General features: G+C 73.3%; 108 protein-coding genes (1 of these 108 cut by a window edge). 36 read left to right on the top strand and 72 right to left on the bottom strand.

Annotation, left to right across the window (positions count from 1 at the left end; translation table 11 throughout):
- Positions 1-427, bottom strand: the 5' portion of a protein-coding gene (locus K4S16_RS42400; protein ID WP_149264763.1) for an HIT family protein. The gene continues 332 nt to the left of window position 1, outside the view; the window shows 427 of its 759 coding nt (coding positions 1-427); the start codon lies at positions 425-427; the stop codon falls past the left edge of the window.
- A gap of 159 nt (positions 428-586) precedes the next feature.
- Between K4S16_RS42400 and K4S16_RS42395 the strand changes: the two genes are divergently transcribed.
- Entirely contained in the window at positions 587-1,951 is a 1,365-nt protein-coding gene (locus tag K4S16_RS42395; protein WP_149264762.1) for a prenyltransferase/squalene oxidase repeat-containing protein, read from the top strand.
- 6 nt (positions 1,952-1,957) lie between these two features.
- Here K4S16_RS42395 and K4S16_RS42390 read toward each other — a convergent pair whose 3' ends face one another.
- The 7 genes from K4S16_RS42390 to K4S16_RS42360 all read right to left on the bottom strand — a co-directional run bounded on the left by K4S16_RS42390 (position 1,958) and on the right by K4S16_RS42360 (position 9,234).
- A complete protein-coding gene (locus K4S16_RS42390) occupies positions 1,958-2,791 on the bottom strand; it encodes a shikimate dehydrogenase (protein WP_149264761.1) in 834 nt (277 codons plus the stop codon).
- A complete protein-coding gene (mltG, locus tag K4S16_RS42385; RefSeq protein WP_149264760.1) occupies positions 2,788-3,948 on the bottom strand; it encodes an endolytic transglycosylase MltG in 1,161 nt (386 codons plus the stop codon). Before mltG ends, K4S16_RS42390 begins: the two co-directional genes overlap by 4 nt.
- A complete protein-coding gene (gene ruvX / locus K4S16_RS42380) occupies positions 3,945-4,403 on the bottom strand; it encodes a Holliday junction resolvase RuvX (protein ID WP_149264759.1) in 459 nt (152 codons plus the stop codon). Before ruvX ends, mltG begins: the two co-directional genes overlap by 4 nt.
- A gap of 58 nt (positions 4,404-4,461) precedes the next feature.
- Positions 4,462-7,131: an alanine--tRNA ligase gene (alaS, locus tag K4S16_RS42375; protein ID WP_149264758.1), complete on the bottom strand. Its 2,670-nt coding sequence runs from the start codon at positions 7,129-7,131 to the stop codon at positions 4,462-4,464.
- A 1-nt stretch (position 7,132) separates the two neighbouring features.
- Positions 7,133-7,453: a hypothetical protein gene (locus K4S16_RS42370; RefSeq protein WP_149264757.1), complete on the bottom strand. Its 321-nt coding sequence runs from the start codon at positions 7,451-7,453 to the stop codon at positions 7,133-7,135.
- Complete coding sequence (locus K4S16_RS42365; RefSeq protein WP_149264756.1) at positions 7,450-7,866, bottom strand: DUF948 domain-containing protein; 417 nt, start codon at positions 7,864-7,866, stop codon at positions 7,450-7,452. The genes K4S16_RS42370 and K4S16_RS42365 overlap by 4 nt, the downstream gene beginning before the upstream one ends.
- A 105-nt stretch (positions 7,867-7,971) precedes the next feature.
- Positions 7,972-9,234, bottom strand: a complete 1,263-nt coding sequence (locus tag K4S16_RS42360; protein WP_200842443.1) for a replication-associated recombination protein A — start codon at positions 9,232-9,234, stop codon at positions 7,972-7,974.
- A gap of 281 nt (positions 9,235-9,515) precedes the next feature.
- On the opposite strand from K4S16_RS42360, the gene K4S16_RS42355 reads away from it, so the two are divergent.
- From K4S16_RS42355 to K4S16_RS42340, 4 genes are all read left to right on the top strand, one after another.
- Positions 9,516-9,965, top strand: coding sequence for a hypothetical protein (locus tag K4S16_RS42355; RefSeq protein ID WP_149264754.1), 450 nt, complete (start codon positions 9,516-9,518; stop codon positions 9,963-9,965).
- A 105-nt stretch (positions 9,966-10,070) separates the two neighbouring features.
- On the top strand, positions 10,071-10,739 hold the full coding sequence (locus K4S16_RS42350; protein WP_149264753.1) for a DUF3105 domain-containing protein: 669 nt from the start codon (positions 10,071-10,073) through the stop codon (positions 10,737-10,739).
- Positions 10,736-11,365, top strand: a complete 630-nt coding sequence (locus K4S16_RS42345; protein ID WP_149264752.1) for a DUF305 domain-containing protein — start codon at positions 10,736-10,738, stop codon at positions 11,363-11,365. Before K4S16_RS42350 ends, K4S16_RS42345 begins: the two co-directional genes overlap by 4 nt.
- Positions 11,366-11,430: 65 nt before the next feature.
- On the top strand, positions 11,431-11,994 hold the full coding sequence (locus K4S16_RS42340) for a TIGR03086 family metal-binding protein (protein WP_149264751.1): 564 nt from the start codon (positions 11,431-11,433) through the stop codon (positions 11,992-11,994).
- Between the two features lie 43 nt (positions 11,995-12,037).
- On the opposite strand, the gene K4S16_RS42335 is transcribed toward K4S16_RS42340, so the two are convergent.
- On the bottom strand, positions 12,038-13,273 hold the full coding sequence (locus K4S16_RS42335; protein ID WP_149264750.1) for a DUF349 domain-containing protein: 1,236 nt from the start codon (positions 13,271-13,273) through the stop codon (positions 12,038-12,040).
- 73 nt (positions 13,274-13,346) lie between these two features.
- Positions 13,347-14,096 carry a peptidylprolyl isomerase gene (locus K4S16_RS42330; protein WP_149264749.1) on the bottom strand — a complete coding sequence of 250 codons (750 nt, stop codon included), beginning with the start codon at positions 14,094-14,096 and terminating at the stop codon, positions 13,347-13,349.
- A 218-nt stretch (positions 14,097-14,314) separates the two neighbouring features.
- On the opposite strand from K4S16_RS42330, the gene K4S16_RS42325 reads away from it, so the two are divergent.
- The 3 genes from K4S16_RS42325 to aspS are packed head-to-tail and all read left to right on the top strand — an operon-like array spanning position 14,315 to position 18,104.
- A complete protein-coding gene (locus K4S16_RS42325) occupies positions 14,315-15,055 on the top strand; it encodes an MBL fold metallo-hydrolase (RefSeq protein WP_149264748.1) in 741 nt (246 codons plus the stop codon).
- Between the two features lie 11 nt (positions 15,056-15,066).
- A complete protein-coding gene (gene hisS / locus K4S16_RS42320) occupies positions 15,067-16,347 on the top strand; it encodes a histidine--tRNA ligase (protein WP_149264747.1) in 1,281 nt (426 codons plus the stop codon).
- Positions 16,344-18,104, top strand: a complete 1,761-nt coding sequence (gene aspS, locus K4S16_RS42315; protein ID WP_149264746.1) for an aspartate--tRNA ligase — start codon at positions 16,344-16,346, stop codon at positions 18,102-18,104. The genes hisS and aspS overlap by 4 nt, the downstream gene beginning before the upstream one ends.
- A gap of 62 nt (positions 18,105-18,166) precedes the next feature.
- Here aspS and K4S16_RS42310 read toward each other — a convergent pair whose 3' ends face one another.
- The 18 genes from K4S16_RS42310 to pgsA form a co-directional block, all read right to left on the bottom strand.
- Positions 18,167-20,713, bottom strand: a complete 2,547-nt coding sequence (locus K4S16_RS42310; protein ID WP_375708367.1) for a RelA/SpoT family protein — start codon at positions 20,711-20,713, stop codon at positions 18,167-18,169.
- A gap of 102 nt (positions 20,714-20,815) precedes the next feature.
- The gene (locus tag K4S16_RS42305; protein WP_200842438.1) at positions 20,816-21,346 is read right to left on the bottom strand and encodes an adenine phosphoribosyltransferase; all 531 of its coding nucleotides are present in this window, start codon (positions 21,344-21,346) and stop codon (positions 20,816-20,818) included.
- Positions 21,347-21,355: 9 nt separating this feature from the next.
- Complete coding sequence (gene secF, locus K4S16_RS42300) at positions 21,356-22,522, bottom strand: protein translocase subunit SecF (protein ID WP_149264745.1); 1,167 nt, start codon at positions 22,520-22,522, stop codon at positions 21,356-21,358.
- 2 nt (positions 22,523-22,524) lie between these two features.
- Entirely contained in the window at positions 22,525-24,321 is a 1,797-nt protein-coding gene (gene secD / locus K4S16_RS42295) for a protein translocase subunit SecD (protein WP_308801020.1), read from the bottom strand.
- A 41-nt stretch (positions 24,322-24,362) separates the two neighbouring features.
- Entirely contained in the window at positions 24,363-24,866 is a 504-nt protein-coding gene (gene yajC, locus K4S16_RS42290) for a preprotein translocase subunit YajC (RefSeq protein WP_200842437.1), read from the bottom strand.
- A gap of 178 nt (positions 24,867-25,044) precedes the next feature.
- On the bottom strand, positions 25,045-26,118 hold the full coding sequence (gene ruvB, locus K4S16_RS42285) for a Holliday junction branch migration DNA helicase RuvB (RefSeq protein WP_149264797.1): 1,074 nt from the start codon (positions 26,116-26,118) through the stop codon (positions 25,045-25,047).
- 145 nt (positions 26,119-26,263) lie between these two features.
- On the bottom strand, positions 26,264-26,872 hold the full coding sequence (ruvA, locus tag K4S16_RS42280) for a Holliday junction branch migration protein RuvA (protein WP_149264744.1): 609 nt from the start codon (positions 26,870-26,872) through the stop codon (positions 26,264-26,266).
- Positions 26,869-27,444 (bottom strand): crossover junction endodeoxyribonuclease RuvC, encoded by a 576-nt coding sequence (gene ruvC, locus K4S16_RS42275; protein WP_149264796.1) that lies wholly within the window; start codon positions 27,442-27,444, stop codon positions 26,869-26,871. The genes ruvA and ruvC overlap by 4 nt, the downstream gene beginning before the upstream one ends.
- 55 nt (positions 27,445-27,499) lie before the next feature.
- Positions 27,500-28,651, bottom strand: a complete 1,152-nt coding sequence (gene eis / locus K4S16_RS42270; protein WP_149264743.1) for an enhanced intracellular survival protein Eis — start codon at positions 28,649-28,651, stop codon at positions 27,500-27,502.
- Between the two features lie 81 nt (positions 28,652-28,732).
- Positions 28,733-29,488 carry a YebC/PmpR family DNA-binding transcriptional regulator gene (locus K4S16_RS42265; protein ID WP_149264742.1) on the bottom strand — a complete coding sequence of 252 codons (756 nt, stop codon included), beginning with the start codon at positions 29,486-29,488 and terminating at the stop codon, positions 28,733-28,735.
- 3 nt (positions 29,489-29,491) lie between these two features.
- A complete protein-coding gene (pdxT, locus tag K4S16_RS42260; protein ID WP_149264741.1) occupies positions 29,492-30,109 on the bottom strand; it encodes a pyridoxal 5'-phosphate synthase glutaminase subunit PdxT in 618 nt (205 codons plus the stop codon).
- Between the two features lie 114 nt (positions 30,110-30,223).
- Entirely contained in the window at positions 30,224-30,838 is a 615-nt protein-coding gene (locus tag K4S16_RS42255; RefSeq protein ID WP_149264740.1) for a DUF6928 family protein, read from the bottom strand.
- 137 nt (positions 30,839-30,975) lie between these two features.
- Positions 30,976-31,899, bottom strand: coding sequence for a pyridoxal 5'-phosphate synthase lyase subunit PdxS (gene pdxS, locus K4S16_RS42250; RefSeq protein ID WP_149264739.1), 924 nt, complete (start codon positions 31,897-31,899; stop codon positions 30,976-30,978).
- 155 nt (positions 31,900-32,054) lie between these two features.
- On the bottom strand, positions 32,055-33,089 hold the full coding sequence (locus K4S16_RS42245) for a DUF3048 domain-containing protein (protein WP_235037428.1): 1,035 nt from the start codon (positions 33,087-33,089) through the stop codon (positions 32,055-32,057).
- Between the two features lie 172 nt (positions 33,090-33,261).
- Positions 33,262-33,801 (bottom strand): LemA family protein, encoded by a 540-nt coding sequence (locus tag K4S16_RS42240; RefSeq protein WP_149264738.1) that lies wholly within the window; start codon positions 33,799-33,801, stop codon positions 33,262-33,264.
- Between the two features lie 8 nt (positions 33,802-33,809).
- The gene (locus K4S16_RS42235; protein ID WP_149264737.1) at positions 33,810-34,973 is read right to left on the bottom strand and encodes a glycosyltransferase family 4 protein; all 1,164 of its coding nucleotides are present in this window, start codon (positions 34,971-34,973) and stop codon (positions 33,810-33,812) included.
- 10 nt (positions 34,974-34,983) lie between these two features.
- On the bottom strand, positions 34,984-35,913 hold the full coding sequence (locus K4S16_RS42230) for a phosphatidylinositol mannoside acyltransferase (protein WP_149264736.1): 930 nt from the start codon (positions 35,911-35,913) through the stop codon (positions 34,984-34,986).
- Positions 35,910-36,572, bottom strand: coding sequence for a phosphatidylinositol phosphate synthase (gene pgsA, locus K4S16_RS42225; protein WP_149264794.1), 663 nt, complete (start codon positions 36,570-36,572; stop codon positions 35,910-35,912). Before pgsA ends, K4S16_RS42230 begins: the two co-directional genes overlap by 4 nt.
- Positions 36,573-36,927: 355 nt before the next feature.
- On the opposite strand from pgsA, the gene K4S16_RS42220 reads away from it, so the two are divergent.
- Together K4S16_RS42220 and K4S16_RS42215 are read left to right on the top strand one after the other, a co-directional pair.
- Positions 36,928-39,093, top strand: a complete 2,166-nt coding sequence (locus tag K4S16_RS42220) for an elongation factor G-like protein EF-G2 (protein ID WP_149264735.1) — start codon at positions 36,928-36,930, stop codon at positions 39,091-39,093.
- Between the two features lie 192 nt (positions 39,094-39,285).
- Positions 39,286-40,143 (top strand): polysaccharide deacetylase family protein, encoded by an 858-nt coding sequence (locus K4S16_RS42215; protein ID WP_160161230.1) that lies wholly within the window; start codon positions 39,286-39,288, stop codon positions 40,141-40,143.
- 65 nt (positions 40,144-40,208) lie between these two features.
- Here the strand turns inward: K4S16_RS42215 and K4S16_RS42210 are convergent, their stop codons facing one another.
- On the bottom strand, positions 40,209-40,838 hold the full coding sequence (locus K4S16_RS42210) for an HIT domain-containing protein (RefSeq protein ID WP_235037427.1): 630 nt from the start codon (positions 40,836-40,838) through the stop codon (positions 40,209-40,211).
- Positions 40,839-41,026: 188 nt separating this feature from the next.
- Between K4S16_RS42210 and K4S16_RS46680 the strand changes: the two genes are divergently transcribed.
- Positions 41,027-41,695, top strand: coding sequence for an Asp23/Gls24 family envelope stress response protein (locus K4S16_RS46680; protein ID WP_149264733.1), 669 nt, complete (start codon positions 41,027-41,029; stop codon positions 41,693-41,695).
- Here the strand turns inward: K4S16_RS46680 and K4S16_RS42200 are convergent.
- From K4S16_RS42200 to K4S16_RS42180, 5 genes are all read right to left on the bottom strand, one after another.
- A complete protein-coding gene (locus K4S16_RS42200) occupies positions 41,677-42,285 on the bottom strand; it encodes a hypothetical protein (protein WP_149264732.1) in 609 nt (202 codons plus the stop codon). The two genes, K4S16_RS46680 and K4S16_RS42200, sit on opposite strands and share 19 nt — an antisense overlap.
- A 107-nt stretch (positions 42,286-42,392) precedes the next feature.
- On the bottom strand, positions 42,393-44,378 hold the full coding sequence (thrS, locus tag K4S16_RS42195; RefSeq protein WP_149264731.1) for a threonine--tRNA ligase: 1,986 nt from the start codon (positions 44,376-44,378) through the stop codon (positions 42,393-42,395).
- A gap of 284 nt (positions 44,379-44,662) precedes the next feature.
- Complete coding sequence (locus K4S16_RS42190) at positions 44,663-46,126, bottom strand: sugar porter family MFS transporter (protein WP_149264730.1); 1,464 nt, start codon at positions 46,124-46,126, stop codon at positions 44,663-44,665.
- Positions 46,127-46,174: 48 nt separating this feature from the next.
- Positions 46,175-46,807 (bottom strand): class I SAM-dependent methyltransferase, encoded by a 633-nt coding sequence (locus tag K4S16_RS42185; RefSeq protein WP_149264729.1) that lies wholly within the window; start codon positions 46,805-46,807, stop codon positions 46,175-46,177.
- A gap of 61 nt (positions 46,808-46,868) precedes the next feature.
- Entirely contained in the window at positions 46,869-47,372 is a 504-nt protein-coding gene (locus K4S16_RS42180) for a cysteine dioxygenase family protein (RefSeq protein ID WP_149264728.1), read from the bottom strand.
- Between the two features lie 297 nt (positions 47,373-47,669).
- On the opposite strand from K4S16_RS42180, the gene K4S16_RS42175 reads away from it, so the two are divergent.
- Positions 47,670-48,920, top strand: a complete 1,251-nt coding sequence (locus K4S16_RS42175) for a sensor histidine kinase (RefSeq protein WP_149264727.1) — start codon at positions 47,670-47,672, stop codon at positions 48,918-48,920.
- Positions 48,921-48,959: 39 nt separating this feature from the next.
- The gene (locus tag K4S16_RS42170) at positions 48,960-49,634 is read left to right on the top strand and encodes a response regulator transcription factor (protein WP_141576397.1); all 675 of its coding nucleotides are present in this window, start codon (positions 48,960-48,962) and stop codon (positions 49,632-49,634) included.
- Between the two features lie 13 nt (positions 49,635-49,647).
- Here K4S16_RS42170 and K4S16_RS42165 read toward each other — a convergent pair whose 3' ends face one another.
- Both K4S16_RS42165 and K4S16_RS42160 read right to left on the bottom strand, forming a co-directional pair.
- Positions 49,648-50,604, bottom strand: coding sequence for an NADPH:quinone oxidoreductase family protein (locus tag K4S16_RS42165; protein WP_149264726.1), 957 nt, complete (start codon positions 50,602-50,604; stop codon positions 49,648-49,650).
- A 28-nt stretch (positions 50,605-50,632) separates the two neighbouring features.
- On the bottom strand, positions 50,633-51,379 hold the full coding sequence (locus K4S16_RS42160) for an SDR family oxidoreductase (protein WP_149264725.1): 747 nt from the start codon (positions 51,377-51,379) through the stop codon (positions 50,633-50,635).
- Positions 51,380-51,425: 46 nt separating this feature from the next.
- On the opposite strand from K4S16_RS42160, the gene K4S16_RS42155 reads away from it, so the two are divergent.
- On the top strand, positions 51,426-52,649 hold the full coding sequence (locus K4S16_RS42155) for an acyl-CoA dehydrogenase family protein (protein WP_149264724.1): 1,224 nt from the start codon (positions 51,426-51,428) through the stop codon (positions 52,647-52,649).
- Positions 52,650-52,662: 13 nt separating this feature from the next.
- Here K4S16_RS42155 and K4S16_RS42150 read toward each other — a convergent pair whose 3' ends face one another.
- A complete protein-coding gene (locus K4S16_RS42150; RefSeq protein ID WP_149264723.1) occupies positions 52,663-53,871 on the bottom strand; it encodes an RNA-guided endonuclease TnpB family protein in 1,209 nt (402 codons plus the stop codon).
- Between the two features lie 131 nt (positions 53,872-54,002).
- Between K4S16_RS42150 and K4S16_RS42145 the strand changes: the two genes are divergently transcribed.
- On the top strand, positions 54,003-54,668 hold the full coding sequence (locus K4S16_RS42145) for a TetR/AcrR family transcriptional regulator (protein ID WP_149264722.1): 666 nt from the start codon (positions 54,003-54,005) through the stop codon (positions 54,666-54,668).
- 7 nt (positions 54,669-54,675) lie between these two features.
- On the opposite strand, the gene K4S16_RS42140 is transcribed toward K4S16_RS42145, so the two are convergent.
- Positions 54,676-55,695, bottom strand: a complete 1,020-nt coding sequence (locus K4S16_RS42140) for an ROK family transcriptional regulator (RefSeq protein ID WP_235037426.1) — start codon at positions 55,693-55,695, stop codon at positions 54,676-54,678.
- A 77-nt stretch (positions 55,696-55,772) separates the two neighbouring features.
- On the opposite strand from K4S16_RS42140, the gene K4S16_RS42135 reads away from it, so the two are divergent.
- Positions 55,773-56,957: an MFS transporter gene (locus tag K4S16_RS42135; protein WP_149264721.1), complete on the top strand. Its 1,185-nt coding sequence runs from the start codon at positions 55,773-55,775 to the stop codon at positions 56,955-56,957.
- 88 nt (positions 56,958-57,045) lie between these two features.
- On the opposite strand, the gene K4S16_RS42130 is transcribed toward K4S16_RS42135, so the two are convergent.
- The 8 genes from K4S16_RS42130 to K4S16_RS42095 form a co-directional block, all read right to left on the bottom strand.
- Complete coding sequence (locus tag K4S16_RS42130; protein ID WP_067639228.1) at positions 57,046-57,249, bottom strand: cold-shock protein; 204 nt, start codon at positions 57,247-57,249, stop codon at positions 57,046-57,048.
- Between the two features lie 192 nt (positions 57,250-57,441).
- The gene (gene kynU / locus K4S16_RS42125) at positions 57,442-58,692 is read right to left on the bottom strand and encodes a kynureninase (RefSeq protein WP_235037425.1); all 1,251 of its coding nucleotides are present in this window, start codon (positions 58,690-58,692) and stop codon (positions 57,442-57,444) included.
- Positions 58,689-59,735 carry an amidohydrolase family protein gene (locus K4S16_RS42120; protein WP_235037424.1) on the bottom strand — a complete coding sequence of 349 codons (1,047 nt, stop codon included), beginning with the start codon at positions 59,733-59,735 and terminating at the stop codon, positions 58,689-58,691. Before K4S16_RS42120 ends, kynU begins: the two co-directional genes overlap by 4 nt.
- Positions 59,728-60,300, bottom strand: a complete 573-nt coding sequence (locus tag K4S16_RS42115) for a 3-hydroxyanthranilate 3,4-dioxygenase (protein ID WP_200842436.1) — start codon at positions 60,298-60,300, stop codon at positions 59,728-59,730. The genes K4S16_RS42120 and K4S16_RS42115 overlap by 8 nt, the downstream gene beginning before the upstream one ends.
- Positions 60,297-60,740 carry a RidA family protein gene (locus K4S16_RS42110; protein ID WP_149264720.1) on the bottom strand — a complete coding sequence of 148 codons (444 nt, stop codon included), beginning with the start codon at positions 60,738-60,740 and terminating at the stop codon, positions 60,297-60,299. The genes K4S16_RS42115 and K4S16_RS42110 overlap by 4 nt, the downstream gene beginning before the upstream one ends.
- On the bottom strand, positions 60,740-61,483 hold the full coding sequence (locus K4S16_RS42105; protein ID WP_149264719.1) for a 2-keto-4-pentenoate hydratase: 744 nt from the start codon (positions 61,481-61,483) through the stop codon (positions 60,740-60,742). Before K4S16_RS42105 ends, K4S16_RS42110 begins: the two co-directional genes overlap by 1 nt.
- Positions 61,483-62,268 (bottom strand): 2-keto-4-pentenoate hydratase, encoded by a 786-nt coding sequence (locus tag K4S16_RS42100; RefSeq protein ID WP_305790882.1) that lies wholly within the window; start codon positions 62,266-62,268, stop codon positions 61,483-61,485. Before K4S16_RS42100 ends, K4S16_RS42105 begins: the two co-directional genes overlap by 1 nt.
- 11 nt (positions 62,269-62,279) lie before the next feature.
- The gene (locus tag K4S16_RS42095) at positions 62,280-63,716 is read right to left on the bottom strand and encodes a 2-hydroxymuconic semialdehyde dehydrogenase (protein WP_149264718.1); all 1,437 of its coding nucleotides are present in this window, start codon (positions 63,714-63,716) and stop codon (positions 62,280-62,282) included.
- Positions 63,717-63,915: 199 nt separating this feature from the next.
- On the opposite strand from K4S16_RS42095, the gene K4S16_RS42090 reads away from it, so the two are divergent.
- Complete coding sequence (locus tag K4S16_RS42090; RefSeq protein ID WP_149264717.1) at positions 63,916-64,845, top strand: LysR substrate-binding domain-containing protein; 930 nt, start codon at positions 63,916-63,918, stop codon at positions 64,843-64,845.
- On the opposite strand, the gene K4S16_RS42085 is transcribed toward K4S16_RS42090, so the two are convergent.
- The 4 genes from K4S16_RS42085 to K4S16_RS42070 form a co-directional block, all read right to left on the bottom strand.
- Entirely contained in the window at positions 64,846-65,715 is an 870-nt protein-coding gene (locus tag K4S16_RS42085) for an alpha/beta hydrolase (RefSeq protein WP_235037423.1), read from the bottom strand.
- Between the two features lie 76 nt (positions 65,716-65,791).
- A complete protein-coding gene (locus tag K4S16_RS42080) occupies positions 65,792-66,280 on the bottom strand; it encodes an NUDIX domain-containing protein (protein ID WP_149264716.1) in 489 nt (162 codons plus the stop codon).
- On the bottom strand, positions 66,277-66,915 hold the full coding sequence (locus K4S16_RS42075; RefSeq protein WP_149264715.1) for a response regulator transcription factor: 639 nt from the start codon (positions 66,913-66,915) through the stop codon (positions 66,277-66,279). Before K4S16_RS42075 ends, K4S16_RS42080 begins: the two co-directional genes overlap by 4 nt.
- The gene (locus tag K4S16_RS42070; protein ID WP_149264714.1) at positions 66,903-68,123 is read right to left on the bottom strand and encodes a sensor histidine kinase; all 1,221 of its coding nucleotides are present in this window, start codon (positions 68,121-68,123) and stop codon (positions 66,903-66,905) included. Before K4S16_RS42070 ends, K4S16_RS42075 begins: the two co-directional genes overlap by 13 nt.
- Before the next feature lie 184 nt (positions 68,124-68,307).
- Between K4S16_RS42070 and K4S16_RS42065 the strand changes: the two genes are divergently transcribed.
- The 5 genes from K4S16_RS42065 to K4S16_RS46240 all read left to right on the top strand — a co-directional run bounded on the left by K4S16_RS42065 (position 68,308) and on the right by K4S16_RS46240 (position 73,801).
- The gene (locus K4S16_RS42065) at positions 68,308-69,039 is read left to right on the top strand and encodes an ABC transporter ATP-binding protein (RefSeq protein ID WP_200842435.1); all 732 of its coding nucleotides are present in this window, start codon (positions 68,308-68,310) and stop codon (positions 69,037-69,039) included.
- Complete coding sequence (locus tag K4S16_RS42060) at positions 69,036-71,495, top strand: ABC transporter permease (protein ID WP_149264713.1); 2,460 nt, start codon at positions 69,036-69,038, stop codon at positions 71,493-71,495. The genes K4S16_RS42065 and K4S16_RS42060 overlap by 4 nt, the downstream gene beginning before the upstream one ends.
- On the top strand, positions 71,492-71,662 hold the full coding sequence (locus K4S16_RS44800) for a hypothetical protein (protein ID WP_160161229.1): 171 nt from the start codon (positions 71,492-71,494) through the stop codon (positions 71,660-71,662). Before K4S16_RS42060 ends, K4S16_RS44800 begins: the two co-directional genes overlap by 4 nt.
- Positions 71,663-71,772: 110 nt before the next feature.
- Complete coding sequence (locus tag K4S16_RS42055) at positions 71,773-72,612, top strand: DUF4253 domain-containing protein (protein ID WP_149264712.1); 840 nt, start codon at positions 71,773-71,775, stop codon at positions 72,610-72,612.
- Positions 72,613-72,652: 40 nt separating this feature from the next.
- A complete protein-coding gene (locus K4S16_RS46240; RefSeq protein WP_235037422.1) occupies positions 72,653-73,801 on the top strand; it encodes a hypothetical protein in 1,149 nt (382 codons plus the stop codon).
- Between the two features lie 7 nt (positions 73,802-73,808).
- On the opposite strand, the gene K4S16_RS42045 is transcribed toward K4S16_RS46240, so the two are convergent.
- The 8 genes from K4S16_RS42045 to K4S16_RS42010 all read right to left on the bottom strand — a co-directional run bounded on the left by K4S16_RS42045 (position 73,809) and on the right by K4S16_RS42010 (position 83,167).
- The gene (locus K4S16_RS42045) at positions 73,809-75,776 is read right to left on the bottom strand and encodes a SpoIIE family protein phosphatase (protein ID WP_149264711.1); all 1,968 of its coding nucleotides are present in this window, start codon (positions 75,774-75,776) and stop codon (positions 73,809-73,811) included.
- Between the two features lie 94 nt (positions 75,777-75,870).
- Positions 75,871-76,644, bottom strand: a complete 774-nt coding sequence (locus K4S16_RS42040; protein ID WP_149264710.1) for an SDR family oxidoreductase — start codon at positions 76,642-76,644, stop codon at positions 75,871-75,873.
- Between the two features lie 42 nt (positions 76,645-76,686).
- Positions 76,687-77,547, bottom strand: coding sequence for a spermidine synthase (locus K4S16_RS42035; RefSeq protein ID WP_149264709.1), 861 nt, complete (start codon positions 77,545-77,547; stop codon positions 76,687-76,689).
- A gap of 39 nt (positions 77,548-77,586) precedes the next feature.
- Positions 77,587-78,615, bottom strand: coding sequence for an ABC transporter ATP-binding protein (locus K4S16_RS42030; RefSeq protein WP_149264708.1), 1,029 nt, complete (start codon positions 78,613-78,615; stop codon positions 77,587-77,589).
- Positions 78,599-79,633, bottom strand: a complete 1,035-nt coding sequence (locus K4S16_RS42025; RefSeq protein ID WP_149264707.1) for an ABC transporter ATP-binding protein — start codon at positions 79,631-79,633, stop codon at positions 78,599-78,601. The genes K4S16_RS42030 and K4S16_RS42025 overlap by 17 nt, the downstream gene beginning before the upstream one ends.
- An 8-nt stretch (positions 79,634-79,641) precedes the next feature.
- Positions 79,642-80,604 carry an ABC transporter permease gene (locus tag K4S16_RS42020; protein WP_149264706.1) on the bottom strand — a complete coding sequence of 321 codons (963 nt, stop codon included), beginning with the start codon at positions 80,602-80,604 and terminating at the stop codon, positions 79,642-79,644.
- 7 nt (positions 80,605-80,611) lie between these two features.
- Positions 80,612-81,538, bottom strand: coding sequence for an ABC transporter permease (locus K4S16_RS42015; protein WP_149264705.1), 927 nt, complete (start codon positions 81,536-81,538; stop codon positions 80,612-80,614).
- A 6-nt stretch (positions 81,539-81,544) separates the two neighbouring features.
- Positions 81,545-83,167, bottom strand: a complete 1,623-nt coding sequence (locus K4S16_RS42010) for an ABC transporter substrate-binding protein (RefSeq protein ID WP_160161228.1) — start codon at positions 83,165-83,167, stop codon at positions 81,545-81,547.
- Between the two features lie 255 nt (positions 83,168-83,422).
- Between K4S16_RS42010 and K4S16_RS42005 the strand changes: the two genes are divergently transcribed.
- Entirely contained in the window at positions 83,423-84,736 is a 1,314-nt protein-coding gene (locus tag K4S16_RS42005; protein ID WP_149264785.1) for a M20/M25/M40 family metallo-hydrolase, read from the top strand.
- 56 nt (positions 84,737-84,792) lie between these two features.
- Here K4S16_RS42005 and K4S16_RS42000 read toward each other — a convergent pair whose 3' ends face one another.
- From K4S16_RS42000 to K4S16_RS41990, 3 genes are all read right to left on the bottom strand, one after another.
- Positions 84,793-85,569, bottom strand: coding sequence for an ABC transporter permease (locus tag K4S16_RS42000; protein ID WP_149264703.1), 777 nt, complete (start codon positions 85,567-85,569; stop codon positions 84,793-84,795).
- Positions 85,566-86,561, bottom strand: a complete 996-nt coding sequence (locus tag K4S16_RS41995) for an ATP-binding cassette domain-containing protein (protein ID WP_149264702.1) — start codon at positions 86,559-86,561, stop codon at positions 85,566-85,568. Before K4S16_RS41995 ends, K4S16_RS42000 begins: the two co-directional genes overlap by 4 nt.
- Before the next feature lie 151 nt (positions 86,562-86,712).
- Positions 86,713-87,357, bottom strand: coding sequence for a PadR family transcriptional regulator (locus K4S16_RS41990; RefSeq protein ID WP_149264701.1), 645 nt, complete (start codon positions 87,355-87,357; stop codon positions 86,713-86,715).
- A gap of 102 nt (positions 87,358-87,459) precedes the next feature.
- On the opposite strand from K4S16_RS41990, the gene K4S16_RS41985 reads away from it, so the two are divergent.
- The 4 genes from K4S16_RS41985 (at position 87,460) to K4S16_RS41970 (ending at position 91,047) form a co-directional block, all read left to right on the top strand.
- On the top strand, positions 87,460-88,368 hold the full coding sequence (locus K4S16_RS41985; protein WP_149264700.1) for a hypothetical protein: 909 nt from the start codon (positions 87,460-87,462) through the stop codon (positions 88,366-88,368).
- Between the two features lie 90 nt (positions 88,369-88,458).
- Entirely contained in the window at positions 88,459-89,496 is a 1,038-nt protein-coding gene (locus tag K4S16_RS41980; RefSeq protein WP_149264699.1) for an MBL fold metallo-hydrolase, read from the top strand.
- 105 nt (positions 89,497-89,601) lie between these two features.
- Entirely contained in the window at positions 89,602-90,348 is a 747-nt protein-coding gene (locus K4S16_RS41975) for a DUF899 domain-containing protein (protein ID WP_149264698.1), read from the top strand.
- Between the two features lie 60 nt (positions 90,349-90,408).
- Positions 90,409-91,047, top strand: a complete 639-nt coding sequence (locus K4S16_RS41970; protein WP_149264697.1) for a pyridoxamine 5'-phosphate oxidase family protein — start codon at positions 90,409-90,411, stop codon at positions 91,045-91,047.
- 102 nt (positions 91,048-91,149) lie between these two features.
- Here K4S16_RS41970 and K4S16_RS41965 read toward each other — a convergent pair whose 3' ends face one another.
- Positions 91,150-91,338 (bottom strand): DUF5302 domain-containing protein, encoded by a 189-nt coding sequence (locus K4S16_RS41965; RefSeq protein ID WP_149264696.1) that lies wholly within the window; start codon positions 91,336-91,338, stop codon positions 91,150-91,152.
- A 142-nt stretch (positions 91,339-91,480) separates the two neighbouring features.
- Here K4S16_RS41965 and K4S16_RS41960 point away from each other — a divergent pair, with 142 nt between their 5' ends.
- Positions 91,481-92,887, top strand: coding sequence for a cytochrome P450 (locus K4S16_RS41960; protein WP_149264695.1), 1,407 nt, complete (start codon positions 91,481-91,483; stop codon positions 92,885-92,887).
- Positions 92,888-92,902: 15 nt separating this feature from the next.
- Here K4S16_RS41960 and K4S16_RS41955 read toward each other — a convergent pair whose 3' ends face one another.
- Positions 92,903-93,262, bottom strand: coding sequence for a hypothetical protein (locus K4S16_RS41955; protein ID WP_149264694.1), 360 nt, complete (start codon positions 93,260-93,262; stop codon positions 92,903-92,905).
- Between the two features lie 99 nt (positions 93,263-93,361).
- Here K4S16_RS41955 and K4S16_RS41950 point away from each other — a divergent pair, with 99 nt between their 5' ends.
- The gene (locus K4S16_RS41950) at positions 93,362-93,769 is read left to right on the top strand and encodes a DUF2795 domain-containing protein (RefSeq protein WP_149264693.1); all 408 of its coding nucleotides are present in this window, start codon (positions 93,362-93,364) and stop codon (positions 93,767-93,769) included.
- 79 nt (positions 93,770-93,848) lie between these two features.
- Here the strand turns inward: K4S16_RS41950 and K4S16_RS41945 are convergent, their stop codons facing one another.
- From K4S16_RS41945 to K4S16_RS41930, 4 genes are all read right to left on the bottom strand, one after another.
- On the bottom strand, positions 93,849-95,417 hold the full coding sequence (locus K4S16_RS41945; protein WP_149264692.1) for an FAD-dependent monooxygenase: 1,569 nt from the start codon (positions 95,415-95,417) through the stop codon (positions 93,849-93,851).
- Positions 95,418-95,526: 109 nt separating this feature from the next.
- Positions 95,527-97,128: an acyl--CoA ligase family protein gene (locus K4S16_RS41940; protein WP_149264691.1), complete on the bottom strand. Its 1,602-nt coding sequence runs from the start codon at positions 97,126-97,128 to the stop codon at positions 95,527-95,529.
- 78 nt (positions 97,129-97,206) lie between these two features.
- Positions 97,207-98,070 (bottom strand): hypothetical protein, encoded by an 864-nt coding sequence (locus tag K4S16_RS41935; RefSeq protein WP_149264690.1) that lies wholly within the window; start codon positions 98,068-98,070, stop codon positions 97,207-97,209.
- A gap of 49 nt (positions 98,071-98,119) precedes the next feature.
- Complete coding sequence (locus tag K4S16_RS41930) at positions 98,120-99,274, bottom strand: cytochrome P450 (protein WP_235037421.1); 1,155 nt, start codon at positions 99,272-99,274, stop codon at positions 98,120-98,122.
- Positions 99,275-99,351: 77 nt separating this feature from the next.
- On the opposite strand from K4S16_RS41930, the gene K4S16_RS41925 reads away from it, so the two are divergent.
- On the top strand, positions 99,352-99,912 hold the full coding sequence (locus tag K4S16_RS41925; protein ID WP_149264688.1) for a hypothetical protein: 561 nt from the start codon (positions 99,352-99,354) through the stop codon (positions 99,910-99,912).
- On the opposite strand, the gene murA is transcribed toward K4S16_RS41925, so the two are convergent.
- Positions 99,878-101,179: a UDP-N-acetylglucosamine 1-carboxyvinyltransferase gene (murA, locus tag K4S16_RS41920; RefSeq protein WP_149264687.1), complete on the bottom strand. Its 1,302-nt coding sequence runs from the start codon at positions 101,177-101,179 to the stop codon at positions 99,878-99,880. The two genes, K4S16_RS41925 and murA, sit on opposite strands and share 35 nt — an antisense overlap.
- The gene (locus K4S16_RS41915) at positions 101,172-101,615 is read right to left on the bottom strand and encodes an ATP-binding protein (RefSeq protein WP_149264686.1); all 444 of its coding nucleotides are present in this window, start codon (positions 101,613-101,615) and stop codon (positions 101,172-101,174) included. The genes murA and K4S16_RS41915 overlap by 8 nt, the downstream gene beginning before the upstream one ends.
- A gap of 223 nt (positions 101,616-101,838) precedes the next feature.
- On the opposite strand from K4S16_RS41915, the gene K4S16_RS41910 reads away from it, so the two are divergent.
- The 3 genes from K4S16_RS41910 to K4S16_RS41900 are packed head-to-tail and all read left to right on the top strand — an operon-like array spanning position 101,839 to position 103,796.
- Positions 101,839-102,720, top strand: a complete 882-nt coding sequence (locus K4S16_RS41910) for a helix-turn-helix transcriptional regulator (RefSeq protein ID WP_160161227.1) — start codon at positions 101,839-101,841, stop codon at positions 102,718-102,720.
- The gene (locus tag K4S16_RS41905; protein WP_149264684.1) at positions 102,717-102,929 is read left to right on the top strand and encodes a DUF397 domain-containing protein; all 213 of its coding nucleotides are present in this window, start codon (positions 102,717-102,719) and stop codon (positions 102,927-102,929) included. The genes K4S16_RS41910 and K4S16_RS41905 overlap by 4 nt, the downstream gene beginning before the upstream one ends.
- Before the next feature lie 3 nt (positions 102,930-102,932).
- Positions 102,933-103,796, top strand: a complete 864-nt coding sequence (locus tag K4S16_RS41900) for a phosphotransferase family protein (RefSeq protein WP_149264683.1) — start codon at positions 102,933-102,935, stop codon at positions 103,794-103,796.
- A gap of 27 nt (positions 103,797-103,823) precedes the next feature.
- Here K4S16_RS41900 and K4S16_RS41895 read toward each other — a convergent pair whose 3' ends face one another.
- Both K4S16_RS41895 and K4S16_RS41890 read right to left on the bottom strand, forming a co-directional pair.
- Positions 103,824-104,447, bottom strand: coding sequence for a LysE family translocator (locus K4S16_RS41895; protein ID WP_149264682.1), 624 nt, complete (start codon positions 104,445-104,447; stop codon positions 103,824-103,826).
- 55 nt (positions 104,448-104,502) lie between these two features.
- Positions 104,503-105,528 (bottom strand): M4 family metallopeptidase, encoded by a 1,026-nt coding sequence (locus K4S16_RS41890; protein WP_149264681.1) that lies wholly within the window; start codon positions 105,526-105,528, stop codon positions 104,503-104,505.
- A gap of 552 nt (positions 105,529-106,080) precedes the next feature.
- Here K4S16_RS41890 and K4S16_RS46675 point away from each other — a divergent pair.
- Positions 106,081-107,337: a cytochrome P450 gene (locus K4S16_RS46675; RefSeq protein ID WP_149264680.1), complete on the top strand. Its 1,257-nt coding sequence runs from the start codon at positions 106,081-106,083 to the stop codon at positions 107,335-107,337.
- A 16-nt stretch (positions 107,338-107,353) separates the two neighbouring features.
- Positions 107,354-107,866 carry a tetratricopeptide repeat protein gene (locus K4S16_RS41880; protein WP_149264679.1) on the top strand — a complete coding sequence of 171 codons (513 nt, stop codon included), beginning with the start codon at positions 107,354-107,356 and terminating at the stop codon, positions 107,864-107,866.
- On the opposite strand, the gene K4S16_RS41875 is transcribed toward K4S16_RS41880, so the two are convergent.
- On the bottom strand, positions 107,863-110,358 hold the full coding sequence (locus K4S16_RS41875; protein ID WP_149264678.1) for an insulinase family protein: 2,496 nt from the start codon (positions 110,356-110,358) through the stop codon (positions 107,863-107,865). The two genes, K4S16_RS41880 and K4S16_RS41875, sit on opposite strands and share 4 nt — an antisense overlap.
- 71 nt (positions 110,359-110,429) lie before the next feature.
- Between K4S16_RS41875 and K4S16_RS41870 the strand changes: the two genes are divergently transcribed.
- Complete coding sequence (locus tag K4S16_RS41870; protein ID WP_160161226.1) at positions 110,430-111,326, top strand: hypothetical protein; 897 nt, start codon at positions 110,430-110,432, stop codon at positions 111,324-111,326.
- Positions 111,327-111,994: the final 668 nt, after the last annotated feature.

The raw sequence follows: 111,994 nt of genomic DNA, 5'->3' as shown, positions 1-111,994 counted from the left end.
GCGCGCCGGGGCGCCCCTCCCCCTCCACGACCGCCCGCACGCCCGGTGTTCCGGGGAGAAGGTGCCAGTGCGCGTGGTCGATGCACGCGCCGCCGCCCTGGGGGCTCGCGGGCCCGTGCTCGAACAGCAGCAGGTCGCCGGCTCCGTACGCCTCCCGGTAGAGGCGGGCGACGCGGTCGCGCCACCGCCACGCGCTTTCCCACATCCCCCTGGGGAAGTCCCCGGCGCACTGGTGGTGCTCGCGCGTCACCAGCAGGAGGTGCCCCTCGGTGAGCGGCGCGACGTCCGGGATCAGGAAGAAGTCGCGGTCGCCGGAGATGACCCCCGACTCGCCGGGCAGGCCGGCCATGCCGTTGAAGCGGAACCGCAGCGGGGGGCACAGGACGCAGTCGTGATCAGGGTCGTCCCGGGCGGTCGGCTCGGCCAAGCCACCTCCAGCATCGCGGAACGCGGGAGCGGTCTCCCTCCAGCGTGCCCTGTGCCGCGCGCCCGCGCCCGCCGCGGCGCGGGCACAGACGCGGGACCGCGGGGTACAAATCCCGGCCCGCCGGGAACAACAACAGCAGAAGGCCGAACCGTGAACCAGATGTCCCCGCTCCCCTCCCCGGCGCCCCGCCCGTCCCGCGCCACCGCCAGGCGCGGCCGCGCCGCCGTCCCCGTCATCGACATGGCGGTCCTCGACGCCCGGCTGAACGAGTCGCTGGACGTCCTGCGCGACACCTACGCGCCCGCGCTCGGCACGGGCGGAGGCTGGTACCACGAGCTCGCGCGGCCGGAACCCGGCACCACCGCCACCGCCCTCGGGCTGATGGCGTTCGCCGAGGCGGGGCGCGCGTTCGAGTACTTCGACGACGGCCTGGCCCTCCTCGCCGCCCGGCAGACCCGGTCCGACGACCCGCTGCGCGACGGCGGCTGGGCCACCAAGACCAGCCTCGGCATGCCGGTGGTCGAGGCGACCGGCTGGATCGCGCGGTTCCTCGCCCGCGCCCGCTGCGAGCTGCGCGACGACGCCCCCGACCTGGCGCGCGCCTACCGGTGGCTGCTGCGCAACCAGAACCCCGACGGCGGATGGGGCTCGCTGCGCGGCTGCCCGTCCCGGGTGTGGCTGACGTGCCTCGCGCTCCGCGCGCTCAGCGAGCTCAACCCCTACGACCCGGCCGTCGACCGCGGCGTCGAATGGCTGACGGCGGACCGGACCGCGCAGCGCCCCGCCTGGGGCCCGACGCAGACGTCCCTGCCCACCGTCACGCACACCGCCTTCGCGCTGGTGACGCTGGCCGAGGCGCGCCCGTGCCTGCGGACCGAGCGGCTGCTGGACGCCTACGACTGGCTGCTGGAGCACCTCGACCCCGACGACGACCACACGTGGATCGAGACCTACGGCGTCTCGCCGTGCGCCGCGCCGGAACGCGGGCCGGAGCCGGTGTGGCGGCTCGCCCTCTGGCACTACGGGCTGCCGATCGCGCTCACCGCGCTGCTGCGCGACCCGCGCGGCCCGCACGGGCCGACCGTCGCCCAGGCGTTCCGGACGCTGGTGCGCGGGGAGGTCGCCGACCCGCGCTGGAACGGCTACCCGGGGAGTGGGCGCACGTCGCTGTGGACGCTGTGGTGGCGGCTGGAGACGCTGGTCGCGCTATCGCGGACCCCCCTCGCCGGGACCGCCGACGTCCTGCACTGGCTGCCGGACGCGATGGTCGTGCAGCGCGCCCACGCCCGGGAGCGTCCGCTGGCCGACCTGCTCCCGCACCGCCGCCTCGTCGACCCGGTCGGGCTGGCCCAGCGGCACTGGGCGGCGTTCCTGCTGAGCCTGGTGTGCGCCGGCAGCTCGCTCGGCGTCGCCGTGGGGCTGTGGGGCTGGAAGGACTTCTGGCTGAGCGTGATCCTGCCCATCGTCCTCACCAGCGTCGACGAGTCGGTGAAGCGGCGCCGCGCCCAGCGGGCGCCGCCCTGAGGCGGGTCAGGCGCGGCGGGCGAGCTCCGCCTCGCCCGCGGCGCGCATCGCCTCCACCGGCACGTCGTCGCGGCCGGTCATCAGGGCCACCTGCCGGACGGCCTGGTGCAGCAGCATGTCGAAACCGCCGACGACCGTGCCGCCCGCCCGCTCGACGGCCGCCGCGAGCGCCGTGGGCCACGGCGCGTACACGACGTCGAACAGCGCCGCGCCGGACTCGGCGACCGGCCCGGCGTACGCGTCGGCGGCCCGCCCCGGGAGCGTCGACACCACGAGTTCCGCCGGGAGGTGCGCCGGCGCCTCGTCGAGCGTCACGACCCGGACCGCGAGCCCGAACCGCTCCCCCACCCCGGCCGCGCCGGCGGCGCGCTCCGGGGTGCGGACCGCGAGGACGGCCTCGCGCGTGCCGAGCCCGGCGAGCGCGGCCAGCGCGGACGCGGCGGTCGCGCCGCCGCCGAGCACCAGCGCCGTGGCCGGGGCCTTCAGCCCCGCCTCGGCGAGCGCGGTCTCGATGCCGTACACGTCGGTGTTGTCGCCGTGCCGCCGCCCGTCCCGAAGGACGATCGTGTTCGCGCCGCCGACCTTCACCGCGAGGTCGGAGACCGTGTCCACGAGGCCGAGCGCGACGCGTTTGAGCGGCATGGTCAGCGACAGGCCCGCCCATTCGGGCCCGAGCCCGTCCAGCAGCGCGGCCAGACCGTCCTCGCCGCACTCGACCGCGTCGTAGGACCAGTCGTCCAGCCCCATCGCCGCGTACGCCGCCCGGTGCAGCACCGGCGACAGCGAATGCGCGATCGGCGACCCCAGCACCGCGGCGCGGTGCCCCGTCGTGTCTGTCACTGGCCCGGGTGCGCCTTCTGCCAGGCCCGGAACTCCTTCTCGATCGCCTGCCGCTCCTGCTCCGTCGTGGCGAACTTGGTGACCTTGTTCGTCGGGTCGGTGGCGATGAAGTACAGCCACGTCCCCTCCGCCGGGGTCAGCGCCGCCTCGATCGCGTCCGGCCCCGGGTTGGAGATGGGGCCGGGGGGCAGACCCGGGTGCAGGTAGGTGTTGTAGGGCGAGTCGGTCTGCAGGTCCTTCTCGGTGACGGTGAGCCGCCGCTCGTTCAGCGCGTACAGCACCGTCGTGTCGAACTGCAGCTTCATGCCCTTCTCGACCCGGTTGTAGATGACCCGGGAGATCTTCGGCAGGTCGCTCGGCTTGCCGCCCTCGGCCTGGACCAGGCTGGCGAGCGTCATGACCGTCGCCGGGTTCATGCGCGCCTTGCGCGCCTTGCCGACGAGGTCGACGCTCTCGGCCTCCCTGTTGAAGCGCCCCACCATCTCCTTGAGGATCTGCTCCGCCGTGCCGTTCGGATCCAGGTCGTAGCGGCCCGGGTACAGGTACCCCTCGATCTTGCCCCGCGCGTAGGAGGGCAGCCCCAGGCTCTTCGGCCGCCTCGCCACCGCCTGGAACTCCTTGACGGAGATGCCGGTCTTCTTCGCCAGCAGCTCGTAGACCTCGACGGCCCGGCGCCCCTCGGGGATCACGATCTGGTTCCCGGCCCGCGACTTCGGGTCCAGCAGCAGCGCCACCGCCGCGGCCGACGACATCCGCAGCCGCAGCTGGTAGAAGCCCGGCTGGATGCTGGAGGCGCGGGTCTCCTTGTTGTAGGTCTTCACGAACGCCCGGGAGCTCTTGACGACCTTGTGCTGCTCCAGCGTCGCGCCGATCACCGACCCGGTCGCACCGTCCTTGATCTGGACGGTGACCTTGCCGGAGCCCTCGCCCTTGTAGTCCGGCGGGTTCCACTTGTTGTCGAGCCACGCGAACCCGAGGACGCCGCCGGTGCCGAACACCGCAACCAGGAACGCCATCGCGAACAGCGCCGCGGCGCGCCCGCTGCGCTTGCGGCGCTTCTGCCGCTTGCGCCGGCGCCGCTGGTCGCGCCTGCCGTAGGGCTCCTCGCGCGGAGGACCGTCGCCGTACGGATCGGAGAAGAGGTCCAAGTCGTTCATGAGCTCCCCTGAACGATCTCCCCTGGGGGGCGTCCGGTCAACCGCTCCGCGTCGAGGGCCGCCTGGAGCAGGACCGCCGCGGCGGCCTGGTCGACCACCTTGCGCCGGGCCTGGCCGTGCACTCCCCCGGCCCGCAGACCGCTCTCGGCGGTGACGGTGGTGAGCCGCTCGTCGTGCAGCCGGACCGTCTCCGGGGGAAGGCGGTCGGCGAGCCTTGCCGCGAACCTGCGCGCCGCCTGCGCCGCCGGGCCCTCCCGGCCCGACAGCGAGGTGGGCAGCCCGACGACCACCTCGATCGCCTCGTGCTCGCCGACCAGCTCAACGAGCCGGTCGACGTCCCCCTTGCCGCTCTTCACCGTCTCCAGCGGAGACGCGAGGATCCCCCCGGGATCGCACCGCGCGACCCCGACCCGAACGCTCCCGACGTCGACCCCCAGCCGCACGCCCGTTCTCATACCCTCGCCTCCGCTGGCCGGTGGCGAGGGGCGTTCGTCCTGCCCCGTCGTGCCGGGCTCACGCGGCCCCTACTGCCTGCTCGACGGCGGCGAGGGCATCGCCGATGGCGGCGGGGTTGGCGCCGCCTCCCTGAGCGAGGTCGTCCTTGCCGCCGCCGCCTCCGCCGAGCGCCTTGGCGGCCAGGCCGACGAGCGCGCCCGCCTTGAGGCCGCGGTCGCGCGCGCCCTGGGTGACGGCGATGACGACGACGGGACGGTCCTTCGGCACGCCGGCGACCATCACGACCGCGGGGCGCGCCGTGAGCCGGCCGCGGATGTCGACGGCCAGCTTGCGCAGGTCGTCGGCGCCGGTGCCGTCGGGGGCGCGGTGCCCCACGAACGCGGTGCCGCCCACGTCCTTGGCACCGTCGGCGAGGGACCCGGCGATCGCGAGGACCTGCTGGGAGCGGAGCTTCTCCAGCTCCTTCTCCGCGTCGCGCAGCCGGGTGACCACGCCGGAGATGCGCTCGGGCAGCTCCTCCTTGCGGGTCTTCATCTGCTCGGCGAGCTGCGCCACGAGGACGCTCTCGCGGGCCAGGAACCGGAACGCGTCGATGCCGACCAGCGCCTCGACGCGGCGGACGCCGGCGCCGATGGACGACTCGCCCAGCACCTTGACCAGGCCGAGCTGGCCGCTGCGGGCGACGTGGGTACCGCCGCACAGCTCGCGGGAGTAGTCGCCGACCTCGACCACCCGGACCTCGTCGCCGTACTTCTCGCCGAACAGCGCGAGCGCGCCCATCGCGCGGGCCTCGTCGATCGAGGTGTGGAAGGCGCGCACGTCCAGGTCGCCGACCAGGACCTCGTTGACCTCGTCCTCGACGTCCCGCAGCACGCTCGCGGGGACGGCGCCGGACGCGGTGAAGTCGAAGCGGAACCGGCCGGGCGAGTTCTCCGACCCGGCCTGCGCGGCGGACTCGCCGAGCGCGCGGCGGAACCCGGCGTGCACCATGTGGGTCGCGGTGTGCGAGCGGGAGATCGCCCGGCGGCGCTCCACGTCGACCTCGGCGTAGGCGGTGTCGCCGGCCTGCGCCTCGCCGCTGCGGACCCGGCCGCGGTGCACGATGAGCCCGGCGAGGGGCGCCTGCACGTCCGTCACCTCGACGACGGCGCCGTTGCCGAACCGGATCACGCCGTGGTCGGCGAGCTGGCCGCCGCCCTCGGCGTAGAACGGGGTGCGGTCGAGGACGACCTCGACCTCGGTGCCCTCCCCGGCGGCGGGCGCGTTGGCGCCGTTCACCAGCAGCCCGACGAGGCGGGCGTCGCCGGCGAGGCTGCCGTAGCCGGTGAAGTCGACCCTGCCGCCGGCGCCGGTGAGCAGCTCGTCGAGGACGGAGACGTCGAGGTTGCCGGTCTTCTTGTCGCGGGCGTCCTTCTTGGCGCGGTCCCGCTGCTCCTTCATGAGCCGGCGGAAGCCGTCCTCGTCCACCTGGAGGCCCTGCTCGGACGCCATCTCCAGGGTGAGGTCGATCGGGAAGCCGTAGGTGTCGTGCAGCTTGAACGCCTGCTCGCCCGCCAGGGTCGCGCCGCCGGAGCGCTTGGTGTCCGCGACGGCGGTGTCGAAGATCGCCGTGCCGGTGCGCAGCGTCTGGAGGAAGGAGTCCTCCTCGGCGTCGATGACCGTGTGGATGTTCGCGGCGGTGCGCACCAGCTCGGGGTACTGCTCGCCCATCGCATTGATCGCGACGGCGGTCAGCTCGTGCATGAGGCCGGCGTCCTGCCCGCCGAGCAGGCGCAGGTTGCGGATGGAGCGGCGCAGGATGCGGCGCAGCACGTAGCCGCGGCCCTCGTTGCCGGGGCGGATGCCGTCGGCGACCATCATCGTCCCGCTGCGGACGTGGTCGGCGACGACGCGCAGCGACACGTCGGCCCGGTGCTCGCGGCCGTAGGCGGTGCCGGTCAGCCCGGCGGCGCGGTCGAGGACCCGCCAGAGGGTGTCGGTCTCGTAGATGTTGTCGACGCCCTGCAAAATCGCCGCCATGCGCTCCAGGCCCATGCCGGTGTCGATGTTCTTGGCCGGCAGGTCGCCGAGGATCGGGAAGTCGGTCTTGCTCTCGCCGGGGCCCCGCTCGAACTGCATGAAGACGAGGTTCCAGACCTCCAGGTACCGGTCCTCGTCGGCGACCGGGCCGCCCTCGCGGCCGTACTCGGGGCCGCGGTCGTAGTAGATCTCCGAGCAGGGGCCGCACGGGCCGGGGACGCCCATCGACCAGAAGTTGTCCTCCATGCCGCGCCGCTGGATGCGGTCGAGGGGGACGCCGACCTTGTCGTGCCAGATGTTCAGGGCCTCGTCGTCGTCGTGGAAGACGGTGACCCACAGCTTGTCCTCGGGGAACCCGAAGCCGCCGTCGGCCCGCGGCCGGGTCAGCAGCTCCCAGGCGAACGGGATCGCCTGCTCCTTGAAGTAGTCGCCGATGGAGAAGTTGCCCAGCATCTGGAAGAAGGTGGCGTGCCGGGTGGTCTTGCCGACCTCCTCGATGTCGGGGGTGCGCACGCATTTCTGGGCGCTCGTCATCCGCTGGGACGGCGGGGTGCGCTGGCCGAGGAAGTACGGCTTGAACGGGACCATGCCGGCGTTGACCAGCAGCAGGGTCGGGTCCTCGGCGACCAGGCTGGCCGAGGGCACCACCGTGTGCCCGCGCTCCTCGAAGAATCCGAGGAAGCGGCGTGCGACCTCTGCCGACTCCATATCAGTGGCCATCCTTGTCGTTCTCGATGATCGTGTATCTCGCCTTGAGCACGCGGCGGGACGGCGGTCCCCCGCCGTCCGGCGGAGCCTGGTCCATGCGGACGGCCTCGCGCAGCTCCTCCTCGCGGGCCCGCATCTCGGTACGGACGTCGGAGGCGAAAAGCCTCAACCGCTCGCCGGCGCCCTGCCCGGTCGACACGGCCCGCGCCGCGACGCTCTCGGGCGACAGGGCGCGCGTGAACCGCTCCACGCGCCGCTTGACGCGGTGCGTGGCGTAGACGCCGGCGCCCGCGCCGACCGAGAGCCAGAACAGCCGCCTCATCTGCGCCCCTTACCCGAGGAGCGGGCCTGCAGTTCCGGGCGGCCGGACGCGGCGCGCCCCTCGCCGTCGCGGCCGCCGAGGGCCTTGCGGACGCCGTAGGAGAAGGCGGCGGCCTTCACCAGCGGCCCGCCGACCACCGAGGTCATCACGGTGGTGACGGCCGAGACGTTCTGCGTGACGCCCGCGACCTGCTTGGTGATGACGTCGGTGCGGCCGAGCTGCTCGTTCGCGCGCTTCACCGTCCGGGCCATGTCGTCCATCAGCGGGCCGGCCTGGTCGCCGATGTCGTGCACGAGCTCGCTGGCCTCGCCGAGCAGCCGGGAGAGCTTCAGCAGGGTGAGCGCGATGAACGAGACCAGCACCGCCCAGAACACCGCCACGATGAGGGCTGCTAGCTGTCCACCAGTGAGCATCAGGGCTTTCCGTTCGCGTGGGGTCGGCACGGGGCCGGGCATGGCCTGACAGACCTTACCGGTCCACCAGGCCCCATGGCGGGAGCACCGGCCGGGGAAGATCGATCAACGCCGGTCGGCGGTGCCGCGCAGCACGGAGCGGATCCGCGCGAGGACCTCGGTGAACCGCGCCTCGGCGCCGTGCCTGGTGGGGCGATAGTACTCCCGCCCGTCCACGGCGTCGGGCGCGTACTGCTGCCGGACCACGCCGCCGGGGTGGTCGTGGGCGTACTTGTAGCCCTGCCCGTGCCCGATCTTCGCGGCGCCCTTGTAGTGCGCGTCGCGCAGGTGCCCGGGGACGGGCCCGGCGAGGCCCTTGCGGACGTCGCCGAGCGCGCCGTCCACCGCCCTGATCACGGCGTTGGACTTCGGCGCCAGGGAGAGATGGATCACGGCCTGGGCCAGGTTGATGCGGGCCTCGGGCAGGCCGACGAACTCCACCGCCTGGGCGGCGGCGACCGCGGTCTGCAGCGCGGTCGGGTCGGCCATGCCGACGTCCTCGCTGGCGTGCACGATCAGCCGCCGGGCGATGAACCGGGCGTCCTCGCCCGCCTCGATCATGCGGGCCAGGTAGTGCAGCGCCGCGTCGACGTCGCTGCCGCGGATGCTCTTGATGAACGCGCTGATGACGTCGTAGTGCTGGTCGCCCTCGCGGTCGTAGCGGACGGCGGCCCGGTCGACGGCCTTCTCCAGTACGTCGACGTCGATGGTCGCGCCCTCGTCGACGACGAGCGCGGCGGCCTCCAGGTAGGTGAGGGTGCGGCGGGCGTCGCCGCCGGCCAGCCGGACGAGGTGGTCCTCGGCGGCGGGGTCGAGGGCGACCGCGCCGTCCAGCCCGCGCTCCTCGGTGAGGGCGCGGCGGATCACCTCGCGCAGGTCGTCCTCGCCGAGCGGCTCCAGGGTGAGCAGCAGCGAGCGCGACAGCAGCGGGCTGATGACGGAGAAGAACGGGTTCTCGGTGGTGGCGCCGATGAAGGACACCCAGCGGTTCTCCACCGCGGGCAGCAGGGCGTCCTGCTGGGCCTTGTTGAAGCGATGCACCTCGTCGACGAACAGGACCGTCTGGCGCCCCGTCATGCCGAGCTCCCGGCGCGCCAGGTCGATCTCGGCGCGGACGCGCTTGACGCCGTCGCTGACCGCGGAGATCTCCACGAAGCGGCGGGAGGTGACATGGCTGACGACGGTGGCCAGGGTCGTCTTGCCGGTTCCCGGCGGGCCCCAAAGCACGAGCGACATCGGCACGTCCCGGTCGACGAGCTGCCTGATCGGCGTGCCGGCGCCGAGCAGGTGGCCCTGCCCGACGACCTCGTCCAGGGAGCGGGGGCGCATGCGGACGGCGAGCGGCTGCTCCGCGCCGCCCCGGGCGGGCGCCGCCGGCGGCTCCGACCGCGCGTCCGCCGGGACCGCGTCGCCCCCGTCCCGCTCCGGAGCGTCGAAGAGGCCCTCCGGCTCGCCCGATTCCGTCCTGCTGGTCACGCTCCGACACTATCTCGCGGCTCGGACGGTCCCGGACGTCCGCGGCGGGGGCCGCGCGGGAGCACGGCGGGCGGGAACCCGGACGGCGGCCGCGGCGTTGGAACAGCCCGGAAGGCGCGATCAGGAGAGTGACGGTGTCCGCTACGGCCCCACGACCGCGCCACGGGCCGGCAGGTCTGCTCGTGGCGCTGTTCGTCGTGGGCGGCCTGGTGTTCAGCTACGGGCTGGGCCACGCGCCGCCGCCGCGGATCTGCACCCAGCACGCCGTGAGCGTTCCCGTCGGCGCCCCCTGGGCCTTCACGGGCCACGGTGACGCGGGTGCCGGGGCATCGGCGCTCCAGGGCTCTCACAGCCCTGCGCAGGGCGCTGCGTCCCTCTCTCCGGTGAAGGCTCCGGCTCACGTTCCCATGAACGCGTGCCTGTGCCTGGCCGTCCTGTTCACCCTCGTCCTGCTGGCCCTGGCCGCCGGCCTGCGCAGGCCCCTCTCCCGCCTGCCCGCCCGTTTCGGCTGGACGCTCTCCCCGCCGTCCGGCGCCGGGCTCGTCCTCGCGTTCTCGCCCTCCCTCCAGGTTCTCCGGCTGTAGACGGACCGGCCCCACGGCCGTTTCGCGCGCCCGCATCGCCCTTCTGCCGATGCGGCGCCGCCTCCTGTCCGTACCGACCTACAGCACCCCTGAGAGGACACCCGCATGTCCAAGAGCGCCCGCAACAAGAACGCGCGCGGCAACACCGCCACGAAGAACGGCGCCACGAAGAACAGCGCCACGAAGAACAGCGCCAGGAAGAGCCCTCCCAAGAACGCGCTGACCCAGCGCGAGGTCCCGTGGGGAGGCATCGCGTTCTTCACCGTGATCGGCCTGGTGGCGGTCGTCGCCATCGGCTTCGCGTTCATGCAGACCAGGTCGTCCGCCGACGAGTCCCTGCCCGGCCTGGTGACGAAGGACGGCTTCGGCCGCGGCCACGTCGGCGGCGCCGTCAAGTACGACACCGATCCGCCGATGGGCGGCGACCACAACCCCGTCTGGCAGAACTGCGACGGCCGCGTCTACGGCGCGCCGCTGCGGAACGAGCACGCCGTCCACTCGCTGGAGCACGGCGCCGTCTGGGTCACCTACCGCCCCGGCCTCGCCGCGGACCAGCTCGAAGCGCTCAAGGGCAAGGTCGGCGCCACCGACTACACGATGCTCAGCCCCTACCCGGCCCAGGGCTCGCCCATCACGCTCACCGCCTGGGGCCGGCAGGTCCGGGTCCAGAAGGCCGACGACCCGCGCGTGGACCGGTTCCTGCGGTCCTTCGTGAAGGGGCCGCAGACCCCCGAGCCGGGCGCGGCCTGCTCCGGCGGCAAGGACACCCCGTGAGCGCCGCCCCCGCGGCGCCGCGGGGGCGGCGCGCCACCGTCGTCCTCGCGGTCCTGGTGCTGCTCGCCGGCGCCGTCCTGGTCGCGCTCGCCGTATCCCGCTCGGAACGGCCCGGCACGGACGGTCCCGAGGCCGGGTTCGCCCGCGACATGAGCGCTCACCACGCCCAGGCGGTGCAGATGTCGTTCATCGTCAGGGACCGCACGGACGATCCCGAGACGCGGCTGCTGGCCTACGACATCATCAACACACAGTCCGCCCAGATCGGCATGATGACGGCCTGGCTGGACGAGTGGGACCTGCCGAAGACCGATCCGTCCGGCCGCATGCGCTGGATGTCCGGTCACGGCGGCCGCCACGGCGGCGGCGCGGCCGCGATGCCGGGCATGGCGCCGCGCGGCCGGCTCGCCGACCTGGAGAAGGCCTCCGGCCGGGCCGCCGAGGTGCTGTTCCTGCAACTGATGATCGCCCACCATCGCGGCGGCGTCGGGATGGCGCGGGCGGTGCTGGAGCGCACCGGGCACGAGAGGGTGCGGCGGCTGGCCCGCACGATGGTCGAAGGGCAGCAGGCGGAGATCACGCAGATGAACGCGATGCTCCGGCAGCGCGGGGCCGCCGCCGTGTGATCGGGCGACCGCAGGCTTCGCCATAGCGCTTGACAGCGCCGTCGGATCGCGGGTCACTGACCACCATGGCTCACAACCTCAGCGGCTACCACCGGGCCCTCGACCTCTTCGAGGGCCTGGTGGCCGGCGTCCCCCGCGACGGGTGGGACGCGCCGTCGCCCTGCGCGGGGTGGACCGCCCGGGACGTCGCCGGGCACGTGACCGGCGGCCAGTTCCTGGTCCGGGCGCTTGCCACGGGAGAGCCCGAGCCGGACGTCAACTCCGGCCCGGCGCGCTTCGTCCCGGGCGACGTCCTGATGAGCTGGCGGGCCGCCCGCAAGGAGTGCGCGGCGTCCCTCACCCCGGACGCGCTGGACCGTCCCATCCCGTTCGGCGGGCTGGGCGAGCTGCCCCTGGGCGACTTCCTGGAGGGGTACATCCTGGAGCCGCTGGTGCACGCCTGGGACCTGGCGCGGGCGACGGGCCAGCCGGCCCGCCTGGACCCCGACCTCGTCCACCACGCGTTCGCCACCGCCCAGGTGGTCGCCGCCTCGCTCCGGGCCGAGGGCCACCTGGCCCCGCCCCTGCCCGCCCCGCGAGGCGCGGACGAGCAGACGCGCATGCTCGCCTTCCTGGGGCGCACGGCCTAGAGAGCGGGAGAGCGGCCCAGCGGCGGAGAGGACGGCTCGGAGGTCAGGAGAACTCGGCGAGGGTGCGCTCGGCCTCTTCCAGCCAGGCGCGGCGGGCGCTGAGGGCCTCCTCGGCCTCCTTGACGTCCTTCGCGCGGCCGGCCTCGCGGGCCTTGCCGAGCCGCTTCTCCAGCTGCTCGATGGAGCTGCGCAGCTGGTTGACGGTGGCCTCGGCGCGGGCGCGGGCCTCGGGGTTGGTGCGGCGCCACTCGTTCTCCTCGGCGGAGCGGACGGCCTCCTCGATCTTGCGGAGCCGCCCCTCCAGCCGGTCGCGCTGGTCGCGCGGCACCATCCCGGCGGCCTCCCAGCGCTCCTGGATCGCGCGCAGTGCCTGCCGGGCCTGCCGGACGTCGCGCACCGGGAGCAGCCGCTCCGCCTCGGCGAGGATCTTCTCCTTCTCCTCGGCGTGCTCGCGGAACTCGGCGTCGCGCTCGGCGAACGCGGCGCTGCGGGCCTGGAAGAAGGTGTCCTGGGCGCCCTTGAAGCGGGCCCACAGGTCCTCCTCGACGTCCCGCGAGGCGCGCCCGGCCAGCTTCCAGCGGCGCATCAGGTCGCGGTACGCGGCGGCCGTCTCGCCCCAGTCGGTGGAACCCGACATCGCCTCGGCCTCGGCGACCAGGCGCTCCTTGTCCCGCCGGGCCTCCTCGCGCTGGTCGTCGAGGGTCGCGAAGTAGGCCTTGCGGCGCTTGGTGAAGGCGTTGCGCGCGGACGACAGCCGCTTCCACAGCGCGGTCTCGGTGGGCCGGTCGATGCGGTCGGCGGCCTTCCACTCCTCGACCAGCTGGCGCAGGCGCTCGCCGCCGTTCTTCCAGTGCGTCTCCTCGACCGCGATCCGCTCGGCCTCGGCGACGATGCGCTCCTTGACCTCGCGCGCCTCGTGCCGGTGCTGCTCGCGCTGGGCCTTGACCTCCTCGCGGCGCCGCCCGACCTGCTCGGACAGGCCGTCGAGGCGGCGCAGGAGGGCGTCGAGGTCGCCGACGGCGTGCGCCTCGGCGACGGCCTCGCGGAGCCGGTCGATGCTCTGCTGGGCCTGGGCCGGCTGCAGGTCGGTGGTGCGGACCCGCTGCTCCAGCAGGCCGATCTCGGTGACCAGAGCGTCGTACTTGCGCTTGAAGTAGGCCAGGGCCTCTTCGGGCGCGCCGGCCTGCCAGGACCCGACGACCCGCTCGCCGTCGGCCGTCTTGACATAGACGGTGCCGTCCTCGTCCACCCGGCCCCAGGGATCGGTCGCGCTGGACACCCTTGCCTCCTGAATCGCGGGTCCGGACGCGCTCACGGCGGCCGGACCCTCCACACCTTAGTATCCCGTTCGCCTATTTCCCGGCGATCGTGACGTCCTGGATCTCTACCTTCTTCTTGGGCGCGCCGTCGCCCTTCGGGTCCGAGCCCGCGGCGGCGATCTTCTTCAGCACGTCCAGCCCCTTGGTGATCTTTCCGAAGACCGTGTAGTCCGGCGGGAGCTGCGAGTCCTTGTAGACCATGAAGAACTGGCTGCCGTTGGAGTCCGGCAGGCTGCTGTGCGCCATGGCGAGCGTGCCCTCGGTGTACGTGGCGCCCTCGGTGTTCTCGTTGGCGAACTGGTAGCCCGGCCCGCCGGTGCCCTTCGCGGTCGGGTCGCCGCACTGCAGGACGTTCAGGCCGCCGCTCGTCATCCGGTGGCACGTGGTCTTGTCGAAGAAGTTCTTCTGCGCCAGGTACGCGAACGAGTTCACCGTGCACGGCGCCTTGCTGCCGTACAGCTGCATCTCCACGTCGCCCTGGTTGGTCTTCATCGTCGTCTGCACGACGTCCGAGTAGGCGGGCTTGCCCGGAGGGGTGCCGATGCCCTGGGGCGCGCCGTCCTGCTTGGCCGCCTTGTAGGTGCACTTGGGCCCCGCCGCCGTGGACTTGTCGTCCTTGCTGAGCACCATGAACGCGGCGCCGCCCACCACGATGACCGCCACCACCGCCGCGGCGGTGATGATCTTGAGTCGGCGCGCCCGCGCCGCCTCCTGCGCCTGCCGCTGCTGCTGGCGCTCGTAGCGCTGCCGCGCGAGCTGCTTCTTGCGGTCCTTCGCCGCCACGTGCCTCGCCTCTCCGGTGTGATCAGGTGAACGTGCAGCGCATAGTAGCGGTACCCGGCAGTAAAAGCGCCTCCGCGTTCAGGGAGCGCCTCCCGCCCGCCCGCGCCCCGGCGGGTCGGGCCCGCGACACGTCGGCCGCCCTATCTCGTTCGCGGTGGCCATGGCCGCGCCGGTACCCTCGAACACGCCCACAGGGATGGTTCTAAGGAAGGACGACCGTGCTCGTCGCCGGGTTCCCCGCTGGATCGTTCGCCGCGAACTGCTACGTCGTGGCGCCCGCCGCGGGTGAGGAGTGCGTGATCATCGACCCCGGCCAGGACGCCGAGGCCGGGATCGAGGGGATCCTGCGCGAGCACCGGCTGAAGCCGGTCGCGGTGCTGCTGACGCACGGCCATCTCGACCACGTCTGGTCGGTGGCCCCGGTCTGCGGCGCCAAGGACGTCCCGGCCTACGTCCATCCCGACGACCGCGACCTGCTGACCGACCCCGCCAAGGGCCTGTCGCTGGGCCCCGGGCAGCAGCTGTTCGGCGGCCTGGAGCTCTCCGAGCCCGACGACGTGCGCGAACTGGCCGACGGGGCGGTGCTGGAGCTGGCGGGGATGAGCTTCACCGTCGACCACGCACCGGGCCATACGCCCGGGTCGGTGACGTTCCGTACGCCGAAGACGCAGGAGGTCCCGGACGTGATGTTCACCGGGGACCTGCTGTTCGCCGGCTCCATCGGGCGCACCGACCTGCCGGGCGGGTCGTACGAGCAGATCCTCGCCAGCCTGTCCCGGGTGTGCCTCACCATGCCCGACGAGACGGCCGTCCTGCCCGGGCACGGCGACCGGACCACAATCGGCCGCGAGCGCGCGACCAATCCGTTCCTGAGCGAGCTTTCGCCGGGGGGTCCAGGGGGGTCGTCCCCCCTGGGGAACCGGGCGGTCCCCGCGGACGGACCTGACAAGGGATTCTGACCTAAAAGATCATGAGTTCGAGCTTCCGGGCCCCCAAGGGGGTCAGCGAATACGTGCCGCCGCGGGCGGACCTCTTCTACGCCATCCGGGAGGCCTTCGCCGAGCAGGCGAGGCTGGCCGGCTACGGCTACCTGGAACTGGCGGTGTTCGAGGACACGAACCTGTTCCGGCGCGGCGTCGGCGAGTCCACCGACGTGGTGTCCAAGGAGATGTACACCTTCGAGGACAGGGGCGGCCGGTCGCTGACGCTGCGCCCCGAATTCACCGCGTCGGTGCTGCGCTCCGTCCTGGAGAACAACCTCCACAAGGGCTCGCTGCCGGTGAAGGTGTGGACGACCGGGGCCGCGTTCCGCGCCGAGCGCCCCCAGCAGGGCCGCTACCGGCAGTTCTACCAGCTCGACCTGGAGGCGATCGGCAGCGAGGACCCGCAGGTCGACGCCGAGACGATCGCGATCGCGTGGAACTGGTACCGGTCCCTCGGCCTGACCCGGGTGCGGCTGCTGCTGAACTCGCTCGGCTGCAAGGAGTGCCGCCCCGCCTACCGGGCCCTGCTGCAGGACTTCCTGCGCGGCCTCGACCTGGACGAGGACACTCGCGCCCGCGTCGAGATCAACCCGCTGCGGGTGCTGGACGACAAGCGCCCCAAGGTGCGCGAGCAGCTCACGGGCGCCCCGCTGATGGCCGACCACCTGTGCCCGGCGTGCAAGGCGCACCACGACCGCGTCCGGGAACTGCTCGCCGACCTCGGCATCGCGTGGGAGGACACGCCCACCCTCGTCCGCGGGCTGGACTACTACACCCGCACCACCTACGAGTTCGACCACCCGCTGCTGGGCGCACAGTCCGGCATCGGCGGCGGCGGCCGCTACGACGGGCTGTCGGAGGACATCGGCGGCCCGCCCCTGCCCGGCATCGGGTTCGGCCTCGGCCTGGACCGCACGATCCTCGCGCTGGAGGCCGAGTCGTCGGACGCGGAGGGCCCCGCGTTCGCCGCGAAGCCCCGCTGCGAGGCGTTCGGCGTGGCGCTCGGAGACGCCGCCGAGCGGCGCGTGTTCGCGCTCGTCGCCGAGCTGCGCCGCGCCGGGATCGCCGCCGACATGGCGTTCGGCGGCAAGAAGCTGAAGGGCGCCATGAAGGACGCGGACCGCTCGGGCGCCCGGTACGCCGTGATCCTCGGGGAGCGAGATATCGCGGACGGCGTCGCCCAGGTCAAGGACCTGGCCGAGGGCGAGCAGACCGCCGTCCCGCTCACCGACCTCACCACGACGTTGAAGGAAAGGCTCTCCAAATGATCCGCACCCACGAGGCGGGGACGCTCCGCAAGGAGCACGCCGGGCAGCAGGTAACGCTGGCCGGCTGGGTCGGCCGCCGCCGCGACCACGGCGGCGTCACGTTCATCGACCTGCGCGACGCCTCCGGCACCGCGCAGGTCGTCTTCCGCGAGGAGGACACCGCGCACGACCTGCGCGCCGAGTACTGCGTCAAGGTCGTCGGCGAGGTCCGCGTGCGGCCGGAGGGCAACGAGAACCCCGACCTGCCCACCGGCGAGGTCGAGGTCGCCGCCGCCGACATCGAGGTGCTGTCGGACGCGGCGCCGCTGCCGTTCCCCATCGAGGGCGACGTCAACGTCAACGAGGAGATCCGCCTCAAGTACCGCTACCTCGACCTGCGGCGCGAGAGCGTCGCGCGGGCGATGAAGGTCCGCTCGGAGGCCTCGTTCCTGGCGCACGAGGTGATGCGCGAGCACGGCTTCGTGAACGTCGAGACGCCCACCCTCACCCGGTCCACGCCGGAGGGCGCCCGCGACTTCCTCGTCCCCGTCCGGCTCCAGCCGGGCCACTGGTACGCGCTCCCGCAGTCGCCGCAGCTGTTCAAGCAGCTCCTCATGGTCGGCGGCCTCGAACGCTACTACCAGATCGCCCGCTGCTACCGCGACGAGGACTTCCGCGCCGACCGGCAGCCCGAGTTCACCCAGATCGACATCGAGATGTCGTTCGCCGAGCAGGACGACGTCCTCAAGGTCGGCGAGGACCTCGTGGCGCGCCTGTGGAAGGAGATCGCCGGGTACGAGATCCCCCGCCCGATCCCCCACATCACCTACGCCGACGCGATGGCCCGCTATGGCTCCGACAAGCCCGACCTGCGGTTCGGCAACGAGCTGACCGACATGACCGAGTACTTCGCCGGCACGTCGTTCCGCGTGTTCCAGGCCCCGTACGTCGGCGCGGTCGTCATGCCGGGCGGCGCGTCCCAGACCCGCAAGGAGCTGGACGGCTGGCAGGACTGGGCGAAGGCGCGCGGCGCACGCGGCCTCGCCTACGTGCTCGTCCAGGAGGACGGCACCCTCGGCGGCCCGGTCGCCAAGAACCTCTCCGACGCCGAGAAGGAGGGCCTCGCCGCCAAGACCGGCGCCTCCCCCGGCGACGCGGTCTTCTTCGGGGCCGGCAAGCGGCACTCCACCCAGGAGCTCCTCGGCGCCGCGCGCCTGGAGATCGGCCGCCGCCGCGGCCTGATCGACGAGTCCGCCTGGGAGTTCGTCTGGGTCGTGGACGCGCCGATCTTCGAGCCGGTCGAGGACGACAAGGGCGAGCAGATCGGCTGGACGTCGGTGCACCACCCGTTCACCGCGCCCAAGCCCGAGTTCGCCGACACCTTCCAGGACGACCCGGGCCCGGCCCTCGCCGACGCCTACGACCTAGTCCTGAACGGCAACGAGATCGGCGGCGGCTCCATCCGTATCCACCGCGCCGAGATGCAGCAGCGCGTCTTCGACGTGCTGGGCCTCTCCAAGCAGGAGGCGGAGTCCAAGTTCGGCTTCCTGCTGGAGGCGTTCAAGTTCGGCCCGCCCCCGCACGGCGGCATCGCGTTCGGCTGGGACCGGGTGGTCATGCTCCTCGCCCGCCAGGAGTCCATCCGCGACGTGATCGCCTTCCCGAAGGCCGCGTCCGGCCACGACCCCCTGACCGCGGCGCCCACCCCCATCACCCCGGAGCAGCGCGCCGAGGCGGGCGTCGACGTCATCCCCGAGGACGAACCCGCCGAGAACTGACCTCGACGAAGAAGGGGCGGCCGCAGCGATGCGACCGCCCCCTTTCTCTGCTCCCGGCGCTCCTAGCGAGGGGCGCCGCTGGTCACCCGGTAGACGTCGTAGACGCCGTCGATGGAGCGGACGGCCTTCAGGACGTGGCCGAGGTGCTTCGGGTCGCCCATCTCGAACGTGAAGCGGCTGACGGCGACACGGTCGCGGGTCGTGGTGACCGACGCCGACAGGATGTTGACGTGCTGGTCGGACAGGACCCGGGTCACGTCCGACAGCAGCCGCGGGCGGTCGAGGGCCTCCACCTGGATCGCGACGAGGAACACCGAGTCCTCGCCCGGGGACCACTTGACGTCGATCAGGCGGTCCGGCTGCGACTTCAGGCTCTCGACGTTGGCGCAGTCGGCGCGGTGGACCGAGACGCCGTGGCCGCGGGTCACGAAGCCGACGATGTCGTCGCCGGGGACGGGAGTGCAGCAGCGCGACAGCCGGACCCACACGTCCGGGTCGTCGGCGACGACGACGCCCGGGTCGCCCGCCGGGCGGGTGCGCTTGCGGCGCGTCGGCAGCGCGATCTCGGCGAGGTCCTCCTCGGCGCTCTCGACGCCGCCGAGCGCGTCCACGAGGCGCTGGACGACGTGCTGCGCCGAGACCTGGCTCTCGCCGACGGCCGCGTACAGGGACGACACGTCCGGGTAGCGCATGTCGCGGGCGAGAGCGAGGAGGGCCTCCCCGGACATCATCCGCTGCAGCGGCATGTTCTGCTTGCGCATCGCGCGGGCGATGGCGTCCTTGCCGGACTCGATCGCGGTGTCGCGGCGCTCCTTGGAGAACCAGTGCTTGATCTTGTTGCGGGCGCGGGCGCTCTTGACGAAGCCGAGCCAGTCGCGGCTCGGGCCCGCGTCGGGCGACTTGGAGGTGAAGACCTCGACGGTGTCGCCGTTGTCGAGGGTCGATTCGAGGGGGACGAGGCGGCCGTTGACGCGGGCGCCGATACATCGGTGCCCGACCTCGGTGTGGATCGCGTACGCGAAGTCGACGGGGGTCGCGCCCTGCGGCAGCGCGATCACGTCGCCCTTCGGGGTGAACACGAACACCTCGGAGACCGACAGGTCGAAGCGGAGCGACTCCAGGAACTCGGCCGGGTCGGCGGTCTCCTTCTGCCAGTCGAGGAGCTGGCGGAGCCACTGCATGTCACCGGCCTTGCGGCCGCCGACCGTCTCCTCCTTGTACTTCCAGTGCGCGGCGACGCCGTACTCGGCGCGGCGGTGCATGCCCCAGGTGCGGATCTGCAGTTCGACGGGCTTGCCCTCGGGGCCGATCACCGTCGTGTGCAGCGACTGGTACATGTTGAACTTCGGCATCGCGATGTAGTCCTTGAACCGGCCGGGGACCGGGTTCCACCGCGCGTGGATCGAGCCGAGGGCGGCGTAGCAGTCGCGGACGCTGTCGACGAGGACCCGGATGCCGACCAGGTCGTAGATGTCGTCGAAGCTGACGTCCCGCGCGATCATCTTCTGGTAGATCGAGTAGTAGTGCTTCGGCCGGCCCGTCACGGTGGCCTTGATCCGGGCCTCGCGCAGGTCGGTGGAGACGTTCTCGATCACTTCCTGGAGGTAGACGTCGCGGCGCGGGGCGCGCTCGGACACCAGGCGGGCGATCTCGTCGAACCGCTTGGGGTACAGCGTGGCGAACGCGAGGTCCTCCAGCTCCCACTTCAGCGTGTTCATCCCGAGGCGGTGCGCGAGCGGCGCGAAGACCTCCAGGGTCTCGCGGGCCTTCTTCTCCTGCTTGTGCCGCGGCATGTAGCGCAGCGTGCGCATGTTGTGCAGCCGGTCGCCGAGCTTGATCACCAGGACGCGGATGTCGCGGGACATCGCCACGACCATCTTGCGGACGGTCTCGGCCTCCGCGGCCTCCCCGTACTTGACCTTGTCGAGCTTGGTGACGCCGTCGACCAGGGCGGCGATCTCGTCGCCGAACTCGGCGCTCAGCTGGTCGAGGGTGTAGGGGGTGTCCTCGACGGTGTCGTGCAGCAGCGCCGCGCAGAGCGTCTCGGTGTTCATGCCGAGCTCGGCGAGGATGGTGGCGACCGCCAGCGGGTGCGTGATGTAGGGGTCGCCGCTCTTGCGCTTCTGGTGGCGGTGGTAGTGCGCGGCCACGTCGTAGGCGCGCTCGATGAGCCGGAGGTCCGCCTTCGGGTGCGTGTTGCGGACCGTCTTGATCAGAGGTTCGAGTACCGGGTTCATAGCGGGGCCGCGCTGGGCGCCCAACCTGGCGAGCCTGCGGCGCACCCGGGCGGCGGACGGCGGGATCGTGGCCGGCGTGGGCCTGGACGGGACGGCGGACCCGGACGCGTCGTCGGCGTCCGGGGCGGCGCCTGGGCCTTTGGCTGGGGGAACATCGGATCTCGATGGCTGGGCGGGCGGGGCGGCGGACTCGGACGTCTGCGCGGCGGGCTTGGACGTCTGCGTAGCGGAGTCGGACGTCTGCGCGGGGGGCTTGGACGTCCGCGCGGCGGAGTCGTCGGGCTCGGGCGGCCGGACGTCGGGCGGTGGCGGCGCGCGCCGTTCCTCGGCGGCGGCGTTCACCGCGTCGGTCGATACCACCTCACCTGGCACCCAGCCTCCCTAGTCCATCCGGGCGCCGCACTCGCGTGCCGAGGGTCGCGCCCGTCCCCACCGGACCCTGATGGGGTCAGTGTATCCGGCGCCTATTTCGTACTAGACCGTAACCAGGGAATGAACGTCCAGATTCCCCAGCTTGTCGCGTCCGTTCAGGAACGACAGCTCGAGGAGGACCGAAAGTCCGACGACCTCGCCGCCGCCCCGCCGGACCAGCTCGGCGGCGGCCCTGGCCGTCCCCCCGGTCGCCAGGACGTCATCGACGATCAGCACCCGGTCGCCGGGTTCGAAGGCGTCGAGATGGATCTCGATCGTCTCGCTCCCGTACTCGAGATCATAGGTCTCCGCGTCCGTCGCCGAGGGCAGTTTCCCCTTCTTGCGCACCGGGACGAAGCCCGCGCCGAAGTGGTAGGCGACGGGCGCGGCGAGGATGAACCCGCGGGCCTCGATTCCGACGATCTTGTCGATGGTGCCGCGGCCGTGGTGGTTGACGACGGCGTCCACCACTCCGGCGAACGCCACGTGGTCGGCCAGCAGCGGGGTGATGTCCTTGAACATCACCCCCTGCTTGGGATAGTCGGCGACGTCGCGGATCCGCTCCTGGATCAGCTTGTTGAGGTCCACTCCCACGTTCCCCGCCTACTTGCCGCCGCGGCGCTGCTGCCGCGACCCTCGCTTCGGCTGCTGCCGCGACCCCGTCTGCACGACCTTGCGCACGGTCACCGCGCTGCGGACGTCGGTGGCGGGACGATCGCCCTCGTCCTCCGGGTCGTCCGCCGGGTCGTCCTCCGCGGTGTCGGCGGAGGCCCCGGCGCCGGCCTTGACCTTCGCCTTCGACGTCCGCCTGGCGCTCTGCTCGCGCCGGGCGATGTTCTCCCGGAGCTGCTTGTACTTCGGCTCGCGCTCCTTGAACTGGACCAGCAGCGGCGTCGCCACGCAGATCGAGGAGTACGTACCGACGATCATGCCGACGAACAGGGCGAGCGACAGGTCCTTCAGCGTGCCCGCGCCGAACAGGGTCGTGCCGATGAACAGGATCGCGCCGACGGGCAGGATCGCCACCAGCGAGGTGTTCAGCGAGCGCACCAGGGTGCTGCTGAGCGCCTGGTTGGCGGCCTCGCTGTAGGTGATCTTGGAGGTCGGCCCGAGCGGCTTGGTGACCTCCTTGATCATGTCGAAGACGACGACGGCGTCGTACAGCGAGTAGCCGAGGATCGTCAGGAAGCCGAGCAGCGTGGCCGGGGTGACCTCGAAGCCCGACCAGGCGTAGATGCCGGCGGTGATCACGAGGTCGTGGACGAGCGCGACCACCGCGGCCACGGCCATCCGCCACTCGAACGCCACCGACAGGTAGGCGATGATCAAGATCATGAAGACGAGCAGCGCCTGCCACGCCTTCTTCTGGATCTCACCGCCCCACGAGGCGCCGACGACCTGGGTGCTGACCTTGTCGGCGGGGACGGTCAGCTCCTTGGCGACGCTGGTCTTGACCGCGGTGACCTCGCTCGAGGACAGGCTCTCGGTCGTGACCCGCCAGTCGCCGCCCGCCTTCTGCACGATCACCTGGTGCGGGCCGCCGTCGGCGACGGCGCCGCGCACCTGCTCGATCGAGGCGCTCGGCGCCTTGAAGGTGAAGACGGAGCCGCCCTTGAACTCGACGCCGAAGTTGAGTCCCTGCACCAGCAGGCCCGCGATCGACAGCGCCAGCAGCAGCCCGGAGATCGTGTACCAGATCTTCGGCCGGCCGACGATGTCGGCGCTGATCTCGCCCCGGTAGATCCGGGAGATGGCCGCACGCGTTCCCATGCTCAGGCCTCCTGGCTCGTCGTGCGGGCGGCTGGGGCGGTGTCCTGCGCCTTGTGCAGGCGCCTCGGGTCGAGGCCGGACATCGGATGCCCGCGGCCGAAGAAGCTGGTGCGCGCCAGCAGCGCGACCATCGGCTTGGTGAAGAAGAACACCACGATGACGTCGATGAGCGTCGTGAGGCCCATCGCGAACGCGAACCCGGCCACCCCGCCGACCGCGAGGAAGTACAGCACGAGCGCCGCGAGGAAGGTCACGGCGTCGGCCACGAGGATGGTGCGCCGTGCCCGCTTCCAGGCGTTCTCGATCGACGAGCGCAGCCTGCGCCCGGCCCGCAGCTCGTCCCTCAGCCGCTCGAAGTAGACGATGAACGAGTCGGCGGTGATGCCGATGGACACGATCAAACCGATGATGTGCGGCAGCGAGAGCCGGAAGCCCATCCCCTCACCGAGGATCACCACCGCCTCGTAGGTGATGGCCGACGCCACGACCAGGCTGGACACCGCCACGAGGCCGAGGCCCCGGTAGTAGAACAGGCAGTAGAGCACCACCAGGCCGAGCCCGATCGCGCCGGCGATCAGTCCGCCGGTCAGCTGGTCGGAGCCCAGCGTGGACGACACCTCGTCGATGGAGCTCTGCTTGAACTCCAGCGGCAGCGCCCCGTACTTGAGCACGTTGGCGAGGTCGGTGGCGTACTGCTGGTTGAAGCTGTCGGGCGGCCCGTCGATGCTGGCGGTGCCGCCGGTGATGGGGCCCTCGCGGATGCTGGGCGCGGAGACGACCTGGCCGTCCAGCACGATCGCGACCTGCGCCTGCGGCGAGGACGGGTTCTGCTGGTAGGCCTGGGAGGCGGCGGTGGTGACCGCGCCGAACTCGCGGGCGCCCTTGCCGTCGAACTTCAGCGAGACCGACCAGCTGGCCTGGCCCTGCTGGGCGTTCGGCGGCATCGCGCTCGCCGAGGAGACGTTCTCGCCCAGGACCTGGACGGGGCCGAGGATGTACTTGGTGACCTGGCCCTTCTCCGCGTCCTGGTCACAGGCGGCGACGAACTTGCGGTTCGGGTCGTTGGACCCCGGGGCCCGCCGGTCGTCGCCGTAGCAGTTGAGCGCCTCGAACTGGCTGATCACGGCCTTGTCGGTGACGCCCGGGTAGTCCTGCGCGGGCGCGCTGGGCTGCCCGGACGGCTGGCCCAGGGGCGACGACGCCGACGGAGCCGGGGACGCCGCGGCGGACCCGGACGGCTTCGGCGTCGGGGCCGCCAGCGCCCCCGACAGCGCCCGGCCGCGCGGGGTCGCCGACGTCGACGGCGACGCGCTCCCGGACGGGGAGGCCGACGCGGAAGGCGAGGGGCTCTTGCCCCCGTCCTTCCCCTTCGACGACGGGCTGGGGGACGGGGCGGGCGCCGCCCCGTTCGCGGGCCGCCCGTCGGCCACCGCGAACACCTGGCGGAACTGCAGCTTCGCCGTCGTCCCGATCAGGTTGACGACGCGGCCCTGCCCCTCACCGGGGACGTTCACCACGATGTTGTTGCTGCCCTGCTTGGCGACCTCGGCGTCGGACACCCCCAGACCGTTGACGCGCTTCGTCATGATCTTGACGGCCTGGTTCATCTGGTCGGCCGGGGGGTTCTTGCCGTTCGGGGTCTTGGCCGTGAGGGTCACGGTCGTCCCGCCGGCGAGGTCGAGGCCCAGCTTGGGCTTCGTCTGCCCCTGCCAGACCGCCAGACCTGCCAGGACCACCATGACCGCGAAGAGCGCGAGGAGCGTGCGCCCCGGCTTGGGAGCATTCTTGGGCGGAGCCACTTGTCGTCGTACTTCCCGTCGTATCGTCGCCTGAGAGGGGGTCAGGCGGGCTTGTCGCCCGCCTCGACCTTCGCCTTCCCCTTCGGCTTGGACTCGGGCTCGCCGTCCTCGTCCGCGCTGGCCGCGGCCTCGCCGTCCTTGGACAGGTCGACCTCGGCTCCGTCCTTGGACAGGTCGACGCGGTCGCCGTCCTCGTCCTCGGCGTCCTCGACGGCCTCGTCGTGCTCGTCGTCGAGCTCCTCGGGGTCGTCGTCCTTGAGGACCTGCATGATCGCCTGCTTGACGAACCGGACCTCGACGCCGTCGGCGATCTCCAGCACGACACCGTCGTCGTCCACCGACACGACGGTCGCGCGGATACCGCTGGTCGTCAGGACGCGGGCGCCCGGTTCCATGGCGTTCTGCATCTGCATCTGCTCTTTGCGGCGCCTGCTCTGCGGCCGGATGAGCAGGAAGTAGAAGACCAGTGGCACGGCGAGGAGCAGGAGCAGGTTGAAGGCCCCGCTACCGCCGTTGTTCGCCGCGAGAATCATGTCGCTGCCCATTACTGGGGCATCCTTCCGATGTCGATTGCCCAGCCTGTGACCAGACCGGTCACGTGCAACGGGACCGCCGGCTGGAGACGGTGAACCAAGTCCCGGAGTCTAGAGAGTACGCGAGACCCCGGCAACGAGGCGACGATCGGCGTCGCCGGGAAGTTCCCAACCCGTTACCAGATGATCACTATTCCGCTCCGTCGGCGTTCCCGTCCAGGTCGAACAGGGTGCCCGCCATCGGCGCGGTCGGCGGTTGGGGAAGCCCGAGGTGCGCCCACGCGGCGGCCGTGGCGACCCGTCCGCGCGGCGTCCTGGCGAGCAGGCCCTGCCGGACGAGGAACGGCTCCGCGACGACCTCGACGGTCTCGGGCTCCTCCCCCACCGACACGGCGAGCGTCGACAGGCCCACCGGCCCGCCGCCGAACTTGCGCATCAGCGACTCCAGGACGGAACGGTCGAGCCGGTCAAGGCCCCGTTCGTCCACCTCGTACAACGCCAGGGCCGCGCGGGCCGATTCCCGCGTGATCACCCCGTCGGCGCGGACCTCGGCGTAGTCGCGGACGCGGCGCAGCAGCCGGTTGGCGATCCGGGGCGTGCCGCGCGAGCGTCCGGCCACCTCGGCGGCGGCGTCGTCGGCGATCTCCACGCCCAGCAGCCGGGCCGACCGGCGGACGATGACCTCCAGCTCGGCGGGCTCGTAGAAGTCCATGTGCGCGACGAACCCGAACCGGTCGCGCAGCGGGCCGGGCAGCATGCCCGCCCGCGTGGTGGCCCCCACCAGCGTGAAGGGGGCGATGTCCAGCGGGATCGCCGTCGCGCCCGGGCCCTTGCCCACGACGACGTCGACGCGGAAGTCCTCCATCGCCATGTAGAGCATCTCCTCGGCGGGCCGCGCCAGCCGGTGGATCTCGTCCAGGAACAGCACCTCGCCCTCGGCGAGGGTGGACAGCACGGCCGCGAGGTCGCCGGCCCGCTCGATCGCGGGCCCCGAGGAGATCCGCAGCGGCTGCCCCAGCTCCGCCGCGATGATCATGGCGAGGGTGGTCTTGCCGAGACCCGGCCCGCCGGACAGCAGCACGTGGTCGGGGGTCCGGCCGCGCCGCAGCGCGCCGTGCAGCACCAGCGAGAGCTGCTCGCGGACCCGTTCCTGCCCGACGAAGTCGTCCAGCTTCTTCGGCCGCAGCGCGGCCTCGATCTGCTGCTCCTCGATCCCGTCGGCGTCCGCCGACACCAGCCGCTCGCCCTCGTCGGTCCCGCTCATCCCCGCTCCCCACGCCTCCCCGGACTCGCTCTCGCTCATGGCCTGCCCTCCGTGGGGGGGCGACCCCCCACACCCCCCGGTTCGCTACCGCTCATGCGCGTTTCCTGTGGGGGGCGACCCCCCACACCCCCCGGTTCGCTACCGCTCATTGTTTGCTGAGCTTCTTCAGCGCCGACCTGAGCAGCGCCGCGACCGGGGGCGTCTCGCCGCCGTCGAGGTCCGCGGCGACGGCGTCGACGGCTGCGTCGGCGTCCTTGGCCGACCAGCCGAGGTTGACCAGGCCCATCTGGACCTGCTCGCGCCACGGCTCGGCGCGGGCGGGCGCGCGCAGGTCGCCGCCGTCGTCGCCGACCGGGCCGCCGAGGCGGTCCCGCAGCTCCAGGACGATGCGCTGGGCGCCCTTCTTGCCGATGCCGGGCACCTTGGTGAGCGCGTTCACGTCCTCGGTGGACACGGCGCGGCGCAGCGCGTTCGGCGAGTGGACGGCGAGCATCGCCAGGGCGAGGCGGGGTCCGACGCCGCTGGCGGTCTGGAGCAGCTCGAAGACGGTGCGCTCATCGTCGTCGGCGAACCCGAACAGGGTGAGGGAGTCCTCGCGGACGACGAGTGAGGTCGGCACCTGGGCCTGCTCGCCGACCCGCAGGCCGGCCAGCGTCGCGGGGGTGCACTGCACCGAGAGGCCGACGCCGTGCACGTCGATCACCGCCCCGTCGGGGCCCGCGGCGGCCACCCGGCCGCTGACGAAGGCGATCACTGGACGCTTCCTCCTCTGCTCCGGGCGGCGAGCCGTTCCCGTTCGGCCCTGGCCGCCTCCTCGATCCGCGACCGCTGCGCGTGCGCGAGCCGCCGCTGCGCTCCCCCGCGCCACACGTGGCAGATGGCCAGGGCGAGCGCGTCCGCGGCGTCCGCCGGCTTCGGCGCCGCCTCCAGCGCCAGCAACCGGGTCACCATCCGGGTCACCTGCGCCTTGTCGGCGCGGCCGTTGCCGGTGACGGCGGCCTTGGCCTCGCTCGGGGTGTGCAGCGCGACGGGCAGGCCGCGGCGGGCGGCCAGCAGCATCGCGATGCCCGCGGCCTGGGCCGTCCCCATGACGGTCCGGACGTTGTGCTGGGAGAACACGCGCTCGACCGCGACGGCCTCAGGGCGCAGTTCGTCCATCAGGGCCGCGATCCCCGTCTCGATGCCCAGCAGGCGCTGGGCGTGGTCCTCGTCGGGGGCGGTCCGCACGACCGACACGTGCACCAGGTGCAGCCGCTTGCCCGGGGCGCCCTCGACGACCCCGACCCCGCACCGGGTGAGCCCGGGGTCCACCCCCATCACCCGCACGGCCGCTCCTTCGATCATCTGTTCGGCCGCCAACGCTACCAATCCGCGTCGCCGGTCAGAAGTAGTCCAGCGAGAACGGCGTGGCCGCGAACACGGCCGTGAGCGCCTCGGCGTCCGCGCCCTGGAGCAGGCCCGCGCGGCGGAGCGTGGTCACCGGGATCCCGGCGTAGAGGGCCGACAGGCCGCGCGGGCCGAGGCGCACGGCGTCCGCGGCGGCGGTGGAGCGCTCCAGCCTGCCCTCCCCGTCCGCGACCTCCAGCCTCCAGTGCCCGGAGTTCGCCGGACGCTCCGGGTCGTCGATCTCCAGCGGGACGCCGGCGGCGACCCCGGCCGGGTAGCCGCGCGCCGCGATCGCCGCGGGCGCGTCGACGACCCGCAGCATCCACTGGGAGCGGTGGACGACCTCGTGTTCGCGTTCGCGCGGCAGCCACAGCACCGGGTCCGCGGGCGAGACGCAGGCCCGCACCGACTCGGCCGTGGACGAGCCGGATCCGACGATGGCCCACAGCGCCCTCAGCGTCCTCTCGGAGGACGCGACGAGCCGGAGGACCTCCAGCCCGGCGTTGCCCTCCGCCCAGCGGTAGGAGAGGAATCCGTCCTCGGCCAGGTAGTGGTAGACGTCCGGGGCGTCCAGGTGCTCGCGCCACCTCGCCTCGGGCCAGCCGACGGGGCCGCAGTCGCGCGCCGTCCGGTGCGCGCGCCCGATCACGGCGGCCACCTCGGCGGCGTCGCCCGGCCCGGCGCGGCGGACGGGGACCCGTTCGGCCGCGATCGTGCGCAGGGCCTCGGTGGACAGGTCGACGTGGTGCCAGCCGCCCGCGTGCTCCCAGCCCAGCGACCGGTAGAGCCGCGTCGTGGCCGGATAGAGCATGGCGAGCGGGTGGCCGAGGCCGGCGCACCGCTCCAGCAGGTCGGTCATCAGGCGGCGGCCGAGCCCCCGCCCGCGCTCCTCAGGCGCGACCGTGATCGCGCTGACGCCGGCCGTGGAGACCGCACGCCCGTTCCACCACTGCGCCATGTCGAGCAGGGCTCCCGTGGCGACGACCGCCCGGCCGTCGAAGCCCGCGAACTGCCGCCCGGCCTCCGCGGCCTGCCGGACGAGGCGGGACCGCCGCGCCCACACCTCGTCGGGCAGCGGCCCGAAGGCGCGGGCCCGGATGTCTCGGACGGCGTCCACCTCGCCGGGGGCGACAGCGCGAATCTCCATGATCCAGACCGTATGCGACGGCTCCGACGGCAACGCCGCCGCACCCGGGCGGGCGGCGGCGGCGTTCGCGGGGCGGCGGGGTCAGGCGTCGATGGAGGCCATGACCTCGTCGCTGACGTCGAAGTTGGCGTAGACCTCCTGGACGTCGTCGGAGTCCTCCAGGGCGTCGAGGAGCCGGAACACCTTCTTGGCGTTGTCCTCGTCGAGCGGGACGGTCACGCTCGGCAGGAACTTGCTCTCCGCCGAGTCGTAGTCGATGCCCGCCTCCACCAGCGCCGAGCGGACCGCGACCAGGTCGCCGGCCTCGCTCACGACCTCGAAGTTCTCCTCGTCGAGGTCGTTGACCTCCTCGGCCCCGGCGTCCAGGACGGCCATCATGACGTCGTCCTCGCTGGTGCCCGCCTTGGGGACGATCACGACGCCCTTGCGGTTGAACATGTAGGAGACCGAGCCCGGGTCGGCGAGGGAGCCGCCGTTGCGGGTCAGGGCGACGCGGACCTCGGAGGCGGCCCGGTTGCGGTTGTCGGTCAGGCACTCGATGAGCACGGCCACCCCGCCGGGGGCGTAGCCCTCGTAGGTGATGGTCTGCCATTCGGCGCCCCCGGCCTCCTCACCGGCGCCCCGCTTGCGGGCGCGCTCGATGTTGTCGTTCGGGACCGAGTTCTTCTTCGCCTTGTAGATGGCGTCGTAGAGGGTGGGATTCGCGTCGGGGTCTCCGCCGCCGGTGCGGGCCGCCACCTCGATGTTCTTGATCAGCTTGGCGAAGAGCTTGCCCCGCTTGGCGTCGAGGGCCGCCTTCTTGTGCTTGGTTGTCGCCCACTTGGAATGGCCGGACATCTGTCAATCCTCCTCTGTCGTCCGGCGCACCAGATCGGCGAAGTAGTGGTGCACGCGGAAATCGCCTGTCAACTCCGGATGGAACGCGGTCGCCATGAGGCGCCCCTGGCGGACGGCGACGATCCTACCGGCGTTCGGGCCGCCCTCCGCGCGTCCGAGGACCTCGACGTCGTCGCCGACGGACTCCACCCAGGGTGCGCGGATGAAAACCGCGTGGTACGGCGTGTCACCCATACCGGTCAGCGGGACGGCGGCCTCGAACGAGTCGACCTGCCGGCCGAACGCGTTGCGCCGCACGGTCATGTCGATCCCCCCCACGGTCTCCTGGCCCGCGACGCCGCCGCGGATCCGGTCCGCCAGCATGATCATGCCGGCGCAGGAGCCGTAGGCGGGCATGCCCGCCTCGATCCGCTTGCGCAGCGGGTCGAGCAGTTCGAACGAGCGCGCCAGCCGCCACATGGTGGTGGACTCCCCGCCGGGCAGCACCAGCCCGTCGACCTGTTCCAGTTCGTCGGGGCGGCGCACCTTCAGGGCGCGCACCCCGGCCGCCTCCAACGCGCGCGCGTGCTCGCGCACGTCGCCCTGCAGGGCGAGGACACCGATCGTGGGCACAGCAGTCACGTGGAAACCTTCCGGGGAACAGGAGTCGTCTCAACCCTAGACGTTCCTTACAACGGCGCACGACCTGGCTGATCTTCCCAGCGCCCCCGCAGCGCCCCCGCCCCCGCGCCTAGGTCAGGCGTGCCGGAAGCGGCGGACCGGGAGTTCCAGGGGCAGGAAGCCGTCCTTGCCCCGGTCGGCGATGCCGCGGCCGAACATGTAGGCCTCGGCGAGGGCGAGCCCGAACTCCTCGGGGTCGAACGGGAGCGGCACGTCCGGGGCGCCGGCGTCGACGGCGCGCCAGAACGGCCGCTCGGCGGGCAGCCGCTCGCCCTGGTCGACGACCACCCCGTCCTCCGCGGTGACGAACACGTCGCGGAGCAGCTCGCCCGACTCGTACCAGCGGAACCAGCAGCCGCGGATGACGTTGTGCAGGACGAGGACGCCGCAGTGCGCGCCGGGCAGGGCCGCGGCGGCGGTGTCGGCGATGCGGCGGGCGTCCTCGTCGAGGCAGAACAGCCGCCTGTCGCACAGCAGCAGCGCCCGCTCGAAGGCCCCGACGAACAGCTCGTCGTCGTAGGGCCAGAGCGCGAAGTCCAGGACCGTGTCACCGGTCTCGGTGAGGGCGGCCGCCGGGTACAGGCGGCGCGCGATCTTCGCGGCGGCGTCCGGATCGGGCACCATGCCGGGCCGGAACACCTCGGTGGGCTCACCCGCGCTCGCACACGCCAGCGCGACCGACCAAGCCATGCTCTCCCCTCCCGCGGCCGGACCGCCCGAAGATCGCTTCACCGGCCGCGACGTCAGCGTAACCCCGCCGGCGGCCGGTGTGGAGGGGGGACCCCGGTATCCGCCCGGCCACTCCGGGCCGGGCGGACGGGTGCCCGCTACCAGCCGCGACCGGCGAACTTCTGGTCCTCGCCGAGGGAGGCGGCGCTGATGCCGACCATGGCCTCGCCGAGGCCGCGCGACACCTTCGCGATCACGTCGGGGTCGTCGTGGAAGGTGGTGGCCTTCACGATCGCCTCGGCCCGCTGGGCGGGGTTGCCGGACTTGAAGATCCCGGAGCCGACGAAGACGCCCTCGGCGCCGAGCTGCATCATCATCGCGGCGTCGGCCGGGGTGGCGATGCCGCCCGCGGTGAACAGCACGACGGGCAGCCTGCCCGCCTGCGCGACCTCCTTGACCAGCTCGTACGGGGCCTGGAGCTCCTTGGCCGCGACGTACAGCTCGTCCTCGGGCAGGGACTGCAGGCGGCGGATCTCCTGCCGGATCTTGCGCATGTGCGTCGTGGCGTTGGAGACGTCGCCGGTGCCGGCCTCGCCCTTGGAGCGGATCATCGCCGCGCCCTCGGTGATGCGGCGCAGCGCCTCGCCGAGGCTGGTGGCGCCGCAGACGAAGGGGACGGTGAACGCCCACTTGTCGATGTGGTTGTCGTAGTCGGCGGGCGTCAGCACCTCCGACTCGTCGATGTAGTCGACGCCGAGGGCCTGCAGCACCTGCGCCTCGACGAAGTGGCCGATGCGGGCCTTGGCCATGACCGGGATGGAGACCGCGCCGATGATCCCGTCGATCATGTCGGGGTCGCTCATCCGGGAGATGCCGCCCTCGGCGCGGATGTCGGCGGGGACCCGCTCCAGGGCCATGACGGCGACCGCGCCCGCGTCTTCGGCGATCTTCGCCTGCTCGGGCGTGACGACGTCCATGATCACGCCGCCCTTGAGCATCTCCGCCATGCCGCGCTTGACGCGGGCGGTCCCGGTCTCGGGCGCGGCGTTGTCAGGGGCGGGAGTGGAAGTGGACACGGGCATTCCTCACGTGGACGGACGACAAGTCTTTTCCCATGATATTGCCTGCTCGTTCGCCCTCTGGACCCGGCAGAGTGTCAGCGGACGGCGCCGGAGGCTTACGAAGTGACGGGCGGCGGGGGTGCCCCGGGCTCCGCGCGGCCTAGGACGCGCCCACTTCAGGGCGTGTAGGGCTTGCCGTCGTTGACGAGCACGACCCACACCTGGCCGGGTGCGAAGTTCATGGGTTTGCCGTCGGCGGTGGTGTAGGTGGTGCCTTTGCTCTCGGACGGGCGCGACCACTTGGCGTCGTAGGCCTTGCCGTCGCGCAGGACGACCGCGCGCCCGGTGCCGGTGGTGTGGATCAGCGGCGTGTAGCTGCCGAGGAAGTCGTGGAACTTCGAGCGGGTCGTCTTGGCGTACTGGACGACGACGGTCTTGCCGCCGAGCAGCCCGCCTTCCGCGGCGCGATCGGGCCTGCCGCCCCAGCTGGCGAGCCACCGCTTCTGCTTGGCCGACCACGTGAAACCCATCCTGGCGGCGGGCCACCGGGCGGTGAACGACTTGGTGGGCTCGCCGCCTTCGGGGGCCTCTCCGAAGCGGAAGCCGATGTCGCGCGGCTTGGCGGCCTTCGGCGCCCGCTTGAGGAGGTTCTTGGGGTCGGCGTAGAGGTTGTAGGGGATGCGCCTGTCGCTGGAGCGGAAGTACGCGCCGCCCGCGCTCTCCTGTGAGATGTCGTACACCGGCGCCTTGCGGATGTACTTCTTCATCTTGCTCTGGACACCGGAGAACGCGAAGGCGGGACGGCCGAACTGCGGCAGGATGTGCAGGTCGGAGATGCGGGCGCTGCGGACGGGCCCGACCTTCTTCGGCAGCTTGGAGGAGAAGACCGCCATCAGGCGGGTCTCGCCGCCCTCAACCTGCTCGACGTAGACGATGTCGGCGGCCGACACGCCGCTCTGCGGGAGCGCGGGGCTGGTGTTCTCGATCTTGACCGCGAGGACGGGGTTGCCGAGGCCCTTGGTGCCGCCGGTGAACGGGTGCGTCGCCGGCGTCGGCGTCGCGCTGTCCTGGGGCGCGCCCGTGCTCTTCGGCGGCGGCGCCGACTTCGGACCGTCCGAGCTCGAGCAGGCCGGCAGCGCGGCGCCGAGGACGAGGACGCCGAGTCCCGCGGCCGCGTGCCTCCGGGCGGTGATCTCCCAGACAGATCGCACGATCTACCCCTCCTTTGGACGATCTGCCAGAGGTTAGCGAACGTGATCCGGTGCGCTCGCCCGCCCGGTGGTACGGCCGAGGGGTGCTCCCCCGCTCAAGGTCCGCCTGCCGATATGTCCGGGCGGCCGGATTCCGGGCCTCCGGACCGCGGCCGGCCGCGGTCCCCCGCGGTCAGATCCCGGGCGGGTCGTCGTCGATCTCGAAGAAGTCCGGGAGCGGGGCGCGCCCGGCGAGCGGCAGGACGCGGATGAGCAGCTTGCGGCGCGCGATCCGGGCCTGGGACACGGCGTCGTTGTAGAAGCGGCGGGCGTAGGCGACCTTCGCGGCGGCGGACGACAGCTCCTCCAGGACCGCCTGGCCGTCGCCGCCGCGCGCGGCGAGGGCGTCGACGAACCCGGGCTGGTCGACGGCGGCGCGCAGCGCCCGCGACAGGTCGCTCTCGGCGAACTCGCGCCCCTCGGCGTCGGCGGTGCGGGCCTCGTGGGCGGCGGTGGCCAGCACCAGGCTGGTGGCGGGGTCCAGAAGCCGCGACGCGGCCAGCTCCAGCGTGGCGGCGGCCCGCCTGACGAGCGCGGCGTCGAGCGCGGCGCGGGCCGTCTCGACCCGCACGTGCAGCCGGTCGAGCCGGGTGGCGCGCCACGACACGTACACGCCGACGAGGAAGACGACGGCGATCCAGAACAGGACGTCGATGACCCAGTCGTAGGACACGCCGCCCCCTACGCGCCGACGCCGGACTCGACGACGCGGACGCGGCCGCCGGTGACGGTCTCGTACACCCGCACCACGTCGCGGGCCACGGACGACCAGTCGTAGGCCCGGACGGCCGCGCGGGCCTCCGCGGACAGCTGCTTGCGGCGGGCCGGGTCGTCGAGCAGGGCCCCGGCCGCCGCCGCGAGCGCCTCGTGGTCGCCGGCCGGGAACAGCGCCCCGGCCCGGCCGCGGCGCAGGACGCGATCGAACGCCTCGATGTCGCTGGCCAGGATGGGCGCGCCCGCCGCCATGGCCTCGGCGAGGACGATGCCGAAGCTCTCGCCGCCGAGGTTGGGCGCGACGAACACGTCAACCGAGTGGTAGGCGCGGACCTTGTCCTCCTCGCTCACCATGCCGAGCACGACGACGCGGTCGCGCAGGTCAGGCGGGACCCTGGCCAGCACGTCGTCGGCGTCGCCGGGGCCGGCCAGCAGCAGCCGCAGCCCGGGCCGGAGGCGGCCGATGATCTCGAAGGCGCGCAGCAGCACCGGCAGCCCCTTGCGCGGCTCGTCCATCCGGCCGAGGAAGCCGAGCGCTCCCCCGTCGCCGCCCCCGGGCGGCGGGTCCGCGCGGCCGCGCCAGCCGGGCAGCGGCGCGGCCATCGCGTAGCGCTCGGTCGCGACGCCGTTCGGGATGAGCACGGCGTCGCCGCCGAGGTGCTCGACGAGCGTGGTGCGGGCGGCCTCGGACACCGCGATCCGGCCGGTGATCTTCTCGAGGGCGCTCTGCAGGATCGGCGCGGTGACCGACAGCGCCCGCGACCGCTCGTAGGAGGCGTGGAACGTCCCCACGATGGGCCCGTCGGCGGCCCAGCAGGCCAGCAGCCCGAGCGAGGGCGCGGCGGGCTCGTGGACGTGCAGGACGTCGAACCCGCCGTCGCGGATCCAGCGCCGGACCCGGCCGGCCGACAGGAACCCGAACGCCAGCCGGGCGACCGAGCCGTTGTAGGGAACGGGGACGGCGCGCCCGGCCGCCACGACGTAGGGCGGCAGGTCGGCGTCGTCGTCGGCGGGCGTGATGACCGACACCTCGTGGCCGAGCGCGACCAGCGCCTCGGCGAGGTCGCCGATGTGCTGCTGGACGCCGCCCGGCACGTCCCAGGTGTAGGGGCAGACGATGCCCACCTTCATCGGCCGGCCCTCAACTTCGGCCGTCCGCGAGGTCGTCCACCCAGACCTTCTGCAGCATGTGCCAGTCCTCGGGGTGGGCGGCGATGCCCTCCTCGAAGGCGCGCGCGAGCTCCTGGGTCATGGCCTGGATCTTCTCCTGTCTGCCGCCCTCGTCCGGCACGGGGATCTCCTCGTGGACCCTCGCCGCCCAGTACTCGCCCTCGTACCAGAGTGTCACGGGGATGAGGGCGGCGCCCGTCTGGATGGCCAGCGCGGCCGACACGGCGGGCATCCGGGCGGTGGCGCCGAAGAACTCGACCTCGACGCCGGTGTCGGTCAGGTCGCGGTCGACGACCAGGCACACCGGCCGCCCGGCGCGCAGCCGCTGCGCCATCCGCCCGTAGGCGGAGGCGCCCCTGTGCGCGAGGACCTCCATGCCGAGGCCCTCGCGGAACTCGACGAACCGGTCGAACAGCGACGCCGGCTCGAGGCGCTCGGCGACGGTGGTGAACGGGTGGCCGTTGTGCACCAGCCACGCCCCGGCCTGCTCGTAGTTGCCCATGTGGGGCAGCGCCAGGATGACGCCGCGCCCGGAGTCGAGGTTGGTGAAGATCTTCTTCTCGCCGGTGACCCGCATCCGGCCGACGATCCGCGCCCGGTCGTACTCGGGCAGCCGGAAGACCTCCAGCCAGTAGCGGAAGTAGGAGCGCAGCACCTTCTTGCTGAGGACGCGGACCTCGTCGTCGACGGCGTCCTTGCCGAGGACTCGGCACAGGTTCTTCTCCAGCTGCCGCACGCCGCCGCCGTAGCGGTGCCAGGTGCGGTCGGCGAGCGCGGCGAACACCAGGCGCGCCGCGCTCTCGGGCATCTTGCGGACGACCGTCCAGCCCAGGGCGTAGACGGCGTCGGTCACCTCGTCGCGAAGCGACGGCGACGCCTCTGCGCGGCGGGGCGTGGTCATGGACGCGGCTCCGGCGTCTTCTCGGCCCCGTTGCGCGCGCCGTTGCCCGCCCCCGGGCCGCCGTCGGCCTTCGCCTGGGCGTACACCGTGGCGAACCGCTGCCCGACCGTGACGGTGCTGAGCACGGCGAGGGCCCACAGCGCGACGGCGAGGACGTAGGGGACGCCGAGCCCGTCGAGCCCGGCGGCGACCAGCGCGACGATGAGGCGCTCGGCGCGCTCGGCGATGCCGACGTTGCAGGTGTAGCCGAGCCCCTCGGCGCGCGCCTTGGCGTAGGACACCACGACCCCGGAGACCAGGCAGTACAGGGCGACCCCGGCGAGGGGCTCCTGCCCGGCCCGGTACAGCCCGATCATGAGCCCGGCGAAGATCGCGGCGTCGGCGACGCGGTCCATGGTGGAGTCCAGGAACGCCCCGAACGAGGAGATCTTCCCGGTGACCCGGGCCACCGCGCCGTCGAGCATGTCGAACAGGACGAACGCGGTGATGACCATCGTCCCCCAGAAGAACTCCCCGCGCGGGAACAGCACGAGCGCGCCGGCGGCGACGCCGACCGTCCCGATGACGGTGATGGCGTTGGGCGAGACCCCGGTCCGCGCGACCGCCTGTCCGACGGGGGTGAGGACGCGCCCCAGCGCGGGCCTGATCTTGTTGAGCATCGCCGTCCGTTCTCGTGGTCGCCTGGAGTCGTCGCCGCCGGGAGTCGTGGTCACCGGGAGCGGCCCCGCCGCGGGCGTCCGGCGCCCACGCGGCGCGCCCATCGTAGTGCGGACGCCGCCGGGACGCGGCCGGGCACGGGCCCGCCGCCGCCGCGGCCCGGACGGATCGCGGTTGTTTGCCGTTCACCCCTTGTGATCCCGGCCCGCAGGGGAAAGGCTGTTGGCACGGGTGTGACGCCGGTCACGCGCGATGAACGAGGTCGGACGCCGCACTCGGACGTCAGGGCCGGGCCCGCCGGGGCCGGGCCCCAGCCGCACGCGGGCCTCCGCGAGAGGCCCGTCCGAGGAGGTAGTCATGGCGGACAAGGGAGGCCACCCGGGAGCCCCCGGCAGGGCACCGGAGGCCGGCACGTGCGACAAAGTGCGCAACGTCGCGCTGGTCGGCCATTCAGGGGCCGGTAAGACCACGCTCGTCGAGGCGCTGCTCGCCGCCACGGGCACGCTGCAGCGGGCGGGGAAGGTCGAGGACGGCACCACCGTCAGCGACTTCGACGAGGTCGAGGTGCGCCAGCAGCGCTCGGTCAACCTCGCGCTCGCGCCGCTGGTGCACGGCGACGTCAAGGTCAATCTCATCGACACCCCCGGCTACGCCGACTTCGTCGGGGACCTGCGGGCCGGGCTGCGCGCCGCCGACGCGGCGCTGTTCGTGATCTCCGCGGTGGACGGCATCGACGGGCTCACCCGGATGATCTGGGAGGAGTGCGCGGCGGTGCAGATGCCCCGCGCGGTCGTCATCACCAAGATCGACCAGCAGCGCGGCGACTACGACGACGTGGTCATGACCTGCCAGGACGTCTTCGGCGAGGGCGTCGCGCCGCTGTACTTCCCGGCCCAGGGCGACGACGGCCTCAAGGGCCTGATCGGGCTGCTGTCGCAGCGCTGCCTCGACTACTCGACCGGGAAGCGCACCGAGTGCGACCCCGACCCCCGGTACCTGGACCAGATCTCCGAGCAGCGCGCCTCGCTCATCGAGGGGATCATCCAGGAGAGCGAGGACGAGACCCTCATGGACCGGTACCTGTCCGGCGAGGAGATCGACGTCAAGGCGCTCATCGAGGACCTGGAGACCGCGGTGGCGCGCGGCAGCTTCTACCCCGTCCTCGCCACGTCGGTGCCGCACGGCGACCACCCCGGCCCGGTCGTCGGCATGATGGAGCTGCTGGAGGTCGTCACCCAGGCGTTCCCGTCCCCCCTCGAACACGGCATCCCCCCGGTGACCCCGGTGGCGGGCGGGCCCCCGAAGGAGATCTCCTGCGATCCGGAGGGGCCGCTGGTCGCCGAGGTCGTCAAGACCACCTCCGACCCGTACGTCGGGCGGATCTCGCTGGTCCGGGTCTTCTCCGGGACCCTGCGCCCCGACACGACCGTGCACGTCTCCGGGCACGGCATGGAGGACCGCGGCCACGAGGACCACGACGTCGACGAGCGCGTCGGCGCGCTCACCTCGCCCCTGGGCAAGACGCAGCGCACCGTGTCGTCGTGCGGCGCGGGCGACATCTGCGCGGTGGCGAAGCTCAGCCGCGCCGAGACGGGCGACACGCTGTCCGACCCGGCGGCGCCCATGGTGATGGCGCCCTGGTCCATGCCGGACCCGCTGCTGCCCGTCGCCATCCGCGCGAAGTCCAAGGCCGACGAGGACAAGCTGAGCCAGGCGCTCGGCCGGCTCGTCGCCGAGGACCCGACGCTGCGGCTGGAGAACAACTCCGAGACCCGGCAGCTGGTGCTGTGGTGCATGGGCGAGGCGCACGCCGACGTCCTGATCGACCGGCTGCGCGCCCGCTACGGCGTCGAGGTCGAGCGGGTGGAGCTGCGCGTCCCGCTGCGCGAGACGTTCGGCGGGACGGCGAAGGGCCTCGGCCGGCACGTCAAGCAGAGCGGCGGGCACGGCCAGTACGGCATCTGCCATATCGACGTCGAGCCGCTGCCCTCCGGCGAGGGCTTCGAGTTCGTCGACAAGATCGTCGGCGGGGTCGTCCCGCGCCAGTTCATCCCGTCGGTCGAGAAGGGCGTCCGGCAGCAGATGGAGCGCGGCGTGTCCGCCGGATACCCGATGGTGGACATCAAGGTCACCCTGCACGACGGGAAGGCGCACTCGGTCGACTCCTCCGACATGGCGTTCCAGGCGGCCGGGGCGCTCGCGCTGAAGGACGCGGCGAGCCAGGTTCCGATCCTGCTGCTGGAGCCGGTCGACGAGGTGGGCGTGCTGATCGCCGACGAGTACGTCGGCCCGATCATGTCCGACCTCACCTCCCGGCGCGGCCGGGTGCTCGGCTCCCAGGCGGTGCCGGGCGGCCGCACGATGATCAAGGCGGAGGTGCCGCAGCTGGAGATCGTCCGGTACGCGATCGACCTGCGCTCGATGTCGCAGGGCACCGGCACGTTCAGCCGCTCCTTCCTGCGCTACGAACCGCTCCCGTCGCATCTCGCCGACAAGGTCGCCGCCGAGTCCAGGGACGGCTGACCGCGCCCCGCGGGGGCGGGGCCCGGCGCGCGCCGGGCCCCGCCCCGCCCCCTCCGCCGCGGTGACGGCCGGCGCCGCCGAATCGACCTGCGGGGGGAGCCCGGCTCATCCCGCAGGGTGACCCGCGATTCGGCCGGACGGCCGATGATCAGGGCGGGTCCGCGGTGCGATCGTGGTCTCACAATGAAAAACGTGGACGCCCCCCGGGATCCGGCCGCCCCCGGACGCCGGACGTTCATCAAGGGGTTGGGGCTGGCGGCCGCCGGAGCGGTCACACTGGGCGCCGGCGCGGAGGCCGTCGGCGCCGTGGTCGGCTCCGGGGGCCCGCCGTCGTCGGCGATGGCGGTCCCCATCGCCGGTCCGTGGCGCCCCGGCAGCGCGCACGTCGACGTGATCTGGGGCGTCGACACCGCCCAGAAGCTCGTCGCCCTCACCTTCGACGACGGGCCGATGCCCGACTGGACGCCCATGGTGCACGACATCCTGGACGCCGAGCGGGTCAAGGCGACGTTCTTCCTCGTCGGGGAGCGCCTCGTCCGCCACGCCCGGCTCGTGCACGGGCGGATGGAGCGGCACGAGGCCGGCAACCACACCTGGCAGCACAAGGACCTGTCGCGCCTGTCCGACGATCAGGCCCTGGAGCAGCTGCGGCGCGCCCACAACGCCATCACGCGGATCGTCGGCAGAGAGCCCCGGTTCCTGCGCCCGCCGTTCGGGCATCTGGGCGGCACCACGCTCAGCGCCGCGTGCCGGTTCGACTACGACATCGCGCTGTGGTCGATCAAGATGCTGGAGAAGACCTACGAGGACGAGCCGCCGGCGCTGGTGGACTACATCGTGGGCAACACCGGCCCCGGCGCGATCCTGCTCGCCCACGACACCGGCAACCACGACCGCCTGGTCGCGCTCCGCAACCTCGTCCCGATGATCCGGGGCCTGCGCGCCAAGGGCTTCGAGTTCGTCACGCTCTCGGAGCTGATGAGCGTCTCGCAGCCGCCGCCCCGCCCCGGTGGCGACGCGGGCCTGCGGCGAGCCGTGCCTCCCGCCTAGGGCGGCCGCGCCCGAGCCTCGTCCCCCTCGTCCGGCGGGCTCCGCCCGGTCGGCCGTCGTTGCCGTCAGCCGTCGTGCGGCCAGGCGTCGGCGAGCATCTGGCGGGTGTCGCGCAGCAGCTGCGGCAGGACCTTCGTGTGCCCGACCACCGGCATGAAGTTGGTGTCGCCGCCCCAGCGCGGGACGACGTGCTGGTGCAGGTGGGCCGCGATGCCGGCGCCCGCGACGAGGCCGAGGTTCATGCCGACGTTGAAGCCCTGCGCGCCGCTCGCCTTGCGCAGCGCCGTCAGGGCCCGCTGCGTGAAGACGGCCAGCTCGGTGTACTCCGGCTCCTCCAGGTCGGCGTAGTCGGCGACGTGCCGGTACGGGACGACCATCAGGTGCCCGGAGTTGTAGGGGTAGAGGTTCAGCACCGTGAACACCGACTCCCCGCGGGCCACGACGAGCCCCTCCTCGTCGGTCATCTTCGGGATCTCGCAGAAGGGGCAGCCGTCGCCGGCTCCCCCGCCCGTGGGCTTGTTCTCGCCCTTGATGTAGGCCATCCGGTGCGGGGTCCAGAGCCGCTGGAAGTTGTCGGGCGTGCCCGCGCCGCCCCTCTCCTCCTCGAAGCGGGGCGTGCGCTCGTTCCCGGCGCCGGCACCGGGCGCGTCCTCGCGCCCCTGCTGCACCACGGACTCCTCCGGCTCTGGGCTCAAGGCGGCGGTCTCCTTTTGTTCACGGCCTGACCAGCAGCATAGAGAGAGACGCCCCGGGGGCTGTAGCCGGGATCCCCTAGCATGGCCCGTCGGCGGGTCTTCGGACGCGCCCGCGATCCGGTGCCTGCGTGACGTCCCGCGCGTCGCTCCGACACCATGGTCACCCGACCGACCCCCAGGGAGCGATCATGACCGGGCTCGACAAGCACCGCACCGGGAACGCCGAGCAGGGGCAGGAGGCCGGCCCCGGACCGCGGTTCCCCGGGGTGCCCGCCGGCCGCCCGGAGACCGAGCCGCCGCCCGCGACCCCCCCGCACGCCCAGCAGCCCCCCGGCATGCCACCCCACGGCGCGCCGTCACAGGGGACGCCTTCACAGGGGATGCCTTCACAGGGGACGCAGCAGGTGACCCAGCCGGGGACACCGCTGTCGGCTCCTCCCCCGGCCGCGGCGCGGCCGTCGGTCCCGCCGCCGCGGGGCGCCCAGTCCTCGGGGCCGAACGCGGTGCCGATGACGCTGCACGGCTCGCCCGGCGACCTCAGCGCGCCGGTGGAGGGCCGCATCACGATCGGGAACGCGGTCATCGGGAAGATCGCCGCGTTCGCGGCGCTGGAGGTGGACGGCGTCGCCGGCCTCACCGTCCGGGAGGAGCCCGCCGCGACCGGGGTGCGCGTCGTCCAGAACGACGACGAGGTCACCCTCGACGTCGCCATCGCCGTCGAGTACGGCACCGTGATCAGGGACGTGGCGACCCTGGTGAAGGCGAACGTGGCACGGGTGGCGGCGATCATGCTGGGCACGCGGGTCGCCGCCGTGAACGTGTCGGTCGAGGACGTCCGTCAGGCGGCGCGGGCGTAGCAGTTCTGCATGCCGCCGCCCACCGAGATCGTGGTCACCTTCACGCGCTCGACGAGTTGCGGCATGACGCCCGTGAAGTGGAAGGTCTTCGACCCGCCGCTCCGCATGGTGGTCTGCTGGGCCCTGGGCTCCTGCCCCCGCAGCGACAGCTCCGCCCGGATCGCGCCGCCGGCGGAGACCGCGATGACGACGTCCACGCCCGTCGGGGCGGCCCGGTAGTACGCCGTCCCCTTGGGGCAGGCGCCGATACCGCCGGCCGAGCCGTTCTGGGGCGGGATCTGCGGACCGCCGCCCTGGCCGCCGGACCCGCCGCCCCCGCCGCTCGGGTAGGGCTGGCCGCCGCCGGTCTGCTGCGGAGCGGGGTTGGTCGGGGTCGCCGGGAGGCCGCCGCCTCCGGGAACGCCCGTCTGCCCGCCCGGCGCGGACGGGCCCGCCGCCCCCCCGGCGCCGGCGGCGCCCTTCTGGCCGTCGTCCATCAGCGGCATGAGGAGCACGACGACCGCGGCGGCGACGAGCGCCAGGGTGCCGGTGTAGCCGGCCATCCGGAGCCAGAGCGAGCGCCCGCGCCGCGCCGGCCTCCTGGACTTCATCTCCGCTGTCTCCCCGGTCGTCGCACGTGGTCGATGAGGCTACCAACTCCGGGCGCGCCGCCACCCGCGGGTCGCGCCCGCGCGCGGCGGGCGCGACCCGGGCCGGCTCAGATCTGCGCGCGGGACCGCACGGCCTCGACGATCTCCTCGACCGCCTCGTCGATCGGGACGCCGTTCTTCTGCTCGCCGTTGCGGTACCGGAACGACACCGCGTCCTTGGCCACGTCGTCGTCGCCCGCGAGCAGCATGTACGGGACCTTCTGCTTCTGCGCGTTGCGGATCTTCTTCTGCATCCGGTCGGAGGAGGCGTCCACCTCGACGCGCAGGCCGTGCTCGCGCAGCCGCGCCGCCACCTTCTCCAGGTGCGGGACGTGGGCGTCCCCGATCGGGATGCCGACCGCCTGGACCGGCGCCAGCCACGGCGGCATCGCGCCCGCGTAGTGCTCCAGCAGCACGCCGAAGAACCGCTCGATCGACCCGAACAGCGCCCGGTGCAGCATCATGGGGCGCTGCCGGGTGCCGTCGGCCGCCTGGTACTCCAGGCCGAACCGCTCGGGCTGGTTGGGGTCGACCTGGATGGTGGACAGCTGCCAGGTGCGCCCGATCGCGTCCTTGGCCTGCACCGAGATCTTGGGGCCGTAGAACGCCGCGCCGCCCGGGTCGGGGACGAGGTCGAGCCCGGTGGCCTCGGCGGCCTCGCGGAGCGCGGCGGTGGCCTTCTCCCACATCTCGTCCGAGCCGATGAACTTGTCGGACTCGTCGCGGGTGGACAGCTCGAGGTAGAACTCGTTCAGGCCGTAGTCGCGCAGCAGCCCGAGGACGAAGTCGAGGAGCCGCTTGATCTCCTCGCCCATCTGGTCCTCGGTGCAGTAGATGTGCGCGTCGTCCTGGGTCATGCCCCGCACGCGGGTGAGGCCGTGCACGACGCCCGACTTCTCGTACCGGTACACCGACCCGAACTCGAACAGCCGCAGCGGCAGCTCCCGGTAGGACCGGCCGCGCGCCCGGAAGATCAGGTTGTGCATCGGGCAGTTCATCGGCTTGAGGTAGTAGTCGCCCCCGTCGATCTCCATCGCCGGGAACATGTCGTCCTTGTACCAGCCGAGGTGCCCGGAGGTCTCGAACAGGTGGCCCTTGGTGATGTGGGGGGTGTTGACGAACTCGTACCCCTCCTCCTCGTGCCGCCGGCGGGAGTAGTCCTCCATCACCTTGCGGACCGCGCCGCCCTTCGGATGGAAGACGGCGAGGCCGCTGCCGATCTCGTTCGGGAAGGAGAACAGGTCGAGCTCGGCGCCGAGCCTGCGGTGGTCGCGCTTCTCGGCCTCCTCCAGGAACCGCAGGTACTCGTCCTGCTTCTCGCGGGACTCCCAGGCGGTGCCGTAGATCCGCTGGAGCTGCGGGTTCTTCTCGCTGCCGCGCCAGTAGGCGCCGCCCGAGCGCATCAGCTTGAACGCGGGGATGACCCGGGTGGACGGCACGTGCGGGCCTCGGCACAGGTCCTTCCAGCGCAGCTCGCCGGACTTGGCGTCGAGGTTGTCGTAGATGGTCAGCTCGCCGCCGCCCACCTCGACCTCGGCGCCGTCGGCGGCGTCCCCGACCGGGCCGGAGCCCTTCAGGCCGATCAGCTCCAGCTTGTAGGGCTCGGCGGCCAGCTCGGCACGCGCGTCCTCCTCGGCGACGGGGCGGCGGGAGAACCGCTGCCCCTGCTTGACGATCTCGCGCATCCGCTTCTCGACGCGCTTGAGGTCGTCGGGGGTGAACGGCTCGGGAACGTCGAAGTCGTAGTAGAAGCCGTTCTCCACCGGCGGGCCGATGCCCAGCTTCGCCTCGGGGAACAGCTCCTGGACGGCCTGCGCCATCACGTGCGCGGCGGAGTGCCGCATGATCGCCCGGCCGTCGTCGGAGCCGATCTCGACCGGCTCGACGGCGTCGCCGTCGCGCAGCTCGCCGGCGAGGTCGCGCAGCTCGCCGTTGACGCGGGCGGCGATCACGGTCCGGCCGTCGGCCTCCAGTGCCTGCCCCGCGGTGGTGCCCGCCGGCACCGCCCGCTCGCTCCCGTCGAGGGTGATGCGCAGCTCAGACACGGTGGACACGGGTACTCCTCGCGATGGTGGTTCGGGGTCAGCGGGTTTCGATGCTATCGACTCGGGGTGTCCCCCGGACGCATCCGGCTCCATCGGCCGCTCCTCTCGGTCGGCGGAGGGCCCGTGGCGTCCCCGGACAGCGGAAGGGCCCCGGGGATCGCTCCCGGGGCCCTTCCGCGTGCAATGTCAGGACATGCCGCCGTCGCGCCGGGAGTGGCCCGGCGTCGTCGTCTCTGCGAACGCGTACGGCATGACACCACTGTAACCGATGGGCGGGCGCGGGGCCCGGCCCTTCACGCGCGGGCCCCCCTCGGGGCGGCGAGGTCGTCCATCTCCTCCAGTTCGCGTCCCTTGGTCTCGGGGACGGCGCGGAGCACGAACACGAACGCCAGGATCGAGAACAGCGTGTAGATGCCGTAGGCCAGGCCGAGGGAGAAGCCGGAGATGCCGGGGAACGTCGTCGTGACGACCCAGTTGGCGAGCCACTGCGCGGCGGCGGCGACGGCCAGCGCGGACGCGCGGATGAAGTTGTTGAACATCTCGCCGAGCATCACCCACACGACGGGCCCCCACGTCGCGGCGAAGGAGGCGACGAACACGTTGGCCGCGACGAGCGCCACGGGCCCGGCGGCGCCGCCGAGGTGCGGCTCGCCGTCCACCACGGGGGCGGTCGCGAAGCAGGCGGTGAGGGTGCCGAGGGAGACCGCCATGCCGGCGGCTCCGGTCAGCAGCAGGGGGCGCCGCCCGACCCGGTCGACGAGCGCGATCGCGACCAGCGTGAAGGCGACGTTGACGACCGAGTTGATCACCGAGGTGAGCATCGCGTCGTTCTCGGAGAACCCGACCGCCTGCCACAGCGACGAGGAGTAGTAGAAGATCACGTTGATGCCGACGAACTGCTGGAACACCGACAGCAGGATCCCGGCCCAGACGATCGGCAGCAGTCCCAGCCGGCTCCCGCGCAGGTCCCGCAGCCGGACGGGCCGGTCCGCGGCGATGGACCGCACGATCTCGGTGATCTTCACGTCCACGTCGCCGCGGCCCATCACGCGCCGCAGCACCTGGCGGGCGCGGGCCGTCTCGTGCTTCTTGACCAGGTAGCGGGGCGACTCGGGGATGGTGGTGGCGATCACGCCGTACATCACGGCCGGGACGACGGCGCTGGCGAACATCCACCGCCACGCGCCCCCGCCCCACGGGAACGTCCCGGTCGCGCCGCCGTCGGACACCCGCGCGATGGCGTAGTCGGCGACGAGGGCGGCGAAGATGCCGAGCACGATCGCCATCTGCTGCAGGGATCCGAGCCGGCCGCGCAGCTCGGCCGGGGCGATCTCGGCGATGTAGGCGGGCGCGATCACCGACGCGGCGCCGATGGCGAGGCCGCCGACCAGCCGCCAGGCGGTGAGGTCGACCGCGCTGAAGGCCAGCGCGGAGCCGAGCGAGCTGACCACGAACAGCCCGGAGGCGATGAGCATCACCCGCACCCGGCCGATCCGGTCGCTCAGCGGGCCCGCGCACCAGGCGCCCGCCGCGCAGCCGAGCAGCGCGGCGGACACGACGAAGCCGACCGCGAAGCCGCCGAGGCCGAACTCCTGCTTGAGGGCGTCGACCGTCCCGTTGATCACGGAGGAGTCGTAGCCGAAGAGGAACCCGCCGAGGGCGGCGGCACCCGCCAGCAGCGCCGCCACCGCGGCGGTATGGGACGGCCCGTCCTGGAGCCGCTCGTCCACCTGTTCCGGTTCGCTCCCTGCGGTCATGGAGCCCGATCTTCCCCGGGAGCCGGACCTTATGCGGGTGATGTCCGGTCAGTCCCGGACGGCGGTCCCGATGACGTGCGGGGAGGCCGGGTTGGCCCGGCCCTGCTCCGGGAACTCGAACCGCCGCTCCTCCCGCACGGTGAACCCGCTGCCGGCGATCCACTCGTCCGTCGGGCGGGAGACGTGGCATCCGGCGGCGAAGAACGGCCACAGCAGGTCGGCGTAGCGCTGGAAGCGCACCTTGCCGGGGGCGGCGCCCCGCACGTGCTCGTAGTAGCGCAGCTCGCCGCCCGGCTTGAGGACGCGCCGCAGCTCGGCCAGCGCGCGGACGGGGTCGCGGACCGAGCACAGCACGAGCGAGGCCACGGCCACGTCGAAGGACGCGTCGTCGAGGTCGAGGTCCTCGGCGAGGCCGGGGCGCACCGTGACCGGGACCGGCGCGCGGTCCGCCGCGTGGCCGGCCTTCGCGCGCAGCCGCGGCTCGGGCTCGATGGCGACGACCTCGGTGACCTCGGGCGGGTAGTGGGCGAAGTTGGCCCCGTACCCGGCGCCCACCTCCACCACGCGGCCGGACGCCCCGGCGAGGAGCTCGGCCCGGAGCGCGTCGCCGCCCGCCTTGGCGCAGCCGGCGTCCAGCCGCGGGTAGAGCCGGGCGAAAATGGGATGACTCAGGTCGGTCATTCCCGCAGTGTCCGCCGCCCCGGCGATCACCGCAAGATCGCGGCTCCCGGGCGGCCCGGCCTCACCAGTCGGCGGCGGACTCGTCGGCGAGCCGGACGAGGCCGCCGCACGGGTCCACGTCGTACCGGCGCATGGCGGTGAGCGGCGGCGAGTAGACGTGGACGCTCACGGCGGGGGCGTCGGAGGCGTTGCGCACGTCGTGGACGTAGCCGGGACCGAAGGAGCGGGCCTGCCCGGCGCCGACGCCGTGCACTGCTCCGACCCGGCGCGCGGCGCCGGCGCGCTGCTCCTCCAGGGCCCCGAGGGCCACCGCGAACGCGCCCGCGGAGCCGCCGTGGTCGTGGAACCCGGTGGACTGGCCGGGCAGCCAGCTGATCAGCCATATCTCGTGGTCGGCGTCCTGGTGGACTCGCTCGTACCAGCGCCCCTGCGGGTCGAGGCGCACCCGGTGCAGCCACTCCCCCGGGTCGGTCGCGAGCCGGCGCGCCCGCTCGGCGAGCCGCCGCGGCGTGAAGGGGGCGCCGGTGGACGCGGGCACGGCGAGGCCGGTCGTGGTGGCGGTCATGCGGTCGTTCTCCTAGCGGTGTGCTGCCGTTCGTCGTCGCGTTTCAGCGGGGCGGGCGGCGACACAGCGCGCTGGCCTGGCGGCGCAGGTCGACGTGCAGGCGCTCGTAGCGGAGTCCGGAGATCGACACGGGACCAGCGTGGCGCAGATTCCCTATAAAGTCAATCGGAAATAGCTGTTTGACGCCCTCCCGAACGTCCCGAGAGCGCTGCCAGGGCTGATACCCAGGGGCCGGATCGGATCTCCCTCCGCGGAGGCAGGCCGCCGGGGGTCCGGGCGTTCTAGGCTCGCACCCAAATGAACGATCCAGTCCGCCCCGCGCCGGGCCGCACCCGGCTCGCCGCCGGCGTCCGCGCCGCCCTCGTGCCCGGCCACGACGAGCCGGCCGTCACCCTGCTGCCCGCCCACCCCGCGCTGCGCTTCCCGATCCTGGCCGTCCTGGTCGCGCTGACCATCGGGTTCACCGCCGGCTCCATCGCCATCTCCATCACGCAGTACCGCGTCGACGCGGAGCTGGCCTGGCCCCTCGGCCTGCTCCAGGCGGCACCCCTGGTGTTCGCGGCCCGCTGGCCGATCGCCGCCTGGCGCGTCGCGGCGATCGGCCTGCTGCTGACGGTCTTCGTCAGGCACGGCGAGGGGTTCATGCCGTGGCCGGTGACGGCGATCCTCGCCCTGGTCGTCATCCTGTTCTTCACGGGCGTCGGCGCCGCGCGGCAGACGACCGTCGGGGTGGGCGCGGTCACCATCGCCGGCGTGCTGGTGCCCGCCGTGCTGTTCGGCATGCCCGGCTGGTTCGCCACGATCCTCGCCGGGATCGCCGCGGTCGCGCTCACCTTCGGCGACGCGGTCGGCGGGCGGCACTCGGCCGTGGAGGAGCTGCGCCTGCGCGAGGAGCAGCACCGGCGCGACCTCGCCCGGCAGGCGGTGCTGGAGGAGCGGGCCCGCATCGCCCGCGAGCTGCACGACGTCGTCGCCCACCACATGTCGGTGATCGCGATGCAGGCGGAGGCCGCCCCGTTCAAGATCCCCGACCTGCCGGACGCGGCACGGCAGACGTTCGGGGTCGTCCGGGACGCGGCCCGCGAGGCCCTCACCGAGACGCGCCGGGTCGTCGGGCTGCTGCGCGCCGACGACGAGAGCGCCGAGCGCGCCCCGCAGCCCGGCCTGGAGCGGCTGGACGACCTGGTCGGCGCGGCCCGCCGTGCCGGACTCGCGGTCGCGACGGCCGTCGTCGGGATGCCGCGGCCGCTGAACGCCGGGGTCGACCTGTCGGCGTACCGGATCGTGCAGGAGTCGCTGAGCAACGCCGCCCGGTACGCGCCGGGCTCCCGGGTGCACGTCGAGGTGCGGTACGGGACCGAGGCGCTGGTGGTGTCGGTGACCGACGACGGCGCCCGCAGCACGCCGGAGGAGTCGCAGGGCGGCGGCCACGGCCTGGTCGGCATGCGCGAGCGCGTCGCGATGCTCGGCGGCCGCATCGAGGCGGGCCCCCGCGACGACGCCGGCTGGTCGGTCGTCGCCGAACTGCCCTACGGCGATCCGGACTAGTCCCGATCGCGCCGATCACTCGACCCGTAGGGTTGTGCCGTGACGATTCGTGTGCTGATCGCCGACGACCAGGTGATGATCCGCGACGGGCTCGCGGCGCTGCTGTCCTCCGATCCGGGGATCGAGGTGATCGGCCAGGCGGGCAACGGCCGCGAGGCGGTGGAGATGGCCCGCCGGCTGGACCCGGACGTGGTCGTCATGGACATCCGGATGCCGGAGATGGACGGCCTGGCCGCCACCGCCGAGCTGGCCGGCGCCCCCGATCCGGACGCCGACCCGGCCGGCGCGCGGCCCAAGGTGCTCATGCTCACGACGTTCGACCTGGACGAGTACGTCTACGAGGCGCTCGGCGCGGGGGCCAGCGGGTTCCTGCTGAAGGACGCCTCGGCGGCCGACCTGGTGAACGGCGTGCGGGTCGTGGCGGCGGGCGACGCGCTGCTCGCCCCGTCCATCACCCGCCGGCTGATCGGCGACTTCGCGCGCCGGCGCCGGCACCAGCGGCCGAGCCCGAAGGCGACCGCGGGGCTGACGCCGCGCGAGCTGGACGTCCTGCGCCTCATGGCGCGCGGCCTGTCCAACGCCGAGATCGCCGCCGAGCTGGTGCTGGCCGAGCAGACGGTCAAGACGCACGTCGGCCACGTGCTGACCAAGCTCGGGCTGCGCGACCGCACCCAGGCCGTCGTCTACGCCTACGAGAACGGGCTCGTCGGCTAGCCCGGCCGGGGGCTCAGCGCGACGGGTCGATGACGAGCTTGCCGGTGGTGCGGCGGGCGCGCAGGTCCTCGTGGGCCCGCCGCGCCTCGGTCAGCCCGTACTCGCCGCCGGCGACGACGCGGAGCCCGCCCTCCGCGGCGAGGCCGAACAGCTCGTCCAGCGCCCGGCGCATCACGTTGCCGGGGAGCTGGAAGACGTGCGCCAGCCACATGCCGGAGATCGTGGTGGAGTGCGACATGAGGGTGGCGGGCCGGACGGGCGAGGGCTCGGTGCGCGACGCCATGCCGTAGAACGCGAGGCGGCCGAACGGGGCCAGGGCGCGCAGGCTCTGGTCGGTCACCGTCCCGCCGGTCATCTCCAGGACGGTGTCGACGCGCCTGCCCTCGTTGGCGTCGATCAGCGCCCGGGTGAGGTCGGGCACGTTCGGGTCGATCGCGACGTCGGCCCCGAGGTCGAGGGCGAGGTCGCGCTTCTCCTTGGAGGAGGCGGTGGCGATGACCCGCCCGGCGCCCCAGGCCTTGGCGAGCTGCACGGCGATCGTGCCGACCCCGCCGGCGGCGGCGTGCACGACGACGGACTCGCCGGGCTCCAGGTGGACGCTGCGGCGCAGCAGCACCCAAGCCGACGCCCCCTGGACGATCATGCCGAGGGCCGTGAGGTCGTCGATGGCGTCCGGGACGTCCCAGGCCAGCGCCTCGGGGGCGACGGCCTTCTCGGCATAGCCGCCGGTGCCGACCAGTGCGACGACGCGGCGGCCGTCCGGGGTCGTCCCGACGACCTCGCCGCCCGGCACCATCGGCAGTGTGGACTCCGACAGGTAGCTGTTCTCGGCCTGGTGGGTGTCGGCGTAGTTGACGCCGGCCCGGGAGACGTCGATGAGCAGGTGCCCCGGCCCGGCGACGGGGTCGGGGAGCTCGGTGACGGTCAGGACCTCCGGTCCGCCGAACTCGGTGATCTGGATCGCGCGCATGACTCTCCTCTCGGAAGCTCTCGGACGCTCAGCGGGGGCCGGGGACGCCGCGGAAACGGAACGGCTCGGACGGGCGGCCCGGCACCACGTACCAGGCCTCGCCTGCGCCGTCCGCGTCCAGGATCCGCATGAACGCCTCGACGACGTCCCCCACGTCCAGGATCGGGAAGCCGGTCTCCTGGAGCTGCCCCTTCATGGGGGTCAGGATGTCTGTGTCGGCGAAGGAGGGGCACAGCGCGTTCACGCGGATGCCCTCCTCGGCGAACGTCGGGCCGAGGGCTCGGACCAGCCCGACCACGGCCGCCTTGTTGGCGCCGTAGACCGGGTCGAACGGCGTCGCGGTGAGCGCCGCCATGCTCGCGGTGGCGATGATGTCGCCGCCGCCCCGGGCGCGCAGCGCGGGCAGCGCGGCGTGCGCGCCGAACACGACGCCGTCGAGGTTGATCCCCATGGCCCGCCGGTACGCGGCGAGGTCGAAGTCGTCGCCGACGCCCCCGCCGCCCGCGACCCCGGCGTTGAGGAACGCCACGTCCAGGCCCCCGAAGCGGTCGACGGCGGCCGCGACGGCGGCCTCGCTGTCGGCGGGCTCGCGCACGTCGCAGCGGACGAACGCGCCGTCCAGCTCCTTGGCGAGGGCGTCCCCGGCCTCCGCGTCGACGTCGGCGAGCACGACGCGTGCGCCCTCGCGGGCGAGGCGGCGCGCCACCGCGGCGCCGATGCCGTTGGATCCGCCTGTGATCAGCGCGACCTTGCCGGTGCCGTCGAAGGGTGCCATGGGGGACTCCTCCCGAAGTAACTGACTCGTCAGTTACTCTAGCGGAATGGACTTCGGTTTGAGCGAGCGGGCCCGGGACCACCTCGGCCGCCTCCAGGACTTCATGGACTCCCACGTCTACCCGGCCGAGCCGGTCTACGCGGCGCAGCGGGCGGAGCTGCGCGCGGCGGGCCGCGAGCACCACGTCCCCCAGATCGTGGAGGACCTCAAGGTGGAGGCGCGCAAGCGCGGCCTCTGGAACCTGTTCCTTCCCGACAGCGATGACCCCGCGCACGGCCTCTCGGTCACCGACTACGCCTCCCTCGCCGAGGTGACCGGCCGCTCCCCCAACCTGGCGCCCGAGGCGACCAACTGCGCCGCCCCCGACACCGGCAACATGGAGGTCCTGCACCTGTTCGGGACGCCCGAGCAGAAGGAGCGGTGGCTCGTCCCCCTGCTGAACGGGGAGATCCGCAGCGCGTTCGCGATGACCGAGCCGGACGTGGCGAGTTCGGACGCCACCAACATCTCCACCCGCATCGAGCGGGACGGCGACCACTACGTCATCAACGGCCGCAAGTGGTGGATCAGCGGCGCCGCCGACCCGCGCTGCAAGATCATGATCGTGATGGGCAAGACGGACCCGGAGGGCCACCCGTACCGGCAGCAGTCGATGGTGCTCGTACCGCTCGACGCACCCGGCGTGGAGGTCGTCCGGCCGCTGCCCGTGTTCGGCTACCAGGACCAGCACGGCCACTGCGAGATCACCTTCACCGACGTCCGCGTCCCGGTGGAGAACCTGGTCGGCGAGGAGGGCGGCGGCTTCGCCATCGCGCAGGCCCGCCTCGGCCCCGGCCGCATCCACCACTGCATGCGCGCGATCGGGATGGCCGAGCGGGCGCTGGAGCTGATGTGCGAGCGCGCGGTGTCGCGCGTTGCCTTCGGCGGGCCGCTGGCCAAGCAGGGCGTGGTGCGCCAGCAGATCGCCGAGTCGCGGATGGCCATCGAGCAGGCGCGGCTGCTCACCCTCAAGACCGCCTGGCTGATCGACAAGCAGGGCGTGCAGGCCGCCCGGTCCGAGGTCGCGGCGATCAAGGTGATCGCCCCGCGCGTCGCGCTGGACGTGGTCGACAGGGCGATCCAGGTGCACGGCGGCGCCGGCGTCAGCGACGACACCCCGCTCGCGGCGATGTGGGCCGGGCTGCGCACGCTGCGCCTCGCGGACGGCCCGGACGAGGTCCACGTGCGCTCCGTGGCCCGCGCCGAGCTCGGCAGGTACCTCGGCACTTGACTTCCTCTCCCGCCTAACGGCGGGGGATTCCAGCGGTCGCCCGCTGGGTTTCCTGCTTCGCCGACGACCGCCCCGCCCGGGAGGAGTCACGTTGAGGTCTTACACCGTCTCCACAGGCGGACACCGCCAGCCCGGCGGCCAGGATGTTGCGCGCCGCGTTCACATCGCGATCATGCACCGCCCCGCAGCCGCACGTCCACTCGCGGACATCCAGCGGCAGCTTGCCGCGGACCGTGCCGCAGGCCCCGCACAGCTTGGAGGAGGGGAACCAGCGGTCGACCACGACCAGGTCGCGGCCGTACCAGGCGCACTTGTACTCCAGCATGAACCGCAGTTCCCGCCACGCGGCGTCGGAGATGGCGCGCGCGAGCTTGTGGTTCTTGAGCAGGTTGGCGACGGTGAGGTCTTCGATCACGAGCGTTTGGTTCTCACGGACGAGACGGGTCGACAGCTTGTGCAGCAAAGCGCGGCGCCGATCGGCGATCCGCACATGCACCCGCGCCACCCTGCGGCGGGCCTTGTCCCGGTTCACCGAACCCGGGGCTTTGCGGGCCAGGTTCCGCTGCGCCTTGGCCAGCCGGGTCCGGTCACGGCGCTCGTGCCGGGGGTTGGCGACCTTCTCCCCGGACGACAGAGCCACCAGCGTGCTGATCCCGGCGTCGACCCCGACCGCCGCGTCCCTGGGCGGAGCCGCAGTGACCATGTCCTGGCACAGCAGGGAGACGAACCAGCGTCCGGCGCTGTCGCGGGAGACGGTCACCGTGCTCGGCTCGGCCCCCTGGGGCAGCGGACGCGACCAGCGGATGTCCAGCGGCGCCGCCATCTTCGCCAGCGTCAGACGCCCGTCGCGCCAGGTGAAGGCGCTGCGGGTGTACTCGGCCGACGCACGCGACCGCTTGCGCGACTTGTAGCGCGGATAGGCGGCGCGCTTGGCGAAGAAGTTGGCGAACGCCGTCTGCAGATGCCGCAGCGCCTGCTGGAGCGGAACGCACGACACCTCGGCAAGGAAGGCCAGTTCCGCGGTCTTCTTCCACTGCGTCAGCAAGGCCGACGACTGCGCGTAGGAGATCCGGCGCTGCTCGTCGTGCCAGGCTCGGGTGCGTTCCTCCAGCGCCTTGTTGTACACCAGCCGCACGCAGCCGAACGTGCGCGACAGCTCGGCCGCCTGCTCGCTCGTGGGGTAGAAGCGGTACTTGAACGCCCGCCTGACCTGCCGCTCCATGGCTCACGTTCTAGCAGCTGCACTGCGAGCCAGTCTGACGGACGGCGAAAGGCCCCGACTTCGCCGACCTACTCCGCAAGGACCTGTTTCCTCCCCGGCCTGAAGGCCGGGGAGGAAACGAAGGAGAAACGATGACGAACGGCACGGGGGAGGCGGCGCCGGGCGCGCGGCGGCGCATGCCGCACGCCCGGCGCCGCGAGCAGCTGCTGCAGGTCGCGCTCGCGGAGTTCGGCCGGCGCGGCTACCACCTGACCCAGATGGAGCACGTGGCGGCCGCGGCGCAGGTCTCCAAGGCGCTGCTGTACCAGCACTTCACCTCCAAGGAGGAGCTGTTCGCCGAGATCACCGAGGTGATCGTCGCCGAGCTCACCGGCAGGCTGAACCGGGCCGTGCTCGCGGCGCACGGCTCGGCCGACGGCATCCGGGCGATGATCCGGGTGCTGTTCGACTACGCCACCGAGGAGCCGGACGCGTGGGCGCTCGTGGTCCGGCATCTCGACAAGCCCGAGGTGGGGCTGGAGCTGCGGGAGCTGCGCGACCGCCTCGGCACCGCGTTCGCCGACCTGCTGCTGCGCCGCCGCCGCGCCGACCCGGCGCTGTCGCCGGCCGCGCTCGCGGTGAACGAGCGGCGGGCGCGGCTGCTCGTCCCGCTGATGTACGGGTCGATGCTGTCGATGGTGTCGTGGTGGCTGGAGCATCCCGACACGCCGCGCGAGCGCGCCGAGCAGATGGCCGTGGAGTTCATCTGGCTCGGCCTCGACCGGCTCCGGGCGGGCGAGCGCCTGCCGAAGGCGTGAGGCGCCCCTAGCCGAAGACGTCGTCGCGGACGAGGTCGAGGGCGGTCAGGACCGCGCCCCGCAGCACGGCGTCGCCCTCGACGCGGCTCGCCCGCACCTCGGTGGCGGCCGGGCTGAGGACGCCCAGGTGCCCGGCGACCAGCTCCGCGAGCCGGTCGCCGCCGGCGCGGCCGAACGCCCCGCCGAGCACGACGAGCCCCGGGTCCAGGACGGCGACGAGCACGAACACCGCCTCGGTGATGCGCGCGGCGACCGCCTCGTCGCCGAGGCCCGCCACGGCCGCCGGGTCGAGCAGGCTGCAGAACTCCGTGCCGCCGAACTTCAGCAGGCCCACCTCGCCGGCGCCGCCGGAGGCGCCGCGCCGCAGCCGCCCGTCCAGGACGAGCGCCCCGCCGACGCCGTCGTCCAGCCAGAGCAGCGCGAAGTCGTCGCGGCCGGCCGCGGCGCCCTCCCGGTGCTCGGCGACGGCGCCCAGGTTGACCTCGTTCTCCACGAGCACCGGCGCGCCGAGCCGGTCGCGGAGCGCCTCCCCGAGGTCGGGCCTGCCGCCGGGGACGTGGTCGCCGGTGGCGCGCCCGGTGCGCGGATGGATCAGTCCGGGGGTGCCGAGCACCACCGTGTGCAGCGTGCGGCCGTCCGCCGCCTCGGCCACGGCTCCGGCGACGACCGCGGCGAGGTCGGGGGACGGCGGCAGCGGCCGGGACGCCGCCCCCACCGGGTTCCCCGCGATGTCGGCGACGCCGACGTGCACGGCGTCGCGGCGCAGGTCGACCCCGGCGATGTGCGCACGGTCGGCGACCAGCCCGTAGAGGCGGGCGTTCGGGCCCCGCCGGTCGGCGCCGGCCTCCCCCGCCACCTCGATCAGGCCGCCGGCGCGCAGCCGCTCGATCAGGTCGGACACCGTCGGGCGCGACAGCCCGGTCAGCGTCCGCAGCTGCGGCGCGGTCAGCGGGCCGCGCTCCAGCAGCAGGTCGAGCGCCAGCCGGTCGTTGATCGCGCGGGCCATCGTGGGGTCGGCGGTCTTCACGCCCCCATGCTAGTAGGCAGGGAGCCTGCCTGATTTTCTCTTTTCATCAGGAAGCCTGCCTGTTAGTTTTTGGGACCATGAGGTCTCCCCACCGCGCCATCGCGGTCGTCTTCGTCCTGCACGGCGCCGTCGCCGGCTCCCTCGCCACCCGCATCCCCTGGATCCAGGACCGGCTCGACCTGTCCCCCGGCGTCCTCGGCCTGGCGCTCCTCTGCCCGTCCGCCGGCGCGTTCGTCGGCATGCCGACCGCGAGCCGCGTCGCGCACCGGATCGGCGAGCGCCGCGCGACCCGCCTGCTGATCGCGGCCTGGTGCGCCGCCGTGGCGCTCCCCGCCCTCGCCCCGGCGCCCGCCTTCCTGTTCGGGGCGATGCTGCTGTTCGGAGCCGCCGCCGGCATGTCCGACGTGGTGATGAACGCGCACGCGGTGTCGGTGGAGCGGCACCTGGGGCGGCCGATCATGTCCGGGCTGCACGGCCTGTGGTGCGTCGGCAGCCTCGTCGCGGGCGGCGCCGGCATCCTGGCCGCGCACGCGGGGCTCGACGCCCGGCTGCATCTCGGGCTGGTCGCCGCCGTGCTGGTGGCGGCGGGCGTGCCCGCTGGGCGCGGGCTGCTGGACGTCCGCCCGGACCCCGGCGCTCCGGCGCCGCGCCGGTTCGCCCTGCCGACCCGGGCCGTCCTCGCCATCGGCGTCGTCGGCTTCTGCGCCATGTTCGCCGAGGGCGCGAGCACCGACTGGACCGCGGTCTACCTGACCGAGGTGGCGGGCGCGGGCCCCGGGCTGGCCGCCGCGGGCTACACGGTCTTCGTCGCGTGCATGGCGGGCACCCGGCTCCTCGGCGACCGGCTGGTGCGGCGGCTCGGTCCGGTGCGGGTGGTCCGCTGCGCGGGCGTGGTGGCGGTCATCGGCGGCGCGACGGTCACGGCGTCCCGAGCGCCCTGGCCGGCCGTCGGGGGCTTCGCGCTGCTCGGCGTCGGCGTGGCGACGGTCGTGCCGCTGGTCTTCACGGCGGCGGGCTCCGCCGGCGCCACCCCCGGGGAGGGCGTGGCGGGCGTCGCGACGATCACCTACCTGTCCGGGCTGACCGCGCCCGCCGTCACCGGCTGGACGGCCGGGGCGCTGTCCTACCCGGCCGCGTTCGCGATGATCACGTGCGTGGTCGCGGTGATGACCGTGTCGGCCGGCGCGCTGGCCCCGCGCGGCGGCGCCACCGCGCGGCCCCCGGCGGAGCCCGCCGAACACGCCGGGTCTGCGCTGCCGTAGGCGGGGCCGGCCGCGCACGGCCGCCGGGCATGCGAAAGGCCGGGGACACGCAGAGCGTCCCCGGCCTCATCTGAGATCCGGCAGGACCTTAGAGCGGGTAGACGCCCTCGGCCTGCGGGCCCTTCTGGCCCTGGGTGATCTCGAACCCGACGCGCTGGTTCTCGTCGAGGCTGCGGTAGCCGTTGGTGGTGATCGCCGAGTAGTGGACGAACACGTCGGGGCCGCCGCCGTCAGGCGCGATGAACCCGAAGCCCTTCTCAGCGTTGAACCACTTCACGGTGCCTTCGGCCATGGTCTTTCCCTTCCGGGTAAAACGTCTCCGGTCCGCCGGTCGGCGGCCCGGGCTGCAAGCGGACTCACTCACGCCCGCCGGTCACCCGGAGAAAACGCTTCGAGACTGCTTGGCGCCGGCCGGCCGGGCCGGTGCCATCGTGCAACGCAGACGAACTTACCCGATGCGGGGCGGACCCATGCACCGACACACCTAAAGAAGATCGGCGAGTGCCTCGGCGGCGCGGTGGCAGTCGTGGAACGTGCAGTACAGCGGGACGGGCGCGAGCCGGATGACGTCCGGTTCGCGGGCGTCGGCGATGACGCCGTGCGCCGCGGCGAGCCGCCGGACGAGCCCGCCCGCGTCCGGCACCCGCAGCGAGAGCTGGGCTCCGCGCGCGGCCGGGTCGGACGGAGTGACGACGTCGGCGCCGAGGTCCGCGAGCCGGGCCGCCAGGTGGCCGGTGAGGCGCTCGCTCTTGGCGCGCAGCGCGTCCATCCCGACCCGGTCGAAGATCTCCAGGGAGGCCAGCACCGGCGCGAGCGCCATGATCGGCGGGTTGGACAGCTGCCAGGCGTCGGCGGAGGCGGGCGGCGCGATCGCCGGGTCCATCCGGAACCGGACGGCCGGGTCGGTGCCCCACCACCCCGACAGCTTCGGCACGGAGGAGTCCCGGACGTGCCGCTCGTGGACGAAGCATCCCGCGACCGCGCCCGGACCGCTGTTGAGGTACTTGTAGGTGCACCAGGCGGCGAAGTCCACGTCCCAGTCGTGCAGCCGCAGGGGGACGTTCCCCGCGGCGTGGGCGAGGTCCCACCCGACGACGGCGCCGGCGGCCCGGCCCGCCTTGGTGATCGCGGGCATGTCCATCAGCTGGCCGGTCAGGTAGTTGACCCCGCCGAGCAGGACGAGCGCGACCGTGCCGCCCTCGCGTTCGAGGAACCCGACGACGTCCTCGGTGCGCAGGTTGTCCTCGCCGTCGCGGGGCCTGAGCCGCACGACCGCCTCGGCCGGATCGAGCCCGTGGTGGACGGCCTGGCTCGCCACCGCGTAAGAGTCGGACGGGAACGCGGTGTCCTCGATGACGATGCGGGTGCGGGCCCCGGCGGGCCGGTAGAAGCTCGCCATCATCAGGTGCAGGTTGACCGTCAGCGAGTTCATCGCGACGACCTCGTGCGGGCGCGCCCCCACGAGGCGGGCGGCGGGCCCCCGCAGCAGCTCGTGGTAGTCCACCCAGGGGCGGCGGGCCTGCGTGTGGGCCTCGACGGCGAGCCGCGCCCAGTCGTCCAGCTCCTCGCGGAGCCGCCCGGCCACGCTCCTCGGCTGGAGCCCGAGCGAGTTGCCCGCGAAATAGGCGGCCTCCTCGTAGGGCCCGCCGGGAGCGGGCGGGATGAGGAACTCCCCTCGCAGCGTGGGCAGCGGGTCGGTCGCGTCGAGGCGCCGCGCTTCTTCCTCCAGGGTCACTGCGTCATTCCTTCGGTGGTCACCAGGTCGTGGGCGGGCGCGAAGAACTCCTCCGCGTTGCCGCCGAGCAGCAGGGCGCGTTCGGCGTCGTCCAGGCCGGGGCAGGCCCGGATGGTCGCGCCGGGGTCCTTCTCGCCGAGCGGGAACGGGTAGTCGGTGCCGAGCATGACCCGTTCGGGGCCCATCACGTCGACGAGCAGCCGGAGCGCGCGCGGGTCGAACACGGCCGAGTCGACGTGGAAGCGGCCGACGTACTCCGACGGCGGGCGCGGCGAGTCGGCGCGGACGATGTCGCGGCGGTGCCAGGCGTTGTCGGCCCGCCCGAGCAGGAACGCGAAGCTGCCGCCGCCGTGGCAGAAGCACAGCCGCAGGGACTCAGGGAGCCGCTCGAAGGCCCCCGACAGCATCAGCCCGAGGATGCTCAGCTGCGTCTCGGCGGGCATCCCCGCCAGCCACGGCAGCATGTGGCCGCGCATCCGGTCGGCGCCGAGCATGTCCCACGGGTGCGCCAGGACGGGCAGGCCGAGCTCCGCGCAGTGCGCGAGGAACGCCGTGATCCCCTCGTCGTCGAGGTTGCGGTCCCCGACGTGGTTGCCGATGTGGACGCCGCGGTGCCCCGCGGCGGACGCCCGCGTGGCGACCTCGCAGGCGAGCTCCGGATCCTGGAGCGGCACCTGGCAGAGCGGCACGAGCCGGTCGGGGGCGTCCGCGCAGAACGCGAGGATGCGGTCGTTGACGAGGTCGCACCAGTCGGCGGCGCGGGACGGCTCGGCGGCGTACCCGAACATCAGCGGCGTGGACGAGACGGCCTGCCGGTCGACGCCGGCGGCGTCCATGTCGGCCACGCGGCGAGCGGCGTCCCAGAGCGCCTCTCCGACGGGCCGGTACTCCTGGTCGCCGCACATCATCATCCCGGCGCCGCCGCCGTCGACGCGCAGCCACGGCTCGCCCTCGTCGGCGAGGATCCGCCCCTCGGCCCGGCCGATCCGCGGGAAGACGTGCGTGTGGACGTCGAAGACCGTCACGAGGGCCCCGTCAGACACGGGGCGCCGTCGTCGGGGTCATCGAGCGCGGCCACTGCCGGCCCGGGTGGACCGCGCCGCAGTTCGGGCACGTGCGGTCACCGCCGTAGAAGCCCTCGAAGGCGGGCGGCAGGTCGTCGACGATCGAGCGGACCTGGAGCTCGGCGCGGTGGACGAGGTGGTGGCACTCGGTGCAGTACCACTCGAACGCCTCGGTGAGGCCCTCCGGGCGCGGGATCTCCACGACGAGGCCGATCGACCCGGGCTCGGGCCGCTGCGGCGAGTGCCGGACGTGCGGCGGCAGCAGGAAGACGTCGCCCTCGTTGATCTGCAGGTCGGTGGGCGGGCGGCCCTCCTCCTCCATGACGCGGAGCACCATGTTGCCCTTGAGCTGGTAGAAGAACTCCTCGGTCGGGTCGTCGTGGAAGTCGGTGCGCTGGTTGGGGCCGCCGACCACCATGATGATCAGACCGGCGTCCTCGAACACCTGGACGTTGCCGACCGGGGGCTTCAGCAGGTCCCGGTGCTCCTCGATCCAGGCGTCGAAGTTGAACGGCCGTCCGAACGTCAGCTGGGGCAGGGTCATGCTCCGCCCTCCTTTCCGGTCCGCGTCGCCTGCGGGATGTGCGCGACGCACGAGATCTCGATGAGCAGATGCGGGTGCGGGAGCTGGTGGACTGCGACGGTCGTGCGGGCGGGGCCGGTCTCGTCGAAGTACTCCCCGTAGACCTCGTTGTAACCGCCGAAGTCGTTCATGCTCACCAGGTAGGTGGTCACGTTGACGACGTCGGACAGCCCGCCCCCCGCCGCCTCCAGCAGGTCGCGGATGTTCTCGATGACGGCGCGGGTCTGCTCCCGGATGTCGAGGTCGGTGACGCCCATCGCGTCGGCGCTCGCCCCGGCGAACGTCCCGTCCGGGCGGCGCGAGCTCGTGCCGGACACGAAGACCAGGTCGCCCGCGCGCCGCAGGTGCGGGAACCGCCCGCGCGGCCGCGCCTTGCCCTCGACCAGGATCGCCTCGTCCATCAGGTCGTCACCTCCACGGCGCCGAGACCCGCGCCGACGACCCGGACATGGGCGTCCTTCGGCAGCGGGACGGCCGCCGTCGCGGCGCCGGCGAGCACGATCCAGCCCGGCTCCAGCGTCAGCCCGGCGGCGAGCGCGAGCCGCGCCGCCGCGCGCAGCGACCGCACCGGGTCCCCGAGGATCGCGGCGGACGAGCCCGTCTGCACCGGGCGCCCGTCGATCTCCAGCAGGAGCCCGGTGTTCGACAGGTCGCGGGGGGCGTGCCACGCGCCGACGCCGAACCGGGCCGCCGAGGCGTTGTCGGCGATGACGTCCGGGAGGGTGAAGTCGAAGTTCTCGTAGCGGGAGTCGAGCACCTCGAAGCCGACGGCGACGCCGGCCACGGCGGACTCGACCTCGGCGGCGGAGCGGACCTCCCGCCCGATCAGGTACGCGATCTCCGGCTCGACGCGGGGATGGACGAGGCGGGACACGTCCACCGACGACTCGGCCGCCATGCCGTCGGTCAGCAGGCCCCAGATGACGTCGTCCACGCCCATCTGGACCATCTTGGCGCGGCTGGTGAACCCCATCTTCACCCCGGCGAGCCGCTCGCCCCTGCGGCGCCGCCGCTCGATCCCGGCGCGCTGGACCGCGTACGCCGTCGCGACGTCCAGAGGTGTCCGGGCGGTCAGCTTCGGGATCGCCCGGACGTTCCGGGCCGCCTCGTCGAGTTCCGCCGCGAGCGCGTGCACGTCGGCCATCAGGACTCCTCCTTGCCGAAGGCGACGCGGACGTCGCCGAGGCCGTCGATGCGCGCCTCGAACACGTCGCCCGGGTTCGCCGGGACGACCGGGCCGAGCGCGCCGGTCAGCACGGTGTCGCCCGCGCGCAGCGGGCGGCCGACCCGGACGAGGGTGTCGGCGAGCCACAGCGCGGCGTTCAGCGGGTGCCCGAGGCAGGCGGCGCCGTTGCCGGTCGAGACCTGCTCGCCGCGCCGCTCCATCACCATCCCGCACAGGCGCAGGTCGACGTCCTTGAGCGGGACGGGGCGGTTGCCCAGCGCGTACATGCCGGAGGAGGCGTTGTCGGCGACCGTGTCGGCGAGCGTGATGTCCCAGTCGCGGACGCGGCTGCCGACCACCTCGATGGCGGGCAGCGCGAACGCCGTCGCCCGGATCACGTCGGCGGCGGTGTGCCGCTCGTGGGTCAGGTCGTGCTCCAGCACGAGCGCCACCTCGGCCTCGGCGCGCGGCTGCAGGACGGCGCCGGCGGGGATCTCCTCCCCGTCCGGGACGGCCATGTCGGCGAACAGCATCCCGAAGTCGGGGCTGTCCACCCCGATCTGCGCCTGGACGGCGCGCGACGTCAGCCCGATCTTGCGTCCGGCGAGGCGGCGCCCCTCCCCCAGCCACCGCTCGGTCAGCCGGTCCTGGACGGCGTAGGCGTCGTCGGCGGTGGTGATCAGGTCGCGGACGGGGGCGCACGGGGCGCCGGCGGCGTAGGCGCCGAGGAGCCGCTCGGCGGCGGCCTCGATGTTCGTGGTCACTGGGCTCGCTCTCAGATCTGGATGCAGACGTTGACGGGCTCGGAGAAGAAGTCCAAGGAGTACTCTCCCCCCTCCCTCCCGATCCCGGACGCCTTCACGCCGCCGAACGGGGTGCGCAGGTCGCGCAGGTTCCAGCAGTTCACCCAGACGATCCCGGTCTCGACGCGCGGCGCCACCCGGTGCGCCCGCGACAGGTCCCGCGTCCACACGGTGGAGGCGAGGCCGTAGGGGCTGTCGTTGGCGAGTGCGAGGGCCTCGTCCTCGGTGTCGAACGGCGCGACGTGGCAGACCGGCCCGAAGATCTCCTCCCGCACGCTCCGGGCGGTCTCGGGGAGGCCGGTGAGGACGGTCGGCTCGACGTGGAAGCCGCCGTCCCGCGCGTCCCCGAACTCCGGCGCGCCGCCGCCCGCGACGACCGTGGCGCCCTCCTCGCGGGCGAGCTGGTAGTACGACAGGACCTTGTCGCGGTGCTCGGCCGAGATCATCGGCCCGTAGCCCTCCAGCGCCCCGGCCCGCTCCCCGAGCCTCGCGGTGAACTCCTCGAAGACGGGGCGCTCCACGTAGACGCGCTCGGTGCACAGGCAGATCTGCCCGGAGTGGGTGAAGGAGGAGCGGACCGTGCCGTCCACGGCGGCGTCCAGGTCGGCGTCGGCGAAGACGAGCGCGGGGTTCTTGCCGCCCAGCTCGAACGAGACGGGGGTGACGTGGTCGGCGGCGTTGCGCATGATCGCCGCGCCGGTGGCCGACTCGCCGGTGAACGCGATCGCGTCGACCCCCGGGTGCCCGGTGAGGAACTCGCCCGCGGCGCCGGGGCCGTGCCCGTGCACGAGGTTGAACACCCCGTCCGGGAGGCCGGCGTCGTCGATCACCCGGGCGAGCAGCGTCGCGGTGGACGGCGTCTCCTCCGACGGCTTGGCCACCACGGTGTTCCCGCACGCGAGCGCGGGCGCGATCTTCCAGGTGGACAGCAGCAGCGGCAGGTTCCACGGCGAGACGATCGCCACCACCCCGAGCGGCCGGCGCACCGTGTAGTTGAGCGCCTCGCCCGTCCCGGAGCTCCATCCCGGGACCCGCGTGGTGTAGGCCCGCTCGGGCCGCCCGTACAGCAGGTCGGCGTAGGCGCGGAAGTTGCCGACGGCGCGCGGCACGTCGACGGTCTCGGCGAACGCGCGGGGCCGGCCGGTGTCGGCGACCTCGGCGTCCACGAACTCCTCGAACCGCGCCTGGATGCCGTCCGCGACGCGCCGCAGCGCCGCGGCCCGCTCCTCGGCGGCCATCGCGCCCCAGGGGCCCTTCAGCGCGGACCGGGCCGCGGCCACGGCGTCGTCGACGACCTCCCGCGTGGCCTCGGGGACGGTGCCCAGCTCGGTGCCGTCCACGGGTGCGATGAGGGGGAAGGCCGGACCGTCCGTACGGAACACCCCGCCGACGTAGTGCTCAGCCTTCATCCGTTTCCTCCCGCGTGGCTCGACATCCTGATCCTCTGCCCGCGAAGCTATGCCTGGCAAATACCAAACCACCCGGCCGATATGACGGAACGGGTATGCCGGAGGCCGTGGCCGGAGGGCCGCGCTCCCCCGCCCCGCCCATACCCGGACGGTGACCCGCGGGCCGCCGGTTATGACCGATCTGTGATACCAAGGCGGCATGCGCGCGATCGACCTGCTCAACGGACGGCTGAAGCTGCGGCACCTGGTGCTCGTCGTCGCCGTCGCCGACCACGGCAGCGTCCTGCGCGCCGCCGAGCACCTGCGGCTCGCGCAGCCCGCGGTGACGCGCAGCCTGCGCGAGGTGGAGGGCGTCCTCGGTGTGGAGCTGTTCACCCGCGGCCCGCGCGGCATGACCCCGACGATGTTCGGCGACGCGTTCGTCGAGCACGCCCGCGCCGTCCTGGCCGAGCTCCGCCGCGCCGGCGAGCGCATCAGCGGCCTGGCCGACGGCGAGGTCGGCACGGTCACGATCGGCACCCTGCTCGCCGGCTCCAGCGTCCTGCTCCCCCGCGCGATCGCGGCGCTGAAGAGGGACCGGCCCGGCGTCACCGTGATCGTCCAGGAGGCCACCTTCGACGCGCAGGTCCCCCGCCTGCTGGACGGTGAGATCGACCTGATCCTCGGCCGCCTCAACCCGATCGACGACCTGCGCGGCCTGCGCCAGATCACCCTGTACGGCGAGCCCGTCCGCCTCGTCGCCCGCCGCGGCCACCCCGCGCGCTCGGTGCCGGGCCTCGGCCTCGCCGACCTGCTCGCCTACCCGTGGGTGCTGCCCCTGGAGCGGACGGCGCTGCGGTCGGAGCTGGAGCAGGTCTTCCGCGCCGAGGGCCTGGAGCCGCCCGGCAACCTGGTCGAGTGCACGTCGGTGCTGACCGTGCGCACCCTCGTCCGCGACACCGACATGATCGCCGCCCTGCCCGAGCTGGTCGCGCGGACCGACGCCGACATCGCGCCGCTCCCGGTGCCGCTGAAGACCGTCCGCCGCCAGGTGGGCGTCACGCTCCCCGCGCACCGCGCCCCGACCCCGTCCGCCCGGCTGATGCTGGAGCATCTCCGCGGTGCGGCGGCCGAGATCACCGCCGGCTGATCACACCGCGCGGACCAGGTCGACGAGCGCCCGGCCGGCCATGGAGTCCGGGTCCGCCAGGTCGAGGACCACGTCGAAGTGGTCGCGGGCCGGGACGACCATCAGGTCCCCGGCGTCCCAGCGCGGATGGAACATGCGGGACTGCGCGAGGAATCCGTCCCCGTCGTGCTCCGCGACGGCGATGACGGCCGGGCAGCGGTACTCCGCCGGCAGCAGCGCCGGGCTGAGCGCCGCCGCGCGCTCCAGGTCCAGCCGCACGTACTCGTTGACGTAGACGCGGGTGATCGGCCGGATGTCGAACAGCCCGCTGAACGGCATCGCGGCCTTGACGACGTCGGCGGGCAGCCCGAGCGGCTCCTGCCATCCGCCGACCATGGTCATGCCGGTCAGGTGCCCGCCCGCCGAGCTGCCCCCCACCACGATCCGGTCGGGGTCGAGGCCGTGGTCCCGCCCGTGCCGGTGGACCCAGGCCACGGCCGCCCGCACCTGCCGGACGATCTCCTCCAGCGTCGCCTTCGGCGCGAGCGTGTAGTCGGGAACCACGGTCGCGATGCCCTGCTCGTGGAGCGTCCTCGCCATGAACGACGACACGTCCCGCGACAGCGCCATCCAGTAGCCGCCGTGCAGGAAGACGAACACCGGGCGCGGCTCCCCGCCGGTGCCCCAGACGTCGAGGCGCTCCCCGCTCGCCTCGTCGTAGACGATCCCCGGGTGCCCGGGCAGGCCCGCGACGGCCGCCTCCGACATGGCCCGGTAGCGGGCCATGTGCCGGTCGAACAGCTCGGGTCCGGCCTTCCTGCGCACGTTGTAGGCGACGTCCAGTTCCTCGTCGCTCAGCTCGCTGCCCGGCCAGTCGTCCAGATCGCTCACGGGAGCACCTCCCCCTCCAGGGCCAGCCTCCCGCCCGCCGGGGAGACGATCAAATACCCTTCCCGGCCTTCCGGTATCACGCCTCCGCCATACCCCGTCCCTCGCGCCCGGCGTCCTGCCCGCCGGGCACGAGGCCGGGGAGGTCGCCGGCGTGGTCGCGCAGGTAGGCGGAGAGCATCTCGGGGACGAGGCGGAGGGCCCCGAGGGCGTCGGGAGTGCATGGGACGCGGTCCACGTCGTAGCGGCCGTTCGCGGGGTCGTCGAACTCGGGGCCGTGCCGGCGCGACAGGTCCATCGCCACCAGGCGGCAGACGTAGAAGGTGTTGAGGCGGTGCAGCTCGGGGCTCTGCTCGGCGCACGCGAAGACCTGCCGGACGGGCCCGGCCATGGCCCCGAGCTCCTCGTCCAACTCCCGGCGCAGCGCGGCCTCCGGTGACGCGTCGGTGGGCTCGATCTTTCCGCCGGGGGTCGTCCAGTAGACGGGGCGGCCGGGGACGGTGCGGCGCAGGAGGACGAGCGAGCCGCCGTCCAGGAGGAGGGCGCGGGCGCCCCGGCGGACCCTCACGAGTTCAGGTAGGCCAGGACGGCGAGCACGCGGCGGTGCCCGCTGTCGGTGGGCGGGAGGCCGAGCTTGGCGAACACGGCGCCGATGTGTTTGCTCACCGACCGCTCGGTGATGACGAGGGTCTCGGCGATAGTGGCGTTGTCGAGGCCCTGCGCCATCAGCCCGAGGACCTCGCGCTCGCGGGGCGTGAGTGCCTGGAGCGGGTCCTGCCGGGACGTCATCAGTTGGGAGACCACCTCGGGGTCGAGGGCGGTGCCCCCGGCGGCGACGCGGTCCAGGGCGTCCAGGAACTCGTCGACGCGGCCGACCCGGTCCTTCAGCATGTAGCCGACGCCTCCGGCGCCGCCCGCGAGCAGCTCGGCGGCGTAGGTCTGCTCGACGTACTGCGACAGGACCAGCACCGGAAGGCCCGGCAGCCGCCTGCGCGCCTCGATCGCCGCGCGCAGCCCCTCGTCGCGGAACCCGGGCGGCAGCCGGACGTCGAGGACGGCGGCGTCCGGGCGGTGCTCCAGCAGTGCGGGCAGCACGTCCGGGCCGCTGCCCGCGGCGGCGACCACCTCGTGGCCGCCCGCGTCCAGCAGCATGACGAGGCCCTCGCGGAGCAGGACGCTGTCCTCCGCGATCACGATCCGCACGGCAGCTCCACCTGAAGCGTCGTCCCTCCCCCGTCGGGGCTGTCGAGGCGGGTCGTCCCGTCGAGCGCCGCCACCCGGCGGCGGATGCCCGCGAGGCCGCTGCCCCGGTCCGGATCGGCCCCGCCCTTGCCATCATCCCGCACGGTGATCGTGAGGCGGGCGGGTTCGCGGCGGAGGACGATCTCGCCGTGCCGCGCGCCGCTGTGCTTGGCGATGTTGGTGAGGGCCTCGGCCACGACGAAGTAGGCGGCGGCCTCGACGGCGGCGGGCGCCCGGCCGTCCTCGACGTGCAGGTCGACGGGGATCGGCTGCCCGGCGGCGAGCGCCCGCAGCGCCCCCGCCAGGCCGCGGTCGGACAGGATCGGCGGGTAGATGCCGCGGATCACCGTCCGCAGCTGCGTGAGGGCCTCCTCGACGCCGTCCCTGGCCTCCAGGAACAGCGTCCGGGCCGCGTCCGGGTCGGCGTCGAAGCGGCGGTCGGCGAGCCCGAGCCGCAGGGCGGCGGCGACGAGCTGGGCCTGCGTGCCGTCGTGCAGGTCGCGCTCGATGCGGCGCAGCTCGGCGCCGTGCGCCTCCAGGGCCTCGGCGCGGGTCTCGGTCAGCTCCTCGACCCGCTCGGCGAGGCTGGTGCGCCGGGTGGGCCCCAGCAGGACCTCGGCGAGCCTGGCCTGCCACCGCACGAGCCTCGGTACCAGCCACAGCAGGATGCCCAGGTCGAACGCCCCCTGCACGAACGGCATCGTCAGCGCCTTGGGCCAGCTGTCCAGGGTGATGAACGCCGACTGGGAGCCCTCGGGCGCCGCCCACCACCACAGCGGCAGCGAGAGCGTGAACGGGATGGCCGGCCACACCGCGACCGCGACCACCGCCGCGACCAGGGCGGTGAGGCCGTGCACCGCCATCCAGGCCGCGTCCCGCCAGGTGGACGGCGACCGCAGCAGGCGGCGCGCCTCGCCGAGGCCGTCGCCTGAGGACGGGCGGTACGGCTCGGGGATCTCGCGGCCGAGGACGCGTCCGGCCCGCCGCCGTTCGGCGTTCGCGAGCGCCCGCAGGGGCTTCACGGCCGACGGCAGCCACGGCAGCACGAGGAACGACAGGACGAGCACCGCCGTGAGCGGGACGAGCCCGGCCATCGCGGGCAGGCCCGTGCGCAGGGCTCCGACCAGCTCGCCGGTCGCCTCCGCGCTGCGTCTCAGAGCTCTGTTCATGTCACCTCGCCGTCACCTCGCAGCACACCGTAAGCGACGCCGGCGCCCCTCGCACCCGGGCCTGCCCCCGGACCGGTGGTGTAGCCCGCTACACCACCGTTTCGGGAGTGCGCGCCCATGTGCCCGACCCCCTCCGGAACCTAGGTTCGTCCAGGTGAGAGGCGATATCCCACGGAGGGGAACCATGACCACGATGACGGCCGAGGCCACCGCGGAGGCGGTAAGCCTGGACGCGGTCACCAAGACCTATGGGGCCGTGCGGGCCCTGGACGGCGTCACCTGGACGTTCCGCCGCGGCGGGTTCACCGCGGTGATGGGGCCCTCGGGATCGGGCAAGAGCACGTTCCTGCACTGCGCGTCCGGGCTCGACCGCCCGAGCGGGGGCACGGTCCGGATCGGCGGGGTGGACCTCGGGCGGCTCGGCGAGGCGAAGCGGACGCGGCTGCGCCGCGAGCGGATCGGGTTCGTGTTCCAGGCCTTCAACCTGATCCCGTCCATGGACGTCGAGCAGAACATCACGCTCCCGCTGCGGCTCGGCGGCGCCGAGCCCGACCCGGCCCGGCTCGAGGAGATCGTCCGGAGGGTGGGGCTCGCCGACCGGCTCCGGCACCGCCCGTCCGAGCTGTCGGGCGGGCAGCAGCAGCGCGCCGCCCTCGCCCGCGCGCTGGTCACCCGTCCGGAGGTCGTCTTCGCCGACGAGCCGACCGGTGCCCTCGACCCCCGCACCGCCCGCGACGTCATGCGGATGCTGCGCGAGGCCGCCGACCTGACCGGCCAGACGATCGTCCTGGTCACCCACGACCCGGCGGCCGCCGCGTGGGCCGACTCGGTGCTGTTCCTCAGCCGCGGCCGCATCGTCGACGAACTGGCCGCCCCGACCGCGTCCGCCGTCATGTCCCGCTGGGAGTCGCTGTGAGGAGCCGGGGGGCGTTCGCCGGGATCTTCGTCGCGCTGGCGTTCGCGGCGGTGCTCCTCGGGGCGTGCGGGGTGCTGCTGGAGTCGGCGCTCCGGGCGCACGCGCCGGTCGAGCGGTTCGGCGCCGCCGCCGCGGTCGTGACCGGCCCCGGGAGCGTCACGGAGCGGTTGGGGAGGTTCGCGGACGCGCCGGAGGAGCAGAGCCGGCCGCTGACCGAGCGCGCCCCCGTCCCGGTCGCGGCGACCGCGAGGCTGCGGGCCGTTCCGGGCGTGCGGGACGTGGTCGCCGACGTGTCGTTCCCCGCGCTGCTCTCCTCGGGAGGGCCGGTGACGGGGCACGGCTGGGAGTCGGCGGCGCTCCGGCCCTACCTGCTGAGCGCGGGCCGCGCCCCGCAGGCGCCGGACGAGGTCGTGCTGAGCCGGTCGCCGGGCGTCGCGCCGGGGGCGGTGGTCCGCATCCAGGTCGACGGGCCGCCCCGCCCCTACCGCGTGTCCGGGCTCGTCGCCGGCGGTCCCGCCGCGGCGTTCTTCAGCACGGCGACGGCCGCGGCCCTCGACGGGCGCCCCGGCCTCGCCGACGCCCTCGCGGTGCTCGGCGACCCCGACGAGGAGGCGCTCCGCAAGGCCGTGCCCGGCCTCTCCGTCTCCACCGGCGCCGCGCGCGGCGACGCCGAGGACCCGGCCGTCGCCGCCGCGCGCCCCGACATCGTCGAGCTGTCCGCGTCGTTCGGCGGCCTCGCCGTGATGACGGCGCTCGTGGTCGTCGGCGGCCTGATCGTGCTGTCGGTGCGGGAACGCGCCCGCGAGTTCGCGCTGCTGCGGGCGGTCGGCGCGACGCCGGGCCAGGTGCGGGCGCGCCTCGTGCGCGAGACGCTGCGGATCGGGGCGCCGGCCGCGCTCGCCGGCGGGGCGCTGTCGCTCGGGGCGGGTGCCGCGCTGCACGCCGCGATGGTGCACAAGGGCGTCCTTCCGGACGGCTTCGGGCTGTCGCTCGGTCCGCTGCCCGCGCTCGCGGCGGTCGCCGTCACGTTGCTCGCCGCCACCGCGACCGCGTTCCTCGCCTCGCTGCGGCTGTCGCGGATCCGGCCCGTCGAGGCGCTGGGCGAGGCCGCCGCCGAGAACCCGCGCCTGCCCCGCTGGCGCGTGGTCACCGGCGGGGCCTTCCTCGTCCTCGGCCTGAACGCGCTCGGGTTCTCCGCCGGCGCCACCGGGCCCGCCGCCAGCGCCTCGATCGGCGGCCTGGTCATCTCGCTCATCATCGCCACGGCCTTCCTCGGGCCGCTGGTGGCGCGGGCCGGGAACCGGGTCCTGGGCCGCGCCGCCCGGGCCGTCTCGCCGGTGGCCGGGCGGATGGCCCAGCACGCGGCCGGCACCGCCGCCCTCCGTGCCGGATCGCTGATCACCCCGGTCGCCCTGGCCGTCGCGTTCGCCGGCGTCCAGCTCTTCGCCCAGTCCACCGTCGTCCAGGCCGCGCGGACGCAGGCGGAGGACGGGAACCGCGCCGACCGGATCGTCGTGGCGGCGGGCCCCGGCCTCCCGCGCGGGGTCGCCGAGGCGGTGCGCCGCGTCCCCGGCGTGACGGCCGCGACGCCGGTCAAGCGCACCACCGCCGTCATGGCGGTCAGGGAGCTGGGCGAGAAGAACCTGCGCTCGCTGAACGGCGCCGGCGTCGGCGCGGACGCCGCCGTAACCCTGGACCCGGGCGTGTCCTCCGGCCGGCTGGGCGACCTGCACGGCGACGCCGTCGCGCTCAGCCGGGACGTCGCAGGCGGCCTGCGCGTCGGCTCGACGACGGCCCTGTGGCTCGGCGACGGGACGCGGATCCGGGCGCGCGTCGTCGCCGTCTACGACCGGGGCCTCGGGTTCGGCGACGTGCTCCTTCCCCGCGACGTCGTGGCCGCGCACTCCTCCTCGCCGCTCGACGACCGCGTCCTCGTCCGCGGCAGGGCGGACCTGGGCGCGGTCACCGCCGCCTACGCCGGAACCCGGGTGCTCACGCCCGCCGGCTTCCAGGAGGGCCTCTCCCACGAGGTCAGGCTCCAGGGGTTCGTCAGCCGGCTGGTCGTCGCCGCGATCACCGGGTTCGTCCTCATCGGCCTCGTCACCACGCTGGCGCTGGCGACGGCGGCGCGCCGCCGCGAGTTCGCGCTGCTGCGCCTGGTCGGCGCGACCCGCCGCCAGGTCCTGCGGATGCTGCGGCTGGAGGCCGCGATCGTCCTCGGCACGGGCATCGCGACCGGGACCCTCATCGCCGCGGTGACGCTGACGGCCTTCGCGGCCCGCGTCACCGGCCTGCCGCTGCCCTCCGTCCCGCCGCTCGCCTGCGCGGTGATCCTCCTCGGCGTCGCCGGGTCAGGCGCCGCCGCGATCCTGCTCCCGGCGCGCGCGGTGCTGCGCCGGCGCACCCCCTCCCTCGCTCTCCTGAAGTCCCCCACTCACCGAAAGGCGCTCCCATGAGCAACTCCACCCGCTGGACCCTGATCGTCGTCCTGGTCGCCGTGAACGTCCTGTCGAACGCGGTCCTCGGCGACGGCTGGGTCCAGATCGCCGTCAGCGCCGTCACCGGCCTCGCGGCGGCCGCCGTCGTGATCGACCTGCTGCTCCGCGGCCGCCGCGAGCCCTGAGCCCGCCGGGGCCGCCCGCCCGGACGACCGAACCGCACGGCTCGTCCCCCGGACGGCCCCTACCGCCGTTACGATCGCCACTGGCATGCTCTGTACCGGAACGGCGTGAAATGGATGATGTGGAGGTCCGGCCCCTGCCGGGCGACCTGCCGCAGCTGTTCGACGGCGGCGCCGAGGAGGGCGCGACCGGCCGGACGCTGTCGGTTCCGCTGCCCGAAGGGGACCTGGTCTGGCCCGACCCCGGGTACCCGCAGCGGCAGCTCCTCATGCGGCCCGCGTTCTGGCTGAGCGACGAGCCGGTCCGCGGCGAGCTGTGGGCCCGGGTCCGCGCCGAGCACGCCCGGTCGGGGCTGTGGCCCCTGCTCATGGACGAGTCCGACCAGCCCTGGGCGGCGGGCCAGATCGCCCCCGAGCCGGTCGCCGAGATCGGCAACTACCACCCCCACGCGTTCATGTACGAGGTGTGGGCGGACTGGGCGGAGCAGGCCGCCGACGACGACCACGGCGATCTCGCCCCGTACGGGCGGCACTGCCCCGGCCCCGCGCCCGCCGGCGTCCCGGTCGACGACCCCGACGCCATGGCCGACCGGCACGCCCGCGCCCTCGCCGCCCGCGGCCTGCCGCTCGGCCTGGTCGCGGTGGAGCGGAGCGCCGACGCGATCGCCGCCGTCGGCTGGCAGGGCGCGCTGAACCACAACGAGTGGACGGCGCCGCTCGCGGCCGTCCTGCGCAGCTGGGAGGACCGCTTCGGCGCCCGCGTCGTCGCGCTCGGCTTCAACACCATGGAGCTCAGCGTCGCCGCGCCGCCCGTGAGCACCCGACACGCCGTCCACGTCGCGGCCGAGCACTGGGCGTTCTGCCCCGACATCCTGTTCCAGGGGCCCGGCACCCTCGCCGGATACGCCGAGGAGATCCGCGGCAAGACCAACTGGTCGTTCTGGTGGGACTGACCGGTCGGCAGGGACGGAAACGGAACGGGGACGGGGACGGATGCGACGCAATGGCAGGGCGCTCTCGGCGGTCATCGCGGCCGGAATCGCCGTCACCCTCGCCGCCGACGTCACCGTGCTCGTCCGGGACCGGACTGAGCGCGCGGACCGCGAGCCCCGCGGAGCCGGGAACCTCGTCTCGGTGGCCGACGCGCCGCGGGCGCCGGCCGTCGCGCCGCTGACCCGCCGCTACACCCCCCATCTGCTGGTCGCCGGGACGTCGACGCTGCCGCCCGCGGCCGTCGAGCGGGCGCGGCGCCTCAAGGGCGTCGCCGGGGTCACGGTCGTGGACGCGGCGCAGGCCAGCGTCGGAGGCCGCCGCATGGGCCTGCTCGGGGTCGACCCGTCGGGGTTCCGCGCGTTCGCGCCCGAGCCGACCGCCCAGTCCGACCAGCTGTGGCAGACCGTCGCGTCCGGCGGCCTGGCGGTGTCGTTCGAGCAGGGCCGGGACGGCGCGCTGCCGCTCGGCGCCGTGGTCCCCGCGGGGCGCAGCACGAAGCCGGGGCGGGTCCGCGTCGGCGCCTACGCCTCGATGGGCATCGGCGACGTCGACGCCGTCGTGTCCCGCGGGCAGGCCCGCGCGCTGGGGCTGCCGGAGGGGAACGGCATGGTCATCAGCGCCCCGAAGGCCGACGCCGCGGCGCTGGCGAAACGGCTGAAGAGGATCCTCCCGCGCGGCACGAGGGTGGCGACGCTGGCGGCGCCGAAGAGCACCGGCGGCACGCCGCGCAGGAGCCTGCCGCGGGTGACCGGGCGGCCGGACGGGGCGGTCGGCGACCGCTCCCCCATCACCGGCAACATGATGACGCCCACGATGCGGACCGCCCTGCTGGAGATCGCCCGGATGTTCGGCCCGTTCCCGGTGATCGGCTGCTACCGCTCCACCGGCGACCCGCAGGACCACGGCGACGGCCGCGCCTGCGACTTCATGGAGAGCACCGGCGGCCGGACGCCGAGCGCCGGCGCGCAGCGGCACGGCGACCAGGTCGCCCGGTACGCCGTCGCGAACGCGCGGCGGCTGGGCATCTCCTACGTCATCTGGAAGCAGCACATCTGGAACGTGCGCGGCGGCGGATGGCGGCCGATGGAGGACCGGGGAAGCATCACCCAGAACCACTACGACCACGTCCACATCTCGGTGCTGCGCTAGCGGCTCCTCACGGGAGCGGCTGCTCGCACCAGACGACCTTGCCGCCCTTGGTGCGGCGGACGCCCCAGCGCTGCGCCAGCCGCCCCACCACCTGGAGGCCCCGGCCCGACTCGCTCGTGTCGTCCTCGTCCTCCTGGTAGCGGACCCGGGGGCGGCCGTCGGAGGAGTCGAACACCTCGCAGACCAGCCCGCCCTCCCGCACGAGCCGCAGCCCGATGCGGCCCCCGGCATGCCGGACGGCGTTGGTGACCAGCTCCGACGCCAGCAGGGTGGTGGTGTAGGCCATGTCCTCCAGGTCCCAGCGGGCGAGCCGGTCGCGGATGAGGCCGCGGGCCCGGCGGACGGCGGCGGGCTCGGCGGGCAGCTCCCAGGAGGCGTGCCGGTCGGCGGGGATCCGCGCCAGCCGCGCGACGAGCATCGCGATGTCGTCGCGGTGCTGATCGTCGTAGACGCCGTCGAGGGCGGCCTGGCACAGGTCCTCCAGGGGGCGGTCGGCCGCGCCCGGCCCGAAGGTGGCGCGCAGCCTGGCCAGGCCGTCGTCGATGTCGCGGGCCCGGTTCTCCACCAGGCCGTCGGTGTAGAGGAACAGCAGCGTCCCGTCCTCGACGGTGAACTCGCGGCTGACGATCGGGCCCTCGCCGCCGACGCCGAGCGGCGGCGCGGGCGGCACCGGCAGGTACTCCGAGGCCGTGCCGGGCGGGGCCAGCAGCGGCGGCAGGTGCCCGGCGCTGGCGACCTCGCACCGGCCGCTCACCGCGTCGTAGACGACGTAGGCGCAGGTGGCGAAGTGGGGCTCGCGCTCGCCGAGCGTCCGCATCAGGGAGTCGAGCCGCTCCAGCGCCTCGGCGGGCGGCAGCTCCAGCCCGGCGAGGGTGTGGATGGCGGTGCGGAGCCGCCCCATGGTGACGGCGGCCTTCACGCCGTGCCCGGCCACGTCCCCGACGACCAGCGCGACCCGCGCGCCCGGCAGCGCGATCGACTCGTACCAGTCGCCGCCGACCTCGATGAGCCGGCTGCCCGGCAGGTACCGGTGGTGCACCTCCACCGGCGACGGCGCCGACAGCCCGGTCGGCAGGAGGCTGCGCTGCAGGGTCAGCGCGGTCGCCCGCTCCCGGGAGTACTGCCGGGCGCTCTCGATGAAGATGGCCGCCCGGGCGGCGAACTCCATCCCGATCTCGATGTCGTAGGCGTCGAACGGGCGGTGCGCGACGTTGCGGGTGCAGACGAAGAAGCCGAGGACGCCCACCGGCGAGATGATCGGCAGCAGCAGCATCGACGCGCCCTTGAGCAGCTCGGCGACCGGCGGCCGCCGCCACGAGGAGGCGAGCCACGTCGCCCCCTCGCCGCCGAGCGAGCGCAGCACCGGCTCGCCGGACTCCAGGCACAGCGCGTGCGGGGTCCCTCGGGGGTAGCCGAGGGACTCCCCGGTCGGGAACGTCGCGTCCCAGGCCGGGTCCTCGTCGTCGAACCCGATCGCCATCCGGCGCAGCTGGGGGCCGTCGGGGCCCTCCGGCCCCTCGTCGGCGTCGATGTGGGTCTCCAGCAGCAGCAGCGCGCCGGAATTGCAGAAGTGCGGGACGAGCACGTCCATCAGCCCGCGCGCGAGCATTTCCAGGTCGAGCGTGGAGCCGATCCGCGGGAGCGCGTCGTCCAGCAGCGCGCGGCGGATGACGGCCGGGTCGACGAACCGGTCCGCCAGCGGCACCGGCACCTTCACGACGGCGAGCGCGGCGATCCCGGGCGCGCCGCCGCTCATCGGGTGGACGGTCACGACGGCGTCGAGCGTGCCGCCGACCGGAGTCTCCACGGCGAGCATGGCGGTGCGCTCCCGCCCGGCCTTCAGCGCCTCCAGCAGCGGCGTGTGCGCGCCGGGGATCACCTCGTCCAGCAGGGCGCCCAGCAGGCCGTTCTCATTCGGGCTCAGAACCGCAGCGGCATTGCGGTCGAACTGGAGAATTCTCCCCGACGAATCCATGCCGAGAATGAGAATTCGGGTGGACGACTCCATCGCTCGATTATGGGACATCGAGCGGCCCGATGAGACCGATACGGGACGGGGAATCCGTCCCTTACCGATGCGTATGGGTCTCATCCAGGAACTGACGCCACGTCCGCTTCCCGACCGCGCGGTCCGGCGTCAGGTGGTGCCCCGCCCGGAACCCGCGCGCGGCGCGCCCGGGGAGCGGGAGCGGCACCCGGACGGGGCGCCGCAGCCCCCGCGCCCTCAGGTAGTCCCGCATCATCTCCTCGGCCGTGAGCACCTCCGGGCCGCCCATGTCGTCGACCCGCCGCGCGGGCCCGGCGCCCAGGGCCAGTTCGGCGAGCCGCGCCGCGACCTCGCCGGCGTCGACCGGCTGGTCCCGCAGCCCTCCCGGCAGCAGCACCAGGCCGGGGATCTTGGTGAGCGCGTTGAAGACCGTGTCGGGCAGGGTGTGGAACTGGGTGGCGCGCAGGATCGTGTACGGCAGGCCGGACTCCTCGATCATCCGCTCCACCGCGTACTTGATCTGGTAATAGCGGTAAGGGATCTTGTCGACGCCGACGATCGAGATATAGACCAGGTGCGGCGCGCCCTGCCCGCGCGCGGCCTCGATCAGCCTCCGCGCGGCGGTGAGGTCCCGCTTGTAGTGGAACGGGTCGCTGGCGCAGTGCACGATCGTCTCGGCGCCGGCGAGGGCGTCCCGGAGGCCCTCACCGGTCACGAGGTCGCCCTTGTGCCACGTCACCCCGGCCTCCGGCTCCCGGGCGCGGCGGCTGAGCGCGTGCACGTCCGCGCCGGCCTCGGCCAGCAGGCGGGTGACGGGCCGGCCGAGCGTGCCGCTCGCCCCGGTCACGAGGATCATGGTCGCCTCCTTGGGCGGGTCGTGGGATGCGGCGGAGCGGCGTCAGGACCTGCCGAACACCTGCGGCGGCGGGACGGGCGCGACGATCTCCTCGCCGTCGTGCAGCGGCGCGGCGCCGGCGCAGAACGCGGCCAGGTCGCCGCCCTCCAGCAGCCGGGCGCGCACGACGCCGCCCGCGGCGCGGCGCGTCAGCTCGGCCACGGGGAGCGGCTCCCGCGACGCGGCCACGATCAGGTTCCCGAAGCGGCGGCCCCGCAGCACGCCGGGGTCGCCCATCAGCAGCGCGTGCCGGAACACCGAGCGGACCGTCGCGGTCACCCGGCGGGCGAACGGCAGCCGGAACCCGTCGGCGACGTTGGCCAGGTAGACGCCGCCGGGCCGCAGCACCCGCGCGGCGTCCAGGACGAACTCGCGGGTCGCGAGGTCCGGCGGCATCGAGGCCCCGGCGAACGCGTCCATCACGACCAGGTCGTCGGCCTCGTCCGCGAGCGCGGCGATCCCCGAGCGCCCGTCGGTGATCCGGATCCGCAGGCCTGGGACGTTCTTGACCGGCAGCCGCTCCCGGACGACCTGCACCAGTTCGGCGTCCGGCTCCAGCACGATCTGCCGCGAGCCCGGCCGGGTCGCGGCGATGTAGCGGGGCAGCGTGCACCCGGCGCCGCCGATGTGCACCGCGTCGAACGCCTCCCCTTCCAGGCCGAGCGAGTCGACCACGTCGCCCATCAGCCGCATGTACTCGAAGTCGAGGTAGGTGGGGTCGGACAGGTCCACGTACGACTGGGGGACGCCGTCGACGAGCAGCATCCAGCCGCCGTCGCGGTCGGCGTCGCGCAGGAGCTCGGCCTCCCCGCCGGCGATCTCGTAGGTTCGCGGCCGGGATCCGTGCCTGCCCTTGCGTGCCATGGCCTCCACCCTACGGACCGCCGCCCGCGCGGCCCGCGATCAGGTCTGTTCCGTCAGGTCCGTCAGGACGGTCTCCGCCGCGAAGTGGCAGGCGCTGGGATGGGCGGAGCCCTCCCGCTGCTCCAGCGCGGGCACCTCCTCCGCGCAGATGTCCTGAGCCTTCCAGCAGCGGGTGCGGAACCGGCAGCCGGACGGCGGGTCCAGCGGCGACGGCGGCTCCCCTTCCAGCCGGATCTGCTCGGCCCAGCCGGGCGCGTCCGGGTCGGGCACCGGGACGGCCGACAGCAGCGCCTGCGTGTACGGGTGGGTGGGGTGCTCGTAGATCTGGGCCTCGTCGCCCGTCTCGACCACCTTGCCCAGGTACATGACGGCGATCCGGTCGGAGATGTGGCGGACGGCCGCCAGGTCGTGCGCGATGAACACGTACGCCAGGCCGAGTTCGCGCTGCAGCTCGGCGAGCAGGTTCATCACCTGCGCCTGGACGGACACGTCCAGCGCCGAGACGGGCTCGTCGCACACGATGACGTCGGGGCGCAGCGCCAGCGCGCGGGCGATGCCGACGCGCTGGCGCTGCCCGCCGGAGAACTGGTGCGGGTAGCGGCTGACGTGGGCGGGGTCGAGGCCGACGAGCTCCAGCAGCTCCTGGACGCGCCGGCGCCGCTCGCCCTTCGGCGCGACCTCGGGGTGGACGGCGAACGGCTCGCCCACGATGTCGCCGACCGTCATCCGCGGGTTGAGCGACGAGTAGGGGTCCTGCATCACCATCTGGACGCGGCGGCGCAGCGCCCGCAGCTCCGGCTTGGGCATCGCGAAGATGTCGCGGCCGTCGAAGCGGACCGTCCCGGCGGTGGGGCGCTCGGCCGCGAGCAGGAGCTTGGCCAGCGTCGACTTCCCGCACCCGGACTCGCCGACGATCCCGAGGGTCTCGCCGCGGCGCAGCTCCAGATCCACCCCGTCCACGGCCTTGACCTGCCCGACGGCGCGCTTGACCACGACGCCCCGGGTCACGGGGTAGTGCTTGACGAGGCCCTCCACCTCCAGGATCGGGCCCTCACTCGGCTCCGGCACGGTGCACCTCCTCGGCGAAGTGGCAGGCGGCCTCGTGCCCCGGGGCGACGGTGACGAGCGGCGGCCGCTCCGCCGCGCACAGCGCCTCGGCGCGCGGGCAGCGCGGCTGGAAGGGGCAGCCCGGCGGAAGCGCGGCCGGGTTCGGCGGCGACCCCTTGATCGGGACGAGCGGGCCGCCGCGCCGGTCGAGCCGCGGCACCGAGGCGAGCAGGCCCCGGGTGTAGGGGTGGGCGGGCCGCGCGTACAGCTCCCGGGCGGGCGCCTGCTCGGCGACCGACCCCGCGTACATCACGACGATCCGGTCGGCGACGCCGGCCACCACGCCGAGGTCGTGCGTGATCAGCACCATGCCCATGCGCAGCTCGTCCTGCAGCCCGGCCAGCAGCCGCATGATCTGCGCCTGCACGGTCACGTCGAGCGCGGTGGTCGGCTCGTCGGCGATCAGCACGTCCGGCTCCAGCGCCAGCGCCATCGCGATCATGATGCGCTGGCGCATGCCGCCGGAGAACTGGTGCGGGTAGTCGCCGAGCCGGCTCCGGGCGGAGGGGATCCGCACCCGCTCCATCAGCTCGACGGCCTTCGCGGTGGCCTCCTTGCGGCCGAGGCCCCGGTGCACCCGGAACATCTCGCGGAGCTGGTCGCCGACCGTGAAGACCGGGTTCAGCGCGGTCAGCGCGTCCTGGAAGATCATCGAGATGCGGTCGCCGCGGTACGCGCGGCGCCGCCGCTCGGGCAGGCCGAGCAGCTCCTCGCCGCGCAACCGGACCGACCCGCGCTCGACGCGCGCGGGCGGGACGTCCAGGATGCCCATCACGGCCTGCGCCGCGACGCTCTTCCCCGAGCCCGACTCGCCCAGGATCGCGAGCGTCTCGCCCTCGGCGAGGGTGTAGGACAGCCCGTTCACCGCGTGCACGTCCTGGTCCCGCACACGGAACCGCACGTGCAGGTCCTCGACGCGCAGGAGCGGCGCCTCCGGTTCCGGGGCGGGGACCGGGTCGTCCTTCAGGTCCGTGGTCATGTCTCGGCTCACCGCAGCTTCGGGTCGAGGGCGTCGCGGACGGCGTCGCCGAGCAGCAGGAAGCTCAGCACCGTGGCCGACAGGAACACCGCGGGGAAGATCAGCAGATGCGGATGGTCGACGAAGGCGTCCTTCGCCTGGTTGAGCTGGAGGCCCCAGGAGACCTCCGGGTACTGGAGGCCGACGCCGAGGAAGTCCAGCGTCGCCTCGCCCACGATCACGTGGCCGACGTTGAGGGTGGCCACCACGATCACCGGGGCGATCGCGTTCGGCAGGATGTGCCGGACCATGATCCGCCGGTCGGACGCGCCGAGCAGCCGCGCCGCCTGCACGTAGTCGGCGTCGCGGACGGAGATGACCTGCCCCCGCATGATGCGGATCATCGTCGTCCAGCCGAGCAGGACCAGCACCAGCGTCATCGCCCACACCCCGTGCGAGGGGAAGGCGACCAGGATCACGGTGGCGCCGAGCACGAACGGCAGCCCGAAGAAGATGTCGGTCAGCCGGGCGATCAGCGCATCGACCAGGCCGCCGTAGTATCCGGCGAGCAGCCCGAACAGCAGGGCGATCAGCAGCGCGAACACGGTGACGGCGACGCCGATCAGCAGCGTCGGGCGGGCGCCGTGCACGACGTGCGCGTAGTAGTCGCAGCCCGCGAGGTCGGTGCCGAACCAGTGGTCGCCGGACGGCCCGAGCTTGGCGTCGTTCGGGTCGCAGCCCTCGTTGACCGCGGTGGCGGTGAACAGCCGCGGCACCGCGGCCATGAGCGTCACGAGCGCGAGGACCGCCACCGAGCCCCAGAAGATCCAGCGGCGCCGCAGCTCGTGCCACGCGTCGTCCCACAGCGACGCCCGGCCGATCTCCCCGCCGGCGACGGCGACCGCGGCGGCGCTCGTCCCCGGGGCGCCGGCGCCGGCCGGCGCCTCCGGCTCGGCGCCCGGCGGCCCGGCGTCCGGCTGCTTGATGGTCATGCGCTCCTCACTCGTACCTGATCCGCGGGTCGAGCACCCCGTACAGCAGGTCCACGACCAGGTTGACCAGCAGGAAGATCAGCACCAGCAGGGTGACCGCGCCGACCACGACGGGCCCCTCCTTCAGCTGGATCGACTCGAAGACCTGCCCCCCGATGCCCGGCAGGTTGAAGATGCCCTCGGTCACGACCGCGCCGGCCATCATGTTCCCGAAGTCGACGCCGAGATAGGTCACCACCGGGATCAGCGAGTTGCGCAGGGCGTGCCGGCCGACCACCCGCGCCCGCGAGAGCCCCTTGGCGTTCGCGGTGCGCACGTAGTCGGCCCGCAGGTTCTCCGACAGGCTCGTCCTGGTCAGCCGCGCCACGTACGACAGGCCGAGCGAGCCGAGCACCATCCCGGGCAGCAGGTAGCTCATCGGCCAGCCGTCGTCCGTCCCGGCCGTGGGGAAGATCTGCCAGTGCAGCCCGAACAGGAGCTGCGCCGCGTAGCCGAGCACGAACACCGGCACCGCGATGACCAGCGTGGTCCCGCTGAGGACGAGGGTGTCGGCGAGCTTGCCGCGGCGCAGGCCCGCCCAGACGCCGAGCAGGATCCCGAGGACCAGCTCGAAGATCCAGGCGGTGACGGCGAGCTGCGCCGTCACCGCCCAGCGCCCGCTGAGCATCTCCGAGACGCTCTCGCCGGTGTAGTTCTCGCCGAGGTCGCCCTGGAGGAGGCCCCACATGTACTTGGCGTACTGCACCAGCAGGGGGTCGTTCAGGTTGTAGCGGTCGCGGAGGGTCGCCAGGACGTTCTCCGGGACCGGCTTGTCCCCGGCGAGCGCCTGGATCGGATCGCCCGGCAGTGCGAACACCATCGCGTAGATGAGCAGCGTGGTGCCGATGAAGACGGGGACCGCCTGCAGGAGCCGCCGGAGGACGTAGCGCCACATCGCCGGCTACTTCACCGTCACTTCGGTGGCGATCAGGCCCGTGGAGAACGGGGTGATCGTGACGTTGTCGACCCTCTTGGAACGGCCGCCCTCGCCCGCCCACGTCCACAGCGGGATCATCGGCATCTCGCGGATGGCGATGTCCTCTGCCTGGTTGTAGAGCGCGAACGCCTGCTGCTGGTCCGGCGTCTTGTTGGCCTTGGAGATGAGGTCGTCGAACTCCGTGTTCTTCCAGCCCATGCGGTTGCCCGCCGAGCCCCACATGTTCTCCAGGTAGTTCTGCGGGCTCGGGTAGTCGGCCTCCCAGTTCTGCCGGTACGGCCCCTTCTCCTTGCGGTCGCTCAGCAGCGAGAAGTAGTCGGAGGCGGGGACCTGCCGGAACTGGATGTCCTTGATGCCGAGGTTGTCGCGCAGCGAGTTGGCGACGATCCGCATCCACTGGGCGTAGGTCGGCTGCGCGTTGGAGAAGTACAACTCCAGCGTCCCGGAGAATCCGCCGGCCTTGTCGAACAACTGCTTGGCCTTGGCGGGGTCGTAGGTGCACAGCTCACCGCAGGCGTTCGCGCGGTGGCCCGGGATGATGGACGGGACCAGCGAGTCGGCGGGGAAGTAGCCGCCGTTGAAGACGGCCTTGTTGATGCCCTGCCGGTCGATCGCCATCGAGATGGCCTTGCGCAGGTCGGGATTGGCGAACCGCTTGTCGAACACGGGAATGCCGAGGTAGTCGGTCGTGCTCATCTTCCGGGTGAGGAACCGGTCGCCCAGGAGCCGCTTGGCCTCGGGGACCTTGGCGGACGGAATGGTCTGGAGCACGTCGATCCGGCCCGCCCGCAGGTCGGTGTAGGCGGTGTCCGCGCTGGAGTAGCTCTTCCAGGTCACGCCCTTGTTCTTCGGCTTGCGCGCCCCGGTGTAACCGGGGAAGGCGACGAGCTTGATGGGCCCGTTGCGCTTCCAGTTCCCGTCCATCATGTACGGGCCGTTGCCGATCGGGTGGTCGTCGAAGGCCTTGGTGTCCTTGAGCCCGGCCTTCGGCATCGGCGCGTACGCCGGGTAGGTCAGCAGCAGCGGGAACTGGCTGAACGGGTCGTTCAGCGTGACCTTGAGCGTGTTCTGGTCGACGACCTCGACCCCGGAGAGCTTGTCGGCCTTGGGCTTGGCGTTCTCGTCCTCGGGGTTCATGTCCTCGTACCCCTTGATGTACGAGAAGTAGTCGTTGGCGCCCATCGCGTTCGGCCCGTACGCGGCGTTGTTCCACGCGTCGGCGAAGCTCTGGGCCGTCACCGGCTCCCCGTTGTGGAACTTCTGCCCCGGCCTGACCTTGATCGTCCAGACCTTCTGGTCGTCCGAGGTGACCGACTCGGCAGCCAGCGGGACGGCCTTGCCGTCCTTGGTCAGGTCCATCAGGTTGTCGAACATCTCGGTGATCACGTCGAAGGCGTAGCTGCCGGTCGTGTTGGCGGGCAGCAGGTGGTCCGGCTCGGAATGGCCCACGGTGAACGTTCCGTCGCCGGCCTCGGCGTCGTCGCTCCCGCCGCAGGCCGAAAGGCCGAGTGAGGCGGCCAGCGCCACCGCGGCGAGGCCCGCGACATTCAGGCGGAGACCTCTTCCGGCACCCCTCAGGATGGTCATGCTCCTCCTCGGCCGTCTTTCTTCCGGCGGGCGCTTGGCCGCCCGCCGCACCTGGATTGTTCGCAGCGTCGTACTCACTTTGACGGTTTGGGTACGGCGCTGACGGATCCGAAACCGGATCGAGACGTTCTTGATCATTAGTTGACACTGGTCAGCGACGGACCAAAATGAAGCTTCGTTGCAAAAGGGGACAATGGGGGTGTGGTGCACTTCGATCAGGCGGGCGCGACGGCGGGCGGCACGGTGGACGGCACGGTGGGCGGGACCGGCGCCGATCCGGCGGGCGCCGAGGCGGCGGCGATCTGCGCGGACCTGATCAGGTTCGCCACCGTGAACCGGGGCGAGGGGGTGGCCGAGCCGGAGCGCCCCGCCGCCGAGCACGTCGCCGCCCTGCTGGACGAGGTGGGCGTCGAGGCGACGATCGTCGAGTCGGCGCCGGGCCGCGCGAGCACGCTCGCCCGGATCCCCGGCACCGACCCGTCCCATCCGGGGTTCCTGATCCACGGGCACCTGGACGTGGTCCCCGCCGATCCGGCGGACTGGAGCGTTCCGCCGTTCTCCGGCGAGGTGCGGGACGGGTGCGTTTGGGGGCGCGGCGCCGTCGACATGAAGGGCAGCCTCGCGATGACGCTCGCGACCGTGCGGGCGCGGCTGCGGGAGGGGCGGCGCACGCGCGGCGACCTGGTCCTGGCCTTCCTGGCCGACGAGGAGTGCACCGGCGAGTACGGGTCCCGGTACGTGGCGCGCGAGCACCGCGGGTTCTTCGAGGGCTGCACGGAGGCGATCAGCGAGTCCGGCGGGTTCAGCGTGGACGCCGGCGGGACGCGGATCTACCCCGTCGCGACCGGCGAGCGCGGCACGACCTGGATGAGGCTGACGGCGCGCGGCACGGCCGGGCACGGCTCGAAGCCGGCCCCCGACAACGCGGTGGCCGAGATCGCGCACGCGGTGTCCCGGCTGGCCTCCCACGAGTGGCCGGTCCGCCTGACGCCGGGTGTCCGGGCGCTGCTGGACGGGCTGGCGGACGCCCTCGGCACCTCCATCGACCACGACCGCCTCGACGAGGAGGCGGACCGGCTCGGCCGCGCCGGGCACCTGTTCGCCGGGACGATCCGCAACTCGGCCAACCCGACCCGGCTCGACGCCGGCTACAAGGTCAACGTCGTCCCCGGGGTGGCGACCGCGCAGGTCGACGGCCGGTACCTGCCCGGCACGGGCGAGGAGTTCCTCGCCACGATCGACCGGCTGCTCGGCCCGAAGGTGACCCGCGAGTTCATCAACCACGAGGAGGCCCCGGCCGCCGACCCGGCGGGCCCGACGTTCGCCGCGCTCGCGGACGCGCTGCGCGCCGAGGACCCGCTCGCGCGCCCCGTCCCGTACGTGATGGCCGGGGGGACCGACGCGAAGTCGTTCCACCGCATCGGGATCACGAGCTTCGGCTTCGCGCCGCTGCTGCTCGGCCCGGAGCTCGACTACTTCGGGATGTTCCACGGCGTGGACGAGCGGGTCCCGCTGGACGGCCTCGCCTTCGGGACCCGCGTGCTGGACCGGTTCCTCGACACCCGGTAGGACCGGCGGGGTCCCGGTGCGTCGCGCCGCCCGATCCCCCGCCGGTCCTTCCCCGGTCACTGCGACTTCTGATAGCTCCGCAACGAGTGGACGGCGAGCCCGACCGCGGCCGCCGTCAGGACGAGCAGCCACCCGCCGTGCGTCCCGACGGTCCCCCAGTCGGGATCGTCGGCGAGCGCGCCGCGCGCCGCGTCCAGCGCCCAGCTCACCGGGTTGCCGGCCGCTACGTGCCGCATCCAGCCCGGCATCAGCCCCTTCGCCATGAACGCCGACGACAGGAACGTCAGCGGCAGCAGCAGCATCACGTTCAGGCCGATGATGGTGTTGCGGTCGCGCACGAGCAGGGCGAGGGTGTTGGACAGCGCGGCGAGGACGACGCCGATCAGCACCGACGCGGCGACCAGCACCGCCAGGCCCGTGAGGCCGCCCGGGTAGTGCGCGCCCGCGACCCCTCCCAGCGCGATGATCACGATGGACTGGAACGCCGTGCTGAGGGCCTGCTCGACGACGCCGGCGTTCGCGATCGCGCCGCGCCGCACCGGCGTGACGAGGAACCGGTTGAGGGTCCCGCGCTCGATCTCGTCCATGGTCGCCATCCCGGCGAAGGAGTTCAGCGACACCGCGTTCATGACCACCACGCCGGGCACGATGTAGTCCAGGTAGGACTGCGTGCCGAAGCCGGGCAGCTCGACCACCCTCCTGAACAGCTGGCCGAACAGGAACAGCCAGATCATCGGCTGCACCAGCGTCATGACGACGACGGCCGGGTTGCGCACCAGCGCGGTCAGCCGCCGGTGGGTCATCCACCAGGTCCCGGTCACGAGGGCGGTCATCGGGCACCTCCGGCGGCGGCGGTCTCGGCCTGGCCGGCTCCGTCGGCGTGCGCGAACCTGCGGCCGGCGTAGCGCAGGTACACGTCGTCCAGCGAGGGCCGCGCGACGGTCGCCGCCGCGGCCGGGACGCCCGCCTGGTCGAGCGCGGCGAGGACGGCGGGGACCGCCGCCGCGCCGTCGTCGGCGCGGGCGCTGAGGCGCGGCCCGTCCACGACGACCTCGCGCACGCCGGGGAGGCGGTCCAGCGCCTCCCGCACCCGCGGCTCGGGCGGCGCCTCCCGCCACTCCACGTGGACGGCGTCGCCGCGCAGCTCGCCCTTGAGCGCGTCGGGGGTGCCCTCGACCACGACGCGGCCCCGGTCGACGATCGCCAGCCGCCGCGCGAGCCGGTCGGCCTCCTCCAGGTAGTGGGTGGTCAGCAGGATCGCGAGCGCGTCGTCGCCCGCCAGCCGCGCGATCTCCGCCCACATCGACGCGCGCGCCTCCGGGTCGAGGCCGGTGGTGGGCTCGTCCAGGAACAGCACCTGCGGCCGGTGGACGAGGCCGAGCGCGACGTCGAGCCGCCGCCGCATCCCGCCGGAGTAGGTCTTCGCCGGCCTGCCCGCCGCGTCCTCCAGCCCGAACCTGGCGAGCAGCTCGGCCGCGCGCCGCCGCGCCTGCGCCCCGCCCATCCCGTAGAGGCGGCCTTGCAGGACGAGGTTGTCGCGGCCGCTGGCCTCGGGGTCGGCGCCCGACCGCTGCGACACCACGCCGATGACGCGCCGGACCCGGTCGGGCCGCCGCAGCACGTCGTGCCCGGCCACGGCCGCGGCGCCCGCGTCCGGCCGGACCAGCGTGGTGAGGATCTTGACGGTGGTGGACTTGCCCGCCCCGTTGGGGCCGAGCAGCCCGAGGATCTCGCCCCGCCCGACCGTGACCGACAGGCCGTCCAGGGCCCGGACGTCGCCGGGGTAGTTCTTCACGAGGCCCTCGGCCTCGATGGCATGCGCCATGTTCTCCTCCGTGGAAGGAAACGTGCCGCACGAAGGGCCCCGGATAGGCTGGTGTCGCGTCACGCCGCCAGGGCCCGCTCCGCGCGGGTTCTCGGTGGTGGGTCCCGGCCCGGCGGCGGTGTTGCAGCACCGCCGCCGGGCCTCTCGCTCGCTAGTCCTTCGGGGCTCCCCTCTCCGCCAGCTCGGCGAGTTCGGGCGGCATCTCGCCCGTCTCGTGGAAGGCCCGCCACAGGTCGAGGTCCGGCAGCGTGCCGTCCTCGATCTCGGCGAGGAAGCCGCGCACCCACTCGGCCTCGGCGCGCCGCATCGCGAGGTCGTACTCGGCCTCGATCAGGAAGAGGCGGGGGACCTCCTTCGCGGCCTCCAGGACGGCCCGGTCCTCGGCGATCTCCCGTTCCATCGCGTCGAGGCGGCGGCGCAGCAGGGCCGCCGCCTCGTCCGGGCCGAGCGCGCCGAGGACCGACAGCCCCGCCTCGAAGCGCGGCCGCTCCCGCTCGGGCACCCCGATGAGTTCCCGGACCCAGTCGGCCAGCTCGTCCCGCCCCGCGTCGGTGATGCGGTAGACGGTGCGCTCGGGCCGGGATCCGTGCCGGGAACTGCCCTCGACGGCCAGAAACCCGTGCTTCTCCAGGTTGCCGACGACGGTGTAGAGCGACCCCCACTTGATGTCCATGTCGCGGTCCTTGCCGCGGGCGCGCATCAGCGAGGCCATCTCGTACGGGTGCATCGGCTTGGCGGAGACGGTCGACAGCACGGCGAGCCCCAGAAGGTTGCCCACCTTGCGCCGCTTGGCCATCTCGCCCTCCTCGTAGACGAATACTCGTCGCCGAGTATGGCACCCGGAACCGGGCCCGTCCACCCCCGATGCACGCGGATCCGGTGCGGGTAGAGATCGGATGTGGACTTCTCCAGTGCGGCCGACGAGTTGTACGGCGTCCTGCCCGCCGACTTCGTGGAGGCCCGCACCCGCCTGGCCCGGGAGGCGAAGGCGGAAGGCGACGCCGCGCTCGCGAAGCGGATAGGGGCGCTGCGCCGCCCCACCCTCTCGGCGTGGGCGGTGAACCTCCTGGCGCGCTCGGACACCGGCGACCTCGCCGACCTGCTGGAGGTCGGCGAGGAGATGCGGGCCGCCTGGGGCTCCGGCCGCGGCCTCGGGGATCTGGAGCGCCGCCGGGCCGGCCTCGTCGGGTCGCTGGTGCGTACGGCGGGCGAGCTCGCCGCGGACGCGGGCAGCGCGCTGCGGGAGCAGGCGGTCCGCGAGGTGGAGGACACCCTCCAGGCCGCCACGGTGGACGCCGGCATCGCCGAGGAGGTCAGGGAAGGGCGGCTGTCGCAGCCCCGCAGCCACTCCGGCTTCGTCCCGGCCGGTTTCGCGACGCCCCCGGACCAGGAAGAGCGCGCGAAGCCGAAGCCGAAAGAGAAGCCCGCCAAGGCGAAGCCGTCGCCGGAGAGGAAGCCGGAGAGGAAGAAGGAGGGGGAACCGGCGAAGTCGAACGTGGCGCGCACGAGCGCGGTCCGCGCCAAGCGCGCGGAGACGCTGCGCAAACGCGCCGAGCAGGCCGAGGACAAGCTGGCCGACCGGGAGGAGCAGGCGGAGGCCGCCAGGAGCGAGGCGCAGGAGGCCTCCGCCAAGGTCGGGCACCTCCGGCGCGAACTGGAACGGGCGATCGCCGAGCGGGACGCCGCCTCCCGCAGGGCGGAGCGCGCCGAGCAGAACCGCGCCCGCGCGGAGGAGGCCGCCCGCGAGGCCCGCAGGGCCGCAACCGAGGCCCGCCGCGCCGCCGCCCGCGACCCGCACCCCCGGTAGTCCCGGCCCGGTGCGGGGCTGGGATAAACGGGATGGCGGGGATGAAGTAGGTTCGTTCCGAACGTGATTCGACAATCAAGGGGGCGCGCGGTGACGGCACCGGTCGTGGAGCAGCCGACTGACTGGACCGAGCCGGGCGCCCACCCGGTCGCGCCGGGCGTGCACCGGATCCCCCTGGCGCTGCCGATCCCGTCGCTGCACGCGGTCAACGTGTACGTCATCGAGGACGACGAAGGCCTCGTGGTCGTGGACTCGGGCTGGGCCATGCCCGACACGCGGACCTCGCTCGAAGGCGCGCTCGCCGCCCTCGGGCACCGGCTGGACGACGTGGCGCAGTTCCTCGTCACCCACGCCCACTGGGACCACTACTCGCAGGCCCTGGCGCTGCGCGAGTCGTTCGGGACGCGGGTGCGGATCGGCCGGGGCGAGCGGCCGTCGATCGAGGCGTTCGACGTCCACCTGGGGCTGCACCCCCGGCAGGTCGAACTGCTGCGCCGGTGCGGCGCGGACGCGCTGGCCGACGAGATCGCGGGCCGGCCGGTGGACCGTTCCGAGCGGGACGTCCCGCACACGATGCCGGACGCGTGGCTGGACGACGGGGAGCGCATCGCCCTGGCGGACCGGGGCCTGGACGTGTTCGCCACGCCGGGCCACACGCGCGGCCACATCGTCCTGCGGGACGCGGCCGCCGGGCTGCTGTTCTCGGGGGACCACATCCTGCCGCACATCACCCCGTCGATCGGGCTGGAGACCGAGCCGGAGCCCAAGCCGTTGCGCAGCTACCTGGAGTCGCTGCGGCTGGTGCGCGAAATGCCGGACACCGTGCTGCTGCCCGCGCACGGTCCCGTACGGCCGAGCGTGCACATCCGGATCGACGAGTTGCTGGAGCACCACGCCGAGCGGCTCGACGTCGCCGCCGAACAGGTCCGCGCCGGGCACGGCACCGCCTTCGAGGTCGCGGCCGCGATGCGGTGGACGCGCCGCAGGCGCAGCCTCGACGATCTGGACGCGTTCAGCCGGATGCTGGCCGTCCTGGAGATCGAGGCGCATCTGGACGTCCTCGCCGACCGGGGCGTGCTGGACTCCCACGAGGAGGGCGGCGTCCGCCGCTACGCCGTGCGGCGCTGACCGCCCCCGCGCGATCGGGTCCGCGCGATCGGGTCCGGCGCGGGCGATGAGTTCCGGCGCGCCGCCGAGTCTGCATGGGAAACCGTGCAGATCGGAGGACTGAGCATGGCGCTCCCAGACGTCGCCTCCCGCGAAGAGTGGCTGGCGGCCCGCAAGGCACTGCTCGTCAAGGAGAAGGAACTCACCCGCGCCCGCGACGCGCTGAACAGCGCCCGGCGGCGGCTGCCCATGGTGCGGGTCGACAAGGACTACGTCTTCGAGGGGCCGGACGGCAAGGCGTCCCTGCTCGACCTGTTCGAAGGGCGCCGCCAGCTCATCGTGAACCACGCGATGTGGGCCCCGGAGTGGGACCGCGCCTGCCGGAGCTGCTCGTCGGGTCTCGCGGAGATCTCGGTCGGGCTCCTGCGCCACCTGCACGACCGCGGCACGACCTACGCGGCGGTGTCGCGGGCGCCGCAGTCGAAGATCGGGCCGTTCCGGGCGGAGATGGGCTGGGTGTTCCCCTGGTACTCCTCGTTCGGCAGCGACTTCAACTACGACTACCACGTCACCCTGGACGGGTCGGTGGCGCCGGAGGAGTACAACTACCGGCCGGTGCCGCCGGAGGGCGACCGGCCGATGGACCTGCCCGGCGCGAGCTGCTTCCTGCGGGACGGCGACACCGTCTACCACACGTACTCGACGTACGCGCGGGGCGTGGAGCAGGTCGGCGGCTCGTACTACTTCCTCGACGTGACCGCGCTCGGCCGCCAGGAGGAGTGGGAGGAGCCGAAGGGCCGCGGCACGGGCGGCATGCAGGCGGGCGCCAGGCTCCCCTATCCGGACGAGTACGACGACGACTACTCCCACTGAGAGACGCAGGAACCGGCCTGGTTACGCTGACCTCCTGATCTCCCCGCGGAAGGAGCGGCGATGACGGTCGCCCCCGAGTTCACTGCGATCACCTCGGCCGCCGAGCTGCGCGAGCTCCTCGGCGCGCCGATGCAGCGCGCGATCGACAAGGAGCGCGTCACGCTGCACGCCTGGGATCGCGAGTGGCTCGCCCGGTCCCCGTTCTGCCTGATCGCCACCAGCGACGCCGCCGGCGACTGCGACGTCTCGCCCAAGGGCGACCCGCCCGGCTTCGTGCGCGTGCTCGACGACACGACGATCGCCATCCCGGACCGCCCCGGCAACCGCCGCGTGGACGGGTTCATGAACGTGCTGGACAACCCGCACGTCGGCCTGGTCTTCCTCGTGCCGGGCCGCGGCGAGACGCTGCGGATCAACGGCCGGGCCACGCTCGTCCGGGACGCGCCGTTCTTCGACGAGATGGTCGTCAAGGGCCACCGGCCGGCCCTCGCGCTCGTCGTGGAGATCGAGCAGATCTTCTTCCACTGCGCGAAGGCGCTCATGCGCTCCAAGCTGTGGAAGCCCGAGTCCTGGGAGCCGGAGGCGCTGCCGCCGCACGCCCGGATCGTCAAGGACGTCCAGTACACCGAGGAGAGCGTCGAGGAGCTCCGGGAGTACTACCGCGAGGCGAACTACAGCAAGAAGCTCTACCAGGGCTGACAGGCCCGGCGGCCGGGAGCGCGGTCCTCGCGGGGCCCGGGCTCGGAGAACGGAACGGCCCCCGCGCCGAGGCGCGGGGGCCGGCGGGCCGGGTCCGCCCGGTCAGCCGCTCTTGCGGCGGAACTGCCGCTGGTGGTCGGCGCGCTCGTGGGTGCCGCGCACCTTCGAGCCGCTCCGGCCGCCGCCGTTGGCGTTCTTGCTCTCCGCGCCGCGCTTGCGCTCCAGGGCCTCCCGGAACCGGCGCTTCACCTCGTCCTCGCCGTCTTCGGGCGCTCCCGCCGAGTCGGTCATGCGGACCTCCAGCTCATGTATGGGCACCCCTAGCGTCACATACCCCGCGATGGCCGCGAGCTCGTGCACGCCGAAAGATCGCCGTGGGAGATTCCAGCATAAACCGGCCAGGAGCGAACGTTCTCTCCTAGGGTCTGTGCACGTGGAGCCCCAGACGCCGCAGGCCGAGCCCGCCCCCGCCCATCCGCCGCTGGAGGCGCTCGCCGTCCAGCCGCTGCTGAACCGCGACTACGAGTCCCGCCCCGCGGCGTTCTACGAGCGGCTGCGGGCGGAGTACGGCCCGGTCGCTCCGGTGGACGTCCTCGGGGTCCCGGCCTGGCTCGTCATCGGCTACACCCAGACGCTCGACATCCTGCGCGACACCCGCGGGAACTGGAGCCGGCGGGTCGGCAACTGGCGCGCGTACCGGGAGGGCGCGGTCCCGGCGGACTGGCCGATGCTGCCCGTCGTCGAGTCGGACAACTGCGGGTTCCGCGACGGCGCCGAGTCCACCCGGCTGCGCGGCGCCTGGAGCGAGGGGCTGCGGCCGTTCCAGGACCGCGGCAGGCCGGAGGCGAAGGCGCTGGAGGAGGCCGTCCGGCGCTACGCCGACGAGCTGCTCACGGTGCTGGCGGAGAGCGGCGGCAGGACCGGGTGGGCCGACCTGTCGGCGCAGTACGCGCGGCCGCTGCCGCTGATGGTGATCGGGCGGCTGCTCGGCTCGGGCGCCGACGGCGGCGACGAGCTGATCATCGACCTGTGGCGGGTGATGGACGCGGGCCCGGACGCCCAGGAGGCGTCCGCCCGGCTGATCGCGCGGGTCGCGGACCTGTGCGCGGCGCGGGCGGCGGACCCCGGCGACGACCTGCCGTCCTACATGCTGGCCGCCGTGCCGGACCTGACGGCCGAGGAGCTCACCGGCGAGATGGCGATGATGACCGGCCTCGTCGGCGACGTGACCGGGACGCTGATCTGCAACACCATCGCCGAGGTGCTCATAGGGGAGACCGGCGCCCGCGACAGCCTGTCGGCCGGGATGCTCCAGGAGGCGATCAACCGGGCCGCGGCCGCCAACCCGCCGATGGCGAACCTGGCGTTCCGGTGGGCCAAGGCCGACGTGCGCCTCGGCCGGTTCCAGATCGCGGCCGGCGACCCGGTCATGGTCTCGCCCGCCGCCGCCCACCTGGACCCGGCGTTCGCGGCGGGCGGCGGACCGGACTCGATCTACAGCTCGCGCGCCCACCTGGCGTGGAGCGCCGGCCCGCACGCCTGCCTCGGCCGCGACCTCGCCACCACCATCACCGCGATCGCGGTGGAGCGGCTGTTCGACCGGTTCTCCGAACTGCGGCTCGCGCTGCCCGCCGACCAGCTCCCGTGGCGCTCGTCCCCGCTGATGCGCGGCCTGCGGTCGCTGCCGGTCACCTACGAGCTGGCCGGGGACCCGCCGGAGCCGCGGTCCTCCCCCGCCGCCGAGGCCGAGGAGGCGACGGATCAGGAGGAACCGAGCGAGGGCGGGCAGAACTCGCTGGTGCGGCGCGTCCTGCGGATGATGCGGCTCGGGCAGTCCTGACCGGAGGCCGGGGCGTCACAGCGCGCCGGCGTCCTCGATCCCGTCCAGCTCCACGGTCCACACGCCGTCCATGACCTCGGACAGGGTGAGGCTCAGCACCGGCCCGGAAGGCCCGTCCTGCGCCGTCCACAGCCGGAAGGCGACGTGGAAGGCGCGCTCCGCGCCCGAGACCTGCTCGACCCCGGTCGTCTCCAGGTCGGCGAAGGCGCCGTCGGGCGGGCTGATCAGGTCGCGCCCGGACGCGGCCACCGCGGCGGCCGTCTCCGCCGCGCTCAGCCGGCGCCCCTCGGTGAGGGTCTCGAGCTCCTCGTACTCGCCGCGGACCAGCAGCCCGACCACGACCCGGACCGCGTTCACGCCCTCTTCCGGCAGCATGCGCCACACCGTACCGCGCGCCCGCCATGTGATCGCCCGCATGTTTGGCAGAGCCCGCCCGGGAACGCTCAGTCCGGTAGGCGCGCAAGGAGGACGAAGATGCCAGACAAGAGCGACAAGCACGGCGCGAAGCTGGACGATGAGATGGGCCGCGAGACGCAGGGCATGGTCAGCGGCCACCACCCCACGCACGCCGAGGAGTTCAAGGAGACCGAGCCGTTCTCCAACGACTACCCCGCGGACCCGACGGCGCCCGCCGCCGGGGACCGGGAGGGCTCCCCGCCCGGGATGAGCGCGCAGGACGTGGAGGGCCGCAGCGCCCTCGCCCGGATGCTCAGCGGCGTCCGCTATCCGGCCCGCCCGAACGAGCTGGTCCGCCACGCCGCCGAGGGCGGTGCGCCGGACCGGGCGGTCGACCAGCTCCGGACGCTGCCGAAACGCGAGTACGAGAACGTCGCCGACGTGGCCGAGGAACTCGGCTACGGCCGCGAGGAGCGGCGCTACTGACCGGAGCCGCACCGGGGAAGCAGCGGGGTCCGGCCGCCGTGGGCGGCCGGACCCCGCTGCTTCTGTCGGAGGCGCCTCGTCAGCGGCCGGTCCCCTTCCCCGTCCCGTCCTCGCCCGGAACAACGGTCTGGCTGGGCCGCGGCTCGTGGGCGGGCCGGTCGGCGGGTCGCCCGCACCACTGGCTCAGCGCGTCCCGGATCGCCGCCGCGCGCCGGTCCGGCGCCGTCTCGTCGGTCGCCCAGGCGATGTAGCCGTCCGGACGCACCAGCGCGGTCGTGCGGGTGGCGCCGCCGGCGGGCGCGCAGTGCACGCGGCCGGCCCACCGCTTGGCCGCCAGATAGGTGACCGCGGGGTCGTTGGCCGCGACCACCAGCACGAACCGTCCGTCGGCCAGCAGTTCGTAGAGCCTGCCGGGGTCGCCCGCCAGCGGCACGTCAGGGGCCCGCCGCCCGGTCAGGGGATGCGACCCGCGCGGCGCCGGGTAGGCGAGGTCGATACCGGAGACGGCGCCCGCGATCCGCCGCGCGACGGGCGGCACGTGGGTCGCCGCGTACGCCGCCGCGGCGCGGGCCGCCCGCAGCGAGCGCGGCTCGGCGAGGGCGAACCGCAGCAGCGCGCCGCTCCTGCGCAGGACGAGCCTGCCGACGGGATGCCGCTCCTCGTGGTAGCTGTCGAGCAGCCATGACGGCGCCCAGCCGCGCAGCTCGGCGGCCAGTTTCCAGCCGAGGTTCGCCGCGTCCTGCATCCCGGTGTTCATGCCCTGCCCCCCCGCCGGCGAGTGGACGTGCGCGGCGTCCCCTGCGAGGAAGGCCCGGCCCACCCGGTAGCGCGGGACCTGCCGCTCGTCGCTGTGGAACCGGGACGTCCAGCGCGGTTCCCCCATGCCGAGGTCGGTGCCGAGGGCGCGGCGGGCCACCTCGCGCAGCTCGTCCATGTCGACGGGCTCGGAGTCGGGCGCCTGGCGGCGGCGGTTCCACGCGATCACCCGGTACCAGCCGTCCCCGAACGGGGCGAGGAACGCGAACGCGTCGCCGACGGCGCCCACGCTGAGCACGTCGGCGGGCGCCCTGTCCAGCCGGACGTCGGCCAGCATCACCGACCGCACCGCCGCGCGGCCGGGGAACGGCAGCCCGAGCGCCTCCCGTACGGTGCTGCGGACCCCGTCCGCGCCGACGACGTAGGACGCGCGGAGCGTGCGCGTCCCGCCGCCGGCGTCCCGCACGTCGACGTCCACGCCCGCCGCGTCCTGGCGGAGCCCGACGGCCTCGGCGCCGTGCACGATCTGCGCGCCGGCGGACAGCGCCCGCTCCCTCAGGACGCGTTCGGTCTCGTACTGCGGGGTGACCAGGACGTACGGGAACCGCCCCGGCAGCCGCGAGAGGTCGAGGGCGGTGGAGCCGAGCAGCCGCAGCCTGCCGACGCGCGTCCCGGTCGCGACCAGCTCCTCGGCGACGCCGCGCGCGTCCAGCATCTCCAGGGTGCGGGCGTGCACGGCGAACGCCCGCGTCAGGTTGGTCGTCTCCTCGGGACGGCGCTCCAGTACCGTGCAGCCGATCCCGGCCGCGGCGAGGTCGCCCGCCAGGAGGAGGCCGGTCGGGCCGGCCCCCACGATCAGCACGTTCCCGGTCGGCCTGTCGGTGGGCGGCATCGCGCTCCCCTCTCGCTCGGCAGCCGGCGGCTCGGACGCCCGCGCAGAAAACACTTCCCACGAACCGCCGCGCCTCACACGGCGGGAGGCCCCGGCGCGGCGGGAGTTCTCAGCCCTGGACGCGGCGGTCGCGCCCCGCCCACTCCCGCTCCCGGAGCTGGAACTTCTGGATCTTCCCGGTGGAGGTCTTGGGCAGCTCGGCGACGAACTCCACCTCGTCCGGGGCCTTGTACCGGGCGAGGCCCGCCCGGACGTGCTCGACCAGCTCGGACTCGGTGGCGGTGCGGCCGTCCCGCAGCACCACGAACGCCTTGGGGCGCTCCCCCCACCTGTCGTCCGGCACCGCGACCACGGCGACCTCCAGCACGGCGGGATGCGAGTCGATCGCCCGCTCGACCTCGACCGTCGAGATGTTCTCGCCGCCGGAGATGATGATGTCCTTGGAACGGTCGCGCAGCTCGACGTAGCCGTCGGGGTGGCGGACGCCGAGGTCGCCGGAGTGGAACCAGCCGCCGCGGAACGCGTGGGCGGTGGCCTCCTCGTCCCGGTGGTAGCACTTCATGACGTTGTTGCCGCGCATGACGATCTCGCCGAGCGTCGTCCCGTCTGCCGGGACGTCGTTCATGTCGGCGTCGACGACCCGCAGCCCGTCGGTCTGGATCATGCCGACGCCCTGCCGCGCCAGCAGCCGGGCGCGGTCGCCCGCGGGCAGCCCCGCCCAGCCGGGCTGCGGCTCGCACACCGAGTACGGCCCGTAGGTCTCCGTCAGCCCGTACACGTGCACGATGCCGGCCCCGAGCCGCTCCATCTCCCCGATGATCGTCGGGCTCGGCGGCGCGCCCGCCGTGGTGACGGTCAGCGGCCGCTCCAGCGGGTGCGCCTCCGGCGCGTTCGCGATCGTCACCAGCACGGTCGGGGCGCCGTTGAGGTGGGTGACGCCCTCGGTGTCGATGAGCCGCCAGATCTCCCCGGCGACGACGGCGCGCAGGCAGACCTGCGTCCCGCCGATCGCGGCGAGCGCCCACGGCGTGCACCAGCCGTTGCAGTGGAACATCGGCAGCGTCCACAGGTAGACGCTCTCGGGCGTGTGCCGCGAGTGCACGACCTCGCCGAGCGCGTTGAGGTAGGCGCCGCGGTGCGTGTAGACGACGCCCTTCGGCCGTCCCGTGGTGCCGGACGTGTAGTTGATCGAGATGGCGGCGTTCTCGTCCTGGACCGTCCAGGGCAGCGGGTCGTCCGAGCCGCGCGCCAGCAGCTCCTCGTAGGAGATGCCGCCGACCGCCGGGTCGGGCTCGGCGCCGACCGCGGGAACGGTGACCACCGGCGGCAGCCCGGCCGCGATCGGCGCCACGGACGGATGCAGCCCCGCGTCGACGACCAGGGCCTTCGCGCCCGAGTGGTCGAGGATGTAGCGGATCTCGTCCGGCGCCAGCCGCGTGTTGATCGCGACGAGGACCGCCCCGGCGAGCGGCACCGCGAAGTGCGCGACGAGGAGCTCCGGGACGTTGGGCGCCAGGTAGGCGACCCGGTCCCCCGGCTCGACTCCGGAGGCCCGCAGCGCGTTCGCCAGCCGGGTCGCCTCGGCGGCGAACTCGGCGTAGGCGACGCGCCGGTCCCCGTAGGCGTAGGCGGTCTTGGCGGGGAACACCTGGGCCGACCGTTCGAGGAACGCGAGCGGGGTGAGCGCCGTGTGACCCGGGCCGTTGTCCATCGGGAGCCTCCGGTGCCGTCGGATGTGGCCTGCGTCTCCAGGATCCCACGCGCACCCGCCCCGCACCGGGACGCCGGGCTAGCCGCCCGCGTTGCGGGTCAGGACGGAGACGGCCCTGACGGTGGCGTAGCCCCGCCACTCCAGTTCGGCGGCGGGCGAATAGGAGGCGAAGTCGACCAGCCACCCGCCGTCGTCCTGCTGCATGCCGTCGAGCCGCCGCAGTTCGGCGGCCACGATGTCCGCCTTGAAGAGGGAGCGGGACGGACGGTCCGGGTAGGGCGCGAAGTCGAGCGGGCGCAGCGACTCGTCCTCCAGGCCGCCCTCGACATGGAGGAGGCCGTCGTCCGGGATGTGCTCGCCGAGCAGGGCGATGGCCTCGGTGTCTTCGACCGCGTCCGCCAGCCACAGGGCGAACTCCACCTCCAGTGCGTGCATCGTGTCCTTGGCGCGCATGGCGTCGAGGCAGTAGCGGGTGGCGCGGTCGAGCCAGGGATGCCGGGCGACCGCCGTGTCGTGGACGGCGACGCGCTGCGCCATGGCCGCGACCACCGCGGTGATCTGCAGCGAGGACGTCCCCGGGTCGGCGCCGGTCCAGAACGGCGCGCAGCCGGCGGGGTCGGGGATGGGCAGGGCGAACGGAAGGCCGCCGTCCGGCAGCGTCACCGAGCCCAGCCAGTCGCAGAGGGCGGCCGCCTCCGGCGCCGTCACCGGGGCCAGTTCCTCGAAGACCTCGAACGCGTGCAGCGCGGGGCCCGGCTGGCTCGTCCGCGACCGCAGGTCGGGCTCCAGCCCGTGGCCGTATCCCCCGTCGGGGTTCCGGTAGGCGTTCAGCGCGGCGAGCAGCGCCTCCCGGTCGCCCTCCCCGGTCAGCAGTTCGAAGCGTCGGCGGTCCAGAGGACGCGCGTGCATGGCCATGAAGTCGGTCGCCTTGGTCAGATCCATGACTCCAGCGTGGCCCTCGCGGGCACACCCGTCTTGTAGATTCCGGCCATCACCAGGTAAGGAACAGCTCCTTCGGCGAGCGGTGGATCAGGCTCGGAAGCATCTCCACCGGTTCCTCGACGCGCAGCCCCGGCAGTCGCGCGGTCAGCTCCTCCAGCGTGACGCGGACCTGCTCGCGGGCGAGCTGCGAGCCCGGGCAGGCGTGGACGCCGTGCCCGAACGCCAGGTGCCGCGCCGGCTCCCGGGTGATGTCGAACTCGTCGGGGCGGTCATGGGCGCGCGGGTCGCGCCCGGTCGAGGCGAAGGCGACGAAGACCGCCGCGCCGGCGGGCAGGTCGGTGCCCGCCACCCGCACCGGGCGGGTGGTGACCCGCCGGAACCCCTGGATCGCGGTGTCGTAGCGCGCGGCCTCCTCGACGGCCGCCGGGATCAGCTCCGGCCGTTGGCACAGCAGCTCCCACTGCTCCCGGTTCCGCAACAGGTGCAGCACCGTCGTGCCGATGAGGGCCGTCGTCGTCAGGTGCCCGGCCAGCAGGATGTTCTGCAGGTTGGAGATGAGCGTGCCGTGCGGCTCGATCGCGCGGGCCATCTGGCCGCACAGGTCGTCGCCCGGCTCCCGGCCCTTCACGTGCTCGTCCAGCACCCGCTTCATGCCCGCGACGTGCTCGGCGGCGGCGACCTGCTCCTCCGCGCCCATCGGCCGGAAGACGAGGTCCTCCGCCCGGTAGCTGCCCTCGATCAGGGCGGGCACCTCCTCCGGGTCGATGCCGAGCATGTGCCCGATCACCTCGCCGGGCAGGACGCGCGCGTACCGTCCCATCAGCTCGACGCGGCGGTCTGCGGCGAAGGAGTCGACCAGCTCCCGCGCCCGCCGGGTGATGAACGGGACGGCGGCGGCGACCCGGTTCGGCGAGAGCCCGCGCGTCAGCGGCCCGCGCAGCCACCGGTGGTCGTCGCCGTCCGCCGTGACCACGACGGGGCGGCCCTGCGGAAGCGCCCGCAGCACGGCGAGGGCCTCGGGGCCCGGCACCACGTCCGGCCGCAGCGCGTTCGCCGAGGAGAACGTCTCCGGGTCGCGCAGCACCGCCCGCACGTCGGCGTGCCGGGCGACGAGCCAGGCGTCCAGTTCCGGGACGAAGGTCAGCCCTTCGGCCTCGCGCGCCCGGGCGTAGAACGGATAGGGATCGGTCCGGTCGAACTCCACGGCGCCCCCTCCAGACGACTGGTCCACCGTAGGAAATCGGAATGCGGCGCGGGAAGCCTCCGGCCTAGCCTGGCCGGATGGACGTGAGTTTCGAACGGACGGGTGAGCGCCGGTACGCGACCGTCGTCCGGCTCCCGGGGCGGAACCCGCGCCGGATGGATCCCGCCCCCGGCTACGACGACCACATCCCGCATGACCTCGTCCACTACCTGGTCGAGGCGGAGATGGGCCTCACGTCCGGCGTGTTCGGGCGGGCCGCGGCGGGCGGCGGCGACTTCGCCGAGACGGGCGAGACGCCCGGCGATCCGCGGCGGCGGGCCAGGGAGCAGCGCCGGCTGAAGAAGCGGGAGGCGTTCCTCAGCCGGTCCGACCACGGCGACATGGCCAGGTCCGAGCACCTGGCGGGCCTGTGCGACCTCGCCTGGCGCCGCCGCGCGGGCGCGCGGGCGCCCGCGTGGGCGGACCGCCGGCCGATACCGCCCGAGGACCGGCCCGCAGTCGACCGCGTCCTCGCCCGGCTCGACGAGCTGGCGCCGCTCTGGCACGACCTGCCCGTCGGCGGATCGCTCACCTTCTCCTGGCCCCGGACGGCCCCGAACCCCGTCAGCCCGCGCGCAGCGACAGGCCCAGCGTCCTGAACTGCTCGACGGGGCGGTGGTAGCCGCGCTCGATGTGGTGCACGCCCCTGAGCGTGGACGGCCCCTCCGCGACCGCCGCCGCCAGCACGGCCGAGAACCCGGCCCGGATGTCGGGCATGGTCACGTCCCCGCCGCGCAGCTTGCTCACCCCGCGCACGACCGCCGAGTGCAGAGCCGCCGTGTCGTGGTACCGGCAGGCCGGGCCGCCCAGGCAGGTGTCGTAGACCTCGATCTCCGCGCCCATGCTCTGGAGCGCCGGGACATAGGCGAGCCGGTTCTCGTACACGGTCTCGTGCAGCACCGACATGCCGTCCGCCTGCGTGAACAGCACCATCAGGGGCGTCTGCCAGTCCGTCGCGAACCCCGGGTGCGTGTCGGTCTGCACCGCCGCGGGGCGCAGGCCGCCGGGCGCGGACGCCATGATCCAGTCGTCGGTGATCTCGAACTCGGCGCCCATCCTGGTCAGCGTCGTGATGGCGGTGACGAGCCGGTCCTGCGGGCACCCGTGCACCCGCACCTCGCCGCCCGTGACCAGGCCCGCGACCAGGTAGGAGAACGCCTCGATCCGGTCGCCGCCGAGCCGCGTCTGCGCGCCGCTCAGCCGCTCGACGCCCTCCACGACGATGCGCCGGTCGGGGGCGAAGGAGATCCGCGCCCCCATCCGCTGCAGGAACAGCGCCAGCTCGGTGATCTCCGGCTCGGTCGCCGCGTTGCGGATGACGGTCTTGCCCTCGGCCCGCACCGCCGCCAGCAGCACCGTCTCGGTGGCGCCGACGCTCGGGTAGGGCAGTTCGATGCGCGTCCCCACGAGCCGCGTGGCGTGCGCGTGGATCCCGTCGGCCGCGAGCGACACCTCGGCCCCGAACGCCCGCAGCGCCTCCACGTGGAAGTCGACCGGCCGCCGCCCGATCGGGTCGCCCCCGACCAGCGGCACGAACGCCTCGCCCGCCTGGTGCAGCAGCGGCCCCAGCATCAGGATCGGGATGCGGTTCAGGCCGGTGAACGCCTTGCCGACGCTCGGGTCCGACACGGGCCCCGGCACGACCGTCACCTCGCCGCCGGACCGCTCCACGGTCATCCCGACGTGCTCCAGCATGCCCGCCGTGATGCCGACCTCGCCGACGTCCGGCGCGTTGCTGATCGTGCTCGGCCCGTCCCCCAGCATCGCGGCGACCATGTGCTTGCTGACCGCGTTCTTCGCGCCCCGCACGGTGACGTCCCCGCGAAGCGGCCCCGACGGCTCGATCTGCCAAAGCTTCTCAGTCACCCGAGCAGCCTACGGCGTCCGGGACCCCGGCCCCCCGATTTCGCCGCAACCCCGGCACGCTCCGGTCCGTGCGGGCGACCTCCGCCCACACGCAGGTGCCGCCGCCCTCGCGCCGCACGCCCCACCGCTCGGCCACCGCCGTGACGATCACCAGCCCGCGCCCGCCCTCCTCATCGTCGCCGGGCGCCCGCACCCGCGGCTCCCCGCCTCCGCCGTCCGTGAGCTCCACCCGGACCCGCTCCCCGTCCCCGGTCAGGACGAGCGCCATCCGGTCCCCCGCGCCGTGCTCGACCGCGTTGGTCGCCAGCTCGCTCGTGATCAGCTGGACGTCCTCCGCGCCGATGCCCTCCAGCTCCAGGGCTCCGTCCACGTACCGGCGCAGCAGCGCCACGGACGACGCGTCCCGGTCCACCGTCAGCGCGCCCAGCACCACCATGCTGCCCAAGCCGCCCTCCCATTTCCGACACTTCCTGAATTACTCCGCGCCACCTTCCGCAACGCGACCAGCGCAAGCATGGACAACCGGGCCAGGACTCATCCGCCGACCACCGGACAACGGGAATTCCTCCAGCGGGAATTCTCTGATCTTGGCGTTCCCGCCCCGTCCGCGAGCCGGTCGACACACAATGGAATCGAACGGCCACGGAGGGAGAGCGACAATGTCCGCTGAACCGACACCGGATGTGCGGACCGTGCGCCTCGGCCTCGAACTACGCCACATTCGGCTCGAACAGAACCTCACCCTGCAGAAGGCTCACAAACTGCTGCGGCGCTCCGTCTCCTCGATCAGCCGTATCGAGAAGGGCCAGGTCAGAATCCCCGAGCGCGACCTCCCCCCCATCCTGGACGCCTACGGGATAACCGACCCCGCCCGCCGCGAGGCCCTTCTCGCCCTCACCCGCCGCAACGACGCGAAGGACTGGTGGCAGAGCTACCGCGACGTGCTCGTCGTCTACCCGACCTTCATCAGCATGGAGAACGAGGCCACCCGCATCCGAGCCTTCGAATGCGTCTTCCTGCCAGGCCTCCTCCAGACCCCCGAATACGCCTGGGAGATCTTCGCGGCGGGCGTTCCCGGACGGTCGCCCCTCGAGACCAAGCGTCTGACCGACGTCCGCATCAAGCGGCAGCAGATCCTCGGCCGAGCCGCCCGCCCCGACGTCCATGTCATCGTCGCCGAAAGCACTTTGCGGCAGAGCGTCGGCGGACCCGAGGTGATGCGGCGGCAATTGCAGCACTTGCTGACCGAAATCGACGGCGGGCGGGTCGGCCTCCAGGTGCTGCCCTTCACCGCCGGCGCCCATCCTGCGTTGGGCAGCTTCAACGTCCTCACCGTTCCGGCCCTCGGCGGCGATATAGTCCATATCGATGAGACGAATCAGTCGCGGTTCGTAGACGACGCTGCGGCTACGCGCCGTTATCTCGACGTCTACGAAAGGCTCCGCGCCGCCGCACTCTCCGAGGACGATTCGAGGCAGCGGATCGAGCATCTGGTCTTCGGGTCGCAAGCTCAGGCGAAGGGAAGACCGAGGCGAGCATGACCGGACGAGACCTCTCCCGACTCGACTGGCGCAAGAGCACGCGAAGCGGCGGTGTGGACGACAACAGCTCGTGCATCGAGGTCGCATCGATCGGCGGCCGTTCCGTCGCCGCCCGCGACTCCAAGGACCCGGACGGGCCCGTCCTCCAGTTCGACGCCCACGACTGGGCGGCCTTCCTCGCCCGGCTCAAGCAAGCCGCCGCCCGCTAGAAAATGCGGCCGTCCGATGAGGTCCTGGCGTGGGCCGCCGAGGTGTCCGGCGGGCCGGTACGGGCCGTGAGGCGCCTCGCGGGCGGCACGCACGCCGCGACGGACCTGCTCGAAACACCACGCGGGCAGGCGGTCCTGCGACGCTTCCCGCCCGGCGACACCGCCGCCGCCGTGAACGAGGCCCACGTGCTGGACGTCCTCGACGGCCTGGACGGCTGGGCGCCGCGCCTCCTCGGCGCCGATCCGGAGGGTGCGCGTGTCGGGCTTCCCGCCGTCCTGATCAGCCGACTCCCCGGCCGTGCAGACATCACGTCCATGGAACCCGACGCCGCGGCCGTGCAGCTGGGCCGCGTCCTCGCCCGCCTGCACGCCACCCCGGCCGCGCGGTTGACAGGCTTCCGCGACGGGATGGCGGCGGCCAGGGCCTTCCCAGGCTCCGCGCCTGGCACAGCGCTCCTGGCTGCCCAAGGGAATCGCCTCGCCACGGCCGAACGCGTCCTCACGCATTTCGACTTCTGGGCGGGCAACGTCCTGTGGGAGGGCGGCACCCTCACCGGCGTGGTCGACTGGTCGGGCGCGTCCCTGGCGCCGCGCGGCTTCGATGTCGGCTGGTGCCGTCTCGACCTCGTCCTCCTCCATGGCCCGGCCACGGCCGAGGCCTTCACCGACGCCTATCAGGAGGCGGCGGGCGGGCTCGTCCCAGACCTTGCCCTGTGGGACGTGTTCGCCCTCACCAACTCACACCGAACCGTCGAGACCTGGCTTCCCAACTACACCGACCTGGGACGCACGGATCTCACGTCGAAGGACCTGCGCGAACGCCACACGGCCTGGACCGAGGAGCGCCTCTCCCAGGCACTCGCATGACGCCGTTCGCCGTGACCGTCGCCTGGGTCAGGGGCGGTCGGCCAGGAGGTTGGCGGCGAAGCCGAGGAAGGCCACGCCGCTGAGCTGCTCCATCCGGCGCCGGAACGACGGGCGCCGCAGCCGCTCCCCCATGGCGGCGGCCGCGCCCGACACGAGCCAGAACCAGACCGCCAACTCGACCACGTCGATCGCGGTGAACAGGATCGTCGTGCCGAACACCGGTGCGCCGTGCGGCATGAACTGCGGGACGAGGCTCATGTAGAAGACGCCCGCCTTGGGGTTCAGCAGGTTGGTCCCGACTCCCGCGCGGAACGCCGCACGCCATCCCGCGGCCACGACGGGCTCGGGATGTTCGACCTCGCCCTTCCTTCTGGCGTGCCAGAGGGCCGTCGCCCCGAGCCACACCAGGTAGGCGGCGCCGCAGACGCGCACCACGTTGTACGCGACATGCGAGGCGGTCAGCAGCGCGGTCAGCCCGACCGCCGTGGCGAGTCCCCACACCGCGCACCCGGCCATGATTCCGAGCGCCGCGGCCAAGCCTTGGCTCCGTCCCTGCGCGACGGAGGTCCTGAGCACCAGGAATGTGTCGAGTCCCGGCACCACGTTGACGATCAACGCGGCGACGGCGAAGGCGAGCGCGGCCGTGATCATGAGCGAATGCTATATCGCTCCTTACGGCCGCACCACGCCCTCGACGATCAAGCGGTCACAGGATGCCCCGCGCGGCGAACGCCGCCTGTGCCGCCTTCGCCGCCTTCGCTCCGTAGAGGCGCTGGGCGGCGGCGACGGTCGCCTCGGCGGCGGCCTTGAACGAGGTGTCCGGCGCGAACGCGAACTGCGCCTCGACGATCAGCGTGCTCGCCTGGGTGTCGCCGAGCGACTGCCGGATGTCCCAGAGGGCCCGCGACCAGATCTCGCCGTCGGCGTGGACCTCACCGCGGACGTCCTCGGGGTAGTGCTTCGTCCCGTCCAGCCTCCGCAGGCAGTGCGTGGGTCCGGACGTGTAGGACACCGAGTCCCAGTCGGCGACGCACGGCTCCGGGGTCTTGGTCGGCGTGCCGGTCGCCCAGCTGGTGACCGCCACTGCCAGGTAGTCGCCGAACGCCTCCCCGATCGATCCGGACTCCAGGTTCGTGCCGAACCCGGTGACCTGGCCGTCCTGCACGGAGTGGCCGTACTCGTGGATGACCACCTCGGCGTCCTCGGCGTCGTCGATCCCGCCCTTGCCGAGCGTGATGTTCGCCTTGTCGGGGCGGAAGAAGGAGTTGTCGCCGCCGTACTGGTTGATCCGCACTTCGATCTGCCGCTGGTTCACGGGGCGGAGCCCGGACCCGAACCCGAGGTGCTGCAGGTACCGCTGCGCGGTCGTCACCCAGTAGTAGCCCATCACCTGCTCGAACTGGTCGGAGTCGCGATGGTAGGCGGGCAGCGCGCCGTTCTCGATCCGGGCGGCCTTGCCGGTCTCGCTCTTGACCCGCGCGTACCGTCCGGTGAGCGACCCGGACCCGTCGAGGTCGGTGAGGGTGACCTGCCGGTAGGCGGGCGCGAGGGCGGCGTAGTCGGCGTCCTTCGCGTCGGTGAGGGACTGGTCCCCGAGCTGTTGGACGGGGTTGGGGTAGAAGACGGTCCCGGCGGCGGTCGCGCCGGAGTCCGCGGCGGACGCCGCCGGCAGCGCGGCCATGAGGGGAAACGCGGCCACGGCCGCGAGTGCGAGACGTCGTGTGTTACGCATGGGCGGACGGTATGGCCAGGTCCGGTGCGGGGACAGGTCCAATCCGTGCCGTGTCCAAGTCTGTCTGGCATCGCCTGATCACGGCCCCGAACACTGGCGAAGTTTGTGCTGGTGCCACTGCCGGTGGCGGGAGTAGCACGGTGTTCCGGCTCGACGGCAGGTCAGGGCGCCGAGGCGGCTGGCCGCCGCGAGCCACTCGATCTCGATCCAGACGTACCCTGGCGCCGTTCCCTGGACGGGTTCGCGGGCGTGACCCCGTCCCGCTCCGTCCCGGGGAACGGGCGCGGCGCCGCCGAGGACCGCGGTGCGGGCGTCTGATCCGCCGACCGGCGGCCGCGCCGGTGCACGTGTGTGGGTTGGCACCGACGCGACCATGATTCCGGCCATGGCCGGGCGGTCCAATTCTGCCGCATCCCACGTTGCACAAGCGTTGCGCAGGCCCCAGATGTCGCGGACGCCACATGCACCTCACCCCGGGTTGACGGGGACGTGCGTGTCGCGGAGCTTCGGGGCAGACGAGTGACCATCCCAGCGACATCCGCAAGGAGCGCCGTGCCGTCGACCGATCACCCGCGATACCCGTTCCCCTGCCAGGACGTTCCGGTCGACGGGGTCCGTCCCGACGATCCGATGGGACTGTCCCCTCTCTACGACGGACTCGCGCCCGTCGCCCGTGTCCGCCTCCCGGAAGGGCACCAGGCGTTCCTGGTCACCGGGCACAGGGAGTGCCTGCGCGTCCTGCGCGAGCAGGACACGTTCCGCCGTGCGGGAGCCGACGCGATCCCGCCCTACCCGCCCACTTCCCCGACGATGCTGGCGCGGGACGGCCGTGAACACCGCGTGCACCGCGACCTGGTCGGCAACGCGTTCGCGCCCGCCCGGATCGACCGGTACCGGCCGACCGTCGACCGGCTCACCACCTCGCTGCTCGACTCGCTCGTCCAGGCGGGCGATCCGATCGAGGTCAACGAGCAGCTCGCCATGCCCCTCACCCTCGGCGTCATCGGGGGCGTGATGCACCTGCCGGACGACGACCTGCCGCTGTTCCGGAGGTGGGGCGACATGTTCCTGTCCACGGGCGCCGACCGCGCCGCCGAGAACGAGCGCGCGGTGCTGGAGATGAGCGGCTACATGGCCGAGCGCCTCGGCGGGCTCATGGCGGAGACGGAACCCGGCTCCGGGGAAGGCGGCCTGCTCTCCGTGATCGCCGCCAACGCCGTCCGCCGGCGGACCGGTCTGGAGGAGGCGGCGCTGCTGGCGGCGAGCGTCGTCGTCGCGGGATGGGAGACGACGGCCGCCGCGATCGCGGGCTTCCTGTTCCGGCTCCTCACCACCCGGGAGGACGGCGGCGACACCCTCTACCGCCTTCTCGCGGCCCGCCCCGACCGCATTCCCGGCGCGGTCGAGGAACTGCTGCGCACCACTCCCGGCACCGCGTTCGAATCCGCGCAGCCGCGCCGGGTCGCCCGCGAGGTCGAACTCGGCGGCGTCCCGCTGCGCGAGGGCGACCTGGTGATTCCGGCGGTCGACCGCGCCAACCGCGACCCGGGCGTGTTCGACGCCCCCGAGCGGATCGACTTCCAGCGCGCCCCGAACCCCCACCTCGCCTTCGGAGCCGGTCCGCACGTCTGCCTCGGCGCTCCGCTGGCCCGGCTGGAGCTGAACACCGTCCTGCGCGAGCTGACCCGCCGCTTCCCGGACGCGCGGCTGCACCACGCGCCGCACGACGTCCTCTGGAACACCGTCACCGTGATCCGTCACCCGGCCGAGCTCTGGCTCGACCTCGAACCTCCGCAGCGGGACGGATGACCGTAGGCTCACGCTTATGATCAACCCCGCGCCCGACTGGGAAGCGCGCATGGCCGCACTATGGGACGCCTTCGACGACCACACCCCCGAGGACTTCCTCGGCAAGGTCGAAGCCCTGACCGGCGAGCTCCCGCCCGGCGACGCCGTCGCCGAGTACGAGCTGGCCTCCGCGCACGACGCCCTCGACCACGAGGCGGAGGCCGCCGACCACTACCGGCGGGCCTTCGCCGCAGGGCTTTCCGGACCGCGGCGGAGGCAGGCCGTGATCCAGTACGCCAGCACGCTCCGCAACCTCGGCCGGGCCGACGAGAGCGTCGCGCTGCTGACCGCGGAACGCGAGGCCGGCTCGGACGAGCTCGACGACGCCATCACCGCGTTCCTCGCGCTCGCGCTCACCGACGTCGGACGCGAGCGGGAGGCGGCCGGGCTCGCGCTCGGCGCGCTCTCCCGCCACCTCCCGCAGTACAACCGCTCGCTGTCCGCCTATGCGAAGGCCCTCGCACAGGACGGCCCCGGCCTGCGCCCTTAGTGCGGCGGCTCCTCACGCTTCGCGCGGACGTCCCGCCGGGCCTGGACCAGTAGCCGGTCTGCGTCGGGCGCGTACCCCCACGCGCGTTCGGGCGGGCTGGTGCGGCCGACCCGGCTGAGATGGCGCCGGGCCCGGTCGTGGTCGCCGGCCCGGTAGAACACCGCACCGAAGAAGTGGTGGGCCTCCAGGTTCCTCGGATGCGGCCGGTCCCCGGCGAGCCACCGGTCGGCGGCCGCCACGAGCGCGGCGTGCACCGAGGGCCGGGCCAGGTAGCGGTTCAGGTCGTCCCAGGTGCCGATCTCACCGCCGATCTCCAGGTGCGCCACCGCCAGTACCGCGGTCACCGGGTCGCCCGGCTCGGCCGCGGCGACGACCGCCTCGGCGAAGTCCAGCACCTCGGCCTCCGAACCCCACCACTTCTTGCACAATGCCTGGGAACGGGAGATATGGCCCGCGTAGAGGGACGGGTCGCGCTCCGTCAGCTCACGCCAGATCCGGTCCAGTTCGTCCCGTCCGAGCTGCATGCCGATGCCGTACGACTGGAGGCTGTTCCAGGGGACGGGGTCCGCGGGCAGCAGCTCGGCGGCACGGTAGAGCGGCGGGCCCGCGAGGGCGAGCAGCCGCCAGAACCGGCCGAACCGTTCCGCGTCGACGTACTCCGCGCGTTGGGCGCTGCGCGCCTCCCACGCCTCCGCGACACGGGTCGCGCCAAGCCACAGGCACAGGTCCGGGTCGTCGGGATCGTCCGCGTACAGTCGCGTGAGCCGCTCGGCCTGTCCGAGCGCGGCGTCGGTGAGGCCCTCCACGTAGAGGCTGCGGGTCTCGGCGTCGTCCCGGGTGCGTGCCAGCAGTTCCAGGCCCGCGCGCAGGTCGCCGCCGCGCACCTTCGGCAGCGCCGCCGCCAGCGCCTCGTCCCGCCAGGCCGGCCGTCGCCGCCGCGACCTGATCTTGCCGGGCAGCCCGAAGAGCGCGGCCACCACGCCGGCCGACGCCGAGCCGCCCTCCTCCTCATCGGCCGAGGAGGCGTCGTCGCCAGGAGACAGGACGCGGTCGTCGGGGCGGGCCGGCTTGCGGACGACCAGCTCGGCGGGGGCGTGCCGGTCGATCTCCGCGACGGCGGCCGTGCCGGAGCGCCAGAGGTTCGGCTCGACCCCGACCGTCACGCCGTCCAGGCCGATCAGCGCGCGTGCCCCGTCCGGCCACGCGAACACCGCGGCGCACTGGTCGAAGCGCACGGTCGCCATGATCGGGCCGGTCAGCGAGGTGACCCCCTCGGGGCCGACGATCAGCCCCTGCTGGACATCGCCGGCTCGGGTGTGGACGCGGCCCTCGACCGCGACCATGGAACGGGTCGGGGCCGGGGCGAAACGCGCCCCTTGCGGCTCTTCGCCGTGCGGAAGCATCAGGAGCGCGGTGTCCAGCACGGCGCGGCCGACCTCCTGGACGTCCTCGGGCCGCACCGCGTCGAGCTCCGCCAGGGCCTCGTCCGTCGTCAGCAGCGGGGCTCCCAGCAGTTCGGCAAGGCACCGCCTCATCGGCTGCGAGGCGCGGGCCTCGTCGGAGCCTGTGCGAGCGCGTCGCGCCGCGAGTACCTCCGCGAGTTCGGCCGCGTCGACAGGCTCGGCCGCGATGCGCCCGATCTCCCCGCAGAACCGCTCCGCGAGTTCCGGGCGCACCTCGGCCAGACCGTCCGCGAACGCGAGCAGTTCCACACCGTCCCCGGTGCTCGATGAGAAGTCGACGCTCGTCGTGTAGCTCAGCGCATTGTCCCTCCGCAGCACCCGGTGAAGGCGGCGGCCGAGGACGTCGGCGTAGACCCGGGCGGCGGACGAGCGCGGCACGATCGCGCTCAGCGCGACACCCTTGACGTCGGCGTTGAAGTAGGCGGGTGTCCGGGGCAGGGCGCTCGTCGGTTCCGGGACCGGCCGCCGTTCGCCCTCGGGAAGCGGCAGCGTCAGCCCCTCGGGCGGCGGGCCGCCGACGATCGCCAGTGCCGCGTTGTTCCTGGTGAACCAGCGCGCCGCCCACTCCTGGACGTCCTCGGGGGTTAAGGCGGTCAGCCCGTGCTCGTCGTAGGCGGGCAGGCCATAGGTGGCGGCACCGTAGCGCCACAGCAGCAGCTGGCCTTGCAGCCCTGCGTCGCGTCCCTCGGCCTCGGTCCGCAGGATGTTCTTCTCCGCCTCCAGGCGATCCATGGGAAGCGCGCACAGCGATTCGCACACGGTCGTCAGAAATGAAGCGATCTCCGCGGGCTCGCCATGGGTGACTAACATGGTGGTCACGGCGTTCACGACGCCGTTGTGGTGATAGTCGGAATCGCCGACCGCATGCAGCGCCAGATGCTCCACCAGGTGGGTGAGCCCGCCCCTTGCCAGGGTCTCGTCGGCCCGCCCCACGCGGAACACCAGCGCCGCTCGATGGTCGTCATCGCCCGGCGCGCCCTTGCTCCAGAACACGGGAACGCCGTCGATCTCGGTACGTGTAACGTCCAAATGATCTCCCTCTCCAGGCCGCAAGATCGTACAATTCGCGGGTGCCGAAAAAGGTTGCATATCGGTATCGGGTGCCCTTCGCCACGTCCTGGCGCGCGTATCTGATTCCGGCTTGGCCCGTGGTCCTGCTCGCCTTGCTCACCGCGCTCTTCTGGGGGACGCACCACGCACTCCTCACCGCGAGCACGGTCGACGCCGTCCGGTCCGGAAACGTCCCCAACGACAGCCGTCCGGTGCTCTGGGTGGACGAGGGTCTGCGTTACCGCGTCCACGTCGTCGGAAGTGCCGCCGACCCGGGATCCTGCGCGCTGGCCGGGCAGAACGGCACCTATCCGCTGACGCTGGACCGCGTCCGGCACTCCGGCGACTCCGCGGAGATCAAGGGATACCGATGGGTCGGGGCGTTCCAGGCCCCTGCCACCGACTACGTCGCGGTCGCGTGCGACCGCTCCAACGAGGCACTGCGAATCAAGGTGGACGCGCCCGGAACCGGCCTGCTCGTGGCCCTGCTGGTCCTCTGGCCGGTGCTCCTCATCTGGGCGGTGGCCAAGATCTGGCGGATCCGGCGGCGGAGCACACGACGCACGCTCACCCATCGCCCCCCGGAGCCGCCGGCCACCGTGTCCGAGGCCGCCCTGGCCGCTGGTGATCGGACCCAGACCACGGTCTACTTCCGCAACGGCACCTTCGTCCCCGCCGGAACCCGCGAGGCCGACTCCGCGACAGACTTCGCCAAGGAAAGACTGGCCGCCCCGCGCGACCCACGCGATTTCCGAACCGCCACAGCCGGCGATGGCGGATGGCTGGTCACCTTCCCCGACCTGACCGTCTACCTGACCCAGGAAGAGACCAAGCACTCTGGAACAGCCGACCTCGGCCGCCACGCCCTCGCCAAGATCAGTTTGGACGCCCGCACCCCCGAGGTAGCACGCACCCGCAAGCCCGAGACCCTCGCCACCCGAACCTGAACGCGGCCGGACAACCGCCACCGCCCCTCCTAGGGGTGGCGGATGACTGGCACTGAACCGCGGAAGGGTCAGCCGCCGTGCCCGGCTCGCGCCGTAACCGCGATGAACGCGCCACGGCCCTTGGGTCCCGTCGCCATCGCCCCCCTCCCGCCGACCACTGACGAGCTCAGTCGGTAAGCCGCTCAACGAGCGCAGGAGCTAACGCCACCCAGCGAACCCGTCTCGACGAACCCCGCCTCGACGGTCGAACGATCACGTCAAGCCGGACGAGCTACAGTCACCAGTCACCGACCGGGCTACCGGGGACGTCCACCTGGTCGAGGCCGGGCGCAAGGGCGAGCGCGGGGGCGGGGGCGAGGATGAATCCTGCCCAAACTGATGTTGGCCTGAGCTATCCCCGGAATACGGGAGCCCCTCCCGGGACTGGAGATGGTCAGCGGTCTCGCACCGTCCACCACCCAACTCCGCCGAGAGTCGAACCCCACCCTTCACGGCCAGGTCAGCGCCGACGAACGGCATGCCACCACAGGGCCGCCGGCGACCGCGCCCCACGCGTTCGTTCGTCCGCAGCACTCAGCTTGAGGATCGACCCCGAAAACGGCGGCCACTGCAATCCCGATGAAACAAGAAAGGCCCCGCCGTGATCGGCGGGGCCTTTCCTAATATGT

Origin of the sequence: Actinomadura sp. K4S16, from assembly GCF_008327685.1 — a bacterium.
Taxonomy (GTDB): domain Bacteria; phylum Actinomycetota; class Actinomycetes; order Streptosporangiales; family Streptosporangiaceae; genus Spirillospora.
This window is presented reverse-complemented; position numbering and strand designations above follow the sequence as displayed.

Bases quoted from the DNA above. Each gene is read 5' to 3' on its own strand.
- K4S16_RS41970 (WP_149264697.1), top strand. From the start codon at position 90,409: ATGACGGTCGCCCCCGAGTTCACTGCGATCACCTCGGCCGCCGAGCTG.
- K4S16_RS41955 (WP_149264694.1), bottom strand. From the start codon at position 93,262: ATGCTGCCGGAAGAGGGCGTGAACGCGGTCCGGGTCGTGGTCGGGCTG.
- K4S16_RS42065 (WP_200842435.1), top strand. From the start codon at position 68,308: ATGACCACGATGACGGCCGAGGCCACCGCGGAGGCGGTAAGCCTGGAC.
- yajC (WP_200842437.1), bottom strand. From the start codon at position 24,866: ATGGGCAGCGACATGATTCTCGCGGCGAACAACGGCGGTAGCGGGGCC.
- K4S16_RS42360 (WP_200842443.1), bottom strand. From the start codon at position 9,234: ATGCGCCCCCGCTCCCTGGACGAGGTCGTCGGGCAGGGCCACCTGCTC.
- K4S16_RS42010 (WP_160161228.1), bottom strand. From the start codon at position 83,167: ATGACCATCCTGAGGGGTGCCGGAAGAGGTCTCCGCCTGAATGTCGCG.
- K4S16_RS42025 (WP_149264707.1), bottom strand. From the start codon at position 79,633: ATGACCACGGACCTGAAGGACGACCCGGTCCCCGCCCCGGAACCGGAG.
- K4S16_RS42055 (WP_149264712.1), top strand. From the start codon at position 71,773: ATGGATGATGTGGAGGTCCGGCCCCTGCCGGGCGACCTGCCGCAGCTG.
- eis (WP_149264743.1), bottom strand. From the start codon at position 28,651: ATGGAGATTCGCGCTGTCGCCCCCGGCGAGGTGGACGCCGTCCGAGAC.
- K4S16_RS42340 (WP_149264751.1), top strand. From the start codon at position 11,431: ATGGCTCACAACCTCAGCGGCTACCACCGGGCCCTCGACCTCTTCGAG.
- K4S16_RS41890 (WP_149264681.1), bottom strand. From the start codon at position 105,528: ATGCGTAACACACGACGTCTCGCACTCGCGGCCGTGGCCGCGTTTCCC.
- K4S16_RS41900 (WP_149264683.1), top strand. From the start codon at position 102,933: ATGCGGCCGTCCGATGAGGTCCTGGCGTGGGCCGCCGAGGTGTCCGGC.
- K4S16_RS42255 (WP_149264740.1), bottom strand. From the start codon at position 30,838: ATGGCTTGGTCGGTCGCGCTGGCGTGTGCGAGCGCGGGTGAGCCCACC.
- K4S16_RS41905 (WP_149264684.1), top strand. From the start codon at position 102,717: ATGACCGGACGAGACCTCTCCCGACTCGACTGGCGCAAGAGCACGCGA.
- K4S16_RS42115 (WP_200842436.1), bottom strand. From the start codon at position 60,300: ATGACCCTGCCCCAGCTGACGTTCGGACGGCCGTTCAACTTCGACGCC.
- K4S16_RS42190 (WP_149264730.1), bottom strand. From the start codon at position 46,126: ATGACCGCAGGGAGCGAACCGGAACAGGTGGACGAGCGGCTCCAGGAC.
- K4S16_RS42155 (WP_149264724.1), top strand. From the start codon at position 51,426: ATGGACTTCGGTTTGAGCGAGCGGGCCCGGGACCACCTCGGCCGCCTC.
- pdxS (WP_149264739.1), bottom strand. From the start codon at position 31,899: ATGCCCGTGTCCACTTCCACTCCCGCCCCTGACAACGCCGCGCCCGAG.
- K4S16_RS42130 (WP_067639228.1), bottom strand. From the start codon at position 57,249: ATGGCCGAAGGCACCGTGAAGTGGTTCAACGCTGAGAAGGGCTTCGGG.
- K4S16_RS41915 (WP_149264686.1), bottom strand. From the start codon at position 101,615: ATGGTGGTGCTGGGCGCGCTGACGGTGGACCGGGACGCGTCGTCCGTG.
- K4S16_RS42105 (WP_149264719.1), bottom strand. From the start codon at position 61,483: ATGGCCGACGTGCACGCGCTCGCGGCGGAACTCGACGAGGCGGCCCGG.
- K4S16_RS41895 (WP_149264682.1), bottom strand. From the start codon at position 104,447: ATGATCACGGCCGCGCTCGCCTTCGCCGTCGCCGCGTTGATCGTCAAC.
- K4S16_RS42145 (WP_149264722.1), top strand. From the start codon at position 54,003: ATGACGAACGGCACGGGGGAGGCGGCGCCGGGCGCGCGGCGGCGCATG.
- K4S16_RS42220 (WP_149264735.1), top strand. From the start codon at position 36,928: ATGGCGGACAAGGGAGGCCACCCGGGAGCCCCCGGCAGGGCACCGGAG.
- K4S16_RS42185 (WP_149264729.1), bottom strand. From the start codon at position 46,807: ATGACCGACCTGAGTCATCCCATTTTCGCCCGGCTCTACCCGCGGCTG.
- K4S16_RS41935 (WP_149264690.1), bottom strand. From the start codon at position 98,070: ATGGATCTGACCAAGGCGACCGACTTCATGGCCATGCACGCGCGTCCT.
- ruvX (WP_149264759.1), bottom strand. From the start codon at position 4,403: ATGAGAACGGGCGTGCGGCTGGGGGTCGACGTCGGGAGCGTTCGGGTC.
- K4S16_RS42135 (WP_149264721.1), top strand. From the start codon at position 55,773: ATGAGGTCTCCCCACCGCGCCATCGCGGTCGTCTTCGTCCTGCACGGC.
- K4S16_RS42175 (WP_149264727.1), top strand. From the start codon at position 47,670: ATGAACGATCCAGTCCGCCCCGCGCCGGGCCGCACCCGGCTCGCCGCC.
- K4S16_RS46680 (WP_149264733.1), top strand. From the start codon at position 41,027: ATGACCGGGCTCGACAAGCACCGCACCGGGAACGCCGAGCAGGGGCAG.
- aspS (WP_149264746.1), top strand. From the start codon at position 16,344: ATGATCCGCACCCACGAGGCGGGGACGCTCCGCAAGGAGCACGCCGGG.
- hisS (WP_149264747.1), top strand. From the start codon at position 15,067: ATGAGTTCGAGCTTCCGGGCCCCCAAGGGGGTCAGCGAATACGTGCCG.
- K4S16_RS42180 (WP_149264728.1), bottom strand. From the start codon at position 47,372: ATGACCGCCACCACGACCGGCCTCGCCGTGCCCGCGTCCACCGGCGCC.
- K4S16_RS41945 (WP_149264692.1), bottom strand. From the start codon at position 95,417: ATGCCGCCCACCGACAGGCCGACCGGGAACGTGCTGATCGTGGGGGCC.
- K4S16_RS42395 (WP_149264762.1), top strand. From the start codon at position 587: ATGTCCCCGCTCCCCTCCCCGGCGCCCCGCCCGTCCCGCGCCACCGCC.
- K4S16_RS42035 (WP_149264709.1), bottom strand. From the start codon at position 77,547: ATGGCACGCAAGGGCAGGCACGGATCCCGGCCGCGAACCTACGAGATC.
- K4S16_RS42235 (WP_149264737.1), bottom strand. From the start codon at position 34,973: ATGAAGGTGGGCATCGTCTGCCCCTACACCTGGGACGTGCCGGGCGGC.
- K4S16_RS41925 (WP_149264688.1), top strand. From the start codon at position 99,352: ATGGACGTGAGTTTCGAACGGACGGGTGAGCGCCGGTACGCGACCGTC.
- K4S16_RS42015 (WP_149264705.1), bottom strand. From the start codon at position 81,538: ATGTGGCGCTACGTCCTCCGGCGGCTCCTGCAGGCGGTCCCCGTCTTC.
- ruvB (WP_149264797.1), bottom strand. From the start codon at position 26,118: ATGAGCGGGACCGACGAGGGCGAGCGGCTGGTGTCGGCGGACGCCGAC.
- K4S16_RS41880 (WP_149264679.1), top strand. From the start codon at position 107,354: ATGATCAACCCCGCGCCCGACTGGGAAGCGCGCATGGCCGCACTATGG.
- K4S16_RS41990 (WP_149264701.1), bottom strand. From the start codon at position 87,357: ATGGCCAAGCGGCGCAAGGTGGGCAACCTTCTGGGGCTCGCCGTGCTG.
- K4S16_RS41995 (WP_149264702.1), bottom strand. From the start codon at position 86,561: ATGGCGCATGCCATCGAGGCCGAGGGCCTCGTGAAGAACTACCCCGGC.
- K4S16_RS42165 (WP_149264726.1), bottom strand. From the start codon at position 50,604: ATGCGCGCGATCCAGATCACCGAGTTCGGCGGACCGGAGGTCCTGACC.
- K4S16_RS42095 (WP_149264718.1), bottom strand. From the start codon at position 63,716: ATGAAGGCTGAGCACTACGTCGGCGGGGTGTTCCGTACGGACGGTCCG.
- K4S16_RS46240 (WP_235037422.1), top strand. From the start codon at position 72,653: ATGCGACGCAATGGCAGGGCGCTCTCGGCGGTCATCGCGGCCGGAATC.
- mltG (WP_149264760.1), bottom strand. From the start codon at position 3,948: ATGAACGACTTGGACCTCTTCTCCGATCCGTACGGCGACGGTCCTCCG.
- K4S16_RS42070 (WP_149264714.1), bottom strand. From the start codon at position 68,123: ATGAACAGAGCTCTGAGACGCAGCGCGGAGGCGACCGGCGAGCTGGTC.
- K4S16_RS41975 (WP_149264698.1), top strand. From the start codon at position 89,602: ATGGCGCTCCCAGACGTCGCCTCCCGCGAAGAGTGGCTGGCGGCCCGC.
- K4S16_RS42200 (WP_149264732.1), bottom strand. From the start codon at position 42,285: ATGAAGTCCAGGAGGCCGGCGCGGCGCGGGCGCTCGCTCTGGCTCCGG.
- K4S16_RS44800 (WP_160161229.1), top strand. From the start codon at position 71,492: ATGAGCAACTCCACCCGCTGGACCCTGATCGTCGTCCTGGTCGCCGTG.
- K4S16_RS42020 (WP_149264706.1), bottom strand. From the start codon at position 80,604: ATGACCATCAAGCAGCCGGACGCCGGGCCGCCGGGCGCCGAGCCGGAG.
- K4S16_RS42150 (WP_149264723.1), bottom strand. From the start codon at position 53,871: ATGGAGCGGCAGGTCAGGCGGGCGTTCAAGTACCGCTTCTACCCCACG.
- K4S16_RS41950 (WP_149264693.1), top strand. From the start codon at position 93,362: ATGCCAGACAAGAGCGACAAGCACGGCGCGAAGCTGGACGATGAGATG.
- K4S16_RS42230 (WP_149264736.1), bottom strand. From the start codon at position 35,913: ATGACCACGCCCCGCCGCGCAGAGGCGTCGCCGTCGCTTCGCGACGAG.
- K4S16_RS42265 (WP_149264742.1), bottom strand. From the start codon at position 29,488: ATGTCCGGCCATTCCAAGTGGGCGACAACCAAGCACAAGAAGGCGGCC.
- alaS (WP_149264758.1), bottom strand. From the start codon at position 7,131: ATGGAGTCGGCAGAGGTCGCACGCCGCTTCCTCGGATTCTTCGAGGAG.
- K4S16_RS41910 (WP_160161227.1), top strand. From the start codon at position 101,839: ATGTCCGCTGAACCGACACCGGATGTGCGGACCGTGCGCCTCGGCCTC.
- K4S16_RS42000 (WP_149264703.1), bottom strand. From the start codon at position 85,569: ATGACCGCCCTCGTGACCGGGACCTGGTGGATGACCCACCGGCGGCTG.
- K4S16_RS42090 (WP_149264717.1), top strand. From the start codon at position 63,916: ATGCGCGCGATCGACCTGCTCAACGGACGGCTGAAGCTGCGGCACCTG.
- K4S16_RS41940 (WP_149264691.1), bottom strand. From the start codon at position 97,128: ATGGACAACGGCCCGGGTCACACGGCGCTCACCCCGCTCGCGTTCCTC.
- K4S16_RS42110 (WP_149264720.1), bottom strand. From the start codon at position 60,740: ATGGACGAGGCGATCCTGGTCGAGGGCAAGGCGCGGCCGCGCGGGCGG.
- K4S16_RS41965 (WP_149264696.1), bottom strand. From the start codon at position 91,338: ATGACCGACTCGGCGGGAGCGCCCGAAGACGGCGAGGACGAGGTGAAG.
- K4S16_RS42160 (WP_149264725.1), bottom strand. From the start codon at position 51,379: ATGGCACCCTTCGACGGCACCGGCAAGGTCGCGCTGATCACAGGCGGA.
- pgsA (WP_149264794.1), bottom strand. From the start codon at position 36,572: ATGCTCAACAAGATCAGGCCCGCGCTGGGGCGCGTCCTCACCCCCGTC.
- K4S16_RS42350 (WP_149264753.1), top strand. From the start codon at position 10,071: ATGTCCAAGAGCGCCCGCAACAAGAACGCGCGCGGCAACACCGCCACG.
- secF (WP_149264745.1), bottom strand. From the start codon at position 22,522: ATGGGAACGCGTGCGGCCATCTCCCGGATCTACCGGGGCGAGATCAGC.
- K4S16_RS42040 (WP_149264710.1), bottom strand. From the start codon at position 76,644: ATGATCCTCGTGACCGGGGCGAGCGGCACGCTCGGCCGGCCCGTCACC.
- K4S16_RS42045 (WP_149264711.1), bottom strand. From the start codon at position 75,776: ATGGATTCGTCGGGGAGAATTCTCCAGTTCGACCGCAATGCCGCTGCG.
- K4S16_RS42370 (WP_149264757.1), bottom strand. From the start codon at position 7,453: ATGAGGCGGCTGTTCTGGCTCTCGGTCGGCGCGGGCGCCGGCGTCTAC.
- K4S16_RS42365 (WP_149264756.1), bottom strand. From the start codon at position 7,866: ATGCTCACTGGTGGACAGCTAGCAGCCCTCATCGTGGCGGTGTTCTGG.